At 59.6% G+C, this 98,743-nt stretch carries 94 protein-coding genes and 1 pseudogene; 41 read left to right on the top strand and 54 right to left on the bottom strand.

Annotation, left to right across the window (positions count from 1 at the left end; all coding sequences use genetic code 11):
• Window positions 1-201 (bottom strand): putative signal transducing protein (locus APH41_RS12565; protein ID WP_054919314.1); only part of this gene is annotated, 201 nt, incomplete at its 3' end.
• A gap of 32 nt (window positions 202-233) precedes the next feature.
• Window positions 234-416 (bottom strand): CPXCG motif-containing cysteine-rich protein, encoded by a 183-nt coding sequence (locus tag APH41_RS12570; RefSeq protein ID WP_054897012.1) that lies wholly within the window; start codon window positions 414-416, stop codon window positions 234-236.
• A 132-nt stretch (window positions 417-548) separates the two neighbouring features.
• On the opposite strand from APH41_RS12570, the gene APH41_RS12575 reads away from it, so the two are divergent.
• Complete coding sequence (locus APH41_RS12575) at window positions 549-1,712, top strand: 1-acyl-sn-glycerol-3-phosphate acyltransferase (protein ID WP_169918829.1); 1,164 nt, start codon at window positions 549-551, stop codon at window positions 1,710-1,712.
• Between the two features lie 165 nt (window positions 1,713-1,877).
• On the opposite strand, the gene APH41_RS12580 is transcribed toward APH41_RS12575, so the two are convergent.
• Window positions 1,878-2,135: a hypothetical protein gene (locus APH41_RS12580; protein ID WP_034126322.1), complete on the bottom strand. Its 258-nt coding sequence runs from the start codon at window positions 2,133-2,135 to the stop codon at window positions 1,878-1,880.
• Window positions 2,136-2,317: 182 nt separating this feature from the next.
• Between APH41_RS12580 and APH41_RS12585 the strand changes: the two genes are divergently transcribed.
• Complete coding sequence (locus APH41_RS12585) at window positions 2,318-2,527, top strand: hypothetical protein (protein ID WP_003188620.1); 210 nt, start codon at window positions 2,318-2,320, stop codon at window positions 2,525-2,527.
• Window positions 2,528-2,587: 60 nt separating this feature from the next.
• On the opposite strand, the gene APH41_RS12590 is transcribed toward APH41_RS12585, so the two are convergent.
• Window positions 2,588-3,172: a YajG family lipoprotein gene (locus tag APH41_RS12590; RefSeq protein ID WP_034126321.1), complete on the bottom strand. Its 585-nt coding sequence runs from the start codon at window positions 3,170-3,172 to the stop codon at window positions 2,588-2,590.
• A 183-nt stretch (window positions 3,173-3,355) separates the two neighbouring features.
• Between APH41_RS12590 and APH41_RS12595 the strand changes: the two genes are divergently transcribed.
• A complete protein-coding gene (locus tag APH41_RS12595) occupies window positions 3,356-3,589 on the top strand; it encodes a hypothetical protein (RefSeq protein WP_034126320.1) in 234 nt (77 codons plus the stop codon).
• 727 nt (window positions 3,590-4,316) lie between these two features.
• Entirely contained in the window at window positions 4,317-5,855 is a 1,539-nt protein-coding gene (mqo, locus tag APH41_RS12600; protein WP_034126319.1) for a malate dehydrogenase (quinone), read from the top strand.
• Between the two features lie 98 nt (window positions 5,856-5,953).
• Here mqo and APH41_RS12605 read toward each other — a convergent pair whose 3' ends face one another.
• From APH41_RS12605 to APH41_RS12615, 3 genes are all read right to left on the bottom strand, one after another.
• Window positions 5,954-6,241, bottom strand: a complete 288-nt coding sequence (locus APH41_RS12605) for a PA4642 family protein (protein WP_003188614.1) — start codon at window positions 6,239-6,241, stop codon at window positions 5,954-5,956.
• A 211-nt stretch (window positions 6,242-6,452) separates the two neighbouring features.
• A complete protein-coding gene (locus APH41_RS12610) occupies window positions 6,453-6,920 on the bottom strand; it encodes a WbuC family cupin fold metalloprotein (RefSeq protein WP_034126318.1) in 468 nt (155 codons plus the stop codon).
• Window positions 6,921-6,923: 3 nt separating this feature from the next.
• Window positions 6,924-7,481 (bottom strand): hypoxanthine-guanine phosphoribosyltransferase, encoded by a 558-nt coding sequence (locus APH41_RS12615; RefSeq protein WP_003188610.1) that lies wholly within the window; start codon window positions 7,479-7,481, stop codon window positions 6,924-6,926.
• A 165-nt stretch (window positions 7,482-7,646) separates the two neighbouring features.
• Here APH41_RS12615 and upp point away from each other — a divergent pair, with 165 nt between their 5' ends.
• Both upp and APH41_RS12625 read left to right on the top strand, forming a co-directional pair.
• Window positions 7,647-8,285, top strand: a complete 639-nt coding sequence (gene upp, locus APH41_RS12620; RefSeq protein ID WP_003188608.1) for a uracil phosphoribosyltransferase — start codon at window positions 7,647-7,649, stop codon at window positions 8,283-8,285.
• 2 nt (window positions 8,286-8,287) lie between these two features.
• Window positions 8,288-9,562: a uracil-xanthine permease family protein gene (locus APH41_RS12625; RefSeq protein ID WP_003188606.1), complete on the top strand. Its 1,275-nt coding sequence runs from the start codon at window positions 8,288-8,290 to the stop codon at window positions 9,560-9,562.
• 127 nt (window positions 9,563-9,689) lie between these two features.
• Here APH41_RS12625 and hisC read toward each other — a convergent pair whose 3' ends face one another.
• The 10 genes from hisC to APH41_RS12675 all read right to left on the bottom strand — a co-directional run bounded on the left by hisC (window position 9,690) and on the right by APH41_RS12675 (window position 17,715).
• Window positions 9,690-10,742 carry a histidinol-phosphate transaminase gene (gene hisC, locus APH41_RS12630; RefSeq protein WP_054919315.1) on the bottom strand — a complete coding sequence of 351 codons (1,053 nt, stop codon included), beginning with the start codon at window positions 10,740-10,742 and terminating at the stop codon, window positions 9,690-9,692.
• Window positions 10,743-10,745: 3 nt separating this feature from the next.
• Window positions 10,746-12,062 (bottom strand): histidinol dehydrogenase, encoded by a 1,317-nt coding sequence (hisD, locus tag APH41_RS12635; protein WP_054919317.1) that lies wholly within the window; start codon window positions 12,060-12,062, stop codon window positions 10,746-10,748.
• 128 nt (window positions 12,063-12,190) lie between these two features.
• Window positions 12,191-12,826 (bottom strand): ATP phosphoribosyltransferase, encoded by a 636-nt coding sequence (gene hisG, locus APH41_RS12640; RefSeq protein ID WP_003188599.1) that lies wholly within the window; start codon window positions 12,824-12,826, stop codon window positions 12,191-12,193.
• Window positions 12,827-13,037: 211 nt separating this feature from the next.
• Window positions 13,038-14,303, bottom strand: coding sequence for a UDP-N-acetylglucosamine 1-carboxyvinyltransferase (murA, locus tag APH41_RS12645; RefSeq protein WP_034126315.1), 1,266 nt, complete (start codon window positions 14,301-14,303; stop codon window positions 13,038-13,040).
• 23 nt (window positions 14,304-14,326) lie between these two features.
• Entirely contained in the window at window positions 14,327-14,566 is a 240-nt protein-coding gene (locus tag APH41_RS12650; protein WP_003188597.1) for a BolA family protein, read from the bottom strand.
• 114 nt (window positions 14,567-14,680) lie between these two features.
• A complete protein-coding gene (locus APH41_RS12655) occupies window positions 14,681-14,986 on the bottom strand; it encodes a lipid asymmetry maintenance protein MlaB (RefSeq protein ID WP_003188596.1) in 306 nt (101 codons plus the stop codon).
• A complete protein-coding gene (locus APH41_RS12660) occupies window positions 14,983-15,630 on the bottom strand; it encodes a phospholipid-binding protein MlaC (protein WP_054919319.1) in 648 nt (215 codons plus the stop codon). Before APH41_RS12660 ends, APH41_RS12655 begins: the two co-directional genes overlap by 4 nt.
• 11 nt (window positions 15,631-15,641) lie before the next feature.
• Entirely contained in the window at window positions 15,642-16,109 is a 468-nt protein-coding gene (mlaD, locus tag APH41_RS12665; RefSeq protein ID WP_003188593.1) for an outer membrane lipid asymmetry maintenance protein MlaD, read from the bottom strand.
• The gene (mlaE, locus tag APH41_RS12670; protein WP_003188592.1) at window positions 16,109-16,906 is read right to left on the bottom strand and encodes a lipid asymmetry maintenance ABC transporter permease subunit MlaE; all 798 of its coding nucleotides are present in this window, start codon (window positions 16,904-16,906) and stop codon (window positions 16,109-16,111) included. The genes mlaD and mlaE overlap by 1 nt, the downstream gene beginning before the upstream one ends.
• Complete coding sequence (locus APH41_RS12675) at window positions 16,906-17,715, bottom strand: ATP-binding cassette domain-containing protein (RefSeq protein ID WP_003188590.1); 810 nt, start codon at window positions 17,713-17,715, stop codon at window positions 16,906-16,908. Before APH41_RS12675 ends, mlaE begins: the two co-directional genes overlap by 1 nt.
• A 310-nt stretch (window positions 17,716-18,025) precedes the next feature.
• Between APH41_RS12675 and APH41_RS12680 the strand changes: the two genes are divergently transcribed.
• From APH41_RS12680 to APH41_RS12725, 10 genes are all read left to right on the top strand, one after another.
• The gene (locus APH41_RS12680) at window positions 18,026-19,000 is read left to right on the top strand and encodes a KpsF/GutQ family sugar-phosphate isomerase (RefSeq protein ID WP_034126314.1); all 975 of its coding nucleotides are present in this window, start codon (window positions 18,026-18,028) and stop codon (window positions 18,998-19,000) included.
• Window positions 19,001-19,525 (top strand): HAD family hydrolase, encoded by a 525-nt coding sequence (locus tag APH41_RS12685; RefSeq protein WP_054897015.1) that lies wholly within the window; start codon window positions 19,001-19,003, stop codon window positions 19,523-19,525.
• An 8-nt stretch (window positions 19,526-19,533) separates the two neighbouring features.
• Window positions 19,534-20,106 carry an LPS export ABC transporter periplasmic protein LptC gene (gene lptC, locus APH41_RS12690; RefSeq protein ID WP_014716937.1) on the top strand — a complete coding sequence of 191 codons (573 nt, stop codon included), beginning with the start codon at window positions 19,534-19,536 and terminating at the stop codon, window positions 20,104-20,106.
• The gene (lptA, locus tag APH41_RS12695; RefSeq protein WP_032893554.1) at window positions 20,093-20,626 is read left to right on the top strand and encodes a lipopolysaccharide transport periplasmic protein LptA; all 534 of its coding nucleotides are present in this window, start codon (window positions 20,093-20,095) and stop codon (window positions 20,624-20,626) included. Before lptC ends, lptA begins: the two co-directional genes overlap by 14 nt.
• Window positions 20,626-21,351, top strand: coding sequence for an LPS export ABC transporter ATP-binding protein (gene lptB / locus APH41_RS12700; protein WP_003188582.1), 726 nt, complete (start codon window positions 20,626-20,628; stop codon window positions 21,349-21,351). Before lptA ends, lptB begins: the two co-directional genes overlap by 1 nt.
• 184 nt (window positions 21,352-21,535) lie before the next feature.
• On the top strand, window positions 21,536-23,029 hold the full coding sequence (locus APH41_RS12705) for an RNA polymerase factor sigma-54 (RefSeq protein WP_034126312.1): 1,494 nt from the start codon (window positions 21,536-21,538) through the stop codon (window positions 23,027-23,029).
• 75 nt (window positions 23,030-23,104) lie between these two features.
• Complete coding sequence (gene hpf / locus APH41_RS12710; RefSeq protein ID WP_003171804.1) at window positions 23,105-23,410, top strand: ribosome hibernation-promoting factor, HPF/YfiA family; 306 nt, start codon at window positions 23,105-23,107, stop codon at window positions 23,408-23,410.
• Window positions 23,411-23,420: 10 nt separating this feature from the next.
• On the top strand, window positions 23,421-23,885 hold the full coding sequence (gene ptsN, locus APH41_RS12715) for a PTS IIA-like nitrogen regulatory protein PtsN (RefSeq protein ID WP_034126311.1): 465 nt from the start codon (window positions 23,421-23,423) through the stop codon (window positions 23,883-23,885).
• A 2-nt stretch (window positions 23,886-23,887) separates the two neighbouring features.
• Complete coding sequence (gene rapZ / locus APH41_RS12720; RefSeq protein ID WP_034126310.1) at window positions 23,888-24,745, top strand: RNase adapter RapZ; 858 nt, start codon at window positions 23,888-23,890, stop codon at window positions 24,743-24,745.
• Window positions 24,746-24,761: 16 nt separating this feature from the next.
• On the top strand, window positions 24,762-25,034 hold the full coding sequence (locus APH41_RS12725; protein ID WP_003188577.1) for an HPr family phosphocarrier protein: 273 nt from the start codon (window positions 24,762-24,764) through the stop codon (window positions 25,032-25,034).
• A 117-nt stretch (window positions 25,035-25,151) separates the two neighbouring features.
• On the opposite strand, the gene APH41_RS12730 is transcribed toward APH41_RS12725, so the two are convergent.
• From APH41_RS12730 to pmbA, 6 genes are all read right to left on the bottom strand, one after another.
• Complete coding sequence (locus APH41_RS12730; RefSeq protein ID WP_054919322.1) at window positions 25,152-26,045, bottom strand: ZIP family metal transporter; 894 nt, start codon at window positions 26,043-26,045, stop codon at window positions 25,152-25,154.
• A 28-nt stretch (window positions 26,046-26,073) separates the two neighbouring features.
• Entirely contained in the window at window positions 26,074-26,685 is a 612-nt protein-coding gene (locus tag APH41_RS12735; protein WP_034126308.1) for a superoxide dismutase, read from the bottom strand.
• Window position 26,686: 1 nt separating this feature from the next.
• Window positions 26,687-27,115, bottom strand: a complete 429-nt coding sequence (locus APH41_RS12740; protein ID WP_034126307.1) for a hypothetical protein — start codon at window positions 27,113-27,115, stop codon at window positions 26,687-26,689.
• A 27-nt stretch (window positions 27,116-27,142) separates the two neighbouring features.
• Entirely contained in the window at window positions 27,143-28,519 is a 1,377-nt protein-coding gene (locus APH41_RS12745; protein ID WP_054919324.1) for a lyase family protein, read from the bottom strand.
• Window positions 28,512-28,907, bottom strand: a complete 396-nt coding sequence (locus tag APH41_RS12750) for a hypothetical protein (RefSeq protein ID WP_003188570.1) — start codon at window positions 28,905-28,907, stop codon at window positions 28,512-28,514. Before APH41_RS12750 ends, APH41_RS12745 begins: the two co-directional genes overlap by 8 nt.
• Before the next feature lie 147 nt (window positions 28,908-29,054).
• Window positions 29,055-30,401, bottom strand: a complete 1,347-nt coding sequence (gene pmbA, locus APH41_RS12755; protein WP_054919326.1) for a metalloprotease PmbA — start codon at window positions 30,399-30,401, stop codon at window positions 29,055-29,057.
• A 108-nt stretch (window positions 30,402-30,509) separates the two neighbouring features.
• Here pmbA and yjgA point away from each other — a divergent pair, with 108 nt between their 5' ends.
• On the top strand, window positions 30,510-31,031 hold the full coding sequence (yjgA, locus tag APH41_RS12760) for a ribosome biogenesis factor YjgA (RefSeq protein WP_003188568.1): 522 nt from the start codon (window positions 30,510-30,512) through the stop codon (window positions 31,029-31,031).
• 45 nt (window positions 31,032-31,076) lie between these two features.
• Here the strand turns inward: yjgA and tldD are convergent, their stop codons facing one another.
• The 8 genes from tldD to mreB all read right to left on the bottom strand — a co-directional run bounded on the left by tldD (window position 31,077) and on the right by mreB (window position 42,241).
• Window positions 31,077-32,519: a metalloprotease TldD gene (gene tldD / locus APH41_RS12765; RefSeq protein WP_003188566.1), complete on the bottom strand. Its 1,443-nt coding sequence runs from the start codon at window positions 32,517-32,519 to the stop codon at window positions 31,077-31,079.
• A gap of 16 nt (window positions 32,520-32,535) precedes the next feature.
• Complete coding sequence (locus tag APH41_RS12770; protein WP_054897020.1) at window positions 32,536-33,384, bottom strand: carbon-nitrogen hydrolase family protein; 849 nt, start codon at window positions 33,382-33,384, stop codon at window positions 32,536-32,538.
• A 48-nt stretch (window positions 33,385-33,432) separates the two neighbouring features.
• Window positions 33,433-37,248, bottom strand: coding sequence for a YhdP family protein (locus APH41_RS12775; RefSeq protein ID WP_054919328.1), 3,816 nt, complete (start codon window positions 37,246-37,248; stop codon window positions 33,433-33,435).
• Window positions 37,249-37,326: 78 nt separating this feature from the next.
• Window positions 37,327-38,784 carry a ribonuclease G gene (gene rng / locus APH41_RS12780; protein WP_003188562.1) on the bottom strand — a complete coding sequence of 486 codons (1,458 nt, stop codon included), beginning with the start codon at window positions 38,782-38,784 and terminating at the stop codon, window positions 37,327-37,329.
• Between the two features lie 70 nt (window positions 38,785-38,854).
• Window positions 38,855-39,451 carry a nucleoside triphosphate pyrophosphatase gene (locus APH41_RS12785; RefSeq protein WP_054897022.1) on the bottom strand — a complete coding sequence of 199 codons (597 nt, stop codon included), beginning with the start codon at window positions 39,449-39,451 and terminating at the stop codon, window positions 38,855-38,857.
• Window positions 39,452-39,502: 51 nt separating this feature from the next.
• On the bottom strand, window positions 39,503-39,991 hold the full coding sequence (mreD, locus tag APH41_RS12790) for a rod shape-determining protein MreD (protein WP_003188558.1): 489 nt from the start codon (window positions 39,989-39,991) through the stop codon (window positions 39,503-39,505).
• Window positions 39,991-41,064, bottom strand: a complete 1,074-nt coding sequence (gene mreC, locus APH41_RS12795) for a rod shape-determining protein MreC (protein ID WP_072447076.1) — start codon at window positions 41,062-41,064, stop codon at window positions 39,991-39,993. Before mreC ends, mreD begins: the two co-directional genes overlap by 1 nt.
• A gap of 139 nt (window positions 41,065-41,203) precedes the next feature.
• A complete protein-coding gene (mreB, locus tag APH41_RS12800; RefSeq protein WP_002555108.1) occupies window positions 41,204-42,241 on the bottom strand; it encodes a rod shape-determining protein MreB in 1,038 nt (345 codons plus the stop codon).
• A gap of 210 nt (window positions 42,242-42,451) precedes the next feature.
• Between mreB and gatC the strand changes: the two genes are divergently transcribed.
• The 6 genes from gatC to APH41_RS12830 all read left to right on the top strand — a co-directional run bounded on the left by gatC (window position 42,452) and on the right by APH41_RS12830 (window position 47,651).
• Entirely contained in the window at window positions 42,452-42,739 is a 288-nt protein-coding gene (gatC, locus tag APH41_RS12805) for an Asp-tRNA(Asn)/Glu-tRNA(Gln) amidotransferase subunit GatC (protein ID WP_003188556.1), read from the top strand.
• A 16-nt stretch (window positions 42,740-42,755) separates the two neighbouring features.
• Complete coding sequence (gene gatA, locus APH41_RS12810; RefSeq protein WP_014716920.1) at window positions 42,756-44,207, top strand: Asp-tRNA(Asn)/Glu-tRNA(Gln) amidotransferase subunit GatA; 1,452 nt, start codon at window positions 42,756-42,758, stop codon at window positions 44,205-44,207.
• A gap of 10 nt (window positions 44,208-44,217) precedes the next feature.
• Window positions 44,218-45,663 (top strand): Asp-tRNA(Asn)/Glu-tRNA(Gln) amidotransferase subunit GatB, encoded by a 1,446-nt coding sequence (gene gatB / locus APH41_RS12815; protein ID WP_054897023.1) that lies wholly within the window; start codon window positions 44,218-44,220, stop codon window positions 45,661-45,663.
• A gap of 130 nt (window positions 45,664-45,793) precedes the next feature.
• A complete protein-coding gene (locus APH41_RS12820) occupies window positions 45,794-46,165 on the top strand; it encodes a septal ring lytic transglycosylase RlpA family protein (RefSeq protein ID WP_034126298.1) in 372 nt (123 codons plus the stop codon).
• A gap of 26 nt (window positions 46,166-46,191) precedes the next feature.
• Entirely contained in the window at window positions 46,192-47,271 is a 1,080-nt protein-coding gene (locus APH41_RS12825) for a calcium/sodium antiporter (RefSeq protein ID WP_054897025.1), read from the top strand.
• A complete protein-coding gene (locus APH41_RS12830; RefSeq protein WP_034126296.1) occupies window positions 47,268-47,651 on the top strand; it encodes a carboxymuconolactone decarboxylase family protein in 384 nt (127 codons plus the stop codon). The genes APH41_RS12825 and APH41_RS12830 overlap by 4 nt, the downstream gene beginning before the upstream one ends.
• 124 nt (window positions 47,652-47,775) lie before the next feature.
• Here the strand turns inward: APH41_RS12830 and APH41_RS12835 are convergent, their stop codons facing one another.
• The 5 genes from APH41_RS12835 to kdgD all read right to left on the bottom strand — a co-directional run bounded on the left by APH41_RS12835 (window position 47,776) and on the right by kdgD (window position 54,460).
• Window positions 47,776-48,717 carry an AEC family transporter gene (locus APH41_RS12835; RefSeq protein ID WP_034126295.1) on the bottom strand — a complete coding sequence of 314 codons (942 nt, stop codon included), beginning with the start codon at window positions 48,715-48,717 and terminating at the stop codon, window positions 47,776-47,778.
• A gap of 219 nt (window positions 48,718-48,936) precedes the next feature.
• A complete protein-coding gene (gene garD, locus APH41_RS12840) occupies window positions 48,937-50,490 on the bottom strand; it encodes a galactarate dehydratase (protein WP_054897026.1) in 1,554 nt (517 codons plus the stop codon).
• Between the two features lie 10 nt (window positions 50,491-50,500).
• Window positions 50,501-51,865: an MFS transporter gene (locus APH41_RS12845; protein WP_003188541.1), complete on the bottom strand. Its 1,365-nt coding sequence runs from the start codon at window positions 51,863-51,865 to the stop codon at window positions 50,501-50,503.
• Between the two features lie 183 nt (window positions 51,866-52,048).
• Window positions 52,049-53,494 (bottom strand): aldehyde dehydrogenase family protein, encoded by a 1,446-nt coding sequence (locus APH41_RS12850; protein ID WP_054897027.1) that lies wholly within the window; start codon window positions 53,492-53,494, stop codon window positions 52,049-52,051.
• Window positions 53,495-53,548: 54 nt separating this feature from the next.
• Entirely contained in the window at window positions 53,549-54,460 is a 912-nt protein-coding gene (kdgD, locus tag APH41_RS12855) for a 5-dehydro-4-deoxyglucarate dehydratase (protein ID WP_003188537.1), read from the bottom strand.
• A gap of 233 nt (window positions 54,461-54,693) precedes the next feature.
• Here kdgD and APH41_RS12860 point away from each other — a divergent pair, with 233 nt between their 5' ends.
• On the top strand, window positions 54,694-55,851 hold the full coding sequence (locus APH41_RS12860; RefSeq protein WP_054897028.1) for a hypothetical protein: 1,158 nt from the start codon (window positions 54,694-54,696) through the stop codon (window positions 55,849-55,851).
• 141 nt (window positions 55,852-55,992) lie between these two features.
• Here the strand turns inward: APH41_RS12860 and APH41_RS12865 are convergent, their stop codons facing one another.
• The 8 genes from APH41_RS12865 to rplM form a co-directional block, all read right to left on the bottom strand.
• Window positions 55,993-56,742 (bottom strand): FadR/GntR family transcriptional regulator, encoded by a 750-nt coding sequence (locus APH41_RS12865; protein WP_054897029.1) that lies wholly within the window; start codon window positions 56,740-56,742, stop codon window positions 55,993-55,995.
• Window positions 56,743-56,901: 159 nt separating this feature from the next.
• Window positions 56,902-57,321 carry a ClpXP protease specificity-enhancing factor gene (locus APH41_RS12870; RefSeq protein WP_014716912.1) on the bottom strand — a complete coding sequence of 140 codons (420 nt, stop codon included), beginning with the start codon at window positions 57,319-57,321 and terminating at the stop codon, window positions 56,902-56,904.
• A 17-nt stretch (window positions 57,322-57,338) separates the two neighbouring features.
• Window positions 57,339-57,956: a glutathione S-transferase N-terminal domain-containing protein gene (locus tag APH41_RS12875; protein WP_003188529.1), complete on the bottom strand. Its 618-nt coding sequence runs from the start codon at window positions 57,954-57,956 to the stop codon at window positions 57,339-57,341.
• A 148-nt stretch (window positions 57,957-58,104) separates the two neighbouring features.
• Window positions 58,105-58,884, bottom strand: a complete 780-nt coding sequence (locus tag APH41_RS12880; protein ID WP_054919330.1) for a cytochrome c1 — start codon at window positions 58,882-58,884, stop codon at window positions 58,105-58,107.
• Window positions 58,884-60,095 carry a cytochrome bc complex cytochrome b subunit gene (locus APH41_RS12885; protein WP_003188526.1) on the bottom strand — a complete coding sequence of 404 codons (1,212 nt, stop codon included), beginning with the start codon at window positions 60,093-60,095 and terminating at the stop codon, window positions 58,884-58,886. The genes APH41_RS12880 and APH41_RS12885 overlap by 1 nt, the downstream gene beginning before the upstream one ends.
• Window positions 60,095-60,688, bottom strand: a complete 594-nt coding sequence (gene petA, locus APH41_RS12890; protein WP_003188524.1) for a ubiquinol-cytochrome c reductase iron-sulfur subunit — start codon at window positions 60,686-60,688, stop codon at window positions 60,095-60,097. The genes APH41_RS12885 and petA overlap by 1 nt, the downstream gene beginning before the upstream one ends.
• A 265-nt stretch (window positions 60,689-60,953) precedes the next feature.
• Window positions 60,954-61,346, bottom strand: a complete 393-nt coding sequence (gene rpsI / locus APH41_RS12895) for a 30S ribosomal protein S9 (RefSeq protein ID WP_002555064.1) — start codon at window positions 61,344-61,346, stop codon at window positions 60,954-60,956.
• Window positions 61,347-61,360: 14 nt separating this feature from the next.
• Window positions 61,361-61,789, bottom strand: coding sequence for a 50S ribosomal protein L13 (rplM, locus tag APH41_RS12900; RefSeq protein WP_003188508.1), 429 nt, complete (start codon window positions 61,787-61,789; stop codon window positions 61,361-61,363).
• A gap of 250 nt (window positions 61,790-62,039) precedes the next feature.
• On the opposite strand from rplM, the gene APH41_RS12905 reads away from it, so the two are divergent.
• Window positions 62,040-63,080 carry an NADP(H)-dependent aldo-keto reductase gene (locus tag APH41_RS12905; protein WP_054919333.1) on the top strand — a complete coding sequence of 347 codons (1,041 nt, stop codon included), beginning with the start codon at window positions 62,040-62,042 and terminating at the stop codon, window positions 63,078-63,080.
• A gap of 144 nt (window positions 63,081-63,224) precedes the next feature.
• Here APH41_RS12905 and APH41_RS12910 read toward each other — a convergent pair whose 3' ends face one another.
• Window positions 63,225-64,361 (bottom strand): acyl-CoA dehydrogenase family protein, encoded by a 1,137-nt coding sequence (locus APH41_RS12910; RefSeq protein ID WP_054919336.1) that lies wholly within the window; start codon window positions 64,359-64,361, stop codon window positions 63,225-63,227.
• 220 nt (window positions 64,362-64,581) lie between these two features.
• Here APH41_RS12910 and APH41_RS12915 point away from each other — a divergent pair, with 220 nt between their 5' ends.
• Entirely contained in the window at window positions 64,582-65,502 is a 921-nt protein-coding gene (locus APH41_RS12915; RefSeq protein WP_173647476.1) for a GlxA family transcriptional regulator, read from the top strand.
• A 137-nt stretch (window positions 65,503-65,639) separates the two neighbouring features.
• Here APH41_RS12915 and zapE read toward each other — a convergent pair whose 3' ends face one another.
• From zapE to APH41_RS12930, 3 genes are all read right to left on the bottom strand, one after another.
• On the bottom strand, window positions 65,640-66,734 hold the full coding sequence (gene zapE / locus APH41_RS12920; protein ID WP_003188500.1) for a cell division protein ZapE: 1,095 nt from the start codon (window positions 66,732-66,734) through the stop codon (window positions 65,640-65,642).
• Between the two features lie 79 nt (window positions 66,735-66,813).
• Window positions 66,814-68,172 carry a tryptophan--tRNA ligase gene (locus APH41_RS12925; RefSeq protein ID WP_054919341.1) on the bottom strand — a complete coding sequence of 453 codons (1,359 nt, stop codon included), beginning with the start codon at window positions 68,170-68,172 and terminating at the stop codon, window positions 66,814-66,816.
• A 16-nt stretch (window positions 68,173-68,188) separates the two neighbouring features.
• Entirely contained in the window at window positions 68,189-68,818 is a 630-nt protein-coding gene (locus APH41_RS12930; protein WP_054919343.1) for an alpha/beta hydrolase, read from the bottom strand.
• 146 nt (window positions 68,819-68,964) lie between these two features.
• On the opposite strand from APH41_RS12930, the gene APH41_RS12935 reads away from it, so the two are divergent.
• Entirely contained in the window at window positions 68,965-69,402 is a 438-nt protein-coding gene (locus APH41_RS12935) for a YhcB family protein (RefSeq protein WP_003171734.1), read from the top strand.
• A 195-nt stretch (window positions 69,403-69,597) separates the two neighbouring features.
• Here APH41_RS12935 and APH41_RS12940 read toward each other — a convergent pair whose 3' ends face one another.
• The 3 genes from APH41_RS12940 to APH41_RS12950 all read right to left on the bottom strand — a co-directional run bounded on the left by APH41_RS12940 (window position 69,598) and on the right by APH41_RS12950 (window position 73,237).
• On the bottom strand, window positions 69,598-71,322 hold the full coding sequence (locus APH41_RS12940; RefSeq protein WP_054919346.1) for an ABC transporter ATP-binding protein/permease: 1,725 nt from the start codon (window positions 71,320-71,322) through the stop codon (window positions 69,598-69,600).
• Between the two features lie 99 nt (window positions 71,323-71,421).
• Window positions 71,422-71,982 carry a response regulator transcription factor gene (locus APH41_RS12945; protein ID WP_003171731.1) on the bottom strand — a complete coding sequence of 187 codons (561 nt, stop codon included), beginning with the start codon at window positions 71,980-71,982 and terminating at the stop codon, window positions 71,422-71,424.
• A complete protein-coding gene (locus APH41_RS12950) occupies window positions 71,975-73,237 on the bottom strand; it encodes an ATP-binding protein (RefSeq protein ID WP_003188495.1) in 1,263 nt (420 codons plus the stop codon). The genes APH41_RS12945 and APH41_RS12950 overlap by 8 nt, the downstream gene beginning before the upstream one ends.
• A 214-nt stretch (window positions 73,238-73,451) precedes the next feature.
• Here APH41_RS12950 and APH41_RS12955 point away from each other — a divergent pair, with 214 nt between their 5' ends.
• The 13 genes from APH41_RS12955 (at window position 73,452) to APH41_RS13015 (ending at window position 95,636) form a co-directional block, all read left to right on the top strand.
• A complete protein-coding gene (locus APH41_RS12955) occupies window positions 73,452-75,899 on the top strand; it encodes a dermonecrotic toxin domain-containing protein (RefSeq protein WP_156359049.1) in 2,448 nt (815 codons plus the stop codon).
• A 125-nt stretch (window positions 75,900-76,024) separates the two neighbouring features.
• On the top strand, window positions 76,025-76,738 hold the full coding sequence (locus APH41_RS12960; RefSeq protein ID WP_034126285.1) for an SIMPL domain-containing protein: 714 nt from the start codon (window positions 76,025-76,027) through the stop codon (window positions 76,736-76,738).
• Between the two features lie 184 nt (window positions 76,739-76,922).
• Window positions 76,923-80,267 (top strand): dermonecrotic toxin domain-containing protein, encoded by a 3,345-nt coding sequence (locus tag APH41_RS12965; RefSeq protein ID WP_054919351.1) that lies wholly within the window; start codon window positions 76,923-76,925, stop codon window positions 80,265-80,267.
• A 97-nt stretch (window positions 80,268-80,364) separates the two neighbouring features.
• On the top strand, window positions 80,365-81,966 hold the full coding sequence (locus APH41_RS12970) for an ABC transporter substrate-binding protein (RefSeq protein ID WP_054896908.1): 1,602 nt from the start codon (window positions 80,365-80,367) through the stop codon (window positions 81,964-81,966).
• Window positions 81,967-82,224: 258 nt separating this feature from the next.
• Window positions 82,225-83,853 carry an ABC transporter substrate-binding protein gene (locus tag APH41_RS12975; RefSeq protein ID WP_034126282.1) on the top strand — a complete coding sequence of 543 codons (1,629 nt, stop codon included), beginning with the start codon at window positions 82,225-82,227 and terminating at the stop codon, window positions 83,851-83,853.
• A gap of 356 nt (window positions 83,854-84,209) precedes the next feature.
• Entirely contained in the window at window positions 84,210-85,763 is a 1,554-nt protein-coding gene (locus APH41_RS12980; RefSeq protein ID WP_371262624.1) for an ABC transporter substrate-binding protein, read from the top strand.
• Window positions 85,764-85,934: 171 nt separating this feature from the next.
• Window positions 85,935-87,329, top strand: coding sequence for an OprD family outer membrane porin (locus APH41_RS12985; protein ID WP_003188488.1), 1,395 nt, complete (start codon window positions 85,935-85,937; stop codon window positions 87,327-87,329).
• A gap of 80 nt (window positions 87,330-87,409) precedes the next feature.
• Entirely contained in the window at window positions 87,410-89,008 is a 1,599-nt protein-coding gene (locus APH41_RS12990; protein WP_034126280.1) for an ABC transporter substrate-binding protein, read from the top strand.
• Between the two features lie 75 nt (window positions 89,009-89,083).
• The gene (locus APH41_RS12995) at window positions 89,084-90,094 is read left to right on the top strand and encodes an ABC transporter permease subunit (protein ID WP_003171721.1); all 1,011 of its coding nucleotides are present in this window, start codon (window positions 89,084-89,086) and stop codon (window positions 90,092-90,094) included.
• Between the two features lie 10 nt (window positions 90,095-90,104).
• On the top strand, window positions 90,105-91,016 hold the full coding sequence (locus APH41_RS13000; protein WP_003188486.1) for an ABC transporter permease subunit: 912 nt from the start codon (window positions 90,105-90,107) through the stop codon (window positions 91,014-91,016).
• Between the two features lie 10 nt (window positions 91,017-91,026).
• Window positions 91,027-91,995 carry an ABC transporter ATP-binding protein gene (locus APH41_RS13005; RefSeq protein ID WP_034126279.1) on the top strand — a complete coding sequence of 323 codons (969 nt, stop codon included), beginning with the start codon at window positions 91,027-91,029 and terminating at the stop codon, window positions 91,993-91,995.
• Window positions 91,995-92,966 (top strand): peptide ABC transporter ATP-binding protein, encoded by a 972-nt coding sequence (locus APH41_RS13010; protein WP_003188483.1) that lies wholly within the window; start codon window positions 91,995-91,997, stop codon window positions 92,964-92,966. Before APH41_RS13005 ends, APH41_RS13010 begins: the two co-directional genes overlap by 1 nt.
• Before the next feature lie 411 nt (window positions 92,967-93,377).
• Entirely contained in the window at window positions 93,378-95,636 is a 2,259-nt protein-coding gene (locus tag APH41_RS13015; protein ID WP_054919353.1) for a TonB-dependent siderophore receptor, read from the top strand.
• A 79-nt stretch (window positions 95,637-95,715) separates the two neighbouring features.
• Here the strand turns inward: APH41_RS13015 and APH41_RS13020 are convergent, their stop codons facing one another.
• From APH41_RS13020 to APH41_RS13030, 3 genes are all read right to left on the bottom strand, one after another.
• Window positions 95,716-95,970: a hypothetical protein gene (locus APH41_RS13020; RefSeq protein ID WP_034126277.1), complete on the bottom strand. Its 255-nt coding sequence runs from the start codon at window positions 95,968-95,970 to the stop codon at window positions 95,716-95,718.
• Window positions 95,971-96,065: 95 nt separating this feature from the next.
• On the bottom strand, window positions 96,066-96,311 hold the full coding sequence (locus tag APH41_RS13025) for a hypothetical protein (RefSeq protein WP_034126276.1): 246 nt from the start codon (window positions 96,309-96,311) through the stop codon (window positions 96,066-96,068).
• Window positions 96,312-96,464: 153 nt separating this feature from the next.
• Entirely contained in the window at window positions 96,465-98,048 is a 1,584-nt protein-coding gene (locus APH41_RS13030; protein WP_034126275.1) for a peptide chain release factor 3, read from the bottom strand.
• A 331-nt stretch (window positions 98,049-98,379) separates the two neighbouring features.
• Here APH41_RS13030 and APH41_RS13035 point away from each other — a divergent pair.
• Window positions 98,380-98,743, top strand: a pseudogene (locus tag APH41_RS13035) (ABC transporter permease); the annotation flags it as partial.

The following is a 98,743-nucleotide window of genomic DNA, read 5'->3' on the forward strand; positions in this document are numbered from 1 at the left end:
GATATAGGCGGTGATCAGTTCGCGGGCGCAGGCGGCCTGGTCGTTGTCGACCTCCAGCCCCAGCAAGCCGAATATCGGCAACTCGCCCGTGCCGCCGAGCAAATGGCGCCCCACCAGGTGCGCCTCGATACCTTCACTGGCAAGCATCTGCTGCAACAACTCGCCCTCCATCAGATTTTCCGGTTCGTAGATTCGCTGCATGGGCGTACCTTTTTATTCGTTCTCGCTGCGCATTATTCATTTTCGCTGCGGGTTTCAAGCATCCACTCTTCACCATCAACTTGCAGGTCGAACGTGATCGGCCGGCAACACACTTGGCAGTCTTCTATATAGGTCTGGTCCCCGCCAGACAAATCCACCGTCGTCTCGACCGCTTCGCCACAATAAGGACAATCGTACAGCGCAGTTTCGAGCATCGCAGTCTCCTAGGTGACTTGTGCGTATAATCGCCGGTCTATTTACAGGGCTATTCTTGGCCGGCCCCTTATTCGGACCGCACCCTGACATTTCCTTTTACTTACCCTAGCCGTTTCTAACAAGAGAGCATGATGGGCGAATTCGATACCATCCGACCTTACAACGACAGCGAAGTCCCGGCAGTGCTGGCGCGCCTGTTCAGTGACAAGGCCTTTCTGGACATCCTGACCCACTTCCGCTTCCCGCGCTTTGCAGGCGCCCTGGGCTGGCTGCTCAAGCCAATGATTGCGCGCAAACTGCGCCGAGAGTTCGCTGGCGTCACCACCGTGGCCACGCTGCAGGACAAGGTCGAGTACTACGTTGACCACACCATTGACCGGGCGACCGACGGCGTGACCTATACCGGCGTCGAGCAACTGAAATCCGGCACTGCCTATCTGTTCCTGGCTAACCACCGCGACATCGTGATGGACCCGGCCTTCGTCAACTACGCCGTGTACCACGCCGGCCTGCCGACGCCGCGCATCGCCATCGGCGACAACCTGCTGCAAAAGCCGTTTGTCAGCGACCTGATGCGCCTGAACAAGAGCTTCATCGTGCACCGTTCGATTACCGGGCGAAAGGAGAAGATGGCGGCCTACAACCTGCTGTCGGCCTACATCAACCATTCGATCCGCAACGACTGCCAGTCGATCTGGATTGCCCAGGCTGAAGGCCGGGCTAAGGATGGTGATGACCGTACCGAATCGGCGATCCTCAAGATGTTCCACGTCAGCCGCAAGGACGAGCCATTTGCCGAGGTCATCCAGTCGTTGAACCTGACGCCTGTGTCCATCAGCTACGAGTACGACCCCTGCGATGCCGCCAAGGCCCGCGAGCTGTATATCCGCGCCACCACCGGCACCTACACCAAGGCACCGGGAGAGGATGATGTGAGCATTGCCTTGGGCATTACCGGCTATAAAGGCCGAGTGCACGTGAACTTTGCGCCGCCGATCACCGAGCGTTTCGAAGACACCAAGCTGCTGGCCGCGGAAATGGACCGGCAGATCCTCGGTGGCTATCGCTTGTTTCCGGTGCACTACCTGGCGTACGCGCAGTGGAGTGATGCCGACCCGCAATTGCAGGTGCCCAAGGCGGCGGACGTGTTCCCGGCCGATGAGCTGGCCAAGGCGAAGGCGGAATGGGAGCGGCGCTTGAACGAGTGCCCGGCGGAGCACCGGCCTTATCTGGTGGTGCAGTATGCGACGCCGGTACGCAACCAATACCGAGTCAAGGCTGGGATCCCCCTGTAATAGTGAGCCCACAGGGGATATGTGGCAGGCGCTGACTCTGCGGGCAGTACATGGCCAGTGTGGGAGCTGGCTTGCCTGCGATAGCGTTGGTTCAGTTAAAGATTCAGTGGCTGATACACCGCCTTCGCGGGCAAGCCCGCTCCCACATTTGGTTTCGCAGTGGAATTATAAGCGGGTGCTGAGCCAGGAGATGGCCAGGGCCAAGCCAAGGCAGGCGAACCCGACGCGGTACGCCAGGCGATGCGCCCGTTCGGTGCGTGTATCCAGAAACAGCATCGGTTGGTCGATAGCGCGCTCTTCGCTGCGCAGGGCCAGGTCAGCTATCGCACGCTGTGCATGCAGACGGGTGATGAACAACACCCAGGCGCCCGAGCAGGCAACCAACAGGGCAACAATATTAATGAGCAGTGCGGGCAGCGCCATCGCAAACCTCGGTAAATCAGTCTTCGGGTATCAGTCCAGGTACACACCTGAACGACAGTCGCCTCCTGCGCATTTAATGCTCCTTCCCCATTGACGGCTAATGTATCCAGTAATTTACGCCGTCACCTGAACGTCACCTTAACAAGCCACTCTGTTGCCCTTCGACGCTTGAGGAGCTTGTCATGTTGCATGCGCAAAACCAGGATCGGCTGTATTTGATCGCCCAGAGCGAGGAACAGGAGGCGCTGATCGGCAGTCTCGCGTTCAACGTTCAGGACCGCCATTGGCTGGTGTATTGCGCCCTCGGCGGGCACCAGCATGCCGATCTGCCGGAGCTGGATCTGCTCACCGGTGTGAGCATGCTGGACTTTTATGTCGATACGGCCGCATGACAAAAACCACGGGCACAAAAAAACCGGGCTCAGCGATGAGCCCGGTTTTTTGTGAGCGGCTTATTGCGCGCTGAGCAGTTGACCGATGCTTGGGTCCTTGAACAGGCGGGTCAAGGCATCACTGAGCACGTCGCTGACCAGCTTGGTGTTGGTTTCCTGGTTGGGCGACATGCCGAACCGCTGGTTGAGCGAGGCTGCGTAGCGGCCACTGTAGCGGCGGGTACCGGCACTGACGTCAGACTTGAAGGTAGCGCCGATGGAAGCCTCGGTCACATACAGGCCGTCTTTGGGCGACTGGTATTTCAGCTCGGCCAGGGTCACGGTCAGTTGCGGCACGCCTGGCGAGTTGGTCGGCGTAAAGCCCAGCAAACGCACAGCGGCTTCAGCCTGGGCCTGCAACTTGGGCAGCACATCCTGGCCGTTCACCGAAATCAGTGCGGTCTCAGGATACAGGCCGCCACGCGAACCCAGGGTTGGCGACGGGCGACCGTCAACCACGCGTACCGAAACCGGCTGGCCGTGGCCTACCGCCGCCAACTGCGCGGTGACTTTAGGTTGCGGGCTGAGTTGTTGCGGGCTGTTGGCGCAGCCGACAAGGGTCAAACTGGTCACAGTGATCAAACCGAACAACAGGCGTTGCAACATACGCATTTCTCCAGGACTAGGTGCAGACAGGACGCCAGTATAACGGTGCACGCGCACCACTCACCAGCGATCCTGAACGGCGGCTGAAGCCCCTGCGCAAATTACAAATTCGCATAAATTCGTCACCCCAGTGTCATGCCACACTGGCAACCTTCAAGCATGTAACACACCAGGTACACAGCCATGCGCCTTCTCAAGACCCTGTTCATGTCCCACGCTCGTCATCGCCACTTTGCCCTGCTTGATGCCCACGGACATTGCCTGGCCTTCAAGCAGTGCAGCCTGCCGCCCGTCGGTGAAGGCTGGGTGGAAGTGACCGAGACTCACCTGGGCTGGATGCACCGCCCACTGCCGGCCAGCGCCCGGGTCAGCCCAAAGGTTTTTCGCCCACGACACCGGCAAGCGTTGGCCTCCTGACCAGCCCCCTAATAAAAGTCATAAAACACGCCCATTTCACTGACGTTCTTCGCTACAATCTCCCCCCGATTATAAGGACGTCTCCTGATCGGGCCTCGCAGCATCGTTAATGCCCAGGCATTAGCCCCAAAATCGCCCACAGAGAGCCGCCCACACAGATCGAGTGAAGCTGGCGTGCTTGCTGTTTCCTTTGCAAACCACCCCGTCTTTTATCGAATCTGCCAGAGCTGCCATTGCGCTCGGCCACTTGAGTTGTTTGCCCGTTTTGCCGCGTGTCGGCAGAGGTTTACGGGCCAGGTGCCAGGCTGGGGCAGCCCTTTTTTGAGGTTCACGTCTTCAAAAGAGCGTGAAAAAACGGGTTTTCACAACTTCACAAGAGTGTGGCGAGCAAATGAATAGTTTGGCGTTTGTACAAGCACCATCAGCGTCTGGGTCAGCCCAATTACACAGGATCGAGCCTTCCTCAAAAACCGGAGCTTGAGCCTGTCCGCTACGGATTGGTTGCACGAATCGCACGCTTTGACCATAAGTCGAATTGCCACAGGCGCCCATGAATGCGTTCATAGGCAGATTAGCCCGGCAGGAAGCGTGTGCTGAAGTTGCAAAGAATTGCGAATCGGACATGGCGATCCTGGCCATGGGTAACCTGGGGCAACACGTGAACCGCCCCATCACTCCTGGCAGCCATGCCGTCAATTTGGTGCTGCAGATTTTGGAGACGCGTTAAATGGCGCATAACGAAGCAGTCGACGTAGTACTGGTAGGGGCCGGCATCATGAGTGCCACCCTGGCCGTACTGCTCAAAGAGCTCGACCCCGGCCTCACGCTGGAAGTCGTTGAGCTGATGGATTCGGGTGCCGCGGAGAGTTCCAACCCGTGGAACAACGCCGGTACCGGCCACGCCGGGCTGTGTGAGCTGAACTACACGCCGCAGGCCGCCGACGGTTCCATCGACATCAAGAAAGCCGTGCACATCAACACCCAGTTCGAGGTGTCGAAGCAGTTCTGGGCTTACCTGACCAAGAAGGGCACCTTTGGCTCGTCCAGGTCGTTCATCAGCCCGGTGCCGCACCTGAGCTTCGTGCAGGGCGACAAAGGCGTGTCCTTCCTCAAGAAGCGCTTTGAGACCCTCAGCCAGCACCACGCGTTTTCGGACATGCACTACACCGAAGACCGCAGCGAAATGGCCGAGTGGATGCCGCTGATGATGCCGGGCCGCCCGCTCGATGAAAAAATCGCCGCCACCCGTGTGATGAACGGCACAGACGTCAACTTTGGCGCCCTGACCAATCAGTTGCTCAGCCACCTGACCAGCTCGCCGGACGCCCAGGTCAAGTACTGCAAGCGCGTGACCGGCCTCAAGCGCAACGGCGCGGGCTGGACCGTGAGCATCAAGGACGTGAACAGCGGTAACAGCCGCGACGTCGATGCCAAGTTCGTATTCCTCGGCGCTGGCGGTGCGGCGCTGCCATTGCTGCAGGCCTCGGGCATCGAAGAGAGCAAAGGCTTCGGCGGCTTCCCGGTGAGCGGCCAGTGGCTGCGTTGCGACAACCCGGAAGTGGTCAAGCAGCACCAGGCCAAGGTCTACAGCCAGGCTGCCGTGGGCTCGCCGCCGATGTCCGTGCCGCACCTGGACACCCGCGTAGTGGATGGCAAGAAATCCCTGCTGTTCGGGCCATACGCCGGTTTCACCACCAAGTTCCTCAAACACGGCTCGTTCCTTGACCTGCCGATGTCGATTCGCGCCGGCAACATCGGCCCGATGCTGGCCGTGGCCCGCGACAACATGGACCTGACCAAGTACCTGGTCAGCGAAGTGCGCCAGTCCATGGAACAGCGCCTGGAATCCCTGCGTCGCTTCTACCCCGAGGCGAAAGCCGAAGACTGGCGCCTGGAAGTGGCCGGCCAGCGCGTGCAAATCATCAAGAAAGATCCGAAGAAAGGCGGCGTGCTGCAGTTCGGCACCGAACTGGTTGCTGCCAAGGACGGTTCGCTTGCAGCGCTGCTGGGCGCGTCTCCAGGTGCTTCGGTCACCGTCTCGATCATGCTGGAGCTGATCGAGCGCTGCTTCCCGCAGAAAGCCGCCGGTGAATGGGCCACCAAGCTGCACGAGATCTTCCCGGCGCGCGAGAAAGTGCTGGAGACGGACGCCGAGCTGTATCGCAAGATCAACACGCAGAACAACATCAGCCTGGAGCTGGTGGAACCTGTAGGAGCGAGCTCGCTCGCGAAAAACGTCAACGATAACGCGGCGCAAGTGGATTAAGGCGCCGCTCCCAGGTTCTTCGCGAGCAAGCTCGCTCCTACCGTTAAAAGCAAAACGCCCCGGACTCTGAAGCCGGGGCGTTTTTTTTGCTCGGACAATCAGCCGCGGGCGTTGTCGATCAGTTCGATGTACTCGGCGGCGTTGCGCTGGTCCTTGATCAGGTCGACGAAGGTCTGGCCATGCTCGTCCTTGCCGTCCAGGTCCAGGCCTGCTTCTTTGAAAAAGCCCAGGAAACGCTCGAAGTCGTCGATACGCAGGCCGCGATAGGCCTTGATCAGTTTGTGCAGGGACGGCGACGTCGCATCGACCGGCTCGAAGTCCAGGAACAACTTGATCTGGTCGTCACCGATTTCGTCGCCAATCACCTGTTTCTTATCTTTACGCATTACCGACTCCAGCCTGCAGACATTTACACGGGGTTTGAAGTCTACCTGCGCGACGCCGGATGTGGGAGGGGGCTCGCCCTAATACCTGTAGGAGCGAGCTTGCTCGCGAAAAGCTCAAAGGCGCCGCGTTTATTCAGGAAGCACGCGTTATCGTTGACGTTTTTCGCGAGCAAGCTCGCTCCTACAGACGCCCACATTTGGATGCCAGTGTTCAGTCGAACTGAGCAAGCATCCAGCGCTGGTAGTCAGCCACACCTGCATCACCTTCTCGCGGTGCCCAATCAGCCAGTTCGCCCTCACCCACCGGTCGATAAGGCCCGGCCTTGCATTCGAACATCACCGTGTCAGGCTCCAGCACCACCAGGCCATGAAACACTCCCGGCGGCAGATCGACGCCTGCGCACTCGCCACCCGCCTGCATCACGCGTTTGGCGATCACTTCACCCGCATCGGTGAATATCAGCAGACCGAGGCGCCCCTGAAGCACCAGCAAAGTCTCGGCCTTGTCGGCGCTCAGGTGCCGATGAGGCGGCACATAGGTACTCGGCTGCAGCGCCACCGCGAGGCGATGACACGGCTCCTCCATCTGGTGGAAATTATGGTGGTATCGGCCACGGGGGCTATCGCCCGCTTTCTCGGCCAACTCTGCAAATAAGGTCTGATCAAGAAAGCGGGCCATCGATTACATCCCTTTAACGGCGTAGATGCCATTGGCGTTACGCCAGTAGCCCTTGTAGTCCATGCCATACCCGAAGATATAACGGTCAACGCACGGCAATCCGACGAAATCGGCTTTGAGCTCAGGACGAGCCTTGCGGTCGTGGTCTTTGTCGATCAGTACGGCGGTGTGCACTTTGCGTGCGCCGGCATGTTTGCAGAAGTCGATGATCGCACCCAGGGTGTGACCCTCATCGAGAATGTCATCGATGATCAGCACATCACGGTCGATGAAAGACACTTCCGGCTTGGCCTTCCAGAACAAGTCGCCGCCGCTGGTTTCATTGCGATAGCGGGTGGCATGCAGGTAAGAGGCTTCCAATGGGAACTGCAGGTGAGTCAGCAATTTGCCGGCGAAGATCAGGCCACCGTTCATCACGCAGAAGACCACCGGGTTGGTGTCGGCCATTTCACGAGTAATGTGCGCGCCGACCTTGGCGATCGCTGCTTCGACTTGCGCTTCGGTGTACAGGCAGTCAGCCTCGTGCATGATTTGACGGATATGCTCGAGATCAGCAGACATGGCGCTCTCCAAGGGGGGTGCTGTGGCAAGAAAAGCGGGCGAAGGTACGCTTCTCGTGCGCTCCAATCAAGCCTTTATGGACTAACGTACTTGATGTCTATAGGACAACACCCTCGGATAGATTAATCTAGGCCGGTTTTTTTGCCCGCCGCCGGAGCCTTTCCTATGCCCACTCGCGAGATCCGCCACCCGCTGATCCGACACAAACTCGGCCTTATGCGCCGTGCCGACATTAGCACGAAGAACTTCCGTGAGCTTGCTCAGGAAGTCGGAGCGTTGCTCACTTACGAAGCCACCAAGGATTTGCCCCTGGAAACCTACGAGATCCCCGGTTGGGCCGGTCCCGTACAAGTGGAGAAAATCGCCGGTAAGAAAATTACCGTGGTACCGATCCTGCGCGCCGGTATCGGCATGCTTGAAGGTGTGCTCAGCCTGATTCCGGGCGCCAAGGTCAGCGCCGTGGGCGTGGCCCGCAATGAAGAAACGCTGCAGGCCCACACCTACCTGGAAAAACTCGTCCCGGAAATCAACGAGCGCCTGGCCATGATCATCGACCCGATGCTCGCCACCGGCAGTTCCATGGTAGCCACCATCGACCTGCTGAAAAAAGCCGGTTGCCGGGACATCCGTGCCATGGTGCTGGTGGCCGCGCCAGAAGGCATCGCCGCCGTCGAGAAGGCCCATCCGGATGTACAGATCTACACCGCATCCATCGATGAGCGCCTGAATGAACACGGCTACATCATCCCGGGCCTGGGCGATGCCGGTGACAAGATCTTCGGCACCAAGCAGAAGGACGCGTGAACATGCAGGATGAATTCAACGACCCGCTTTGGCGCCAGATCCTGTCTGGCGCACAAATGCTCTTCGTAGCATTTGGCGCGTTGGTGTTGATGCCGCTGATCACAGGTCTTGATCCAAACGTCGCGCTGTTTACCGCAGGCCTTGGCACGTTGCTATTCCAGGTGGTGACAGGGCGGCAGGTGCCGGTATTTTTGGCATCGAGCTTCGCGTTCATCACCCCGATCATTCTCGCCAAGGGCCAGTTCGGCCTCGCAGCGACCATGGGCGGGGTCATGGCAGCAGGTTTCGTCTATACGTTCCTGGGCCTGGCCGTGAAGGTCAAGGGCACCGGTTTTATCGACCGGCTGCTGCCGCCCGTGGTGATCGGCCCGGTGATCATCTCGATCGGCCTGGCCATGGCGCCGATTGCCGCCAACATGGCCATGGGCAAGTCCGGCGACGGTGCAGAGCTGATCCACTACCAGACGGCAATGCTGATTTCGATGCCAGCGCTGCTCACCACCTTGATCGTGGCGGTGTTCGGCAAGGGCATTTTCCGCCTGGTGCCGATCATTTCCGGCGTGCTGGTGGGTTTTGCCATGTCGTTCTACTTTGGTGTGGTCGACACGGCGAAAATCGCCGCTGCGCCGTGGTTCGCCCTGCCCCACTTCACCGCGCCGGAGTTCAACTGGCAGGCCATCCTGTTTATCGTCCCGGTAGCACTGGCCCCGGCGATCGAGCATATCGGTGGTGTGATTGCGGTAGGCAGCGTGACCGGCCGCGATTACCTGAAAAAGCCTGGCCTGCATCGCACGCTGCTGGGTGACGGTATCGCCACCACGGCTGCCGGCATGTTTGGCGGCCCGCCAAACACCACCTACGCCGAAGTGACCGGCGCCGTGATGCTGACCAAGAACTACAACCCGAAAATCATGACCTGGGCGGCAGTGTTTGCCATCAGCCTGGCATTCATCGGCAAGTTCGGCGCACTGCTGCAGAGTATCCCGGTGCCGGTGATGGGCGGGATTTTGTGCCTGCTGTTCGGCTCGATTGCCGCGGTGGGGATGAACACGCTGATTCGCCACAAGATCGACCTGGGCGAGGCGCGCAACCTGGTGATTGTGTCGGTAACACTGGTGTTCGGGATTGGCGGTGTGCTGGTCGGTACCGGCACCGGCCCGGATGATTTCGGCCTCAAGGGCATCGCCCTGTGTGCGGTGGTGGCGATTGGTTTGAATTTGTTGCTGCCGGGCAATGATGGCTGGAAGAACAAGAAGCCGGATGAGCCGCTGCTGTAACTGACTAAACGCAAATCAGTGTGGGAGCTGGCTTGCCTGCGATGCCGGTGTATCAAACGACAGATAGGTCGACTGTTACACCGTCATCGCAGGCAAGCCAGCTCCCACATTTGATTTTCAGCGTCTGTCAGAGCTCGCCGAGCCCGTCGATCAGCGCCTGGTTCTGCTCCGGCGTCCCGATGCTGATGCGCAGGAACTGAGCAATCCGCTCCTGCTTGAAGTGCCGCACGATCACCCCTTGCTCACGCAACTTGGCGGCAAGCCCTGCAGCGTCATGCCGCGGGTGACGCGCAAAGATGAAGTTCGCTGCCGACGGCAATACCTCAAACCCCTTGCCCTGCAATTGCGCGACGACCTGGTTGCGGCTGTCGATCACCCACTGACAGGTTTTCTCGAAATATTCACGGTCGTCAAACGCGGCCGCCGCGCCAACAATCGCCAACCGATCCAACGGGTAGGAGTTGAAGCTGTTCTTGACCCGCTCCAGCGCTTCGATCAGGTCTGGGTGGCCCACGGCCAGGCCCACACGCAAACCGGCCAGTGAGCGCGATTTGGACAGGGTCTGTGTCACCAGCAGGTTCGGGTAACGGTCTACCAGGCTGATGGCAGTTTCGCCGCCGAAGTCGATATAGGCTTCATCGACCACCACCACCGAATCCGGGCTGGCCTTGAGGATCTGCTCCACCGCGTCCAGCGCCAGTACGCAGCCGGTGGGCGCGTTAGGGTTGGGGAAGATGATCCCGCCGTTGGGCCTGGCATAGTCAGTGGCCCGAATCTGGAACTGTTCGTCCAGTGGCACCGCGTCGAACGTGATGCCGTACAGGCCGCAGTACACCGGGTAGAAGCTGTAGCTGATGTCCGGGAACAGCAGCGGCAGATCGTGCTGGAACAGACCATGGAAGATGTGCGCCAAGACTTCGTCGGAACCGTTGCCGAGGAACACCTTGCCGGCATCGATCCCGTAATACCTGGCCACGGCCTGCTTGAGCAGGTCGCTGTTGGGGTCCGGGTACAGGCGCAAGTTGTCGTTCAACTCGGCCTGCATTGCCGCCAGCGCCTTGGGCGATGGGCCGTAGGGGTTTTCGTTGGTGTTGAGCTTGACCAGCTTGGTCAGCTTCGGTTGCTCACCGGGTACGTAAGGCACCAGGTCTTTGACGAAAGGGCTCCAGAATTTGCTCATGCCTTACTCTCCCTTGACGATGCGGTATTCAGCGCTGCGTGCGTGCGCGCTGAGGGATTCACCACGGGCCAGCACCGAGGCGGTCTTGCCCAGTTCGGAAGCGCCTTGTGGCGAGCAGAAGATAATCGACGAGCGCTTCTGGAAGTCGTACACCCCCAGCGGCGACGAGAAACGCGCAGTGCCGGAGGTTGGCAACACGTGATTGGGGCCGGCGCAATAGTCGCCCAGGGCTTCGCTGGTGTGACGGCCCATGAAGATCGCCCCAGCGTGACGGATCGATGGCAACCAGGCCTGTGGGTCCGCTACGGACAGCTCAAGGTGCTCCGGTGCGATGCGATTGGCCACTTCAATGGCCTGCTCCATGTCACGCACCAGAATCAGCGCACCACGGCCGTTGATCGACTTCTCGATGATCTCGGCACGCTCCATGGTCGGCAGCAGCTTATTGATGCTGGCGGCGACCTTGTCGAGGAACTCGGCATCGGGGCTGACCAGGATCGCCTGGGCGTCTTCATCGTGCTCCGCCTGGGAGAACAGGTCCATGGCGATCCAGTCCGGGTCGGTCTGGCCGTCACACACCACGAGGATTTCGGAAGGACCGGCAATCATGTCGATACCGACCTGGCCGAACACATGGCGTTTGGCGGTGGCGACGTAGATATTGCCGGGGCCGACCACTTTGTCGACCTTCGGCACGCTTTCGGTGCCATAAGCCAGCGCTGCGACGGCCTGGGCGCCACCGATGGTGAACACACGGTCCACACCGGCGATGCAGGCGGCAGCCAGCACCAGCTCGTTGATTTCGCCACGCGGGGTCGGCACCACCATGACCACTTCGGTCACACCTGCGACTTTGGCCGGGATCGCATTCATCAACACCGACGATGGATACGACGCCTTACCGCCCGGCACGTACAGACCGGCGCGGTCCAGTGGCGTGACCTTCTGGCCCAGCACAGTGCCGTCGGCCTCGGTGTAGCTCCAGGAGTCCTGCTTCTGCTTTTCGTGATAGCTGCGTACCCGCGCCGCAGCGACTTCGAGGGCTTCGCGCTGCGGTGCGGTGATGCGCGTCAGCGCCAGCTCCAGGCGTTCACGCGGCAGGATCAGGTCAGCCATGGACTGCACGTCCAGGCCGTCGAACTGGCGGGTGAAGTCCACCAGCGCAGCATCACCGCGCTCACGCACGGCCTTGATGATGTCGAGCACCCGCTGGTTGACCGAGTCGTCGGACACGCTTTCCCAGCTCAGCAGATGATCCAGATGATGGGCGAAATCCGGGTCGGCAGCGTTGAGTCGGGCAATTGCAGTGGACGTGGTCATAGCGAGGGCCTCAATAGAATTGGCAAAAACTCAGGCGCCCTAAACTAGCAGTCGTTTCCGCTTGGGCACCTGAGAATTCTGGCTATGAGGCGGATAGACGGGCGTAGCTCTTCAGCTACGCGGGGGAGTCAACCGCGGTGTCGAGACTCCACTGCCTTGCGCAGGGTGTCGATCAACGCCTGGATACGGGCGTGCTGCATCTTCATCGATGCTTTGTTGACGATCAGGCGGGAGCTGATGTCAGCGATAAAATCCTGGGGCTCCAAACCGTTGGCGCGCAGGGTGTTGCCGGTGTCGACCACGTCGATGATCTTGTCCGCCAGGCCGATCAGCGGTGCCAGCTCCATGGAGCCGTAGAGCTTGATGATATCGACCTGACGGCCCTGTTCGGCGTAATAGCGCTTGGCAACGTTGACGAACTTGGTGGCGACCCGCAGGCGGCCCTTGGGTTCGACATCACCGACGCGGCCGGCGGTCATCAGCTTGCACAGTGCGATGCGCAGGTCCAGGGGCTCGTACAGGCCCTGGCCGCCGTATTCCATCAGCACGTCCTTGCCGGCAACACCCAGGTCGGCGGCGCCATGTTCAACGTAGGTCGGCACGTCGGTAGCCCGCACGATCAGCAGGCGCACGTCGTCCTGGGTCGTGGGGATGATCAGCTTGCGGCTCTTGTCCGGATTCTCGGTCGGCACGATGCCCGCTTCAGCCAGAAGCGGCAACGTGTCGTCAAGGATGCGGCCCTTGGACAGTGCGATGGTCAACATGGGAAATGTCAGTCCTTCATCAGGCTATTGCTGTCCGGTCGCAAACGGCGCCAGACACAGATCGAGGCCATGACAGCCTCGATTTGAAACAAACCAGTCAACAACAAACTGTGGCGAGGGAGCTTGCTCCCGCTGAGACGCGAAGCGGCCCTCGAAGAGCGGGACTGCTACGCAGTCCAGCGGGAGCAAGCTCCCTCGCCACAAACAGGGACTAGCCCGGTACGCGGCGAATCTTCGCGCCGAGCATCTGCAGTTTCTCTTCGATGCACTCGTAACCACGGTCTATGTGGTAGATGCGGTCGATCAGGGTGTCACCTTCGGCGCACAGTGCCGAGATTACCAGGCTGGCCGAGGCACGCAGGTCGGTTGCCATGACTGGCGCGCCCTTGAGCTTGTCGATCCCGGTGACGATGGCGGTGTTGCCTTCGACCTGGATCTTGGCGCCCATGCGGTGCAGTTCATACACGTGCATGAAGCGGTTTTCGAAGATGGTCTCGATCACGGCACCGGTGCCTTCGGCAATCGCGTTCAAGGAGATGAACTGCGCTTGCATGTCGGTCGGGAACGCCGGGTACGGAGCGGTACGCACGTTGACGGCTTTTGGCCGCTTGCCGTGCATGTTCAGCTCGATCCAGTCTTCGCCGGTGGTGATCTCTGCGCCGGCTTCCTTGAGTTTTTCCAGGACGGCTTCCAGGATGGTCGGATCGGTGTCCTTGACCTTCACACGGCCACCGGTCACGGCAGCGGCAACCAGGTAGGTACCGGTCTCGATGCGGTCAGGCATGACTTTGTAGGTGGCGGTGTGCAGACGCTCTACACCATCAATAGTGATGGTGTCGGTGCCAGCACCGGAAACCTTCGCGCCCATGGCGTTGAGGAAGTTGGCCAGGTCGACCACTTCCGGCTCGCGTGCGGCGTTCTGCAACACGCTGCGACCGTTGGCCAGGGCAGCGGCCATCATGATGTTCTCGGTACCGGTGACGCTGACGGTATCAAAGAAGAAGTTCGCGCCGCGCAGGCCGCCTTCCGGCGCCTTGGCCTTGATGTAGCCGCCTTCGACGTCGATGACTGCGCCCATGGCCTCAAGGCCACGGATGTGCAGGTCGACCGGACGCGAACCAATGGCGCAACCGCCAGGCAAGGCTACTTCGGCTTCGCCGAAACGGGCAACCATAGGGCCCAGCACCAGGATCGACGCACGCATGGTTTTCACCAGTTCGTACGGAGCGACCAGGGTCTTGATGGTGCGTGGGTCGATTTCGACGGCCAGCTTCTCGTCGATCACCGGCTCAATGCCCATGCGACCGAACAACTCGATCATGGTGGTGATGTCGTGCAGGTGCGGCAGGTTGGCCACAGTCACCGGGCCATCGCACAGCAGGGTCGCTGCCAGAATCGGCAAGGCGGAGTTTTTCGCACCGGAAATGCGAATCTCGCCATCAAGGCGGGCACCGCCGGTAATAATCAATTTATCCATAAGAATCTCGACGCCTTGGGGGCTCAGGTGCGCTCGGCCCAGGCCGCGCGGCTGAAAAATTTCATAGTGACCGCATGGATGCTGCCATCGGTGATCCATGGGTTCAAATGGGCATAGATCTGCTGCTGACGCTTGACCGGGCTCAATGCCGCCAGTTCATCGCTAATCACGTTCAGCTGGAAATTGCAGCCTTCGCCTTCGACTTCTACAGTCGTTTCAGGCAGCTTTCCTTCAAGGAAGCTCTTAACTTCTAGGGCCTGCATGCTCAACCTCTATCGGCGCCCAGTGCGCACGGGTCGCACATCATACAAAAAAGCCCCGCGCCTGCGAACCCCGCATAGCAGGACTCTGACGGGGGGCTTCTTTAATAATGTGTATCAGGGATGCGCCAGCAGCTCGGTCAAACCGGAAACTTCGGCAATTTCGCGCATGTCTTCTGGTAACGCACGGATGCTGACCGGTTTTTTCGCCGCCTCGGCATCACGCATGAAGCACAGCAACAACGACAGGCCGACGCTGCTGGACTTGGTCACCGCCGAGCAATCAAGCACCAGCTCTGGCGCCTTGCTGGCCTTGATCAGCGCCTGGCCCTGCTTGCGCAGGTCAGGCCCGGTGCGGTAATCCAGCACGCCGCTGAGGAACAGCTCGCCGGCGTCGCCGATACGAACAGCCGACTCGGTCATTGCGCAGGCTTCCCGGCAGCTTTGTCTGTTTCTTCCTTGGCCTTGGCCACTTCACCGGCCCAACCGTTGATGGTCTTGTCCAGATCGTTGCCATTGCGCTGCATCGCGTCGGCGAACTGATCACGGAACAGCTTGCCGATGTTGATACCGTTGATGATCACGTTACGCAGTTTCCACTCACCGTTGATCTTCGTCAGGGTGTAGGACACAGGGTACACGGCGCCATTGCTGCCGGAGACTTTCATTCCGACTTCGGCACGGTCGCCCGACTCGTCCTTGGGCGCATCAACGATAATGCCCTGGTTGTTGTATTCCAGCAGAGCGTTACCGTAGAACTGGAACAGCCCCTTCTTGAAGTTTTCCTGGAACGTCTGCATTTGCGCAGGCGTAGCTTTGCGCGAATATTTGACCGTCATGATGCTTTTGGAGATGCCTTCAGCATCGACCACAGGGCCAACGATCGTGTTGAGCGCGTTATAGAACCTGGAAGGGTCTTGCTTGTACTGTTCTTTATTAGCCTTGAGGTCAGCCAGCATTTTGCTGGTGGTGTCCTGCACCAAATCGTGGGCAGAACCTGCCGCGTTGGCCATCATCGGCAATGCTGCAAGCAGTACCAGCAGGCCACGTCGCAAGGTAGAGATCATGAACAGATTCCTCATTTAGCGTCTTTATTGACCGTATTGAGCAAAAATTTCCCGATCAGGTCTTCAAGCACCAGCGACGACTGTGTGTCGTGGATGGTCGAACCATCCTTGAGCAGGGCTGTTTCCCCCCCCACGCTGACCCCGATGTACTTCTCGCCCAGCAAACCCGCAGTGAGGATAGATGCCGTGGAGTCAGTTGGCAGATTATCTACCTTCTTGTCCAGTTGCATCGTCACCCGACCGGTAAAGCTGTCGCGATCCAGATCGATTGCCGTGACCTTGCCGATGGTGACACCGGCCATGGTCACTTTGGATCTGACCGTCAAACCGGCGATATTGTCGAAGTACGCGTAAAGTTTATAGGTATCGGCGGTAGGGCTGGCCGACAGGCCGCTGACTCGCAGGGCCAACAACAGTAAAGCCAGGATGCCAGCCAGCAAGAAAAGGCCGACACCGATTTCCACAGTGCGGTTTTGCATCAGAAATCTCCAAACATCAAGGCGGTCAAAATGAAGTCAAGGCCCAGTACCGCCAACGAAGCGTATACGACGGTCTTGGTAGTGGCACGGCTGATCCCCTCTGAAGTGGGCTCACAGTCATAGCCTTGGAATACGGCAATCCAGGTCACCACAAAGGCAAAGACAATGCTCTTTATGATGCCGTTGAGCACGTCACCGGTGAAGGTCACGCTGTTTTGCATGTTGGCCCAGTAGGAGCCGTCGTAGACCCCCAGCCAGTCAACCGCCACCCACGAACCACCCCAGATACCCACCACGCTGAAGATCATTGCCAGCAGTGGCAGGGAAATGAAGCCGGCCCACAGGCGCGGGGCAACAATGTACTTGAGCGGGTCCACGCCGATCATTTCCAGGCTGGACAGCTGCTCAGTGGATTTCATATTGCCGATTTCAGCGGTCAGCGCCGATCCTGCACGCCCTGCGAACAACAAGGCGGTAACCACCGGGCCAAGCTCACGCAACAGGGTCAGGGCCACCATCTGCCCTACCGCCTGCTCCGAGCCGTAGCTGGACAGGATATTGAAACCCTGCAGCGCCAGCACCATGCCGATGAATACGCCGGAGACCACGATGATCACCAGGGACATCACCCCCACCGAGTGCAGCTGCTTGACCAGCAGGCCAAAGCCGCCGCCGATACCGCCTCGCCCCAGCAAGGCGTGAAACAGGAAAATGGTCGAACGCCCCAGCACTTCGACGATGTCGATGCCCGAGCGACCGAAAAGGCGAACCTTCTCGATAAGAGATGTCTTGCGCATCAGCGCTTCCCCAGAAGATCTGAGCGGTAGTCCGCTGCCGGAAAGTGAAAAGGCACCGGGCCATCGGGGTTGCCGGTCATGAATTGGCGAATGCGCGGGTTATCGGCGTTCATCAACTCTTCAGGCGTACCCTGCCCCAGCACCTGACCATCACCCACTACATATAGGTAGTCGGCGATGCTCGCGGTTTCGGCCAGGTCGTGGGAAACCACGATACTGGTGATCCCCAATGCATCGTTGAGCAGGCGGATCAGGCGCACCAACACGCCCATGGCGATCGGATCCTGACCTACGAATGGCTCGTCATACATGAGGATCTGTGGGTCGAGGGCAATCGCCCGCGCCAAGGCAACACGGCGCTTCATGCCGCCAGACAACTCGTCCGGCATCAGGTCGATGGCGCCGCGAAGCCCTACGGCCTGCAGTTTCAACAACACGATGTCACGAATCATTTCATCGGACAGCTGGGTGTGCACCCGCAGCGGAAAGGCTACGTTTTCGAACACATCGAGGTCGGTGAACAGCGCGCCGCTCTGAAATAGCACGCCCATATGCTTGCGCGCATCGAACAGATCGCTACGCGACAGCGTTGGCAGGTTCTGGCCGTTGACCCACACTTCCCCGGCACTGGGGCGCAATTGCATGCCCATCAGGCGCAACAGGGTGGTCTTGCCGCAACCGGAAGGCCCCATGATGCCCGTGACCTTGCCGCGAGGAATGCGAATATCGACGTTATTGAAGATGCTGCGCGTACCGCGCTTGAAGGTAAGACCCTTCAGCTCGACCGCGTAGGCGTTATCGGCACTCATCTAATCTCCTTGGGATGCAGCCTTTCACTCAGACACCATGTGTGCGACTTTGGTTTTCAACAGATGCGCAATAGTTGAGCACATGGGTTGGGCGGACCGAACTGGCGGCGAACTATATCACTGCTGGTACAGAGCCCCCAAGGCCGGAACAGCGCTGGTTCAGATTTGAGACAGGGAAAAAACGTTGCTTGCTATGTTACCGACGGTGGTTTTCAGTTATTCCGCGCACAAAGCCTGACGAACTTGCGTGAGGGAATTGATCATTACCGCTATAATCGCCGACTTTTCGTCAGGCTATACGATTTCAGACATGAGCCAATCCAGCGACCTTATTCAATCCGCACAACGCACCATACGCCTTGAGCTTGAAGCCGTAGAGGGCTTGCTGGCGCATATCGACGCGGATTTCGTGCGCGCCTGCGAGATGATTCTGGCCAGCAAGGGCCGCGTTGTGGTGGTCGGCATGGGCAAGTCCGGCCACATTGGCAACAAGATCGCAGCGACCCTGGCGAGCACCGGGACCACCGCGTTTTTCGTGCACCCGGCCGAAGCCAGCCACGGCGACATGGGTATGATCACCAAGGACGACGTGATCCTCGCCCTGTCCAACTCCGGTACTACCAACGAAATCGTGACCCTGCTGCCGCTGATCAAGCGCCTGGGCATCCAGATGATCAGCCTCACTGGCAACCCTGAGTCAACGCTGGCCAAGGCCGCCGACGTCAACCTGAACGTGCACGTAGCCCATGAGGCCTGCCCGCTGAACCTGGCGCCCACCTCCTCCACTACCGCCGCGCTGGTAATGGGCGATGCCCTCGCGGTGGCACTGCTGGAGGCCCGCGGGTTTACGGCCGAGGACTTCGCATTTTCCCATCCGGGTGGCGCACTGGGCCGTCGCCTGCTGCTGAAAGTGGAAAATGTCATGCATCGCGGCGCCGAGCTGCCGAGCGTTCCACGCGGCACCCTGCTCAGGGATGCGCTGATGGAAATGACCCGCAAGGGCTTGGGCATGACTGCCATCGTCGAAACCGATGGCCGACTGGCAGGGATATTCACCGACGGTGACCTGCGTCGCACCCTGGACCGCACCATTGATATCCATACCGCGACCATCGACGCAGTGATGACCCCTCACGGTAAGACCGCGCGCGCCGAAATGCTCGCGGCCGAAGCGTTGAAAATCATGGAAGATCACCGCATAGGTGCTCTTATCGTGGTCGACGACGATGACCGGCCGATCGGGGCCCTTAACCTTGGCGACTTGCTGCGCGCAGGAGTGATGTAAATGAACAGCGACCTGTTGCAACGCGGTAAAGACATCAAGCTGGCGATTTTCGACGTTGACGGCGTGCTGACCGATGGCCGCCTGTACTTCCTCGAAGACGGCAGCGAATTCAAGACCTTCAACACCCTCGACGGCCAAGGCATCAAGATGCTGATGGCAGCGGGCGTGCAAACCGCAATTATCAGCGGTCGAAAAACACCGGTTGTGGAACGCCGTGCACAAAACCTCGGTATTCCTCACCTGTATCAGGGCCGCGAGGATAAACTGGTGGTGCTGGACGAGCTTCTTGGCCAACTCAACCTAAGCTATGAACAAGTCGCCTATCTGGGCGACGACCTGCCAGACCTGCCGGTGATTCGCCGGGTGGGCCTGGGCATGGCCGTCGCAAATGCCGCGGCGTTTGTCCGCGAACACGCCCATGGCATCACCACCGCCCGTGGCGGCGAGGGTGCCGCCCGCGAGTTCTGCGAGTTGATCCTGCGTGCCCAAGGCAGTCTTGAAGCGGCCCACGCCGCCTACCTATAGAGCGTTATATGCTGAGTAAAAAGATTCGCAACTTCCTGTTATTCGGGGTCATCGCCGCGCTGCTCCTGGCGGTGGGCTACTGGAATATCAGCCCGGAGCGCTTTCTCGACAAGCCTGTTGCACAGGTTGACGAAGGCCTTATCGACTATTACGCCACCAATGCCTACAGCATTCAGTATCTGCCCGACGGCAAGGTGCAGTATGAGATGACATCGGACAAGGTCGAGCACTTGAAGGCTTCCGAAGTCAGCCTGCTGACGAATCCGGACCTGAACCTGTATCGCGGCACCGAATTTCCCTGGCACGTGACCAGCAAGCGTGGCGAAGTCAACCCTGACGGCACCGAAGTTGAACTGATCGACTCGGTTCGCGTCGCACGTACAGACGCGCAGAACCGCGACACCATCATTACCAGCAGTCGCATGACCGTATTCCCACAGAAGCAATATGCGCAGACCGAGCAAGACGTTAGAATCGACGGCGCTGGCGGTGTATCGACTGGCAAGGGAATGAAAGCGTATTTGAAAGAAAGCAGGATACACCTGCTATCGAACGTAAGAGGACAGTATGAGGCTCGTTAAAACTCTCCCTATTTTGCTCGGTCTGGGCGCAGCACTGGGAAGCGTGAGCGCCTGGGCTCTGCCGAACGATAGCCAGCAACCGATCCACATCTCGGCTGACGATGCGCAGCTCGATGACAAGCAAGGTGTCGCCACCTACACCGGCGGCGTGATCATCACCCAAGGCTCGATGAAGATTACCGGCAACACGGTGACCCTGACTCGTACCAAGACCGGCGATATCGATGTGGTGACTTCGGTCGGCAACCTGGCTTATTTCGAGCAGAAGCAGTCCGCTACCGATACAGGCCCCATGAAAGGCTACGGCAAGACTATCCAGTATCACGCCCAGCAGAACCGCATCGTACTGATTGATCAGGCCAAGGTGCTGAGCCCGGACGGCAACTCCACGGAAGGTGAAAAAATCACCTATGACACCGTGAAGCAGATCGCTAACGCCGGTCGCGCCAACGGCAACAAGGTCACCGCACCACGCCCACGCATCGACATGGTTATCCAGCCGAAGAAGAAGGCCGAGTAATGGCAACCCTGAAAGCCCAGCATCTGGCCAAGGCCTATAAAAGCCGCCAGGTGGTACGCGACGTCAGCCTGTCGATCGACAGCGGCCAGATCGTCGGCCTGCTCGGTCCTAACGGTGCCGGCAAAACCACCTGCTTCTATATGATCGTCGGGCTGGTCCAGGCGGACCAGGGTCGCGTATTGATCGACGACCTGGACGTCAGCCACCAACCCATGCACGGTCGTGCACGGGCAGGTATCGGCTATCTTCCGCAGGAGGCGTCGATCTTCCGTAAACTGTCGGTAGCCGACAACATCATGGCGATCCTCGAGACCCGCAAGGAACTCGATCGCGATGGCCGCCGCCAGGAGCTGGAAAGCCTGCTGCAGGAATTCCACATCAACCATATTCGCGACAACCTCGGCATGAGCTTGTCCGGTGGTGAACGTCGTCGCGTGGAAATCGCCCGCGCCCTGGCGACCGCGCCGAAATTCATCCTGCTGGATGAACCCTTTGCCGGCGTCGACCCGATTTCGGTGGGCGACATCAAGCAGATCATCCATCACCTCAAGGCCAAGGGCATTGGCGTGCTGATCACCGATCACAACGTGCGCGAAACCCTCGATATCTGCGAAACCGCGTATATCGTCAACGATGGTCAGCTGATTGCCGAAGGCGATGCCGAAACCATCCTGGCCAACGAGCTGGTGAAGGAAGTGTACCTGGGTCACGAGTTCCGCCTGTAAACACAGGGGTATCGCGCTCTTACCTGGAGCGTGCGGGAGTCAATGGAAACCTCGGTTTTTTTATTGTTACCGCGCTCTAGGCAAAGGCCCCGAGATCAGGCATATAATTTGCTTATGTTTGGCGCTCACGCGCCCTGTCGTGGATGGCGCATTGCGCCGGCGAATAAGGTGTTAAGCCCCTGCCATGAAACCATCGCTAGTCCTGAGAATGGGCCAGCAGCTGACGATGACACCGCAGCTGCAACAGGCCATCCGCCTGCTCCAATTGTCGACCCTGGACCTGCAACAGGAGATCCAGGAGGCCCTGGAGTCCAATCCGATGCTCGAACGCCAGGAAGAAGGCGACGACTTCGATAACGCAGATCCTCTGGCCGATAACATCGAGCAAAAACCCAATTCCGACGTGCAGGAACCCTCCTATCAGGAAACCGCCCCGACGGTGGACAACCTGGAGGAAGGCGACTGGAACGAACGCATTCCCAACGAGCTTCCCGTGGACACCGCCTGGGAAGACGTCTACCAGACCAGCGCCAGCAGCCTGCCAAGCAGCGATGATGACGAGTGGGATTTCACTACCCGCACGTCGGCGGGCGAGAGCCTTCAGAGCCACTTGCTGTGGCAACTGAACCTGGCGCCGATGTCCGATACCGATCGCCTGATCGCGGTCACCCTGATCGATTGCATCAATAATCAGGGTTACCTGGACGAAACCCTCGACGAGATCCTCGAGGCCTTCGACCCGGAACTGGATATCGAACTGGACGAAATCGAAGCCGTCCTGCACCGCATCCAGCAATTCGAGCCCGCAGGCATCGGCGCACGCACACTCAGCGAGTGCCTGTTACTGCAACTGCGCCAATTACCGGCCAAGACGCCATGGCTCACGGAAGCGCAACGCTTGGTCAGTGACTACATCGACCTGCTGGGCAGTCGCGACTACAGCCAACTGATGCGCCGTATGAAGCTCAAGGAAGATGACTTGCGCCAGGTCATCGAACTGGTGCAAAGCCTCAACCCGCGTCCGGGCTCGCAGATCGAGTCCAGCGAAGCCGAATATGTGGTGCCCGACGTCATTGTGCGCAAGGACAACGAACGCTGGCTGGTGGAGCTGAACCAGGAGTCGGTACCGCGCCTGCGGGTCAACCCGCAATACGCAGGTTTTGTGCGCCGCGCCGACACCAGCGCCGATAACACCTTCATGCGCAACCAGTTGCAGGAAGCGCGGTGGTTCATCAAGAGCCTGCAAAGCCGCAACGAAACCCTGATGAAAGTCGCAACCCAGATCGTCGAACACCAGCGCGGTTTCCTGGAGTACGGCGACGAGGCCATGAAGCCTCTCGTGCTGCACGACATCGCCGAAGCCGTCGGCATGCATGAATCGACGATTTCCCGGGTTACCACGCAGAAATTCATGCATACCCCACGGGGTATTTATGAGCTGAAATACTTTTTCTCCAGCCACGTCAGCACCTCTGAAGGCGGTGAATGCTCGTCCACGGCGATCCGTGCGATCATCAAAAAACTGGTTGCCGCTGAAAATCAGAAAAAGCCGTTGAGTGACAGCAAGATCGCTGGTTTACTGGAGGCACAAGGCATTCAGGTCGCCCGTCGAACCGTCGCCAAGTACCGCGAGTCCCTAGGGATCGCGCCTTCCAGCGAGCGTAAGCGGTTGATGTGACGGGCGGGCCACAGCGTTCCAGTGGTGGGTATTCCTGCCCACCGCTTTATGCACTGGCAACGAAGGAGAAGCTGTATGCAAGTCAACATCAGTGGACACCAGCTGGAAGTCACCAAGCCCCTGCGTGAATACACCGAGAGCAAACTGAACAAGCTTGCGGGGCATTTTGACAAGATCACCAACGTGCAGGTCATCATGGAGGTCGATAAGCTCAAGCAGAAAATCGAGGCCACCCTGCACGTACCGAATGCCAAGCTCGTCGCCAATGCGGAACATGAAGATATGTACGCGGCCATTGACTCCCTCTACGACAAGCTCGACCGCCAACTCATAAAGCATAAGGAAAAGAATCTGCACCTGATGCAAGGTACAGGTCGTTAACTCTCCCCCCATGATCCGACTTGAAAACATCCTGACCCCCGGCCGTTCCCTCGTGAACGTGCCGGGCGGCAGTAAAAAGCGCGCCCTCGAACAAATTGCCAACCTGATCGCCCGGGAAATTCCGGATCTGGAGATGCAAGATGTCTTCGAAGCTCTGATTGCCCGTGAAAAACTCGGCTCCACCGGTTTTGGCAACGGCATCGCGATCCCCCACTGCCGCCTCAAAGGTTGTGATAAACCCGTGAGCGCGCTGATGCACCTAGACGCTCCGATTGATTTCGACGCCATCGACGGCGCCCCGGTCGACCTGCTGTTTGTGCTGCTGGTCCCGGAAGCCGCCACCGATGCGCACCTGGAACTGCTACGGCAGATCGCCAGCATGCTAGACCGCAAGGATGTACGCGACAAACTGCGCAGCGCTTCCAGCAATGAAGCGTTGTACCAAGTTGTCCTGGATGAACAAAACGGGCAGTAATCATGCGTTTGATCATCGTCAGCGGTCGCTCCGGCTCCGGTAAGAGCACCGCCCTCAATGTGCTTGAGGACAACGGCTTCTATTGCATCGACAACCTGCCTGCCGGCCTGCTGCCAGAGCTGGCGGAGCGTGCACTGATCCATACCGAATTGGCGCAGCCGCTCGTTGCGGTCTCGATTGATGCGCGCAACCTGCCCAGCCACCTCTCGCGCTTCCCGGAACTGTTGGAAGAAGTGCGTGCCAAGCACATTCATTGCGATGTGCTGTACCTGGATGCCGACGAAGAGACCCTGCTCAAGCGTTTCTCCGAAACCCGTCGACGCCACCCCCTCAGCAGCGCCAACCGTTCCCTGGCCGAAGCCATCGAGGACGAGACCAAGCTGCTCGGGCCGATCATTGACCTGGCCGACCTGAAGATCAACACCACCAACCTGAACCTGTATCAGTTGCGCGACGCGATCAAGCTGCGCCTGCTGAACCAGCCTGAGCCGGGCACAGCGTTTCTGGTCGAGTCGTTTGGCTTCAAGCGGGGCATGCCGGTAGATGCCGACCTTGTGTTCGATGTGCGCTGCCTGCCCAACCCTTACTGGAAACCGGAGTTACGCGACCAGTCCGGGCTGGATCAGCCCGTGATCGACTACCTGGCCGCACAACCGGACGTAGAAGAGATGTTCCTGGATATCTCCAGCTACCTGCTCAAATGGTTGCCGCGCTTTGCCGCCAGCAATCGAGCCTATGTCACCATTGCCATTGGCTGCACTGGCGGCCACCACCGCTCGGTCTATCTGACTGAGCGCCTGGGCCAGGTGCTGCAACAAACCCTCAAGAACGTCCAGGTTCGCCACCGCGACCTGAGTTGAAAGGAACACCTGCGCGATGCCTGCTCTGGAAATTGAAATCATCAACAAGCTGGGCCTGCACGCACGGGCGTCGGCTAAATTCGTCGGCGTGGCCGGCCAGTTCCCCTGCCAGATCCGTGCTGGGCGTACGCCAGAGTCCATGGTAGATGGCAAAAGCATCATGGCGATGATGATGTTGGCGGCCGGCAAAGGCACAAAAATTCATCTGAGCACCGAGGGCGAGCAAGAAGACGAAGCAATGGCCGCACTGGTCGAGTTGATCAACAACTACTTCGACGAAGGCGAATAACCCCCTTATGTAGGAGCGAGCTTGCTAGCGAAACGTCAACGATAACGCGGGCATCCTGGTTTAACGCAGTGTTCTCAGGTTTTTCGCGAGCAAGCTCGCTCCCACATGGAACCACCATCAGCCCAACGCCGTATCCATCACCATCATCACGCAAAACCCGAGGCACAGCCCAAGGCTGGCAAGCTTTTCATGGCCATTGCGGCGCGACTCGGGGATGACTTCATGAGTCACTACCAGCAACATTGCCCCGGCGGCCAACGCCAAACCCAGCGGCAACAACACTTCGGCAAGGCTCACCAGCCATGCGCAGAGCACCGCAAATACCGGTTCAACCAAGCCCGATGCAGCGCCAATCAGGAAGGCTTTGATCCGCGACATTCCCGCCCCAGCCAATACCAACGCAATCACTAGCCCTTCAGGTACATCCTGCAAGGCAATGCCCATGGCGAGGCTGTCGGCATCCGCCATGCCTCCGCCCGCAGAAACACCTACAGCCATGCCTTCCGGGATATTGTGTGCAATGATCGCAAACACGAATAACCAGATACGCGGCGGGATAACCGGTTTATCCGGTGTACCCACCAGCATTTCCGGGCTGGCGCCAGAAACTTTGCGGTCTACGAGGTACAGGCCGAACGCCCCGAGCATGATGCCGAAGCTGATCAAGCCACCGGCCCCCCAAGGTGAAAGCCCCAGGTTTTCAGCGGCGGCGATACCCGGCACGACCAGGGAAAAAGCGGTTGCTGCCAACATCACACCGGCACCAAAGCCCAGCAAGGTATCGCTCAGCGCCATTGGCATGCGCCGAATCACCAACACCGGCACCGCGCCCAGCGCCGTGCCCAGCGCGCAGATCGCTCCACCCTGCAAAGCGCGCAGGATGCGCGGCTCTAGGTTCAACCAGGCCAGCCCATGGGCCACCAATAACGCAGTACCTGCCAATAGCAGCAGCGTGCCAAACGCATAACGAAACATTCGTACGCTACCGATCGCCAGTGTTTGAGTGCCCATAGTCGGCCTTAGATCTTGTTAGTGAGTGTCAGGCCAAGGCCGCCTGATACCGCGCGGCAACTTCCGGCCAGTTGATGACGCTGTAAAATGCATTGATGTACTCAGGTCGTCGGTTTTGATATTGCAAGTAGTAGGCGTGCTCCCAAACGTCCAGGCCCAGCACGGGTGTATTGCCGCTCATCAGCGGGCTGTCCTGGTTGCCGCTGCTTTCCACCACCAGCGTTTTCTGTGGCGTGACACTCAACCAGGCCCAGCCGCTACCGAAACGCGTCAACGCCGCCTTGGTGAAGGCCTCCTTGAAGCTGTCGAAACCACCCAATTGCTCGTCGATAGCCTTGCCCAGCGCGCCCTCGGGTTTGCCGCCCCCTGTCGGTGACATGACCGCCCAGAACAACGAGTGGTTCGCATGCCCGCCTCCTTGGTTGACCACGGCAGCGCGTAATTTCTCCGGCAATGTTTCGACGCTGGACACCAGCTTCTCCACGGGCCAGCCGGCGAACTCAGTGCCCTCGACCGCGGCATTGAGGTTATTGATGTAGGTCTGGTGGTGTTTGGTGTAGTGAATTTCCATGGTTTGCGCGTCGATATGCGGCTCGAGGGCATCGTAGGCGTAAGGCAAGGCCGGCAAGGTATAGGTCATATCAATGTGCTCCATAATGGGACGTGGACGGTGGCGTCGCAGCACTTCCCAGCAGCCGATGAGTGCGCGGGTATTCGCCGTGATCGCTGATGAAATTCAGCAGCTCGACGTAGGTCTTGCTGCTCTGGCGCAACGCGGCCTCGCGCAGTGACGGGCTGAGGCGTGGGTCCTGCATGGTCTGCAAGAGGCGCTGATGGATAGCGCAGAGGTATTCGGCGCTTTCCTCAGGCTGGTTCAGGCGCAAGTGCAGGTCCGCCAGGTTGTGATGGGAAATGACACAGGCCGCCACTGCTTCGTCAGCATCCGCCCAGCGTTCGAACAACACTTGGGCCAGGGCCAGGGCTTGCAGATAGGCCTCGCGAGCGTCAACCAACTCGCCTGCCATAAAGCAGCGATTGGCCCGTTCGATCGTGCGTTTCCAGTGCTCCATGGTGAGCCTCCAAAGCAGGGTCGTTGATTACACGCCGCCGGCGGTGAGCTTTTCCGGGTCCAGCAGGACTTCCAGTTGGCTGCGAGGCAGGTCGGTGTGTTCGAGGGCGACATCGATCACCGGGCGGCCTTGCTGATACGCCTTCTTGGCGATTTCAGCGGCTTTCTGGTAGCCGATGATCGGGTTAAGTGCGGTGACCAGGATCGGATTGCGCGACAGCGCTTCCTTGAGCTTGGGCTCATTGACCTTGAAGCTGGCAATGGCCTTGTCCGCCAGCAACCGGCTGGCATTGGCCAGCAGCTCCAGGCTGCTGAGCAGGTTTTGGGCAATGATCGGGAGCATCACATTCAGCTCGAAGTTGCCCGATTGGCCGGCCACCGTGATCACTGTGTCATTGCCAATGACCTGGGCGGCCACCATGGCGGTCGCTTCCGGAATGACCGGGTTGACCTTGCCCGGCATGATCGAAGAGCCTGGCTGCAGCGCCTCCAGTTCGATTTCACCCAGGCCGGCCAATGGCCCGGAGTTCATCCAGCGCAGGTCATTGGCGATCTTCATCAGCGACACCGCCGTGGCTTTCAACTGGCCAGAGACTGCAACGGCGGTGTCCTGGGAGCCAATCAGCGCGAACAGGTTCTTGCCGGGCGTGAATTTCACCCCGGCCAAAAGGCTCAGTTGCTGGCTGAAGCGCCTGGCAAACTCGGGGTGTGCGTTGACCCCGGTACCGACCGCCGTGCCGCCCTGAGCCAATGCTTGCAGCGCCGGTAGCAGGTCCTGCAAGTGACCGATATTGGCCTTGAGCTGCTGCGCCCAGCCGTTCAGCACCTGGCTCATGCGCACCGGCATGGCGTCCATCAAATGCGTACGGCCGGTCTTGATGAACGGGTGAACCGCCTCGGCTTTTTGCTCGATGACTTGCACCAGATGCAGCAGGGCCGGCAACGTTTGCTCGTGCAGCACCAACGCGGCACTGACGTGGATGGTGGTGGGGATGATGTCGTTGCTGCTCTGGCCGCAATTCACATGATCGTTGGGGTTGACCGCCTCGCCCAGCAAACGGCTGGCAAGGGTCGCGATCACTTCGTTGGCGTTCATGTTGGAACTGGTGCCGGAGCCGGTCTGGAAGATATCCACCGGGAAGTGCTGCATGTAGTCGCCTTCCAGCAAGCCTTGGGCGGCATCGACAATAGCCTTGCCCTGCCCTTCGCTGATTTGCTTGAGCTCGACGTTGACCTTGGCCGCGGCTGTCTTGGCCAGGATCAGGGCGCGGATGAATTGCGCCGGCATGGGTTGATGACTGATGGGAAAGTTGTTCACCGCACGCTGTGTTTGTGCGCCATACAAAGCTTCTTGCGGCACATGCAGTTCGCCCATGCTGTCGCGTTCGATACGGGTGTCACTCATCATTAGATCCTTGCACCAAGTCAGAAACGGAAATCGAAGGCAGTAATTCGCAGCTCGCCAATTGCCAGGCAAAGGTCTGCCAGCGCTTGAGGCGGCAGGCACAGTGGGAGAGTTTTTCCAGGTCGCGCAGTGGCCGCCAGGCCTGGTCCAGGCACAGGGAGCGCCAATGCCAGGGCAATGCGACATCAGCGGCGGTGTCGATCAACAAACGAAATGAGGTTTCAGCGATCGTCCACGGATGGGTTGCGGTGCAACACGCCAGATACCGACCTTCGTTCAGGTAGTGCTCAATCAGGCGGGGTTCATTGGGATCCAGGCCACAGCGAATCTGGCGGCTCATCCAACGCCAGCTTTCCAGATAGGGATCCTCATGCAGGACAGAACTCATGAGCCACACTCATTCGGTAATGATATTTATTATTAAATGATATTGAGAATCAAAACAAGAGCAGCCCATTAATCCTGCCGTGACAAGGCAATAAAAAAAGGCGCGCCATCTTCGCGATGGCGCGCCTTTCAGGACGTGCGGGAGGAATTAGCTGCCAGCGACCGTCATGCGTTCGATCAGCACCGAACCCGTGCGAATATTGCTGCGCAGTTCCAGGTCGTTACCCACGGCAACGATCTGCTTGAACATATCGCGCATATTGCCGGCGATGGTCACTTCCTGGACGGCGAACTGAATCTCGCCATTCTCCACCCAGAAGCCCGCCGCACCCCGCGAGTAGTCACCGGTGACCATGTTCAGGCCATGGCCCATCAATTCAGTCACCAGCAACCCGCGCCCCATCCGCCGCAACAACGCCGCCTGGTCTTCATCACCGTGGGTCACGAACAGGTTATGCACACCGCCTGCGTTAGCGGTGCTTGGCAGGCCCAGCTTGCGACCGGCATAAGTGCCCAGCACATAGGACACCAGCTCACCCTTCTCGACAAACGGCTTGGCATAGGTCGCCAGGCCATCGCCGTCGAACGACGAACTGCCCATCGCGCGCATCAGATGCGGGCGCTCGTCAATGGTCAGCCACTCAGGGAACAGCTTCTGGCCGATGGCGCCTTCCAGGAACGAAGACTTGCGATACAGGTTGCCACCGGAAATCGCGCCCAGGAAGCTGCCGAATAAACCACCGGCCAGCTCTGCAGAAAACAGCACAGGCACTTCGCAGGTCGGCACCGGGCGCGCGCCCAGGCGGCTCGCGGCCCGTTGCGCCGCACGCTGGCCAATGCTTGCAGGGTCTGCCAGTAAATCGCCTTGGCGGTTTACGTCGTACCAGTAATCACGCTGCATCTGCCCATTGGCTTCGGCAATCATCACGCAACTGAGGCTGTGACGCGTGGAGGCATAACCACCGATAAAGCCATGGCTGTTGCCGTAGACGCGGCAACCCTGATGGGTGCTCAAGGTGGTGCCGTCCGCATTCTTGATGCGGGCATCGGCATCGAACGCTACCGCTTCGCAGGTCAGCGCCAGCTCGATGGCTTGCTCAGGGGTGATATCCCAGGCATGGAACAGGTCGAAATCCTGCACATCCTTGGCCATCAGCGCCTTGTCGGCCAGGCCCGAGCTTTCATCCTCGGAGGTGTGCTTGGCAATCGCCAGTGCTGCGGCGACGGTCTCGCGAATCGCCTCCGGCCCACTGGCCGAGGTGCTGGCCGAACCTTTGCGCTGGCCCGCATACAAGGTGATGCCAAACCCTTGGTCGCGATTGAATTCAACCGTTTCCACTTCACGCTGGCGCACCGAAGTCGACAACCCTTGCTCCAGCGACACCGCCACTTCACAGGCGCTGGCCCCCTGGCGCTTGGCTTCGGCAAGGATCTGCTCGACTTGTTCCTGCAGTGCCGGTAACGCTTGTGGACCGACGCTTTGGGCTGCACTCATGGTTTTCTCCACTCAAATTCTGCTTTCGGTAATGGCCATCGAGCGACCGGGCCGGACAAGCGGCCCCCGACTGGTTATCATGGCGGCGTTTCTTTGCGGACTGCCACCATGGTTGATTCTTACGACGACTCCCTCGATGGGGAGAAAAGCAAAACCCAGGTCAAACGTGAGCTGCATGCTCTGGTTGACCTTGGCGAGCGCCTTACAACGCTCAAAAAGGATTTGGTTGCCAAACTGCCACTGACCGACGAAATGCGTCGGGCCCTGGCCGATGCGCCCAAGCACACCGCGAATATCGCGCGTAAACGGCACATCTCGTTTATCGGCAAACTGATGCGCGACCAAGACATTGACGCCATTCTGACTTTGCTCGATCAAACCGATGCCTCCACTCGCCAGTACAACGAACGCTTCCACAACCTGGAACGTTGGCGTGACCGCCTGATCTCGGGCGATGACGCGGTGCTGGAGAAATTCGTACTGGACTATCCGGACGCGGACCGCCAGCAATTGCGCTCCCTGATCCGTCAGGCCCAGCACGAGCTGGCGCATAACAAGGCGCCGGCCACCAGCCGTAAAATCTTCAAGTACATCCGTGAGCTGGACGAGACTCAACGCGGTCTGCGCTGATCCTCTTCCCCGGGTGGCGGTCTTCGCCACCCGAAGCTCCGGCTCCTACGATCCCGTGCCACCCACGGTAATCGCATCAATTTTCAAAGTTGGCTGGCCGACACCTACCGGCACCGACTGCCCATCCTTGCCGCACGTGCCCACGCCGCTGTCCAGCGACAGGTCGTTACCGACCATCGACACCTTGCTCATGGCTTCCGGCCCGTTACCAATCAGCGTCGCCCCTTTGACCGGCGCGGTAATCTTGCCGTCTTCGATCAGGTACGCCTCGCTGGTGGAGAACACGAACTTGCCGCTGGTGATATCCACCTGGCCGCCGCCGAGGTTGGCGCAGTAGATACCGCGTTTTACCGAGGCAATGATTTCTGCCGGATCGCTTTGACCACCGAGCATGTAGGTGTTGGTCATGCGCGGCATCGGTAGATGCGCATAGGACTCACGACGACCGTTACCGGTGCGCGCCACGCCCATCAGGCGGGCGTTGAGCTTGTCTTGCATGTAGCCCTTGAGCACGCCGTTCTCGATCAGGGTGGTGCATTCGGTCGGCGTGCCTTCGTCATCGACGCTCAGCGAACCACGGCGGCCGGCCAGGGTGCCGTCATCGACAATGGTGCACAGCTTGGACGCAACCATTTCGCCCATGCGCCCGCTGTAGGCGGAACTGCCCTTGCGGTTGAAATCGCCCTCCAGGCCATGGCCCACGGCTTCGTGGAGCAACACGCCAGACCAACCCGAACCCAGCACCACCGGCAAGGTGCCGGCCGGCGCGGGAATCGCTTCCAGGTTGACCAATGCCTGGCGCAGCGCCTCACGGGCATAGCCCATGGCACGGTCGTCAGCAAGGAAATAACGGTAGTCGGTGCGCCCACCGCCGCCATGTCCGCCGCGCTCGCGGCGCCCGTTCTGTTCGACGATCACACTCACATTGAAACGCACCAGCGGCCGTACATCCGCCGCCAGCCCACCGTCGGTGGACGCCACGAGGATGCGCTCCCACACGCCAGCCATGCTCACGGTCACTTGCTGGATACGCGGGTCCAAGGCACGGGTAGCAGCGTCGATACGCTTGAGCAGCTCTACCTTTTCCGCACGACTGATCACTTCCAAGGGGTTATCCGGCGCATACAACTGCGCCACGTCCTGGGTACTGAACGCCTGCACCGTGCCATTCTGCCCGGCACGGGAGATCGAACGGGCGGCACGCGCCGCCAGGCCCAGGGCCTCCAGGGTGATCGCATTGCTGTAGGCAAAGCCGGTCTTCTCACCCGATTGCGCGCGAACGCCTACACCCTGGTCAAGGTTGAAACTGCCTTCCTTGACGATCCCATCTTCCAACGCCCAGGACTCGGAAATCTGCCCCTGGAAATACAGGTCAGCCGCATCGATACCCGGCCCGGCCAGATCGCCGAGCACGGTTTGCAGGCTTTCGATGGTCACGCCACCGGGTGCCAGGAGGTGATCACTGACTGAGGACAACAACTCGCTCATAGGTTTGGCCTTAAATTCATCGTTCTGAAGCAGGCCGCTGCGCGCCCTGCGAGAAAAAGCGCCGGTGATTGGCCACCGGCATGCGCGCCCGTATCGACGCCTGTTCACTGCTATCGCGTTCGGCCAGTAACACCGCTTCGCCTTGATCCTGTTGCGCCAGCACTCGGCCCCAAGGGTCGACAATCGCCGCATGGCCAAACGTTTCCCGTGGGCCTGGGTGCACACCGCCTTGGGCGGCTGCCAGCAGGTAGCACTGGGTTTCGATGGCACGTGCGCGAATCAGCACATCCCAGTGTGCAGCCCCGGTCACCGCCGTGAAGGCCGAGGGCGCGGTAATCAGTTCAGCCCCCGCCGCACGTAACTCGCTGTACAGCTCGGGGAAACGCAGGTCGTAACACACCGTCAACCCCACACGGCCCACCGGCGTATCCGCCACCACCACATGGTTACCGAAAGCATAGTCGTCAGATTCGCGATAACGACCGCGAGCATCCGCCACGTCCACATCAAACAGATGGAGTTTGTCGTAGCGAGCGACGATTTCACCCTGATCATTGATCAGCAGCGAGCAAGCATTGGGTTTGGCGTGGGGCTGGTCCTTGGGCGGCAGCGGCAATGTGCCGGCCACTATCCATAAGGTGAGGTCGCGGGCGGCCTGTTTCAACCAGGGCAGCACAGGCCCTTGGCCCAACGCCTCGGCGCGGCCAATGTCGGCCAAGTCGCGGCGGCCCATGGCGGCGAAATTCTCTGGCAGCACCGCGAGTTTCGCGCCATCGGCCGCCGCCTGCTCCAGCAGGCGACGCGCCTGGGCGAGGTTGGCCAGCACGTCACTCTGGCTGACCATTTGAATTACCGCAAAGGACATGGGCCGACACTCCATACAGGGCATGGGGCCATGCTACTCCACAGGCTCTCAGTTTGGCTTTTCAAATGGCTTGTCGAAGGTGATTTTTGGATCCTTCCAGGGGCCTTGCACCTTGTATTGCACACTGGCGAAGCGCGAAACCCGGTCACCGATCAGCTTGTCGATCAAAAACAGCGCACCACCAATGGCCGGCGCACCGACAATCAGCGCCGCAATCGGCAGGTTGTTGGTCACAGGCAAGGTGACCAGCAATTTGGCGTCGACGCGATCAGCAACCAGATCCAGGGTGCCGTTAAGCTCCAGGTTGGTGGAAGGCCCGGTCATGGTGATGGGCTCGCGGGTCACGAACACGCCATTACTGGCGGCCAACAAGCCTTTGACCCTGTCGTAGCTCAAGCCCTTGCCGAACAAGTCGGAAAAGTCCAAACGCAAACGCCGCCCAATGGAGTTGAAGTTAAGCAGGCCAAACACTCGCAATGCCTGGGCCCCGCCCTCCACTTCGACGAACTGACCTTTACGGAACGCGGCATCCAGGCTGCCGGAAAACCGCTTGGGCCCGACCCAGGCCGGCGACCCCGGCCAGCGGCCATCCACGTCCAGATGAAAGTCTTCGCTGGTCACCGTAGGCGCAAAACCCCAGCCCTTGAGCACGTCGGCAATGTTGCGGCCATCAAGGCGGCCCTTGTACCAACTGCTGCTGGCGCCTGGCGCACCTTCCCAACCCCCGGCGCCCTTGAGCAGCATGCCCTTGAGGCCAAGGTCGAGGTTATTGAAGGCCAGCCCTTTGGCGGTGGGGCGGATCCTCAGCGACCAGGCCCCGATCAGGTCCGAGCCCTGGAACAGCTGGTCGACGGCAATATCCAGCGCCGGAATGCTTTTTGGGTCGATATCGGCCAGCGGGTCCGGCGCGTTTTCGTCCGCCTGCGCGGTCGGGTCTGGCGCAGGCAATTTCACATACTTGAGGTTGACCGCAATCGGCGCGCCTTTGGCGTCCGGCAGGTTCACCGCGCCCTTGGCTTGCTGGCTATCGAGTTGCAGGCCCCAGGCCGCTGGTTTGCGATCGAGCTGCAAGCTGACCTGGTCAAACTGGGTACCAAACCCGGTCAGTTTGCCCACCTTGAAGTCCGCACCGCTGAGCAGTTGCTTGGCATTGCCACCTGGATCATTGCCCGCGTAGCGATCCACAAGTTTCTTCCAGGGATCGATATCCAGTTCCGACAGCACGCCACGAATGCGCAGGCCCTTGGCACCGGGCAACACGGCATCGCCGTCGCCGAGGAACAGTTCGCCGCGGCCATCATTGAACTTGTCCGGCGGCGCGGCAAAAGTGAAATTCGCCAACTCGCCGTAATCAAACCAGTAACGGCGCTCAGCACCCTGCAAGGTCATGCGAAAGGTGCTGTCACGCCCCTGGCTGGCGGGCATGCCGAACGGTGCCGGCAGGTCCACCGCGACACCCTTGAGGTTGGAGTTGACCATCAACTGGCTGTCCGCGCCGTCCAGGATCACTTGCAACTGGTACGGAATATCGCCGGAGACCGGCAACGGCTGGCTGATTTTCAACCAGTCCGTAAGGCGCTTGACGGTGACCTGGCCATTGGCAGTCACCCGCGTGCTGATATTGCCCGGTTTGCCTTCGGCAAAGATCTGCGCCGTGATGGGGCGGTCGAACGCCTGGGCCGAGATCTTCTGCCCGCTCAGGCCCTTGGCGCTGTCGAAGCGAAAATCACCCTTGAGCTGGGTCAGGTCCAGCGGCGGCTCGGCCAATTGCAGGCGCGCCTTGTCGGTCTTGAAGTCCACCACGATCTTGGGCTCAGTGCCTTTGGCCAGCGGTACGTCCAGGTCCAGGCTACCTTGCAGGTCGCCCTCGCCTTTCCAGCCGGCGAACGTAGACGCCGTGCCGATAGGGGCTTCTTGAAGGATCTTCAGGCCGTCGCCCAAACCGCCGGAGAACCCGCCCGTGAGCAGCAGATGACTGTCCCCGCCCGCTGGGGCGTGGGGGATATTGACGTAGACATCCTTGACCTGGGTGTCGAGCAACTGGCCCTTGCTCGCCAGAATGCGTACGCCGCTCTCCTCGACAAACACTTCGCCATTGACCTTGTTCACATGAGGCCAGCCCGGCTGGAAGGCGAGTTCGGCATCATGCACCTTGAAGAACAGGCTGATATTGCGCGATGCGGGCAGCGCATTGTGGCTGAGCGAGCCCTGGTACTGGAAGAAGCCTTCGTCCACCGCGCCCTTGAGGATCGCCGTGCGCAGCCATTCATCCAGCGCCGGGCTCAACACGGCCGGTAGGTACTTGGGGGTGAAACGGCCATCGCCATCGACCATGCCGACCCGCAGGTCCATGTAGTCTTCCTGGCTGTGGTCGAAATGCAGACGAATCAGGAAGTCCGCCGCCACCTTGCCTTCCTCCCCCAGGACCTTGATATACGGGGCGATCAGGGTGAAGCCTTGCTTGTCCAACTTCCAGGTCAGGCGCGCATTGGCCTGGATGTACTGCCACGGCTTGGCGAAGATCGGATACAGATGCAAGGAAAAGTCCTTGCTGTCCATGCGCAACTCACCTTGGCCCAGGTCGCCACTGATGCTGCCGGACACATTGCGTGCGGCCGGCGCGCCAAAGTAGGCATCGAAGCCGACACGCTCCAGGTTGGCGGCAAAACTGAGTTTGCGATCGGTGGTGTCTTGCGGTCGGAAGTCCACCAGCACATTGCGTAACAGGCCAGTGGCTTTGAGGTGTTCGACGGCCTTGGCGAAACCGTCCGGTAGCGGCGCCAAGGCGTTGAGCAACGGGGTAATGGGGGTCAGGTCGAGGCGGTCGGCCTGCAATTTCCACACTTCCTGTTCCTTGTCGGTCGCCAGGCTTTGCTGCAATTGCAGGCGCGACTCCCAGCGGGTTTCGCCAATGTTCATCGCCAGGGAATCAAACAGCACCTTGAGGCCAGCGTCACTGCGCTGCAGGTAGGCGGTCAGGGCCAGGTTTTCAAGGTGCACCGGCTTACGGTCGGCGTAACTGCCCTTCACTTGGGGCGAATTGAGGCGTACCGCCGCGCTTTGCACCGTGCCTTTGGCCCAACTGAGCCAAAACTCGCCGCCAGCCTTCAATTGCGTCAGCTTCCATTGCTGGGTCAGTTTGGCGGGAATCCACTTGGCCCAGTCGCTTTGCGGCAGGCTCAGGTAGGCATCGACCTCAGCGTCTTGCCACTGGCTGGCACGAATGCGGCTACGCAGGCTGACCGCCAACGGTTGGCCATCGGGCAATGTCAGGCGAGCGTCCAGACGCTGCTGGCTCATGCCGGTATGCAGGCTCAGGCCCACATAGGTCACGGTCACTGGTGCCTGGTCGAAGGGTTGCAGGGTCACCTGGCTGTCCAGCACCGACACGCGCTTGACCATTTGCATGCGCGTCAGCAGTTGTTGCGGGTCCAACGGCTGGTCGTCCTGCACCGGCAAGCCTTGCAGGGTCCAGCGGCCGTCCTGGTCTTCCTTGACACTCAGTTGCAAGCCACTGACTTGCAGATGGGCGATACGCACTTCGCGGGCCAACAGGCTGGCCCACATATCCGGCACCACTTGCACCTGGTCCAGGCGCAAGGCACTGCTGCCCTCGCCGACCATGACGTCGTGAGCCAGCAATACCGGGGCAAACCCGCTCCAGCGGCCTTCCAGGCTACCGATATGCAGCGGTGTATCCAGCGCAGCCTGGGCCTTGGCCTCGACTTCGGCGCGGTATTCGGCCACCAGCGGGGTGAGTTCGCGCCCCAGGCTCACGTACACCGCCGCCAATACCAGCAACAACGCACACAGGCCCAGACTCCAACGGGTCAAAGCGGCAAAAAAGCGTATCAGACGCTCCATGTCAGGCGACCCTCAAAAAACAGTTAGCGGACCGCAGATCAAGGTCTGCCGGTCTCGAAGAAAGTGCACAGTTGGGGATCAGAGCAACACCACGTCGTATTGTTCCTGGGAATACATGGTTTCGACCTGGAAGCGAATGGTGCGACCGATAAAACTTTCCAGTTCGGCGACGTTACCGGACTCTTCGTCTAGCAGGCGATCCACCACCTTCTGATTGGCAAGCACTCTATAACCTTCCGCCTGATAGGCGCGTGCCTCCCGCAGGATCTCGCGGAAAATCTCGTAGCAAACCGTTTCCGGGGTCTTCAGTTTGCCGCGCCCTTGGCAACTGCTGCACGGCTCGCACAGTACCTGTTCCAGGCTTTCACGCGTGCGCTTGCGGGTCATCTGCACCAGGCCCAACTCGGTGATGCCGATGATGTTGGTCTTGGCGTGATCGCGCTCCAGTTGTTTTTCAAGCGTACGCAGCACCTGGCGCTGGTGCTCTTCATCTTCCATGTCGATGAAGTCGATGATGATGATGCCGCCCAAGTTACGCAGGCGCAGTTGACGAGCGATGGCCGTGGCCGCTTCGAGGTTGGTCTTGAAGATCGTCTCTTCAAGGTTGCGATGGCCCACGAAGGCACCGGTGTTGACGTCGATGGTGGTCATGGCTTCTGCCGGGTCCACCACCAGGTAGCCGCCGGACTTGAGTGGCACCTTGCGCTCCAGGGCTTTCTGGATTTCGTCTTCGACGCCATACAGGTCGAATATCGGCCGCTCGCCGGGGTAGTGTTCCAGGCGATCGGCGATTTCTGGCATCAACTCAGCAACAAATTGCGTGGTGCGCTGGAAGGTTTCCCGCGAATCGATGCGAATTTTCTCGATCTTCGGGCTGACCAGATCGCGCAACGTGCGCAACGCCAGGCCAAGGTCTTCATAAATGACGCTGGGCGCGCCAATGGTCTTGATCTGCGCGTCGATTTGGTCCCACAAGCGCCGCAGGTAGCGAATATCCATGAGGATCTCGTCAGCGCCTGCGCCTTCTGCGGCGGTGCGCAGGATAAACCCGCCCGCTTCCTTGATGCCCTCGGCGGCGACGCAGTCGCTGACCACCTTCTTCAGGCGCTCGCGCTCGGCTTCATCTTCGATCTTCAAGGAAATGCCCACATGGGCGGTGCGCGGCATGTACACCAGATAGCGCGAGGGAATCGACAGCTGGGTGGTCAAGCGGGCGCCCTTGGAACCGATGGGGTCCTTGGTGACTTGCACCACCAGGCTCTGGCCCTCGTGCACCAGAGCGCTGATGCTTTCCACCGCAGGGCCCTCGCGCAAGGAAATTTCCGAGGCATGGATAAACGCTGCACGGTCCAGGCCGATGTCGACGAAGGCCGCCTGCATGCCCGGCAATACGCGCACCACCTTGCCTTTGTAGATATTGCCGACGATCCCGCGCTTCTGGGTGCGCTCGACATGCACTTCTTGCAGAACACCGTTCTCTACCACCGCCACGCGCGATTCCATCGGCGTGATATTGATCAGAATCTCTTCACTCATGGCTGGGTCTCGTTCAGGCGTTTTCACAATAGTGACCGTTCGCTTAAGGCTTGGCGCTGGAATACGGCGTTCAGCACACGGTAAGGTTTTGCCAACAGGGTATGCCGAATTGGGCGAGCAGTTGCGCGGTTTCGCAGACTGGCAGGCCCACCACGGCGGAATAACTGCCATTCAGCCCGGCCACAAACACCGAGCCCAGCCCTTGGATAGCATAGCCGCCGGCCTTGTCCTGCGGTTCGCCACTGTGCCAGTAGGTGGTAGCCTCCCGCACAGAAACCTCGCGGAAACGTACACGGCTGCTGACACATCGGGTTTCACATTGCTGGCCGTCGGTCAGGGCGATGGCGGTGAGCACTTCATGCTCGCGGCCGGAAAGGGCCATCAGCATGGCCAGTGCATCAGCCTGGTCCACCGGCTTGCCCAGGATCCGCCCATCGACAATCACCGCCGTGTCGGCCCCCAGTACGCAGGTGCCCGAGGTGTGGCCAAGCGCGACAAAACCTGCCGTCGCCTTGCCCCGCGCAAGGCGCTCGACATAGGCAACGGCAGGTTCGTCGTTCAGGGGAGTTTCATCAATAGCGGCGCTGACCAGGGTGAAGGGCACACCGATCTGGGCCAGCAGTTCACGTCGCCGCGGGGAGCCCGAGGCCAGATAAAGCGAATTCATTGCAGACTCTCCCTGTGGGGTTCGATAACCAGGCAGAGCCTCGCAATCCATTCAATTGATTTTATAGCGACGACGCAGCCCACGCAGGCCAAAACTGATCCAGGGCCATAACAAGGCGCTGACCAGCGCCGGCAGAACCAAGGCCAGGGTCGGCTGGCGGTTGCCGGTCAACGCGCTGAGCCATAGTTGCACCAACTGCGCCAGGCCGAAGATCACCAGGATCACCAGGCACTGCTGCCACATCGGGAACATGCGCAAGCGCTGCTGCAGCGACAGCACCAGAAAGGTAATCAGGGTCAGGATCAACGCGTTCTGGCCCAGCAAGGTGCCATACAACACATCTTCGGCCAAACCCAGGCACATGGCCGTGACCATGCCCACCTTGTGCGGCAGGTTCAATGACCAGAACGCCAGCAACAAGGCCAGCCAGAGCGGGCGCAGGATTTCCATGAACTGCGGCAGCGGCGAGACGCTGAGCAGCAAGCCGATGGCGAAGGTCAGCCAGACGATCCAGCCATTGCGTGAATGAGTACCCGCCATTAGTCCCCCCTCTGCGGTGTGGTGGCCGGAGCGGCGGTCGGTTTAGCCGGGCGCGCGTTATGCGCGGCAGGTTTGGCCGGCGTTGCCACAGGTGCTGCAGCTGCCGGTGCAGGTGACGTGGCTGGCGCGGGTGCAGGTGGGCCAACAAAAGCAGGTTTTGGCACCGTGGCCGGCACGATAGGCGCGGTGCCATTCTGCTGGTCCTCCGCTTCCTGGGCCTGGGCAGCGTCGTTAGCGCGCTCTTCCGGGGTGCGGTTGTCGCTGAACACCAGCAGCAGGTAACGGCTGCGGTTCAGCGCGGCAGTCGGTACCGCCCGAACGATAGCGAACGGCTGGCCGGAATCGTGGATCACCTCTTTGACCGTCGCCACCGGATAACCCGCCGGGAAGCGCTGGCCCAGGCCAGAGCTGACCAACAGGTCGCCCTCCTTGATGTCAGCGGTGTCGGCCACATGGCGCAGTTCCAGGCGTTCCGGGTTACCGGTGCCGCTGGCAATCGCGCGCAAACCGTTACGGTTGACCTGTACCGGAATGCTATGGGTCGTGTCCGTCAGCAACAGCACCCGCGAGGTGTAGGGCATCAACTCCACCACCTGGCCCATCAGGCCACGGGCATCGAGCACCGGCTGGCCAAGCACCACACCGTCGCGCTCACCCTTGTTGATGATGATGCGGTGGGTAAAGGGGTTGGGGTCCATGCCGATCAGCTCGGCCACTTCGACCTTTTCGTTGACCAGCGCGGAAGAATTGAGCAACTCGCGCAGCCGAACGTTCTGCTCGGTGAGGGCCGCCAGCTTTTGCATGCGCCCCTGCAACAGCAGGTTTTCAGTCTTGAGTTTTTCGTTCTCGGCGACCAGTTCGGTGCGGCTGCCAAATTGGCTGGACACGCCCTGGAAGAGACGTTGCGGCAGGTCGGTGATCCAGTAGGTCTGCATCAACACCAGCGACATCTGGCTGCGCACCGGCTTGAGCAGTGCAAAGCGGGCATCGACCACCATCAGCGCGACCGAAAGCACGGTCAGCACCAATAAGCGCACACCCAATGAGGGGCCTTTGGCGAAAAGCGGTTTAATAAGCCGCTCCTCCCAGGCAAATGTTCTCTTTATTCATACGGCATCAAACCGGCCTGGATGCAGATTGAAGAAGATAAACGCCAACAGGCAGCACTGCAAAGTGCTGCCTGCCGACGAAGCATGAACCATCCAGGCAATCTTATTCGCTGGAGAGCAGGTCCATGGTGTGTTTATCCATCATTTCCAGCGCACGACCACCGCCACGGGCAACGCAGGTCAGCGGGTCTTCGGCGACGATCACTGGCAGGCCGGTTTCCTGGGCCAGCAACTTGTCGAGGTCGCGCAGCAAGGCGCCACCACCGGTCAGTACCAGGCCACGCTCGGCAATATCGGAAGCCAGCTCCGGCGGCGATTGTTCCAGGGCACTTTTCACCGCCTGAACGATGGTGGCCAGGGACTCTTGCAGAGCCTCCAGCACTTCATTGGAGTTCAGGGTGAAGGCACGTGGAACGCCTTCGGCCAGGTTGCGACCGCGCACATCGACTTCGCGCACTTCACCGCCTGGGTAAGCGGTGCCGATTTCCTGCTTGATGCGCTCGGCGGTGGATTCGCCGATCAGGCTGCCGTAGTTACGACGCACATAAGTGATGATCGCTTCGTCGAAGCGGTCGCCGCCCACGCGCACGGATTCGGCATACACCACACCGTTCAGGGAAATCAGGGCGATTTCGGTAGTACCACCACCGATATCCACCACCATCGAACCGCGCGCTTCTTCCACCGGCAGGCCGGCACCGATCGCAGCCGCCATTGGCTCTTCGATCAGGAATACTTCACGGGCACCGGCGCCAAGGGCCGATTCACGGATGGCGCGACGCTCCACCTGGGTGGACTTGCACGGAACGCAGATCAGCACGCGAGGGCTGGGCTGCAGGAAACTGTTTTCGTGAACTTTGTTGATGAAGTACTGCAGCATCTTTTCGCAGACGCTGAAATCGGCGATCACGCCATCCTTCATCGGACGAATGGCAGCAATATTGCCTGGTGTACGGCCGAGCATGCGCTTGGCCTCGGTGCCAACGGCAACGACACTTTTCTGATTACCATGGGTCCGAATGGCCACAACCGATGGCTCATTCAGAACGATACCGCGCTCGCGCACGTAAATAAGGGTGTTGGCAGTGCCCAGGTCAATGGAGAGATCGCTGGAAAACATGCCACGCAGTTTCTTGAACATGGGGAAAGGACCCTAGGCAACGCGTGGGTAAAAAAGTGCGGCAAACTCTAACAACGACAGGGATTTTGGGCAAGGCGCCAATGTGCTAAATTGGCCGACTTTCTGTGCACCAACCCCCACAATCGCGGCCTTATGACCGTAGAAATGCGGTAGTGTTCCGACAATCTAACACACGGACGCCCTCCGTTCTGTTTTCCACTGGAGAATCCCATGGCGCTTGAACGCTCCGACGTGGAAAAAATCGCACATTTGGCCTCGCTTGGCCTTAATGATGCCGATCTTCCACAGACCACCGCAGCCCTGAACAGCATTCTCGGGCTGGTCGACCAAATGCAGGCCGTGAATACCGACGGCATCGAGCCCCTGGCTCACCCACTGGAAGCCAGCCAGCGCCTGCGCGCAGACGTCGTGACCGAACGCAATAATCGCGAGGCCTACCAGTCCATCGCGCCAGCGGTCGAAAACGGCCTGTACCTGGTTCCGAAAGTCATCGACTAAAGGGAAAGAGCCTTTCATGCATCACATGACTCTGGCCGAGATCGCCCGCGGTCTCGCCGACAAATCGTTTTCTTCCGAAGAGCTGACCCAGACCTTGCTGGCGCGTATCGCCGCGCTCGATCCGAAGGTCAACAGCTTCATCAGCCTCACCGAGGAGCTGGCCCTGAGCCAGGCCAAGGCCGCCGACGCCCGTCGCGCCAACGGTGAGAACGGCGCGCTGCTCGGCGCACCGATCGCCCACAAGGACCTGTTCTGCACCCAGGGCATTCGCACCAGCTGCGGCTCGAAGATGCTCGACAACTTCAAGGCGCCCTACGACGCCACTGTGGTCGCCAAGCTGGCCGCCGCCGGCGCCGTGACCCTTGGCAAGACCAACATGGACGAATTCGCCATGGGTTCGGCCAACGAGTCCAGCTACTACGGTGCGGTGAAAAACCCGTGGAACCTGGAACACGTCCCGGGTGGTTCGTCCGGTGGTTCGGCTGCGGCCGTGGCCGCACGCTTCCTGCCGGCCGCTACCGCCACCGATACCGGCGGTTCGATCCGCCAGCCAGCCGCCTTCACCAACCTCACCGGCCTGAAGCCGACCTACGGTCGCGTTTCCCGTTGGGGCATGATCGCCTACGCCTCAAGTCTCGATCAGGGCGGCCCTCTGGCACGCACGGCTGAAGACTGCGCAATATTGTTACAAGGCATGGCAGGCTTCGATAAACAGGACTCCACCAGCATCGACGAGCCAGTGCCGGACTACAGCGCCAGCCTGAACACCTCGATCAAGGGCCTGCGCATCGGCGTGCCGAAGGAATACTTCAGCGCTGGCCTCGACCCGCGTATCGCCGAACTGGTGCAAAACAGCATCAAAGAGCTGGAAAAGCTTGGCGCCGTGATCAAGGAAATCAGCCTGCCGAACAACCAGCACGCGATTCCCGCCTACTACGTGATCGCGCCAGCAGAGGCCTCTTCCAACCTGTCGCGTTTCGACGGCGTGCGCTTCGGCTACCGCTGCGAGAACCCAAAAGACCTCACCGACCTGTACAAACGCTCCCGTGGCGAAGGCTTCGGCAGTGAAGTGCAGCGCCGGATCATGGTCGGGGCCTACGCCCTGTCGGCCGGCTACTACGACGCGTACTACCTCAAGGCGCAAAAAATCCGTCGCCTGATCAAGAACGACTTCATGGCCGCCTTTGAAGAAGTCGATGTGATCCTCGGCCCGACCGCGCCGAACCTGGCGTGGAAGATCGGCGCCAAGACCGGCGACCCGATCGCCGAATACCTGGAAGACCTCTACACCATCACCGCCAACCTCGCGGGCTTGCCGGGCTTGTCCATGCCCGCAGGTTTCGTCGATGGCCTGCCGGTGGGCGTGCAATTGCTCGCACCATATTTCCAGGAAGGCCGCCTGCTCAATGTGGCGCACCAGTACCAGTTGAACACCGACTGGCACACCCGCACCCCTACCGGCTTCTGAGGAGAACACTATGCAATGGGAAGTTGTGATCGGGCTGGAGATTCATACCCAGCTCGCCACCCAATCGAAGATTTTCTCCGGTAGCGCCACCACGTTCGGCTCCGAGCCCAATACCCAGGCCAGCCTGGTAGACCTGGGCATGCCCGGCGTGCTACCGGTGCTGAACCAGGAAGCGGTGCGCATGGCGGTGATGTTCGGCCTGGCGATTGACGCCGAAATCGGCCAGCACAACGTGTTTGCGCGCAAGAACTACTTCTACCCGGACCTGCCCAAGGGCTACCAGATCAGCCAGATGGAACTGCCGATTGTCGGCAAGGGCCACCTGGACATTCCCCTGGAAGACGGCACCATCAAGCGCGTCGGCGTCACCCGTGCACACCTGGAGGAAGACGCCGGCAAAAGCCTGCACGAAGAATTCCCGGGCGCCACCGGTATCGACCTGAACCGTGCCGGCACGCCGCTGCTGGAGATCGTGTCCGAGCCGGACATGCGCAGCGCCAAGGAAGCCGTGGCCTACGTCAAGACCATCCACGCGCTGGTGCGCTACCTGGGCATCTGCGACGGCAACATGGCCGAAGGCTCGCTGCGTTGCGATTGCAACGTGTCGATCCGCCCCAAGGGCCAGGTCGAGTTCGGCACCCGCTGCGAGATCAAGAACGTCAACTCGTTCCGCTTCATCGAGAAAGCGATCAACAGCGAAGTACGTCGCCAGATCGAGCTGATCGAAGACGGCGGCAAGGTGATCCAGCAAACGCGCCTGTACGACCCGAACAAAGACGAAACCCGCGCCATGCGCAGCAAAGAGGAAGCCAACGACTACCGTTACTTCCCCGACCCGGACCTGTTGCCGGTGGTGCTGGAGGATTCGTTCCTCAATGACATCCGCGCCACCCTGCCGGAACTGCCGCAGCAAAAACGCGAGCGCTTCCAGGAGCAGTTCGGCCTGTCGGTCTACGATGCCAGCGTATTGGCCTCCAGCCGTGAACAAGCCAACTACTTCGAAAAAGTCGTGAGCATTGCCGGCGACGCCAAGCTGGCGGCCAACTGGGTGATGGTCGAGCTGGGCAGCCTGTTGAACAAACAGGGCCTGGAAATCGACGACGCGCCGGTCACCGCCGAACAACTGGGTGGCATGCTGCTGCGCATCAAGGACAACACAATCTCCGGTAAAATTGCCAAGACCGTGTTCGAAGCGATGGCCGCCGGTGAAGGCAATGCCGACGAGATCATCGAGAAGCGTGGCCTCAAACAAGTCACCGACAGCGGCGCGATCTCGGCCGTGCTCGATGAAATGCTCGCGGCCAATGCCGAACAGGTCGAGCAATACCGCGCCGCGGACGAAGCCAAGCGCGGCAAGATGTTCGGCTTCTTTGTCGGCCAGGCGATGAAAGCCTCCAAGGGCAAAGCCAACCCGCAACAGGTGAACGAACTGCTCAAAAGCAAGCTCGAAGGCTGATCCATGATCGTTCCCACGCTCTGCGTGGGAACGCCTCACGGGACGCTCCGCGTCCGCTTTTGTGACGCGTAGCGTCACCAGCTGCATTCCCACGCAGAGCGTGGGAACGATCCAACGGGGACATCTTGAAATGAAGCGTCTACTCGGCCTCCTGGCCCTGTCCTCCCTGCTGGCCGGTTGCGCCAGCGGCCTCATCGACCCCAACGGCTACGACGAAACCGGCACCGCGTCCTATTACGGCGCCAAGCACCATGGCAAGAAAACCGCCAGCGGTGAACCTTTCAACCAGAACGCCTTGACCGCCGCCCATCGGCGCCTGCCCTTCGGTACGCAGGTCAAGGTGACCAACCTCGACAACAACCGTTCTGTCGTGGTGCGTATCACTGATCGCGGCCCGCATACCCGTGGCCGCCTGATCGACGTTTCACGCAAGGCTGCCGAGCAGTTGCGCATGCTGCGCAGCGGTACCGCACGGGTACGCGTGCAAGCCCTGAACAACTGATCGAGGCAGCCTTGAGCATTTTCGGATTGAACGCCCTCTCACCCTGGAGCCTGCTCGAACTGGTGGGCGGCCTGATCTTGCTGATCATCGGCGCTGAAATCCTGGTACGCGCCGCAGTACGCCTGGCGGCGAGTCTCAAGGTTCGGCCACTGATCATCGGCTTGAGCATCGTCGCCTTCGGCAGCAGTGCGCCGCAGATGACCGTCAGCCTTCAGGCCACGCTGGCCGGCAACACGGATATCGCTGTGGGCAGTGTCATCGGCAGCAGTATCTTCAACATCCTCGTGACCCTGGGCTTGTCCGCACTGATCATTCCGTTGCGGGTCTCGCGGCAACTGGTGCGCGTAGATATCCCGGTGATGATCGTCGCCGGCCTGCTGGTATTTATCCTGGCGGCTAACGAAATGCTGACGCCCTTCGATGGCGCCGTGCTGCTGGTGGCGCTGGTGGCCTACCTTGGCGTATTGCATTATCAGACGCGTCATTCCCGCCGCCCGCGCACTCTGGACACCGTGGCGAAGGCGCCATGGCTGAGCAGTGTGCTGCTGATGCTCGGCGGTTTGCTGGTGCTGGTGCTGGCCGGGCATTTGTTGCTCGGCGCAGCGGTGGATGTAGCGGGCGATCTCGGATTGTCGGAGCGCGTCATCGGCCTCACGTTGATCGGCGTCGGCACCTCGCTGCCGTGCCTTGCCACATCGCTGATCGCCGCGTTGCGTGGCGAACGGGAGATCGCCGTGGGCAACGTGATCGGCAGCAACCTGTTCAACCTGCTCGGAGTGCTGGGCTTTACCGCACTGGTGGCGCCGACGCCGCTGTCGGTCTCGCCCAACGCCCTGGACTTCGATTTACCGGTGATGCTCGGCGCCATCATCCTGTGCCTGCCGGTGTTCTATACCGGCTATCGGGTAACACGTATCGAAGGGCTGGTGCTGCTGGGGCTGTACCTGGCGTACGGGCTGCATGTCATGGCCTTCACCACTGGCATGCCGCTGGCCAACAAGCTTGAACAATTGATGCTGTATTACGTCCTGCCAGCGTTAGGGGCTCTGCTGTTGTTCACCTCACTGCGCGCCTGGCACCGCCAACACAAGAGGGAATCGCAATGACCGAACAGAAAAAACCCGGGGTTGAAGTACGTCGCCAGGTCATGGGCGATGCGTTCGTCGACCGCGCCCTGGGTAATGCCACGGCGTTCACCCAACCGCTGCAGGACTTCGTCAATGAGCACGCGTGGGGCAGCGTCTGGAACCGCGAAGGGTTACCGCTCAAGACCCGCAGCCTGATCACCCTCGCCGCCCTCACCGCCCTCAAGTGCCCGCAGGAACTCAAGGGCCATGTGCGCGGTGCGCTGAATAATGGCTGTACGGTGGAGGAGATCCGCGAAGCGCTACTGCATTGCGCGGTGTATGCAGGGGTGCCGGCGGCGATTGATGCGTTTCGGGCGGCGCAGGAAGTGATTGAGGCGTATCAGGCCGATCAGCAGTGACTGTCCTGTAGCTATCGCAGGCAAGCCAGCTCCCACACTTGAGGGTATTCACACGCCCACATGTGGGAGCTGACTTGTCGGGTCGCCGCATCGCTGCGATGGGGCCTCAAGCTGCCCGCCGATTTCAGATCCAACCACCCGCCTGCAACACAAAAATCCCGATATTCGTGGTCACCGCCGCCATCAGCGTGGTGATCACGATAATCGCGGCCGCCAGCTCATGATTACCCTGCGCCGCCCGGGCCATCACAAAGCTTGCGGCGGCGGTCGGCGCGCCGAAATACAGGAACAGAATCCCCAACTCCGGCCCTCGGAACCCCAGCAACCACGCGCCCAGGGTGGCGATCACCGGTAGCCAGATCATCTTCATCAGGCTCGCGCTCAACGCCATGTTGCCGCTCTTGCGCAGCGCGGCCATGGACAAGGTGCCACCGATGCAAATCAACGCCAGGGGCAGCGTGGTATCGGACAGGTACTGCAAGGATTTTTCAAGCCAACCGGGCACGCCGATCTGGAAGTACGCGAACGGCGTAGCGACGATCACGCTGATAATCAGCGGGTTGGCCAATACGCTTTTGAAGATGCTCCACGGGTCGGACTTGATCACCGGGCTATAGACCGCCAGCACAATGGTCGACAGCGTGTTGTAAAAGAGGATCACCAGCGCAGCGAGGATCGCGCCCAGGGATATGCCGTAATCGCCGTACATACTGGCCGCCAGTGCCAGGCCGATGACCCCGTTATTGCCACGAAACGCGCCCTGGGCGTAGATGCCTCGGTCTTCGCGCTTGCAGCGAAAGATCGCCCAACCCCAGGCCACGGCAAAGCTCACCAGGGTGGCGACGCAGAAGTAGATGAGCAGGCCCGGCTTGAGCGCCGAGTGCAGGTCGGCATGCAGAATGCCAAGGAACAGCAGCGCCGGCATGGCCACGTTGAACACCAGGGACGATGCGGTGTGGATAAAGTTGTCGTTGATCCAATTGATGCGCTTTAGAAACACGCCCAGGAACAGCATGGCAAACACCGGCGCGGTGATGGTGAGGGTGGTGAGGAAGATTGCCAGCATGCCGGGGAGAACCTTGGTGGGCGTCGTTAGTTGGCTAATGATAAGCCAGTACGAGCGGGTTCGTGTGGGCAACGCCATTCAAATGTGGGAGCTGGCTTGCCGTCGTAGGAGCGAGCTTGCTCGCGAGAAACTCCCAGGCGCCGCGTTCATTCAGTTAACACGCGTTATCGTTGGCGTCTTTCGCGAGCAAGCTCGCTCCTACAGGGTTAGCGCCTGGTCTCAGGTAATCGGCGCCGGGTTGAACAGCGTGATGTCGTTATGCAGCTTATGCCGCTCTGCCCAGGTCTGCTTCTTGCCGCTGGCCACATCCAGATAGAAGTGGAATAGCTCCCAACCCAGCTCCTCGATACTCGCACGCCCCGTCGCAATGCGCCCGGCGTCGATATCGATCAGGTCCGGCCAACGCTGGGCAAGCTCGGTGCGGGTGGAGACCTTCACCACCGGCGCCATCGCCAGCCCATACGGCGTGCCGCGCCCGGTGGTGAACACGTGCAGGTTCATCCCCGCTGCCAGTTGCAAGGTGCCGCAGACAAAATCACTGGCCGGTGTGGCGCAGAAGATCAGGCCCTTTTCCTTGAAGCGCTCGCCAGGGCCAAGTACGCCGCTGATGGCACTGCTGCCGGATTTGACGATGGAACCCAACGACTTCTCGACAATATTCGACAGCCCGCCCTTCTTGTTACCCGGCGTGGTATTGGCGCTGCGGTCTGCCTCACCCTTGGCCAGGTAACGGTCATACCAGTCCATTTCCCGGACCAGCTCGCGGGCAACGTCCGGGTTCTTCGCGCGTGAGGTCAGCAGGTAAATCGCATCGCGCACTTCAGTCACTTCGGAAAACATCACCGTCGCGCCGGCGCGCAGTAACAGGTCCGAGGCATACCCCAGCGCCGGGTTGGCGGTGATGCCGGAGAACGCATCGCTGCCGCCGCACTGCATGCCCAGGATCAACTCGGAGGCCGGCACGGTTTCGCGGCGACGCTGGTTGAGTTTCTTCAAGCGCACGTCGGCCAGGGCCATGATCTGCTCGATCATTTCGGTAAAGCCATGGCTGGAATCCTGCAAGCGATACAGCCACGGCTCGCTCAGGTCCACGGAGCTGTCGTTGTCGTGCATCACCTGGCCGGCCTGGAGCTTTTCACAGCCCAGGCTGATCACCAAGGCTTCGCCGCCCAGGTTGGGGTTGCGCGCCAGGTTGCGCACGGTGCGGATGGGGATGTAGGCATCCGTCGCCGTAATCGCCACGCCGCAGCCGTAGCTGTGGGTCAGCGCCACCACGTCATCGACATGCGGGTACTGGGGCAGCAACTCGTCCTTGATGCGCTTGACCGCATGGTCCAGCACGCCGGTAACGCATTGCACGGTGGTGGTAATGCCGAGGATGTTGCGCGTGCCCACGGTGCCGTCCGCATTGCGATAGCCCTCGAAGGTAAACCCCTCCAGGGGCGTCTGGGTTTCAGGCACCTCGGTGGACAGCGGCAAGCTGTCCAGCGGCGGTGCGGTGGGCATGCGCAACTGGTCCTCCTGCACCCAACTGCCACGCGGAATCGGCGCCAGGGCATAACCGATGGTCTGGCCGTAGCGAATAATCTGGCCGCCCTCGGGGATGTCTTCCAGCGTCACCTTGTGGCTCTGCGGGATGAAATCCACGGTGACCAGGCCGTCGGGAAACTCGGTACCGGCGGGTACCCCTTGATCGTTCACCACGATCACCACATTGTCGCGCTCGTGCAAACGGATCGAGCGCGGCGAGTCGGCATGTTCAATCAACTGCATCACACGAACCTCAGGAATGCGCTTGAGAAAGGTTGGTCAACTCTGGGCCCTGGGTAGGCGGCTCCTTGAGCACCACGCGCTTGATCGGGCCGACAATCACCAAGTAACTGAACACCGCCACCAGCGCGTTGGCGCCCACGAAGACCAGCGCCCATTTGAACGAGCCGGTGGTGCTGATGATGTAGCCAATCACAATCGGCGTGGTGATCGAGGCCAGGTTACCGAAGGTGTTGAACAAGCCGCCACTGAGGCCGGCGATTTGTTTCGGTGAGGTGTCGGATACCACCGCCCAACCCAATGCGCCCACGCCTTTGCCGAAGAAGGCCAAGGCCATGAAGCCCACCACCATCCATTCGATGTCTACGTAATTGCACGCCACGATGCTGCTGGAAATCAGCAGGCCACCGATGATCGGCGCCTTGCGTGCGAAGGTCAGCGAATGGCCTTTGCGCAGCAGGTAGTCGGAAATCACCCCGCCGAGCACTCCGCCGATAAAGCCGCAGATCGCCGGTAACGAGGCAATGAAGCCGGCCTTGAGGATGGTCATGCCACGCTCCTGCACCAGGTACACCGGAAACCAGGTCAGGAAGAAGTAGGTGATGCCGTTGATGCAGTACTGGCCCAGGTAGACGCCGAGCATCATGCGGTTGGTCAGGAGCTGGCGGATGTAATCCCACTTCGGCCCGTCGGTTTTCTTACCCTTGCCCTTGTCCTGATCCATATCGACCATCGCGCCATTGGCGGCGATGTGATTGAACTCGGCTTCGTTGATCATCGGATGCTGGCGCGGGCTGTGGATAACTTTCAGCCAGATCAGCGAGAAAACAATGCCGATCACGCCCATCACGATAAACACGTGCTGCCAGCCGAAGCGATAGACGATCCAGCCCATCAACGGCGCGAACAACACCGTGGCGAAGTACTGGGCCGAGTTGAAGATCGCCGACGCAGTGCCGCGTTCAGCCGTAGGAAACCACGCCGCAACAATACGGGCATTTCCCGGAAACGAGGGCGCCTCGGCCAAGCCCACCATGAAGCGCAGCATGAACAGCGCGACCACCGCAGTGGAGACGCCAAACTCACCGACATAGCCTTGCAGCACGGTGAACAGCGACCAAGTGAAAATGCTCAGGGCATAGACTTTTTTCGAGCCGAAACGGTCGAGCAGCCAGCCACCGGGAATTTGTCCGGCCACGTAGGCCCAACCGAATGCAGAGAAGATATAACCGAGGGTGACCGCGTCGATACCGAGGTCTTTTTGCAGGCTGGAGCCGGCGATAGCGATGGTGGCCCGGTCGGCGTAGTTGATCGTGGTCACCAGGAACAGCATGAGCAGGATCAAATAGCGGACGTGGGTCGGCTTGGTCGCTTGCATGTAGAAGTACTCCCACTAATTATTTTTTTTGCGGGTAATGATTTTGTATTGCCTGGTTGCGCCTCCCTGTAGGAGCGAGCTTGCTCGCGAAGAACTTCAACGATTACGCGGGCATTCAGGATGCACGCGGTGAATTTGAGTTTTTCGCGAGCAAGCTCGCTCCTACAGAGAGGGTGCTGCGTGTTACGAACCGATGTAGCTGGTTTTCACCACGGTGTAGAACTCTTGCGCATAGCGACCCTGCTCACGCGAACCGTAGGATGAACCCTTACGGCCACCAAATGGAACGTGGTAATCCACCCCTGCCGTCGGCAGGTTGACCATCACCATCCCGGCCTGGGAGTGGCGCTTGAAGTGGTTGGCATATTTGAGCGAGGTGGTGGCAATACCGGCCGACAAGCCGAACTCGGTGTCATTGGCCATGGCCAGCGCCGCCTCGTAGTCCGCCACGCGCACCACGTTGGCCACCGGGCCGAAGATCTCTTCACGGCTGATGCGCATGCCCGCTTCACTGTCGGCAAACAGTGTGGGCGCCAGGTAATAGCCTTCGGTGTCGCAGGTCACCAGGCCGCCCCCACTCACCAGCCGGGCACCTTCGCTCTGGCCGATGTCGATGTATTTCAGGTCCTGATCCAACTGGGCCTGGGATACCACCGGGCCAATGTCGGTGCCGCTATTCAAAGCGTGGCCCACCTTGATCGACTTCATGCGCTCGGCCATGGCGGCGACAAACTGGTCGTGGATCCCCGCGGTGACAATCAAGCGGCTCGAGGCCGTGCAACGCTGGCCGGTAGAGTAGAACGCACTCTGTACCGACAGCTCGACAGCCTGCTTGAGGTCGGCATCGTCGAGAATGATTTGCGGGTTCTTGCCACCCATCTCCAACTGCACCTTGGCCTGGCGCGATACACAACTGACCGCGATCTGACGCCCAACGCCCACCGACCCGGTGAAACTGATGCCATCGACTTTCGGGCTGTTGACCAACACGTCGCCGACCACACGGCCACTGCCCATCACCAGGTTGAACACACCGGCGGGGAAACCGGCGCGGGAGATGATTTCGGCCAAGGCCCAGGCGCAGCCCGGCACCAGCTCGGCAGGCTTGATCACCACGCAGTTGCCGTAGGCCAGGGCCGGGGCGATTTTCCACGCGGGGATGGCGATCGGGAAGTTCCACGGGGTGATCAGACCCACCACACCGAGGGCTTCGCGGGTCACTTCAACGTTGACGCCCGGGCGCACCGACGGCACGTAATCGCCCGACAGGCGCAAGCATTCACCGGCGAAGAATTTGAAGATATTGCCGGCGCGGGTCACCTCGCCAATGGCTTCGGGCAGGGTCTTGCCCTCTTCCCGGGCCAGCAGGGTGCCGAGTTCTTCACGACGGGCGAGGATCTCGCTGCCGACTTTATCCAGCGCATCGTGACGCGCCTGGATACCGGAGGTGGACCACGCCGGGAACGCGGCGCGGGCAGCGTCGATGGCCGCGTTGACTTGGGCCACGTCGGCTTTGGCGTATTCGCCAATGGCGTCGGACACATCCGACGGGTTGATGTTGGTGCAGTAGTCGGCGCCGGTTACCCATTCGCCATTGATGTAGTTCTCAAAACGCTTTGCCTGGGACACGAATCTTCTCCTGACGCAAAAGGCCGCTGATTGCTCAGCGGCCTTGTGGATAATTTATTGCGCGCCTTGCTTGTCGATCAGCGCGGCGAGGGCTTCGTACTCTTCCGGCAGCAGGTCGGTCAGTGGCGTGCGCACCGGGCCTGCGTCATAACCGACGATTTTCGCACCGGCCTTGACGATGCTCACCGCGTAACCGGCCTTGCGGTTACGGATATCCAGGTATGGCAGGAAGAAGTCGTCAATGATCTTGCCAACGGTGGCGTGATCTTCGCGGGCAATGGCGTGGTAGAAATCCATCGCCGTCTTGGGGATGAAGTTGAACACCGCCGAGGAGTACACCGGCACGCCTAGGGCCTTGTAGGCCGCGGCGTAAACCTCTGCGGTCGGCAAGCCACCGAGGTAGCTGAAACGGTCGCCCAGGCGACGGCGGATCGACACCATCAGCTCGATATCACCCAGGCCATCCTTGTAGCCGATCAGGTTCGGGCAGCGCTCGGCCAGGCGCTCCAGCAGCGGTGCGGTCAGGCGGCAGACATTGCGGTTGTACACCACCACGCCGATCTTGACCGACTTGCACACGGCTTCAACGTGGGCGGCAACCCCGTCCTGGCTGGCTTCGGTGAGGTAGTGCGGCAGCAGCAACAGACCTTTGGCGCCGAGGCGTTCGGCCTCTTGGGCATACTCGATGGCCTGGCGGGTGGCACCGCCTACACCGGCCAGGATCGGCACGCTGGACGCACAGGTATCCACGGCGGTTTTCACTACTTGGGAATATTCGCTGGCCGCCAGGGAGAAAAACTCACCTGTGCCACCTGCGGCGAACAAGGCGCTGGCGCCATAAGGGGCCAGCCATTCCAGGCGCTTGATGTAACCCGCCTGGTGGAAATCACCCTGGGCGTTGAAATCGGTCACCGGGAAAGACAGCAGACCGTGGGAGAGGATGGACTTCAGTTCTTGTGGATTCATTATTCGAACACCCTGGGCGAAGACTTTCTAACGAAAGGTTGTTGTTGGTTTTGATGATGTCGTACGTCATCGTACAACTATAAATAGATTCGTCAACTGCAATTCATCCGGCGTAATCCCGCGAAGGCTTAAGACGCGGCTCTTGACGTAGGAAATTTCTCACCTATGATTCAGAAAGCTGTATGCATATACAGTTATCACGGAAGATTCCTACGACATAGCAAGGAGCTAACATGTCAGGTCTTGAACTCGCAGCACCCGAAAAAACACCACCTACCCTGCGCTTCGAAGGCGGTGAACACACCGCCATCGGCGATGACACCCTGCTTCGCTTCGTCAAGGACGCCCCGGCCATTCCTGCGCGCCAAGTCGAACTGCACCTGCCCAACGGGCTTGCGCTGACCTATGGCCAAGTGATCGCCCTGGGCGGCGACTTCTATGGCATCCCCGGCCAACCGATCAGCGAGGGCAATTCTCCGGCCGAGCGCGTGCAACGCTTCACCGCGGCCTTCAATTCTCTTGCCGTGTTGCCTGCTTCACGGGAAGAAGCGCAGAAGATCCTGGCGGTGATGCAAAAGGAGATCAACGCCGTCAACCAGGCGATCAAGGACGGCAAACAGCCTCATGAAGCCTATGACGCCTTGGGAGATACGTTGTCGGAGGAGTGGAACCGTATTACCGGTGGGGGCAGTGCTGTTTCGGCCCTCGTGCCGCTGGGCCGCTACCTGAAGCTGGCAGCGGACAACGCCGACCACTTCGGTGAATGGGCCCTGTCCGCCTACTTGGCCGGCCATACGGCAGCCTTGCAACAGGCAGTAGTGGCCCATCAGACCGGCACCGACCAGGCCCTGGAATTGGCCTACGCCATGAACAGCTTTGCCGATCATTTTTTGACCGACCTGTTTTCCGCCGGCCACCTGCGGGTACCGCGCAAACAACTGGCAGCGGTCGTGACGCCTGGAGAACTCGGCTCGCTGATCAGCCGCTTCATGCACGATGAAGACAGCAAATTCGGGCTCAAGGTGCGCAATGCCATGGGCGCTCAGTGGCATGCCTACGGCGACAAGCTCTACTTCGACAGCATCGACGCCGACAATCGCGTGCAGGTCAAACGGGCGGTACAGGCCTCGGCAGATGAAATCTTCGAAACCTTCATCAGCGGTATCGCGCCCTCCCCGGCTGAGTTCAAGGCACCGCTGTATGTGCCCGACCTGAACGCCGCGCAAAACCCGGCGAATAACTTCTCGCCGCTGTTCAAGATGGAGGGGGACAAGGTGCTGCGGCGCAAGGACGTCAACGATTTGAACGACAAGCACTGGACCAATGATTGGTGGGGGTGGAGTACGTACTTGCGGCTTAAAGACTACAAGCCAAACCAACCCGTCAACTAACGGCTGGCATGATCGTTCCCACGCTCTGCGTGGGAATACAGCCTATGACGCTCCGCGTCACCCTGCGAGGGCTTGAGAAGTTCACGCGCATCGGGACGCGGAGCGTCCATAGAGGCGTTACCACGCAGAGCGTGGGAACGATCAGACCCGCTGCGCCTCTGCCTCTTCATGGGCATGGCGCAGTCGTTCGCGACTGTTGGTCAAATGCAAGCGCATCGCAGCCCGCGCCGCATCCGAATCCTGGCGGGCTATCGCCTCGTAGATCTCTTCGTGTTCGCGGCTCAAGCGGCTCATGTAGTGCTGTTGATCATCATGGGCCAGGCGCGCCGAATTCAGGCGGGTACGCGGAATGATGCTGGTGCCCAGGTGGGTCATGATGTCGGTGAAGTAGCGGTTGCCGGTAGACAGTGCAATTTCCAGGTGGAAGGCAAAGTCCGACGCCACCGCATCGCCGGCGTGGGCCGCACTCTCATTCAAGGCATCGAGGGCCGCACGCATGGCCGCCAGTTGCTCCTCGCTGCGACGCAGCGCCGCGAGGCCCGCAGACTCCACTTCCAGGCTGATACGCAGCTCCAGAATCGCCAGCACATCGCGCAAGGTCACCACGGTGGCCGGGTCTATGCGAAAACCGCTGGGGCTTGGCGTGTCCAGCACGAAGGTGCCGATACCGTGGCGAGTCTCGACCTGCCCCGCCGCTTGCAGGCGCGAGATGGCTTCACGCACCACCGTCCGGCTGACGCCATGGGCGTCCATGATCGCCGACTCGGTCGGCAGCTTGTCGCCGCGTTTGAGCTGGCCATCGCGGATCTGCTCGGACAACACCGTGACCAATTCCTGGGCAAGGCTGCGGCGCTTGCGGGGAAGACGTGGGGCGGCGTTGGCGTTTTCCATGATGAACCATCTTTCTCGACGAACTAAAGACCGCATCATAGCCCATGGTGGTTGTACGATCACCGTTCTGGCGCGACTTTCATCCATATCCTTCACGCAAAAAAAATGCCCCGACCGACGTCGGGGCATTTTTCAGATGGATCTGTAAGCGAAATCCGCCTACTTCACCACTTTCAAGCTTGGCCGACCGCTAGGGCGCGGCGGCTCGGTATCCGGTGGCGGTACATCATCACCGTCTTCGCCTTCGATCGTTTCGTCATCCTCCAAAGGCGACTCCAGATCGAACACCATGCCCTGGCCATTTTCCCGGGCGTAGATCCCGAGGATGGCACCGATGGGCACGAACAGCGTATGGGGCACACCGCCGAAACGCCCTTCGAAGCTCACCGCTTCGTTGTCCATGTGCAGGTGGCGCACGGCACTGGGCGATACGTTCAGCACAATCTGTCCGTCACTGGCAAAACCCTGGGGTACCTGAACCGCAGGAAATTCGGAATTGACCAGCATGTGCGGGGTGCAATCGTTGTCCACAATCCACTCATAGAGCGCGCGGACCAGGTAAGGTCGACTGGAGTTCATCAACGGCTCCTTAAGCCTTAGCGCATATCACGTTCGGCACCAGACAGACTTGCCTGGAAAGCCTCACGCGCAAACTGGCGCTCCATGTAATCAAGCAACGGCTTGGCCGGCCGTGGCAGTTCAATGCCCAGAATCGGCAAGCGCCAGAGTATGGGTAATAGGCAGCAATCCACCAAGCTTTGTTCCTCACTGAGGAAAAAAGGTTTATCGGCGAACAACGGCGAAACGCCGGTGAGGCTCTCGCGCAATTCCTTGCGCGCCTGCACACGAGCGGCTTCTTTGGAACGCGAATCCAGGATCACATCCACCAACCCGCACCAGTCACGCTGGATCCGATGGATCAGCAGGCGGCTGTTGGCACGCGCCACCGGGTACACCGGCAGCAAAGGCGGATGAGGGTAACGCTCATCCAAGTATTCCATCACCACGGTCGACTCCCACAACGCCAGGTCACGATCGACCAGGGTGGGCAAGCTGCCGTAAGGGTTCACTTCGATCAGCTTCGGCGGCTGACGGCCCGCCTCCACACTGATGATCTCGGCGCTGACACCCTTCTCTGCGAGCACGATGCGTACTCGGTGGGAATAGTGGTCGGCGGGGTCGGAGTAACAGGCCAACCGGTTGGTCACGCCCATGGCGGTCCTCCTCGCTTGTTGAAATTATCGAAAGCTCAAAAACGAGCGCGCCCAGAAAGCATCCCTGTAACGTCCGGTTCAAACCGACGCTACGTGTTCAGAGATGCCGCTGGGCGCGCAAGATTAACAGCAATTGCTTACGGTTGGATCAATGCACATCCTTCCAGTATTCACGCTTGAGCAAATAAGCGAATACAAAGAAGAAAGCCAGGTACAGCAAGACGTAGGTACCGATGCGCTGATGCTGCAGTTTGACCGGGTTGGCCGAGTAGGCCAGGAAGGTCACCAGGTTCTTGACCTTCTCGTCGAACTGCTCTTCGTTCAGCGTACCGGTCTTGGGCACGATGGTCAGTTGATCGCACGCTTCATGGGTCAGCGGCGTGCCGGTCAACGGATCATATTGCTTCTTGCCGTCTTCAACGATCTGAACCTGTTTGCATCCTACCACCTGGCGCCCCTGCAGGCCGACCAGAACGTTCGGCATGCCGACGTTCGGGAAGACTTTGTTGTTCACGCCATAGGGGCGTGCAGGGTCTTCGTAGAAGGATTTGAGGTAACCGTAGAGCCAGTCGGTACCGCGTACACGAGCCACCAGGGTGAGGTCGGGGGGCGCGGCGCCGAACCAGGTCTTGGCGTCGGCCGGCTGCATGCCGATGTTCATGTGGTCGCCGATCTTGGCGCCTGTGAACACAGCATGGCTGAGCATCACCTCATGGGGAATTCCCAGGTCATCGGCAACGCGCTCGTACCGTTGGAACTTGGCGCTGTGGCACCCCATGCAGTAGTTGGTGAATGTACGCAGCCCATCCTGCATGGCGGCTTTGTCAGACACATCGATATCGACTTTTTCCAGCTGCGCACCATGTTCGGCAGCGAAGGACAGTAGCGGCAGCGCCGCAAGCACGAATGCAACGAGTAATTTTTTCATCAGCCAGTCACCCTTTCCGGAACCGGTTTGGTCTTCTCGAGCCGGGTATAGAACGGCATCAGAATAAAGTAGGCGAAGTACAGGAAGGTGCAGACCTGCGACAGCAAGGTCCGTTCAGGGGTGGGCGCCAATACACCCAACACACCCAGGATCACGAACGAAATGCAGAACACCCACAGCCAGATCTTGCTCAGCCAGCCTTTGTAGCGCATTGACTTGACCGGGCTACGGTCGAGCCACGGCAGCACGAACAGCACCGCGATGGCCGCGCCCATGGCGATCACGCCCATGAGTTTGTCGGGGATCGCACGCAAGATCGCGTAGAACGGCGTGAAGTACCAGACCGGGGCAATGTGCTCAGGTGTCTTGAAAGCGTTGGCCTGTTCGAAGTTAGGCTTCTCCAGGAAATAACCACCCATCTCCGGGAAAAAGAACACGATCGAGCAGAACACAAACAGGAACACGACCACGCCGACAATGTCTTTCACGGTGTAGTACGGGTGGAACGGAATGCCATCCAGCGGGATGCCGTTTTCGTCCTTGTGCTTCTTGATGTCCACGCCATCCGGGTTGTTGGAACCCACTTCGTGCAGCGCCAGGATATGCAATACCACCAGGCCCAGGATCACGATCGGCAAGGCCACCACGTGCAAGGCGAAGAAGCGGTTCAGGGTGATGCCGGAGATCAGGTAGTCACCACGAATCCACTGGGTCAGGTCGTTGCCGATCACCGGGATTGCGCCGAACAGCGAGATGATCACCTGGGCGCCCCAGTAAGACATCTGGCCCCAAGGTAGCAGGTAGCCCATGAAGGCTTCGGCCATCAGCGCCAGATAGATCAACATGCCGAAGACCCACACCAGCTCACGGGGCTTCTGGTACGAGCCGTAGAGCAGGCCGCGGAACATGTGCAGGTAGACGACGATAAAGAACGCCGACGCGCCGGTGGAGTGCAGCAGGCGCAGGATCGAGCCGTACTCGACATCACGCATGATGTATTCGACAGAGGCAAACGCCTCTTCCGCCGACGGCGTGTAGCTCATCGTCAACCACACGCCGGTGACGATCTGGTTGACCAGCACCAACAGGGCCAGGGAGCCGAAGAAGTAGAAGAAGTTGAAGTTTTTCGGCGCGTAATATTTGCTGAGATGGTCTTCCCACATTTTAGTGGCGGGGAAGCGCGCATCCACCCAATCCATGAACTTGCTCATCACGCGTTCTCCTTGTCGAGGCCAATGACAATGATGTCGTCAGATTCGTAATTGTGAGGAGGAACCGGCAGGTTCAGGGGGGCGGGCTGGGATTTGTAGACGCGGCCCGCGAGGTCATAGTGGGAACCGTGGCACGGGCAGAAATAACCGCCGACCCAGTCTTTGCCCAAATCGACAGGCGCCACTTCCGGGCGGAAGGTAGGTGAGCAACCCAGATGGGTACAAAGACCAACCAGCAGCAGAATCTCTGGTTTGATCGAACGTGCTTCGTTCTTGGCGTAGGCGGGCTGGTCGGACTTTTCGGATGTCGGGTCAGACAGCTGGCCTTCGATCTTCTTCAGATTCCCCAGGATTTCCTCGGTACGACGAACAATGAAAACCGGCTGGCCGCGCCACTCAGCAATCATCTGCTGGCCTGGCTCGATCTTGCTGACATTCACCTTCACCGGTGCACCTGCGGCTTTCGCCTTGGCACTGGGAAACCATGACCCCACGAACGGGACCGCAGCCCCCACCGCTCCTGCAGCACCCACCACGGACGTGGCTGCTACCAAGAAGCGACGCCGGCCTGCATTCACGCCGTCATTGCTCATTCAGTCCTCTCCCATCAGCTTTTTGGCCTGTTAAATCAGGCGTCTACTAAGTGTTGAATCTTTACTTATAAAAATTTTGACGGATGGTAATGAAAAGCCCCACGTATGACAAGGGAATTGCCCGGGGCTCCGTCTCCAGGCCTTGTAGTATAGGGGGTCTACGGATGTGGCAAGTTGTCACGGCGAAAAATGTGCATAAATCACAGGCAATAAAAAACGCCCAGCTCCGTGAGGAGCTGGGCGTTTTTGTGGAACGTAAAGCGAATTAACGCTTCGAGTACTGCGGACGCTTACGCGCTTTACGCAGACCGACTTTCTTACGTTCAACTTCACGAGCATCGCGAGTCACGAAGCCAGCTTTGCGCAGAGCGCCACGCAGGGTTTCGTCGTACTGCATCAGAGCGCGAGTGATACCGTGGCGGATTGCGCCAGCTTGACCACTTACACCGCCACCGATAACGGTGACGTAGATGTCGAACTTTTCAACGGTCTCGGTCAATTCCAGCGGCTGACGAACTACCATGCGGGCAGTTTCGCGGCCGAAGAAGTTGTCCAGGGAGCGGTTGTTGATCGAGATGTTACCAGTGCCCGGACGCAGGAAAACGCGTGCGGTTGCGGTTTTGCGACGGCCAGTGCCGTAATTTTGAGTCGCCGACATAATGAACTATTCCGTTAAAACTTCAGTTCTTGGGGCTGCTGAGCAGCATGAGGGTGTACAGCGCCCGCATAGACTTTCAGCTTGCGAAACATATCGCGACCCAGTGGGCCCTTAGGCAGCATGCCTTTGACCGCGATTTCGATCGGGGCTTCAGGCTTCTTGGCAATCAGGCCTTCGAAGTTGGAAGACTTGATACCGCCTGGGAAACCGGAGTGACGGTAGTACATTTTGTCGCTTGCTTTGTTGCCGGTTACACGAACCTGCTCAGCATTGATGATGACGATGTAGTCGCCGGTATCAACGTGCGGGGTGTATTCAGGCTTGTGCTTGCCACGCAGACGGCTGGCGACTTCAGTGGCCAGACGACCCAGGGTCTGACCAGCGGCGTCGACGACAAACCAGTCGCGCTGAACTGTTTCCGGTTTTGCAGTAAAAGTTGTCATTCTTTAATAGCCTCAGGGGCCGCCTGTAAATTTAGACGGCGGATCTTACTGAATAGTGCGTACTTTGACAAGGTCAAAGGCAGCCGGATACAGACGCTATCGGGGGCTCGGGTCGGCGCGTCCGTTCAACGGCAAGATTCTTCGGCAGGCGGCGCATCACTTCCACTGCAGAAAGAGGTGGGCAATTATGCAGATTGCGAAAAAAAATTCAACCTGCTTTTATGATTGTTTTACCCCGAAGGAGTACCCGATGGATTACCGACAGCTGGGCCGCACCGATCTGAATGTCAGCGCGATCGCGTTGGGCACCATGACCTGGGGCGAGCAGAACAGCGAGGCAGAGGCCTTCGCGCAGATCGAAAGGGCCAAGGCCGCGGGGATCAACTTCCTCGACACCGCAGAAATGTACCCGGTGCCGCCCAAGGCCGACACCTACGCCACCACCGAGCGCTACATCGGCAACTACTTCAAAAGCCGTGGCGACCGCGCCGACTGGATTCTCGCCAGCAAGATCGCCGGCCCCGGCAACACCATCGACTATATCCGCGATGGCCACCTGCGCCACAACCGCAAGCACATCGCCGCAGCCCTGGACGCCAGCCTCAAGCGCCTGCAGACCGAGTGGATCGACCTCTACCAACTGCATTGGCCGGAGCGCAGCACCAACTTCTTCGGCCAGTTGAGCTACAAGCACAAGGACGAAGACGACCTCACCCCACTGGAGGAAACGCTCGAAGCCCTGGATGAACAGGTAAAGGCCGGCAAGATCCGCCACATTGGCCTGTCCAACGAAACGCCGTGGGGCGCCATGAAATTCCTCGCCCTGGCCGAAGCCCGCGGTTGGCCGCGCGCCGTGTCGATCCAGAACCCCTACAACCTGCTCAACCGCAGCTTTGAAGTGGGCCTGGCGGAGGTTGCCATTCGTGAACAGTGCGGCTTGTTGGCTTATTCGCCTTTGGCGTTCGGCATGCTCAGTGGCAAGTACGAAAATGGCGCTCGCCCGGCCAAGGCGCGCCTGACCGAGTACAGCCGCTTCAGCCGCTACTTCAACCCGCAATCGGAAGCGGCGTGCAGCCGGTATGTGGCTCTTGCGCGGGAACATGGCCTGGACCCGGCGCAGATGGCGCTGGCGTTTGTGACACAGCAGCCGTTTGTGACCAGCAATATCATTGGGGCCACATCACTGGAACAACTGGACAGCAACATCGCCAGTGCCGAACTGAAATTGTCGAAAGAGGTGCTGGAAGGGATTGAGGCGATTCAGAAGGATCATCCGAATCCAGCACCTTGATTGATCCGCACTGATCGTTCCCACGCTCCGCGTGGGAATGCCGCCTCGGACGCTCTGCGTCCGCTTTCAGAGTCGTGACGCGGAGCGTCACATGAGGCGTTCCCACGCGGAGCGTGGGAACGATCAATCAAGAGCACCTAACAATCAAAGCGCCCGCGCAATGATCTCTTTCATGATCTCATTGGTCCCCGCATAAATGCGCTGCACCCGCGCATCCGCCCAGGCCCGGGCAATCGGGTATTCCCACATGAAGCCGTAGCCGCCATGCAACTGCACGCACTCATCGAGCACATTGCATTGCAGGTCCGTGGCCCAGTACTTGGCCATCGCCGCTGTGGGCACGTCCAGCTTGCCTTCCAGATGCAAGGCCATGCACTGATCGACAAACACGCGGCCAATCTGAATCTCGGTGGCCATCTCCGCCAGCTTGAACCGGGTGTTCTGGAAATCGGCAATCGCCTTGCCGAACGCCTTGCGCTCTCGCGTGTACTCGAGGGTCCATTGCAACGCTGCTTCGGCTGAGGACAGCGCGCCAATCGCCACGGTCAGGCGTTCTTGTGGCAGCTCCTGCATCAGGTAGGCAAAGCCCATGCCCGCCTGGCCCAGCAGGTTTTCCTTGGGCACGCGCACATCCTGGAAGAACAGTTCCGAGGTGTCCTGCGCCTTCATGCCGACTTTCTCCAGGCGCTTGCCCTTGTCGAAGCCCGGCGTGTCGGCTTCCACCAGGAACAGACTGGTGCCCTTGGCGCCAGCCTTGGGGTCGGTCTTGGCGACGACAATCACCAGATCGGCCAGGTAGCCGTTGGTGATAAAGGTCTTGGAGCCGTTGATCACGTACTCATCACCCTCCAAAACCGCTGTGGTCTTGACGCCCTGCAGGTCGGAACCAGCGCCCGGCTCGGTCATGGCAATGGCCGTGACCATCTCCCCGGAGATCAACTTGGGCAGGTACTTGTGCTTCAGTGCTTCACTGCCGTAATGCAGGATGTAAGGCGCGACGATATCCGAGTGCAGGGAAAAGCCGATGCCGGTCAAACCCAGGCGGCTGACTTCTTCGATCACCACCGCGCTGTAGAGAAAATCCGCGCCCAGCCCGCCATATTCCTCTGGCAGGTGGGAACACAACATGCCCGCCTCCCCCGCCTGGTTCCACAGGTTACGTTCGATATAGCCCTGCTTTTCCCATTGCCCATGGAAGGGCACGGCGTGCTTTTCGAGAAAGGTGCGCACGCTCTCACGGAAGAGTTCGTGCTCCGAGCTGAACAAGGTTCTAGGGATCATGGGTCACCTGCGTGGATTGTCGGACAAGGACGAGCCCACAGAGCCTATGCCCCGAAGGCGTCACGGGACACTGGACACATGCGACAAAAAATAAGACGATCCAGCCGTCTGGTGACCACTTTCCCCTATAAGAATAAATGAAATTATGTCTAACCAAATCTCCACGCCGTTGCGGCGCGTCAGCATTTTGGCCATTGATCGGGTATTCGCTTCAACCCTCATGCAAGCCAAGGATTTCTTCCATCTCGCCAGCCTGCGCCATGGCAAACAGCAAGGCCTGGGCCTGACCCCAGGGTTCGAAACGCGCCTGGTCAGCCCCGACGGCCAGTCCGTGCGCAGCTTCAGCGATGTGATCATGCCAGTGGACGGCGGCCTCGAAGACGCCGACATCATTGTGCTGCCGGCCTTCTGGGACGACTTCGATGCCCTGTGCTCCCGCTACCCGCAGGTGCTGCCGTGGCTGCGCGAACAGCACGCCCGCGGCGCCGTTCTCTGCGGCGAGGCCACCGGGGTGTTCTGGCTGGCCGAAGCCGGGCTGCTCGATGGCAAGGAGGCGACCACCTACTGGCGCTTCTTCAATGCCTTCACAGAGCGCTTCCCCAAGGTGCAACTCAACCAGGACAAGCACCTCACGGATGCCGATAACCTGTATTGCGCCGGCGGCACCACGTCGGCCTGCGACCTTTATATCTACCTGATCGAACGCTTCTGCGGCGCCAACATCGCCCAGGCGGTGGCCCGCGACATTCTCTATGAGGTGCAGCGCAACTATTCACCGGGGCGGATCGGGTTTGGCGGGCAGAAGCTGCATCAGGACGTGATCATCCTGCAGATCCAGCATTGGCTTGAAGAGCACTTTGCCGACAAATTCCGCTTTGAAGACGTTGCCCGGGAACACGGCATGAGCATCCGCAACTTCATGCGCCGCTTCCAGACCGCCACCGGTGACAAGCCGCTGCACTACCTGCAGCGCCTACGCATCGAAACGGCCAAGGGCTTGCTCTCGGGCAGCCGCAAGAGCATCAAGACCATCAGCTACGAGGTGGGTTACGACGATGCGAGTTTCTTTGCGCGGCTGTTCAGGCAGCACACGGAGTTGTCGCCGAACCAGTACAGGCAGCAATTCCAGCAAGCCGCCTGACCTCAGACCAACACAAACCATTGTGGGAGCTGGCTTGCCTGCGATGACGGTGTATCAGCCAGCCTATAGTTGGCTGATACACCCCCATCGCGGGCAAGCCGGCTCCCACATTAGATATCCATTGAGCCGGAGATTGATTAAGGCTTGTGCCCGCGCGACAGGAACTCGTGGGACTGCATCTCCAGCAAACGGCTCAGGGTGCGCTGGAATTCGAAATTCAAGCGGCCGCCGGTATAGAGGTCCTTGAGTTCGACTTCCGCCGAGATGATCAGCTTGACGTTACGGTCGTAGAACTCATCGACCATGTTGATGAACCGTCGGGCGATATCGTCGGTGGTCACGCCCATCTGTTCCACACCACTCAAGATCACGGCGTGGAAGATCTTGCCAAGCTCGATGTAATCGTTCTGGCTGCGTGGCCCATCGCACAGTTGGCGGAACTCGAACCAGGCCACGTCATCGCAGGTGCGCAGCGCGATGATTTCGCGGTTCTCGATCATCAGCTTGTCGTTTTCCACCGCTTGCGTGCATTCCGGCGTCAGCGCACGGAAGCTTTTCTTCAGGCTTTCGTGCGCCGCTTCGTTGAGCGGGAAGTGGAACAGCTCGGCTTGCTCCAGGTGACGCAAGCGGTAGTCGACGCCGCTGTCGACGTTGACGATATCGGTGTTCTGCTTGATCAGCGCAATGGCCGGCAGGAAGCGCGCACGTTGCAGGCCGTCCTTGTACAGGCCATCGGGCACGATGTTCGACGTGGCCACCAGGGTCACACCGTTCTTGAACAGTTCTTCCATCAGCGTGCCGAGGATCATGGCGTCGGTGATGTCAGAGACGAAGAATTCATCGAAGCAGATCACCCGGGCCTCTTGGGAGAAACGCTTGGCGATGATGGTCAGCGGGTTTTTCTCGCCCGGCAGGGTCTTCATCTCTTCGTGCACGCGCTTCATGAAGCGGTGGAAGTGCGTACGCACCTTTTCCTTGAACGGCAGCGCTTCAAAGAAGGTGTCTACCAGGTAAGTCTTGCCACGGCCCACGCCGCCCCAGAAATACAGGCCCTTGACCGGCGTGTGGTCTTTCTTGCCAAACAGCTTGCTGAACATCCCTGGCTTGCTTTGCGACGCGGCCACGAGGTCCTCGTACAGGCGCTGCAAATGACGCACGGCATTTTCCTGGGCCGCGTCGTGGAAGAACTCGGGGCGTTTCAGATCAGCTTGATATCGTTCTAGGGGCGTCATAATTTCGTTAGCAAGGCAACAAAAACGGGCCGACACTGTAACGACGGCCCTGGATAATGGCAATCAACCCTTGGTCGGGTTAATCCTCGATTGGGGCTAACGCAGCGCGCAAGGCTTCGATACCGGCATCTCGTTGCGCAGCATCCACGTAGAAAGCCGAGCTTTCTGCCACACACTCACCGTCGAGCCAAACATTGAAGCCATACGCTTCGGTGCGAATGTCCAAAGTTTGACCGGATTGCAATTGCTTAATCACCGCGCCGGCCTTTTTACCATCAGCAAATTCGCTCGACAGCAACAATGGCGAGCCATCGGCTGCAAGCACACGAAAGCGGAAGCTATCGCCTTCGCGGAAACTGAGGATACGTGAAGACTTTGCAGCTTTTTTCTTGCTGTTACTAATGGTGAAGTTGTCTTGGTTGACGAACGAACGCAGGCCCACCGCTTCACGCAGCTCGGCCAGGAACGGTGCCGCCACAGCGCGGGCCTTCTTGGCGCCGACCTGCAGCAGGTCCTCCATGTCCGATGGGCGCGCCATCAGTTGATGGTAACGCTCGCGCGCTTCGCCGAGCTGGCCGTCGAGCAGTTGGAACAGACGGTTCTTCGCCTCGCCCCAGCTTAGGCCTTCTAGCAGCTCGCCACGGAATTGGGCTTCCTGGGCCTTGGTCGCAAACGCCTGGTAGAGGGTGAACAGGTGCGAATTGTCCGGATCCTTGGCTTCGCCTGGCGCGCGGGAGTCGGTGACGATCCGCGAGATCGCGTCCTTCATGTCCTTGGCGCTGGTGAACAATGGGATGGTGTTGTCGTAGCTCTTGGACATCTTGCGGCCATCCAGGCCCGGCAAGGTGGCCACGCTTTCTTCGATCAACGCCTCGGGCATGGTGAAGAATTCTTTACCGTTGCCGAACAGGTGGTTGAAGCGCTGGCCGATGTCGCGGGCCATTTCCACGTGCTGGATCTGGTCGCGGCCCACCGGCACCTTGTGCGCGTTGAACATCAGGATGTCCGCTGCCATCAGCACCGGGTAGCTGTACAGGCCCATGCTGATCCCCGCATCCGGGTCTTCGCCGTTCTCCACGTTCTTGTCCACCGAGGCCTTGTAGGCATGGGCGCGGTTGAGCAGGCCCTTGGCGGCAACGCAGGTCAGCAGCCAGGTCAGCTCGGGGATTTCCGGGATGTCCGACTGGCGGTAGAACGTCACCCGGTTCACATCCAGACCACCGGCCAGCCAGGTCGCGGCGATTTCCATACGCGAGCGCTGGATGCGCTGCGGGTCATCGCATTTGATCAGGGCATGGTAGTCGGCCAGGAAGTAGAAGGAATCGGCATTCGCGTCTTCGCTGGCGAGGATCGCCGGGCGAATCGCACCGGCGTAGTTGCCCAGGTGCGGCGTGCCGGTGGTGGTGATGCCGGTGAGGATACGGGTACGGGTCGTCATGGGTGATCGCTTGTCATCAATTCGAAAGGCGTGGCAGCACCAGATCCTTGAGATCGGTCAGCTTGCCGTGAAAAAAGTGTCCGCATTCTGCCACTTTCAGCAACTCATGGGGGCGTTTGAGGGCGGCGGACCAGTCGTAGACCAGCTGCGGGTCAACCACTTCGTCGCTTTCCGGTTGGATCAGGGTCAACGGGCAGCCCAGCGGTAACGCGTCGGTATCGCGCAGGCGCATCACCGCAGCGGCAATCATGAACAGGTGTGCGAGCTTTTCACCTTTGGCTTCCAGGCGGCCGCCGAGGCTGGCGGCCACATACCCACCGAAAGAAAAACCGAGCAAGGTGATTGGCAGGTCCGGGTGCTTTTCCCGCAGCCAGGTGGCGGCCGCTTCAGCATCGTCGACCTCACCGGTGGACATATCGTGAGTACCGGCACTGGCACCTACGCCACGGTAATTGAAGCGCAAAGTAATCAAACCCGCATCGCGGGCAGTGCGTTGCAGGGTCGAGACGACTTTATTGAGCATGGTCCCCCCCTGCACCGGGTTAGGGTGGCAAACCAGCGCCAGGCCACGTGGTTCGGGGTGATCCAGGTACAAGGCTTCCAATTGGCCCACCGGGCCATCGATCAAAACGGGGGTTTCACGCATGAGCAAGGATGAACTCCGTGACCTCTCAAGGGGTCGACTCGTCTAGCTAAAAGTCTGTGCATGGCATCATTGCGAGCTTAATCGCGGTATACAGCGCAGGTTTGAGCCGTTAACGTAAAGCAAAGCCGTTTATAGAGGAAGGACTCGTGGAACACTCGCTCTTAGTTTGGTTGTTGCCGACTCTTGCCCTGGTTGCCGGTGTCGCCATTGGTTTCCTGGTTGCCCGCCTGCTGCCGAATGCCGCGCCTAACCGCACGCAGCGTCAGCTGGATGACATTCAGGAACGTTTTGACAGTTATCAGAACGAGGTTGTTACCCACTTCAACAGCACCGCGACCCTGGTCAAGAAGCTCACCCAGAGCTACCAGGAAGTACAGGATCACCTCGCCGATGGCGCTAACCGCCTGGCCCTCGACGACATCACCCGCCAGCGCCTGCTGGCCGCGCTGCATTCCGATGCACCGCAAACCCCACGGGAACGCCTGACCCCGCCTCGGGAAAACCAGGAGCCACCACGGGACTACGCGCCAAAGACGCCGAACGCTCCAGGCATGTTGGATGAGCATTACGGCTTGAAGAAGTAAGTCATCTTCGAGCAACAAAAAGCCCGGCTGATCGATGATCTGCCGGGCTTTTTGTTGGGTGCCTGAACCATCAGACAACACCATGTCCCTGTGGGAGCTGGCTTGCCTGCGATAGCGGTGTGCCCGTTGACACACCTGCCTCAGGCACTCCGCCATCGCGGGCAAGCCCGGCTCCCACATTGAGCGAGCAGGCACTCAAGTGAGTTGTCGTTCCTGCAACCGCCCACCGTCGATGCGCACATGCCGCCCATGGAAACGCTTGAGGCTGCTGCGGTGGCCGACGCTGACGATGCTCAACCCCGGCAATTGATCGATCAACGCCTGGTACAAGGTTGCCTCGTCTTCTTCATCCATGGCCGAGGTCGCTTCGTCCATGTACAGCCATCGCGGTGCAAACAACAGCGCACGGGCAAAGGCCAGACGCTGTTGCTCGCCGGGCGAGAGCATGCGTTGCCAGTGGTTGGCTTCATCCAGGCGGCTGACCAGATGGGGCAGGCGACAGGTTTCCAGCACCTGTGCATAACGTTCTGGTGAATAGACGCTGTCGTCCTGTGGATAACTCAACACGGCCTTGAGCGTACCAATCGGCAAGTAAGGCTTCTGTGGCAGGAACAGGTAGCGTGTCGCCGGCAGGCGAATGCTGCCATGACCGGCGGGCCACAGATGCCCCATCGCCCGCAGCAAAGTGCTCTTGCCGCTGCCGGAACGCCCGCTGAGCATAACGCGCTGGCCAGGCTCCACGGTCATGTCGGCGTCGGTGAGCAAATGGCGGCCGTCGGCCAGGTCCATGCCCAGGTCCTTGATCACCAGGCGCTCGCCTTCAGGGCGCACGTCGATCGCCGGCGTGCGTTGCTCGTTGTCGCTCATGGCCTGCTGGAAACTCAACAGACGGTCGCTGGTGGCGCGCCATGTCGCCAGCTCCGAATAGGCGTTGATAAACCAGCTGAAGTTCTCTTGCACGTTGCCGAACGCCGAGTTGATTTGCATCAGCTCGCCCAGCTCGATCTTGCCGGTGAAGTAGCGCGGCGCGGCGACGATAAAGGGGAAGATGATCGCGATCTGGCTGTAGCCAGCGGTGAAAAAGGTCAGGCGCTTGGACACTTTCATGATGTCCCAGAAGTTCTGCCAGACCTTGCCGAAGCGCGAACTCAGGCGTTGCCTTTCATTCGGCTCGCCGTTGTACAGGGCAATACTTTCGGCATTCTCACGCACCCGCACCATGGAAAAACGCAGGTCCGCTTCGAAGCGTTGCTGTTGGTTGCTCAGGCCGATCAAGCGCCGGCCGATCAAGTGCGTCAGCCAACTGCCCACAGCGGCGTACAGCAGTGCACACCAGAACATGTAACCGGGGATGGTGACGCCGAACACTTCGATGCTACCCGAGACGCCCCACAGGATGATCGAGAATGACACCAGGCTGACCACGTTACGCAGCAACCCAAGGCCCAGGCTCAAGGTACCGGAGGTGAAGTTGTTAAGGTCTTCGGAAATCCGCTGGTCCGGGTTATCGGTGTAGCCGCCCTGCTCCAGCTGGTAATAATTCTTGTGGGCCAGCCAACGGCTGAAGTGTTTTTCGGTGAGCCAGGCGCGCCAGCGGATTGTCAGCATCTGGGTCAGGTAAAGGCGGTACACCGCGCCGAGTATCGCCACCGCCGCGATCCCGCCGAAATAGCCGATCAGTTGCCAGAAGGCCGCGGTGTCTTTCTTCTCCAGGGCGTTGTAGAAGTCTTTGTACCAGTGGTTGATCCACACGGAGATCGCCACGCTGAACAGCGACAGGCCAATCACTGCGGCCAGCAGCAGCCAGGCCCTGCCCTTCTCTTCACTGCGCCAATAGGGTGTGATCATCGCCCAGGTTCGGCGGAAGAATTGCCCACGCACCGCGTCGTTGACCGCGCGATATTCAGCATTCTGATTCATCGTTCAGGCTCGGTAGGAAAAAGTCACAGGCGTTTGAACCGATCATAGGTGATCGGTTCGTGCGTCCGTGCAGCCTGAAGCGAGTTGTTCAGTCGCCGTTCAGCGTCGTACCGGGCGCTTCTGCAACTTGCGTTGCAGCGTGCGGCGGTGCATGCCCAGGGCGCGGGCGGTGGCGGAGATGTTGCCTTCGTGTTCGGTCAACACGCGCTGGATGTGTTCCCACTGCAGGCGGTCCACCGACATCGGATTTTCCGGCACCAGGGTGTCGAGGTCGGCATGCTCGGACAGCAAGGCGGCCAGCACGTCGTCGGCATCCGCGGGTTTGCACAGGTAATTGCAGGCGCCGCGCTTGATCGCCTCGACGGCGGTGGCGATGCTGGAGTAACCGGTGAGGATCACCACGCGCATTTCCGGGTCGAGTTCCAGCAGCTTTGGCAGCAGCACCAGGCCCGAGTCGCCGTCCATTTTAAGGTCGAGGGCGGCGTAGTCCGGCAGGTCGGCCTGGGCGATGGTCAGGCCCTCTTCAGCAGAACCTGCGGTGCTGACGCGAAAACCGCGCCGGCTCATGGCGCGCGCCATCACGCGGGTAAAGGTCGCGTCGTCATCTACCAGCAACAGGTGCGGCAGTTCTTCGCCTTCGACTTGGATCTCGTCACTCATCGATATCTCCTCGTGCGACACGGGGCAGGCGCAGCTCGGTGAGCGTGCCACCTTCCTCATGACTATAGAGCTTCACTGAGCCGCCCGCGCGGGTCACGCTGGCCTTGCTCAAAAACAGGCCCAGGCCGAAGCCTTTGCCCTTGGTGGTAAAGAAGGGTTTGCCGATTTGCTCGGCAATGGCCAGTGGCACGCCCGCGCCGTGGTCACGAATGCTGATGGTGACGTTTTCCGCGTCCCAGTCCAACTGCACCCCGAGGCCTTCAGGGCAGGCGTCGGCTGCATTGTTCAGCAAGTTGAGCAGCGCCTGGGTCAAGTCCGGCGGTGGCGCCATGCGCGGTACGCTGCCTTGGCCCAACAGGTTGAAACGGTAACTGGCTTCGGGGCGCATCAGGTGCCAGCGGTTGAGCGCCTCATCGAGCCACTGGGTGACGTCTTGCATTTCGACCGCCAGACGGCGGTTGGCTTCGGCGGCGCGCACCAGTTGCTGGAGTGTCAACTTGCACTGCTTGACCTGCTCCTGCAGTACGCTCAAATCATCTTGCAGGGCCGGGTCGTGATGGTCCTGGGTCATTTCCTTGAGCAGCACGCTCATGGTCGCCAGCGGCGTGCCCAACTCATGGGCGGCGCCAGCGGCCTGGGTGGCAACGGCCAGCAGTTGCTGGTCACGCAGGCCCTCTTCACGGCGAATGGCGCGCAGTTCTTCCTGGCGGCGCAATTCTTCGGCCATGCGCGCGGCAAAGAAGGTAATGACTGCCGCAGACAGGGCGAAGCTCAACCACATCCCGTAGATCTGCAGGTTTTCCCGGGCGATCGGGAATGTCTGCAAGGGGTAGAACTGCGCCAACAGCAGGGTGTACAGCGTCAGCGCAATGCCCGACAGCACCACCGAATAGCGCCACGGCAGGGTGACGGCAGCGATGGTCAAAGGCACCAGGTAGTAGGAGACGAAGGGGTTGGTAGAACCACCGGAGAAGTACAGCAACACGCTGTGGATAAACAGGTCGCAGGCCAGTTGCAAGGCGTATTCCAGCTCGGTCACAGGCCAAGTGGTGCGCAGTCGAATGGCGGTGAACACACACAATACGGTGGAGAACCCCAGGGTCACGGCCAATTGCAGCCAGGGCAGCGGCAGCAGGTCGAACCAATAGGCAAGCCCGACGGAACCGGCCTGTGCGGCCAATACCAGGGTGCGAATGAACGTCAGGCGCCAAAGGTTCTGGCGGGTGGCGGAAGTCAGTTTTACGGCGGCGAGCATGAGCTCTCCTGATGAGCGCTGCAGGTATATCGCACCGAGTATAACCAAGACACGAGGACGGCAGGGCTTATGCGGCAAACCGCCACAGCGCGGCCTTCTCCTGCCCACATAATTTGGCGCATTACTTACAGGAACCAAGGTGAGCACCGGACCACCCAGAGGCCTACCGCCCACCGATGGGCATCATCATGCCTCGCCACGCAGGAACGCTTTCATGCAGATGAATAACGCACTCCCCACTCAAAGGCCCTACACCGCTGAACCGCCATCAGGTGCCACTCTTAGCCGCCAGCGACGTGCGATAGACCAGAGCCCAAACAACGAGCAATACCTCGTGGAAAGCGTGCGCAGGGATTTATCCAATAACGGTGGTGACGGTTACGAACTCGTCAGCGTGAACCACGATCCCGGCAAGACGGTGGGAGCCCATGACAAAACAATTGTACCCGTGGATGTGGGGATCAATATCGACAGCGCCAGCAATGCCGAGAACCTGGCCTTGGCCTTCAAGTCGGTAACGCAAGATGCCGCGCAGACGGTCAAGCAACTGTTCAAGGACAAGTGGAACCTGGACATCGACCCGGACAGAACGTATCTGACGACGTTCAACTACAACACTACCGGCAAGCCGCCCTACCCGGCCAAGCTGGTCGAACAGATTACACTGACGGACGCCCTGGTAAAAAACAGCCAGACTACGCCCGAAGGAAGGGGGGCGCTGGTTCCTCATTATGCCGGCGGCCCAGCAGTGAGGCTGGTCGATCACCTGCCCCATATTGCACCAGGCGTATTCGACGTCGCCGACCGATTCAACCCCAATCGCGAGTCGGCCCACATTACCCACACCTACCAAGGCATTTATACCGCCTCCACGCCCGGCACCCCGCAGGTCTATGCGCCTTCAACCCAGCTGTCAGTGTCGCCAAAGGACTTCAAGGAGCAAGTCTGGGCCACCGACTTCCAGCGCCCCTACATCGAGTTCCTTAACGACTTCTGGGACAAGCACGACCGTCAATACCCTATTGTGGCCAAGGCGGCACTCGTCAAAGCTGCACACTCGCAACATCAGGAGGGCAGCCTGACGCAGGAAGACAAACAACTGGTCCTGCGCGCAGCGGGGCTGCCTGGCAACACCCTGGCCTGGGCCGATACGCTGTTCAACGACCTCACACGCCCGACGCCGCCTGATCCTGGACTAGACGTAGGCCTGTTGAGCGTAGGGCAATACAAATCCACCGACCTGATGGTGATCACCGACAAAAACACCCGCCAGGGTGCCGATGGCAAACCGATCAACCGCACACTGCTGGTCATCCCGGGCAACTCTTCGCCAATCCACGCTTTTGACAGCGTAGAGCAAATGAAGCAGTGGTTGGCGAGCCAGGCCGCAGACCCGGAAAAACTCAAGGCACTGGAAGGACACTTCACCTTCAAGGACTTGAACAGCGGCCCGTTCAAAAGCGGCGTGCGTGAAATGCTCAAAGGGATGGCCGTGTGGCCCAAATATGCGCACCACCGTACCTGGCCTCCTGCAACGACCTTGAGCCTCCAGCGCTTCAACGCCACCGGGCGTTCAAATACCGGCCCTGATATCGACGCCACCGCCGATGTCTTTCAACAGATCGGCCAACGCCAATACGATCGGTCGTTCGACGACGCCAAGTCGCAGATCACCTCCGATGCCGACGTCACCAAAGCCAATATCCTGTCGGGCCTCAGCAAGGCAGCCATGATCGCGATGCTCTTTGCCCCGGTGGCCATCGCCGTGCCCGAAGTGGCTTTGGCGTTGGATGGGCTGTACATGGCCTCGGGTATCACCGAAGCAGGCATTGGCGCCGACGATTTGGCCAAGGGCAAACCCGGCGGCGTCGGTCATTTGATTTTTGGCGTGCTCAATGCCGCGCTGCCTGTAGCCACACGCCTGGTGTCCCAGGCCGGTACAGTGGTGGAAGAAGGGGCCTCGGCCAGTTCGCAACGCCCTGTTGGGCAGCCAGTGACTGATGCCCATCCGGGCAAGCCCTCGGTCGACCTTAACGTCGACAATAACTTTGCCTCCTTACTCCCCGAATCGGAACCTGTGGCGCCGGTCTCCGAAACACTGTCGACGGACGGTAAGTTGGTCACCCTCACGGGCACCAAGGATAACCTGGTCAAAGTCGAAGACAACCTGCACATTTTCACCGACATGAATAAAAATGGCCTGGAGCATCGCCTCAACATCATTGGCCATGGCGATGGCACCCATATTTATTACAAAGGTGGCAAACACACCCCGCAGGGGTTGTACAACACGCTCAAGCGCAATGGCATCTTCCCGGAGAGCTATGACAATATTCGCATTCTGAGCTGTTACTCCGGGGCGCAGGGCGAGAACTCCTTCGCCGCTCAATTTCAGCGGCTCACCGGACGCCCAGTGAAAGGCTATGTAGGTGAACTGACTGCCAGGTACTCGCCCGAAGAGATCCTGGGAGATAACCAGACAATCTACGAAAGTGGCAAACCCCCTGTAACCTTCGATCATCCCAGTCCCGACGATGGCGTTTCGGGTAAAGAATTCAAGCCGGTGAAGACCAACCCGTATTCGATTTTCGATCACCCGTTCAAATGGTGGAATTTCAGCTACAAGCCTGTGACGTTTACTCCAAAAGGGGCCACCCTGTAACAGGGTCCTCGCGTGGCGTGAGGGTAGCGCACGCCACGCTGAAATTTATTTGTATTGGGTAAACCCGACGAACCCCAAGGCTACGTCTACAGTCTTACCGAACACGAATATCCCCAGGAGCTTCCATGTCTCGTTTCACTCGCAGTGCAGTTGTTCTCACCCTCAGCGCCAGCGCCCTGGCCAGCCTGCCGGCCATGGCCGCCGATGCACTGAATTACAACCAGATCTCCCTGCGCGCCGAAGTCAGCCAGGAAGTGGCCCGCGACAAGATGATCGTCACCCTTTACACCGAATCGCAAAACGCCGACCCGGCCAAGCTCGCGGCCGAAATCACCACCACCCTGAACCAGGCGCTGGGCCAGGCTCGCGAAGTCAAAGGCGTGACCTTGCGCCAGGGCAGCCGCAACAGCTACCCGATCTACGACAGCAAGAACCAGAAGATCACTGGCTGGCGTGAACGTGCAGAACTGCGTATGGAAAGCGCGGACTTCCCGGCACTGTCCAAACTTACCGGCGAGCTGCTCAACACTCTGAAGATGGACAGCATGGACTTCGCCATCGCCGATGCCACGCGCAAGGCCAGCGAAGATGCGCTGCTCAAAGATGCCGTGGCTGCATTCAAGGCGCGTGCGCAACTGGCTACCGATGCACTCGGTGGCAAGGGCTACAAGATCGTCAACCTGAACTTCAACACTAATGGCTACCCGATGCCCTACGCCCGCAATGGCGGCATGATGATGAAAGCCGCCATGGCCGATTCAGCACCGACGCCTGAAGTGGAAGCCGGCACCAGCCAGGTCAACATGAGCGCCGACGGCGTGATCGAAGTTTTACAGTAACTTTTTTAGACAGGACAACGGCGCAACCCCACGGGGGTTGCGCCTTTTTTTTGCGCGTTAGCGCCACGTCATATCCAGCAGTACATCTCGCAGGAATCAAGTGCCCGGCTTCCACGACTCATTACTGCCATAGCTACCAGGGAGGGATGTGCTGGCATTTATTCATACAATGAGAGCCGAATTTATGTCCCTGTCACTCAACCCAATCCACAGGTTATCGCTGCCACTCGTAGTCGCCAAACCGACGTCGGCCATTCAAGCGCAGGCGACACCGCCCACTGCAAAAACCGCCCAACCCGACGAAACAGCACTGCTCAAGGCCTATCTCGAGGCCGCACAACGTAAGGTGTTACACGGCAATGCCGGGCTTATAACCGTGCCGCCCCAGAGCACTCTGGGCCAGTGGCTTGGGCTGTATCGCATGCATTTGGAAAACGCCGTGGTACAAGGCTGGCTGCAGGAACAACACTTCGCCCCGGACACCTTGCTTTCAATCAACCCGTCTACAGGTACCTTGTCCGCCAAGGTCGAGGGCAAAACTAAAACCTTCCATCTCTCGGATTCATCAGGCTGGGGACAAATTTCAGGACCATTGCTGGACGCCGCAAAGATTATCGCCCCTGGAAATAACGGTGATTTACGTGTGAGGCTGGGCAAGGACTCCATCAAGGTCAGCGCAAAAGTGGTGGCCAACTTTGAAGGTGTGCCCCTTCCCCAAAAGCTGTCACAGGCTCGAACACAAATAAGGCACCTGGAACACAAAGACACCTTCGATCCTATCCCCGCCGATGACCGCCTGCGCCCTGCCAGCAGCCGCTCGCCACAGGCGCTGCAGGTGCAAAAACACAACGCCGCCAACTACTACAGCACCGCACCACAAGCCTTGGCTTACAAGCGCCTGGCCGTTGACGTCGCCGACAACCTGCCCAATACGCGGGCAGAGGCCAAAAAGTGGGCGGATGACCTGCTGCTCAAACTCACGGGCAAACCTATCGACTCCGACACCGTGTACTTGAACCGTTTCAAAGGTGGCGAAAGCGCAGACACTGCGACCGGCTGGGAACACACCTTTCAAGAACCCTGGTCTTCGCTGCGCTTGCCCGACGCCTTGCTGAAGAACTTCTCCGAGCACGACTGGGTGCCCGGCAACCTGGACCTGGAAGCGGGGCTGTATACCCAGCCTGCTGGGCAAAGCGAAAAAGACGGCTACGGCAAACACAATCAAATCGACCTCAAGCCGTCCCAAGTGATGCATGAAAGCTGGAAAACCGACTTTCAGACCCAAATGACCCAGAAGATTGACCACTTCTGGAGCACGCATAACGACGAGTATGAGACGACGATCAAAGGTGAATTCATCTTCCAGGCCCGCAAGCAATTGAAAAGCGCCGAGAGCAGACCCCCTCTTGAACGTTCCTTGCAAGCGCCCGAGCACCAGTTCACCCGTGACGACTACCGTTTGGTGATGGGTGCCGTGTCCAACCTTACGCTCGATGAAAACGCCCCGATCACCGTGGAACAACTCAAGGCCAAAGCACCGGCAAACGGCAACGTTCAAGCGCATGCCCTGAGCCTCCACGGGGTTACGTCCAGCGATATAGTGAGATTCAGCGCTGCGGACGGTGGCCGGCAAGTGCTCTATATACCGGGCGCCGAACCCGCATTCTTGCGCTTTGATTCTATTGAGAAGCTGGATCAGTGGCTGCTCGAGCAAGCCAAGGACCCTGCAAAACGCGAAGCACTGGCGGCTCACTTCCCGATGATCTATCGCCAGGACCAGACCAAGAGCTTTGCTGAACGCGCGGCAAAAGTACTGATGCCCATTCTGTGGTTCACCCATGTGGGCGAAAAGAAGGATGGCCTGGACACCCTCTTGGCGAAAATGGCCAGTGGTGAGTTGAAGGGGTCAGCGATTGACCGCAGCCACGCTGCCATTAAAGACGACGTTTTTTCCACATTGGCGACGGCCGCCAAAGAACGGATGAACAGTGACGCCGATGTAGTCATCAAGTCCGACAGCGAGGTGATTCGCGATACTTGGCTGAACGACATCACCGTAGCCGCCGGCCTGCTGGTCAAACTCGCGCCCATCGCCGCGCCCGTAGCCGCCGCAGCGGTGGCGGCCGGGTTGACCGAGGTGGCGCTAGGGGCAGAAAAAACCTCGTCTGGCGACACCGTGACAGAGCGGGATGAGGGCGCCTCCAAAGCGTTCGATGGCTTACTCAATACAGTGTTTTCCTACGGTGCCAGTGCTGTGCCGGAAGACCCTTTTGCACTGCCCGCAGAAAAAGAACTGCCGCGCCTTAAGCCCCAGCCTCTCCCCAGGGCAAACGCTCGCGAACCACAACCTGGGACGTCCACAGGCACCCCTGTGGTTAGCGACTCCGTTAACGCCCCACTCCCCAGATCCCGTTCACTCATTCCAATGGCGCAATATGCCGTCCCGGAGGGTGAACAGCTGATAAAGAACGCGCCTCGCGACACGTTGGGTGTTTATCGAGTAACCGACAGCCAGGGAGTGCTGCGCCAGTTAGTGCGCCTTACCGACGAGTCGGGGGCGAGCAAGGTATTTGAGATATCGGGGCGTTACCGGACCGGTGATGCATTTGCCAGAGTCATCAACCCCGATAACGGCGCGGGGCTGATGGTCATCACACCCGGGCGTAACGGAGAGTGGGCGCGGGCACCGGGTGATGGCGGGATAAAATGGCCGTGGCCGTGGCAACGTCCTGAGTCCCCGACACCCAGTAACGATTTAAAAACGCCCGCACATGTATCGGATAATTTTATTGAGTTAGACGGCACCAAAATGAAAGGCGCTGACCTATTCGACAAGTATTTCAACGTTGAAGAGCAAGCGAACTATAAATATGGCGTCACTTTCAGGGAAAATAACGGTATTTTAGAAAATCGTCCTGTCTTTTCCTGGACAGCAGACAGCGCGGATTTCACCGTACTTGCATCGGAAACAGCCTCCCCCTCCTCGTTTGGTAGCAGCAATTACTCCGAATACTTTATCAAAGACATCGACCGAGACCCTTACACAATAAGACGCCCTGGCCTGGAGAACGTTGAGATCAACATACCCCGGCGGCTAGCAGGAATGACCATCCCAGATAACTTAGAAGGGTCAATTCGTGAGGGTCTGGTAAGGGACGGGATCGATACATTTGAGCGCACCGTGCCCAATCCTGACATGCGAGCGGCAATTTCAGAGGTTGCTCATCAAGGTTCTTCCGCTCCTGCGTGGTTTGAATTGCAACCTCCGCGAGTGAAAGACGGCTATAGCAGCAGCGTTGGCGACCGGCAGTACTTCATCGACTACAACCCTCTAAAAAATGAGACCGAGGTCACAATAGTCACCCAATGGCACCTGAAATATGATGTTAGAGGTGAGTCCACCCTCGTCGATGACGTGAACATAACAGCCACTCGGACTTTCACCCTTCGTGAAAGTAATGAAATAGACGGCCCGCCCGTTACAATCGATAAGTCGGCTCCCACCCGTATAGAGGTATCCCCCGCATAAAGGTATCCCCTACCTAAGCCAGCTGAACGGCGGTAACCTCGGTGACCGCCGTTTTTGTTTGGGCTGCTTTAAGATGCCCGCCGCCTCAGGGGTCTCCATGGAAAAAATCGCCGTCAAGCCACTGCTCCTCGCCGCAAGCCTTCTGGCCTTTATACCAATGACCCAGGCAGCCACCACCCTGGTCTACTGCTCCGAAGCCAGCCCCGCCGGCTTCGACCCCAGCCAGTACACCAGCGGCACCGATTTCGATGCGTCCGCCGAAACCGTGTTCAACCGCCTGACCCAGTTCAAGCGCGGCGGTACCGAAGTCGAACCTGGCCTGGCCACCAGTTGGGATGTTTCCAAGGATGGCCTGACCTACACCTTTCACCTGCGTGAAGGCGTCAAGTTCCATACCACCGACTTCTTCACCCCGACTCGTGACTTCAACGCCGATGACGTGCTGTTCACTTTTAATCGCCTGCTCGATGCCGACAGCCCGTTTCGCAAGGCCTACCCCTCAGAGTCGCCCTACTTCACCGACATGGGCTTGAACACCACGATCAAGAACGTCGAAAAACTCGACGAACGCAGCGTGCGGTTCAACCTGAACACGGTCGATGCTTCGTTCGTGCAAAACCTGGCCATGAGCTTCGCCTCTGTGCAATCGGCCGAATACGCCACCCAGTTGTTGAAACAAGGCAAGGCGGAGCAGATCAACCAGCAACCGGTCGGCACCGGGCCGTTTGTGTTCAAGCGCTACCAGAAAGACTCGCAGATCCGTTATGTGGCCAATAAACAGTATTGGAAGCCCGAGGATGTGAAGCTCGATAACCTGGTGTTCGCCATCACCCCGGACGCCGCCGCGCGCCTGCAGAAACTCAAGGCGGGCGAATGCCAGGTCAGCGGTTACCCACGCCCCGCCGATATCGAGGTGATGAAGCAAGACCCCAACCTGCGCGTACTGCAACAAGCGGGCTTCAACCTGGGCTTCCTGGCCTATAACGTGACTCACCCGCCGCTGGATCAACTCAAGGTTCGCCAGGCACTGGACATGGCCATCGACAAGCCCGCAATCATCAAGGCCGTGTACCAGGGCGCCGGGCAATTGGCGCAGAACGCACTACCTCCCGCGCAGTGGTCTTATGACCCGAAAATCCAGGACGCCCCCTACGACCCGACCAAGGCAAGGTTGCTACTAAAAGAAGCAGGGGTTGCACCAGGTACCACCATCAACCTGTGGGCAATGACCGTACAACGCGCCTCAAATCCGAATGCGCGGATGTCTGCACAAATGATTCAACAGGATTGGGCCAAGGTCGGCATCAAGGCCAACATCGTCAGCTATGAGTGGGGCGAATACATCAAACGCGCCAAAAATGGCGAACACGATGCAATGATTTATGGCTGGACCGGCGACAACGGCGACCCCGATAACTGGCTGGGCGTGCTCTACAGTTGTGCTGCGGTCAAGGGCAGCAACTACGCCAAATGGTGTAACCCGGCGTATGACAAGCTGGTGCAGCAAGCCAAGGTCAGCAGCGACCGCGAGCAGCGCATCAAGTGGTATCAACAGGCACAGAAAATCCTTAAGGAACAAGTACCTATAACGCCTATTGCGAACTCGACGGTTTTCCAGCCTATGCGCAAGCAAGTGCGTGACTTCAAGATCAGCCCGTTTGGGCTAACGCCGTTCTACGGTGTGGGTCTAGATAAGTAACAGCCGCGCCCCAACCGAGTGCGCTAGACGCCTCGGCTGGGCTTTTTTGGTGCGCCATTTGCACCGAAAAAACCCTCCAAACAGGCACTTTTGTGTCGAAACTTTCATAATTGCGACATTCCTGTACGTTCGTACCACAGTTTTCCCTTTGCAACCGCTCTGCATCTTGCATTGGGTATGGCGCCTGCATAAGTATCCGCAGGCCGACTCACGAGGTCGCCCTCACCACCAAAAATGACAACAAATCATGAGGCCAACATGCTTAAACACGCAGTCCTTCCGTTATTAGTGAGCGCTGGCCTTATGGCCGCAGCCCCCGTAGCCCTTGCGGCAACTAACCTGGTGTTCTGCTCCGAAGGGAGCCCGGCCGGTTTTGATCCAGGCCAGTACACCACCGGAACAGACTTCGATGCCTCGGCCGAAACCATGTTCAACCGCCTGAGCCAGTTCGAACGTGGCGGCACCGCCGTCGTTCCTGGCCTGGCCACTAGCTGGGACGTGTCCCCGGATGGCCTGACGTACACCTTCCACCTTCGCGAAGGCGTCAAGTTCCATACCACCCCGTACTTCAAGCCAACTCGTGAATTTTCGGCTGACGACGTACTGTTTACCTTCAACCGGATGATCAATAAAGACGATCCATTCCGTAAGGCCTACCCCACCGAGTTCCCGTACTTCACGGACATGGGGATGGACACCAACATCAAGAACATCGAAAAAATCGATGACCACACCGTCAAGTTCACCCTTGGCACCGTGGACGCCGCGTTCATCCAGAACCTGGCCATGAGCTTCGCCTCGATCCAGTCCGCCGAATACGCTGCGCAGTTGTTGAAGGAAGGCAAGCCTGCCGACATCAACCAGAAGCCGGTCGGCACTGGCCCGTTCGTGTTCAAGAGCTACCAGAAAGACTCGAACATTCGCTACACCGGCAACAAGGACTACTGGAAACCTGAAGACGTGAAGATCGATAACCTGATCTTCGCTATCACCACCGACCCGTCGGTGCGTATCCAGAAGCTCAAGAAAAACGAATGCCAGATCACCCTGTTCCCACGTCCGGCCGACCTCAAGGCGCTGGGTGAGGACAAGGACCTGAAACTGCCGCACCAGGCCGGTTTCAACCTGGGCTACATCGCCTATAACGTCATGCCAGTACTCAAGGGCCAGACCGCCGCGAACCCGCTGGCTGACCTGCGCGTCCGTGAAGCCCTGGACATGTCGGTGAACAAGCAGCAGATCATCGACTCCGTGTACCAGGGTGCCGGCCAACTGGCGGTCAACGCCATGCCGCCGACCCAGTGGTCCTATGACACCACCATCAAGGATGCCAAGTACGATCCTGCCAAGGCCAAGGAATTGCTCAAGGCCGCTGGCGTCAAGGAAGGCACCGAGATCACCCTGTGGGCCATGCCGGTCCAGCGCCCCTACAACCCCAACGCCAAATTGATGGCCGAGATGCTGCAGAACGACTGGAAACAGATCGGCCTGAAGGTCAACATCGTCAGCTACGAGTGGGGCGAGTACATCAAGCGCTCCAAAGGCGGCGAGAACCAGGCCATGATCATTGGCTGGAGCGGCGACAATGGTGACCCGGACAACTGGCTGAACGTGCTGTTCGGCTGCGACTCGCTGTCGGGCAACAACTTCTCCAAATGGTGCGACAAGAAATTCGACGGCATCGTTAAAGAAGCCAAGGCCACATCGGATGTCGCCAAACGCACCGAGCTGTATAAGCAGGCGCAACATATCCTCAAAGATGCAGTCCCGATGACACCTATCGCGCACTCGACGGTGTATCAACCCATGCGTAATACCGTGCAGGACTTCAAGATCAGCCCGTTTGGCTTGAACTCCTTCTACGGCGTTAGCGTCAGCGGCAAGTAAGGTTCAATAACGGCGACGTTTCATAACGTCGCCGTTATTCCATCCGCCTGGACCTTAGGAAACAGACTACGTTTGCAAGCGTTGCCGTCTTACAGCAATGAACTGCGACCCGTGCCTCCGTTGCCTACAAGGTCAGTCAGAATTGACGCATTTACTGCAAGGTCAGCGCCCCATAAGGTCGTAGGACAGCAGAGGCATCACTCTGGGAAGGGCACTTGCTGTGTGTGGGATCAGTGATGTCTGCCTGGCTGTAAGCCAGCAGGAAGGCTCGCTGTTGATAACTACAAACAAGGACCGGGATCGTCATGCGCCATACCACCGTTGTATCCGCTCTGTTTGCCACCAGCCTGCTGGCCATGGCCACCATGGGCCAAGCCGCCGAGAAAAAAAGCCTGGTGTTCTGCTCCGAAGGCAGCCCGGCAGGGTTTGACACTGCGCAATACACCACCGCGACCGACAACGATGCGGCGGAACCTTTGTATAACCGTTTGGTGGAGTTCGAAAAAGGCGCGACCGACGTCGTCCCTGGGCTTGCAACCAAGTGGGATATTTCCCCGGATGGCCTGACCTACACCTTCCACCTACGTGAAGGGGTGAAGTTCCACAGCAACAAGGAATTCAAGCCGACACGGGACTTCAACGCCGACGACGTGCTGTTCACCTTCAACCGCATGCTTGACCCCGAGCACCCGTTCCGCAAGGCCTACCCCACCGAGTTTCCGTACTTCAACGGGATGAGCCTGAACAAGAACATCGCCAAGGTCGAGAAAACCGACCCGTACACCGTGGTGATGACGCTGAACACGGTCGACGCCGCGTTCGTGCAGAACATCGCCATGAGCTTTGCCGCGATCCTTTCGGCGGAATACGCCGAGCAGTTGCTCAAGCAAGGCCGGCCCAGCGACATCAACCAGAAGCCGATCGGCACTGGCCCGTTCGTGTTCCAGCGCTATCAGAAAGACTCGCAGATCCGCTACGTGGGCAACAAGCAGTACTGGGACCCGAGCCGCGTCAAGCTGGACCAACTGATCTTCGCCATCAACACCGACGCCTCGGTACGCGTACAGAAGCTCAAGGCCGGCGAATGCCAGGTGACCTTGCATCCACGCCCTGCCGATGTCGAGGCCCTCAAGGCCGACCCGAACCTGCAACTGCTGACCAAGCCGGGCTTTAACCTGGGCTATATCTCCTACAACGTGCGCCACAAGCCATTCGATCAGCTTGAAGTACGCCAGGCGCTGGACATGGCGGTGAACAAGCAGAGCATCCTCAATGCTGTGTACCAGGGCGCCGGGCAACTGGCGGTCAACGCCATGCCGCCGACGCAGTGGTCCTACGACGACAGCATCAAGGACGCCACCTACGACCCGGAAAAAGCCAAGCAGTTGCTCAAGGCCGCCGGGGTCAAGGAAGGCACCGAGATCACCCTGTGGGCCATGCCAGTGCAACGCCCGTACAACCCCAACGCCAAGCTGATGGCGGAAATGCTACAGAACGACTGGGCCAAGATCGGCCTCAAGGTCAAGATCGTCAGCTATGAATGGGGCGAGTACATCAAGCGCACCAAGAACGGTGAGCACGATGTCAGCCTGATCGGTTGGACCGGCGACAACGGTGACCCGGACAACTGGCTCGGCACCCTCTACAGCTGCGACGCCATCGGCGGGAACAACTACTCCATGTGGTGCGACCCGGCGTACGACAAGCTGATCAAGCAAGCCAAGGTCGTGACCGACCGCGAACAAAGGACTGTTCTGTACAAACAGGCGCAGCAATTGCTCAAGCAGCAGGTGCCGATCACGCCCATCGCCCACTCGACGGTCAACCAGCCGTTAAGCGCCAAAGTCGAAGGCTTCAAGGTAAGCCCCTTCGGCCGCAACGTGTTCTCGGGCGTCAGCATCAACCCATAAGAAAATAACCGGATGGCGGGGAGCGAAATACGCTCCCCGGCAAACGTGCAGGCTTTTGTTGGGAAATTTCCTACGCCAAACGTTTGCAATAGCTTGAACGAGTTCCACACCCAATAGCCGGATCACCCAAAAAGACCGGCATTAAAAAAGAGAACCAAAGGAGCTTCACCCATGAAACTGAGCAGCAAAGCGCTTCTGGCCTTGGCCATCAGCAGCATCACGGCTACCGCCTACGCTGAAACGCAAAGCCAGGACTTCGTTCCTACCACCCTGGCCGGCACCAGCGCCCAAAGCGAGGCCAAAGGCTTTATCGAAGATTTCAGCCTGGGCGGCACCACGCGTAACTGGTACTCCCATGAAAGCAAATACCGTGGGGGCACCTTCTCGTACCAGAAGCACGGCCAGACCCTGACCGATCGCAACCGTACCAACTGGGTGCAGGGCACCATCCTCAACGCCAGCTCGGGTTTCACCCAGGGCACCGTAGGGGTCAAGACTGAAGTGGCGGTGTACAACGCCCTGGTGCTGGATCGCAGCAAGCGTGATATCAAAGGCGGCTCCAACCGTACCCTGGCCGACTCCAACGGTGACGCCGTAGACCAGTGGAGCAAACTGGGCCTGGCCAACGTGCAATTCCGCGTGTCCAACACCACACTGACCGCCGGTCGCCAGAACTTCAGCAGCGGCATCGTCGACACCATCGGCAACCGTGCTCTGCCTTCGAGCTTCCAGGGTGTGAGCTTCAACAGCGAAGAATTCAGCAACCTGTCGTTCCAGGGCGGCGTGTTCGACCGCGTTTCGCCACGTAGCGAGCAGAGCCTGTCGAAATTCCGTAGCGAATACGGCAATGGCGCAGAAACCGACAAAGTGTCGACCCTGGGTGTGAACTACCAGCCGCTGAAAAGCCTGAAAACCAGCTTCTTCGCCGCCAACGTGAAGGACTTCTGGAACCAGTACTACTTCGGCGCCACCCACGAGCTGGGCGACGCGCAGCAGTTAGGCCTGACCACCGGTTTCAACTACTACAAGACTGTCGATGAAGGCAAAAAAGAGATGGGGGAAATCGACAACGATACCTTCTCCCTCTCCCTGGGCCTGACTCACCAGGCACACAGCCTGACCTTCGGCTACCAGCAAGTGAACGGTAACGAGTACTTCGACTACCTGCACGAAACCAACGGTATCTACCTGGCCAACTCCCTGACGTCTGACTTCAACGGCCCGAACGAGAAATCCTTCCAGATCGCCTATGCCATCAACATGGCTGAATACGGCGTACCCGGCCTGAAGTTCAACGCTTATTCGGCACGCGGCTGGGGCATCGACGGTACCCACTACACCGGCAACAATGGCCGGGCCAAGTTTGCTTATGACGGCATCCAGTCCCAGGACGGCGAGAAACACCAGGAATACGGTGTAGGCGCCTCTTACGCGCTGCAGAGCGGCCCGCTCAAAGCCACCACCGTGCGCGCAACCTATGTTGAGCACCGTGGCAGCGAGTTCCAGTCCGACGGCAGCATCAAAGAGTTCCGTCTGGTTACCACCATCCCGTTCAACATCCTTTAATTAGCGCCAGGCAGGCGGCGAGCTCAGGACGAGCCCGCCGCCTACGCTTTTCTGGCTCCATCGATTGCAGAGGGCTCTGAATGAAAATGCTCCCACTACAAGCCGCCATGGCCGCTGCGCTGTTGAGCGTGGCGATCGGCGTTTCGGCCAAACCGCTGGTGGTCTGCACCGAAGCCAGCCCGGAAGGTTTCGACCCGGTCCTGTACACCACTGCTGTGACTGCTGACGCCGCCGCTGAAACCATGTTCAACCGCCTGGTGGACTTCAAGCCCGGCACCACTGAAGTGGTCCCTGCCCTGGCCAAAGACCTGCCGGAAATCAGCGCCGATGGCCTGACCTACACCTTCCATCTGCGTGACGACATCAAGTTCCACACCACCGACTATTTCAAACCCACGCGCAACCTGAATGCCGATGATGTGCTTTGGAGCTTCCAGCGCCAGCTGGACCCGAATCACCCGTGGCATAACAAGTCCCTCGTGGGCTACCCGTACTTCGAAAGCATGGGGTTCAAGGAACTGCTCAAGAGCGTAGAAAAGACCGACGATCACACCGTCGTCTTTACCTTGACCCGTCCGGAAGCTCCGTTTCTGGCCGACCTGGGTATGGCATTCTCTTCAATCCACTCGAAGGAATACGCCGACCAGTTGCTCAAGTCCGGTAAAACTGAAGACCTCAACGCCAAGCCTATCGGCACTGGCCCATTCGTCTTCAATCGTTATCAGAAAGATGCCCAGGCGCGCTTCAAGGCCAACCCGGACTACTTCCGCGGCAAGCCGGCGGTCGACCCGCTGATTCTGGCGATCACCACCGATAACAACGTGCGCCTGCAAAAGCTCAAGGCCAACGAATGTCAGATCGCGTTGTTCCCCAAGCCGGATGACATTCCAAGCATCAAGAAAGACCCGAACCTGAAGGTCGATGAACTGGCGGCGATGACCACCAGCTACACCGCATTGAACACCACTCGCAAATACATGAGCGATGCCCGAGTACGTCACGCGATCAACATCGCGTTCGACAAGGCCGGTTATACCGAAGCGCTGTTCGGCAAAGGCAATGCAGTCGTGGGCACCGGCCCGTATCCGCCGACCTTGCTGGGTTTCAGTGAAAAGCTGAAAAACCCACCGCGCGACCTGGATAAGGCGCGCGCCCTGCTCAAGGAAGCCGGCGTGCCGGAAGGCACCGAGTTCACGCTGTTCACCCGTAACGGCGGCGGCCCGACAAACCCTAACCCGATGCTCGGCGCCCAGCGTATGCAGGCGGATCTGGCGCAGGTTGGCCTGAAGGTCAATATCAAAGTCATGGAATGGGGCGAAATGCTCAAACGCGCTAAAAACGGCGAGCACGACATGGTGTCGGCAGGCTGGGTCGGTGATAACGGCGACCCGGATAACTTCCTCACCCCGAACCTGAGTTGCGATGCGGCAAAAAACGGCGAAAACTACGCCCGCTGGTGTAACAAAGAGTTTCAGGACTTGATCGACAAAGCTCGTGCGGAAAAGGAACCGGCCTTACGGGCCGCGCTCTATGAACAAGCACAGGATGTCTTCGAAAAAGACCAACCATGGCTTCCCATGGCTTACCCGAAACTGTTCACCGCCATGCGCAAGAACGTAGAAGGCTTCATCCAAAGCCCTCTGGGTACGAATAACTTCGCCACCACCCAGGTGAAGTAATAAGAAAAACGCTCGGCACCGTCGACACTGACGGTGCCGGACCTGCCTAACCGGCTGATTGAGGTACACACCAAGATGTTTAGTTTTATTGCCCGCCGACTGGGGTTATTGATCCCCACGTTCTTCGGCATCACGTTGCTGACCTTTGCGTTGATTCGCATGATTCCAGGCGACCCCGTAGAAGTCATGATGGGCGAGCGACGGGTTGACCCCGAAATGCACGCACAGGCAATGGAGCGCCTTGGCCTTAACAAGCCGCTGTATGCGCAATACCTGGACTATGTCGGCAAGCTCGCCCAGGGCGACCTTGGCGAATCGCTGCGCACACGCACCAGCGTGTGGACCGAATTCACCGCTCTCTTCCCCGCGACCCTGGAGCTGTCCATGGCCGCGCTGTTGTTCGCCGGTATCCTGGGCCTGTTGGCCGGGGTGATCGCGGCACTCAAGCGAGGATCCCTGTTCGACCATGGGGTGATGGGCATCTCCCTGGCGGGGTATTCGATGCCGATCTTCTGGTGGGGCCTGATCCTGATCATGTTCTTCTCGGTAAGCCTGGGCTGGACCCCGGTATCCGGGCGTATCGACCTGCTCTATGACATCGAGCCGCGCACCGGCTTCATGCTGATCGACACCCTGCTGGCCGACGAGCCGGACGCGTTCTGGGATGCATTGCACCACCTGATCCTGCCGGCCATCGTACTCGGCACCATCCCGCTGGCGGTGATCGCGCGCATGACCCGTTCGTCGATGCTCGAAGTGCTGCGTGAGGACTACATCCGTACCGCCAAGGCCAAGGGCCTGTCGCCAGCCCGCGTGGTGTTCGTGCACGGCCTGCGTAACGCACTGATCCCGGTGCTCACCGTGGTCGGCCTGCAAGTCGGCACGCTGCTGGCCGGTGCGGTACTGACCGAAACCATCTTCTCGTGGCCCGGCATCGGCAAATGGCTGATCGAAGCCATTGGCGCGCGGGACTACCCGGTGGTGCAGAACGGCATTCTGCTGATCGCCTGCCTGGTGATCCTGGTGAACTTCGTGGTGGATATCCTCTACGGCTTCGCCAACCCACGCATCCGTCACCAGCGCTGAGATCATGACCATGACCACACCTACTCAAGTGTCAGCAGTCGATCAGAGCCTGCTGTACCCGTCCCCGTACAAAGAATTCTGGCAAGCCTTCTCCAAGAACAAAGGCGCGGTCGCCGGCCTGCTGTTCATGTTGCTGATCGTGTTCTGCGCGATCTTCGCCCCGTGGGTTGCACCGCATAACCCCAGCGAGCAATACCGTGACTTCCTGCTCACACCACCGGCGTGGTTAGAGGGCGGGCAAATGCAATTTCTGCTGGGCACCGACGAACTGGGCCGTGACTTGCTCTCGCGCCTGATCCAGGGCTCGCGTCTATCGTTGCTGATCGGTTTGTCGTCGGTGGTGATGTCGCTGATCCCGGGTATCCTGCTGGGCCTGTTCGCCGGGTTCTTCCCGCGCTTGCTCGGCCCAACCATCATGCGTCTCATGGACATCATGCTGGCCCTGCCATCGCTGCTGCTGGCCGTGGCGATTGTCGCCATCCTCGGCCCTGGCCTGATCAACACCGTGATCGCCATCGCCATCGTGTCGTTGCCATCCTATGTGCGCCTGACCCGCGCCGCCGTGATGGGCGAACTGAACCGCGACTACGTGACTGCCGCCCGCCTCGCTGGCGCCGGCCTGCCACGCCTGATGTTCATCACCGTGCTGCCTAACTGCATGGCGCCGCTGATCGTACAAGCGACCTTGAGCTTTTCCTCGGCGATTCTCGATGCCGCGGCCCTGGGCTTCCTCGGCCTTGGCGTACAACCGCCAACCCCTGAGTGGGGCACCATGCTGGCTTCGGCCCGAGATTACATCGAACGCGCCTGGTGGGTCGTGAGCCTGCCTGGCTTGACCATTTTGCTCAGCGTGCTGGCAATCAACTTGATGGGTGACGGCCTGCGCGATGCGCTGGACCCGAAACTCAAGAACGCCGCCTGAGGAGATTCCCATGTCACTGTTAGAAATCAAGAATCTCAACGTGCGCTTCGGCGACAAGACCGCCGTGCCGGTGGTCGATGGCCTCGACATTTCCGTCGACAAAGGCGAAGTCCTGGCGATCGTTGGCGAGTCGGGCTCGGGTAAATCCGTGACCATGATGGCGCTGATGGGTCTGATCGAGCATCCCGGCATCGTTACCGCCGATGCGCTGAACTTCGACGGCAAGGACATGCTCAAGTTGAGCAACCGCCAGCGCCGCCAGATCGTCGGCAAAGACCTGGCGATGGTGTTCCAGGACCCGATGACCGCGTTGAACCCCAGCTACACCGTGGGTTTCCAGATCGAAGAAGTGCTGCGCCTGCATTTGAAAATGTCCGGCAAACAAGCACGCAAACGCGCCATCGAGCTGCTGGAAAAGGTCGAGATCCCAGGCGCTGCCAGCCGTATGGATGCCTACCCGCACCAATTGTCCGGCGGTATGAGCCAACGCGTGGCAATCGCCATGGCGATTGCCGGCGAGCCCAAGTTGCTGATCGCCGATGAGCCGACCACTGCGTTGGACGTGACCATCCAGGCGCAGATCATGGAACTGCTGCTGGCCCTGCAAAAAGAGCAGAACATGGGTCTGGTGCTGATCACTCACGACCTCGCGGTGGTTGCCGAAACCGCCCAGCGCGTGTGCGTGATGTACGCAGGCCAGGCGGTGGAAGTCGGCCAGGTGCCGCAGCTGTTCGACATTCCGGCACACCCGTACAGCGAAGCGTTGCTCAAGGCCATTCCCGAGCACAGCCTCGGCGCAACGCGCCTGGCCACGTTGCCGGGCATCGTGCCCGGCCGCTACGACCGTCCGCAGGGTTGCCTGCTGTCGCCACGCTGCCCGTACGTGCAGGACTCCTGCCGCGCCCAGCGGCCGGGCCTTGATCCGAAAAGCCACAGCCTTGCCCGCTGCTTCTACCCGCTGAACCAGGAGGTGGCGTAATGGCCGTCGTACTTACCGCCCGCGACCTCACCCGTCACTACGAAGTGTCCCGCGGCCTGTTCAAGGGTCATGCCACCGTGCGTGCCCTCAATGGTGTGTCTTTTGAGCTGGAAGCCGGCAAAACCCTCGCCGTGGTAGGCGAGTCGGGCTGTGGCAAATCCACCCTGGCCCGCGCCCTCACGCTGATTGAAGAGCCCTCGTCGGGCTCGTTGAAAATCGCCGGGCAAGAAGTGGCCGGCGCCGACAAGGCCCAGCGCAAGCAATTGCGCAAAGACGTGCAGATGGTGTTCCAGAGCCCCTATGCCTCGCTGAACCCACGCCAGAAAGTCGGTGATCAACTGGCCGAACCGCTGCTGATCAACACCAACCTGTCCGCCGCCGAACGCCGCGAGAAAGTGCAGGCGATGATGAAGCAAGTGGGCCTGCGCCCTGAGCATTATCAGCGCTACCCGCACATGTTCTCCGGCGGCCAGCGCCAGCGCATCGCGTTGGCCCGCGCCATGATGCTGCAACCCAAAGTGCTGGTGGCGGACGAACCGACATCGGCACTGGACGTGTCGATCCAGGCGCAGGTGCTCAACCTGTTCATGGATTTGCAGCAGGAATTCAACACCGCCTACGTGTTCATCTCCCACAACCTGGCGGTGGTGCAGCACGTGGCTGACGATGTGATGGTGATGTACCTCGGCCGCCCAGTGGAAGTGGGCCCCAAGGAAGACATCTACGCACGCCCGCTGCACCCCTACACCCAGGCGCTGCTGTCGGCCACGCCGACCATTCACCCGGACCCGAGCAAGCCGAAGATCAAGATCGTCGGCGAACTGCCCAACCCACTGAACCCGCCGCCTGGCTGCGCATTCCACAAGCGTTGCCCGTATGCGACGGCGCGTTGCAGCAGTGAAGAGCCGCTGTTGCGTCCTTTGGATAACCGGCAGGTGGCTTGCCACTACGCGGAGCAATTCGTGGCCTGAAGCAACACAACCTCCTCCTGTAGGAGCGAGCTTGCTCGCGAAAGACGTCAACGATAACGCGGGTAGTCTGGTTTAACGCGGTGTTCATACGTTCTTCGCGAGCAAGCTCGCTCCTACAGGGGCCGCGGTTTCAATGAGTTCCATCGCCCTTCCCGCCAGATTGCGCATCAGTCTGGCCGGAGGGGCTTTTTTTGCGCGTTTGTAACAAAGAACATACCGATTAAACCTCGCCCTTCACAGCCGCCAGCCTTGAAAACATTGAGCCAGAGCCTTAAGGAAAGTGTATAGATTGTAAATGCAATTTACTTCTGTTTGAGAATCAATACCATTACGGCGCATGGAGAGCGCTGGATGCACGAAAAAATTCAGACGACTCTCGTTCAATCGCCCCTCCTAAAGGACTTTGTGGACATGTCGTCTCAATTCAGGCTCAGCCATCTATCGTTGGCGTTTATCGCCACCCTTTCGTCCCCCGCGCTGCTGGCGCAGAGTGCGGAAAAAGAACGCGACAAGGTGCCGATCGGAGCGACAGACCTGCCTGTGGACGGCACACCCCAAGCCCTGGTGCTGGGCGAGACGCACGTGCTGGGCACCGCCGCCGAAGAACTCAAGCAAGCGCCCGGCGTGTCGATCATCACTGCCGAAGACATCAAGAAGCGCCCGCCCACCAACGACCTGTCGGAGATCATCCGTCGCGAGCCGGGCGTGAACCTGACCGGCAACAGTTCCAGCGGCAGCCGTGGCAATAACCGTCAGATCGACCTGCGGGGCATGGGCCCGGAAAACACCCTGATTCTGATCGATGGCAAACCGTCGACCTCGCGCAACGCCGTGCGTTATGGCTGGAGTGGCGACCGTGATACCCGTGGCGAAACCAACTGGGTACCGGCCGAAGAAGTCGAACGCATTGAAATCCTGCGCGGCCCGGCTGCTGCCCGTTATGGCTCCGGCGCCATGGGCGGGGTGATCAACATCATCACCAAACGCCCCACCGACCAACTGCACGGCTCGCTGACCGCCTACACCGCCTTCCCCGAAAACGATGCCGAAGGGGCGAGCAAGCGCACCAACTTCAACCTCAGCGGCCCGTTGACCCACACCCTGGCGTTCCGCGTCTATGGCGGCCTGAACAAGACCGATGCCGATGACGCCGACATCAACCGCGCAGCGCAAGCGACGCCGGACTCGTTGGTAGCCGGCCGCGAAGGTGTGCGCAACAAAGACGTGAATGGCTTGCTGAGCTGGCAGTTCACCCCCGAGCAAACCCTCGACCTGGAGGCCAGCTACAGCCGCCAGGGCAATATTTTCGCCGGCGACACCATGCTCAACGGCGGTGGCGCATTCGTGGAAAGCCTGGTGGGCAAGGAAACCAGTGTGATTCAGCGCAGCAGCTTTTCAGCCACGCACCGCGGCGAATTCGATTGGGGTTCGACCCTGGCCTCGTTGACCCACGACCTGACTCGCAACGAACGTCTAAACGAAGGCCTGGCCGGTTCCGGCGAAGGCGCGCCCTCCGCCAGCGCTGGTCGTTTCGAATCGCGCTTGCGTAATACCCGGGCCACTGCGCAGGTCAACCTGCCCCTGAGCGTCGGTGCCGAACAGGTGCTGACCCTGGGCAGCGAATACCTCTACGAGTCGATGAACGACCCAGGCTCGTTGCGCCCGCAAAGCTATGACCCGGGCACCGGCGGCGTACCCGCCATCCCGGGCGTCAGCCGCAACAGCACCAAGACCACCGCCTCGAGCTACGCCTTGTTTGCCGAGAACAACATCGAGTTGGGCAGCAAAACCGTCATCACGCCTGGCATGCGCTTCGACGATCATGAGGAATACGGCGGCAACTGGAGCCCCAGCTTCAATGCCTCGCACCAGTTGACCGACGAACTGAGCATCAAGGGCGGCATTGCCCGCGCCTACAAAACCCCCAACCTGTACCAGTCCAACCCGAACTATTTGCTCTACAGCCGTGGTAATGGCTGCAACGCCAGCGAAGCCAACATGGGCGGTTGCTATCTGGTGGGCAACCGGGACCTGAAGCCGGAAATCAGTGTCAACAAGGAAATCGGCCTGGCTTTCGACAAGGGCACCTGGCGCACCAGTGCGACGTATTTCCGTAATGACTACAAGAACAAGATCAACGCCAGTAACGAGGCGGCGTTCCGTCTGGGCAACGGCCGACGTGTATTGGAGTGGGAAAACAGCGGCCCAGCCTTGGTACAGGGCGTTGAAGGCAACCTGTTCGTCAGCCTGCGCGATGATTTGGACTTGAACACCAACCTGACCTATATGATCGACTCCAAGGACAAAGACACCGGCGAGCCCTTGAGCATCATCCCCAAGTACACCATCAACACCACGCTGGACTGGCAAGCCACTGACAAGCTGTCATTCCAGGTCAGCGGCACCTATTACGGCAAACAAGAAGCACCGACGCTCAACTCACGCAGCGCCAGCCGTTACGATCGCAGCGCCCAGCAGGACGTCGACCCGTACGGGTTGATGGGCCTGAGCAGCGGCTATGAGTTCAGCAAAAACCTGAGCGTGCGGGTGGGCATCAACAACCTGCTGGACAAGCGCCTGTCGCGCAAAGGCAACGCCGAGGATGCGGGCGCGCAGACTTATAACGAGCCGGGCCGTGCTTACTTTGCGTCGGTGACCACTTCGTTCTGAAGAAAAGGGCGGCCAATAAAAATGCCTTGGGGGTCCCTTCCAAGGCATTGATTGTTTGAAACGCTCCCCCTTGGTGAGCCTACGTCTGGCTATCGCCTTCGTCTGCGTCGTCGCTGTCAGGCTCGTCGGTGGTCGAGTCGTCATCGTCTTCGCTGCCACCCTGGCCTTTATCGCCTGGCTCCGCTTCGGACTTGGCCAACTGCAAGTCCGAAATCTGGCTACTCGCCACCATCTCTGGGCCATGCACCGGGGCGTGCGCCCAGGCCGTCGACATCCCCAACCACAACAGCACCAGCACCTTCATCAATAGCACTACGCGTTGAACAATACCCATGGTCGATTCCGTCCAGTCAATAGATGAATTCTGCCGGCAATAACTTGCCGCCACCCGCGTTGACGCTAGTCGCGATTCTGGATTTACGCCAGGCTTCAGGTCTCGCCGTCGTCATAGGTATCGCTGGCTTCCCCTTCGTTATAGGGGTTCTCCTGATCCTCCTTGGGCGCCGGTTGGACCTGGGGCTGCCAACTGCCGGAGTTGACCTCGTTGGCCTTTTTTTTGCTGACCGGACCGGTGTCTTTCCATTGGGGCGTGCCGGTATCGGCAAAAGTCGGAAAGGTCGTCGCTCCCAGGCTTGCCAGCAACACCAGATGGATGGCGAATCGAACATTTCGCACGGTGCTCTCCTTCACAGTCACTGTGTGAAAGCTAGACCCAATGCAGGGTTATCGCCAATTTCCAACCTTATAGAGACCAGACCCAGGGTAGTTGAAGCCAATAAAAAGGGGCGAAGCCATCACAGCTTCGCCCCTCTTTCACCCGCCCAGGCCTTAGTGGTGTTCGCGGGTCGCGCGGAATTTCACATCCGGCCAACGCTCTTCCATCAGCGCCAGGTTGACCCGGGTCGGGGCCAGGTAGGTCAGGTGACCACCGCCGTCGATCGCCAGGTTTTCCACGGCCTTGTTGGAGAACTCTTCCAACTTCTTCTTATCGCTGCAATCAATCCAGCGCGCCGAATACACGGTGATCGGCTCGTAGGAGCACTCCACCTTGTATTCCTCTTTCAAGCGGCTGGCGACCACGTCGAACTGCAGCACACCCACCGCGCCCAGGATGATGTCGTTGCTGCGCTCGGGGAAGAACACCTGGGTGGCGCCCTCTTCGGCCAATTGCTGCAAGCCCTGGCGCAGTTGCTTGGATTTGAGCGGATCACGCAGGCGCACGCGGCGGAACAGTTCCGGGGCGAAGTGCGGGATACCGGTGAAGCCCAGCGCTTCGCCTTCGGTGAAGGTGTCGCCGATCTGGATGGTGCCGTGGTTATGCAAACCGATGATGTCGCCGGCGTAGGCTTCTTCGAGCTGTTCACGCTCGGAGGAGAAGAACGTCAGGGCATCGCCAATGCGTACGTCCTTGCCGGTGCGCACATGGCGCATCTTCATGCCTTTTTCGTAGCGGCCGGAGCAGATACGCATGAAGGCGATACGGTCGCGGTGCTTGGGGTCCATGTTCGCCTGGATCTTGAACACGAAGCCGGTGAATTTCTCTTCCACCGGTTCCACGGTGCGCTCGTTGGCGACGCGGGCCAGCGGGCGCGGCGCCCAGTCCACAACGGCGTCGAGTACGTGGTCAACGCCGAAGTTGCCCAGGGCGGTCCCGAAGAACACCGGGGTCAACTGGCCGTCGAGAAACTCCTGCTGGTTGAACTCGTGGCAGGCGCCCTGCACCAGTTCCAGCTGGTCGACGAAACGATCGTACTCGTCGCCCAAGTGGGCGCGGGCTTCGTCGGAGTCGAGCTTTTCAATGATCTTGGTTTCGGTGCGTTCATGGCCGTGGCCGGCGGTGTAGACGATGATGTAGTCGTCGGCCAGGTGGTACACGCCCTTGAAGTCGCGATAGCAACCAATCGGCCAAGTGATCGGCGCGGCCTTGATCTTCAGGACGGCTTCGATTTCATCCAGCAGCTCGATGGGGTCGCGGATATCGCGGTCGAGTTTGTTGATGAAACTGACAATCGGCGTGTCACGCAGACGGCACACGTCCATCAGCGCGATGGTACGTGGCTCGACGCCTTTACCGCCGTCGAGGACCATCAGCGCCGAGTCCACCGCGGTGAGGGTGCGGTAGGTGTCTTCGGAGAAGTCTTCGTGCCCTGGGGTGTCGAGCAGGTTGATCATGTGCTCGCGATACGGGAACTGCATGACCGACGTGGTAATGGAAATACCCCGTTGCTTTTCCATTTCCATCCAGTCGGAGGTGGCATGGCGGTCGGATTTGCGCGATTTCACCGTGCCGGCTACCGCGATCGCCTTGCCCATCAGCAACAGCTTTTCGGTGATGGTGGTTTTACCGGCATCGGGGTGGGAAATAATGGCGAAAGTGCGGCGTTTCGCGACTTCGGCGGCCTGGTGGGTCATGGGAAATCGCCTGGCAGGTGAGTCAAAAAAGGGCGGCGAGTATAGCGCAAACGCGAGGGTACGGACCACCGTTGAGCCCATTGGGGGTGGCTAAATGCGCCCAAGTGTGGAACCTTTTAAAAGGTCGAGACGTCCACTCCCCTGCTACCGCACTCGGAACAGGGGCTGAAAAATCAGCAAGTTAGCCTGACGAGGCTGCGCTTATGGCTCGATCGCATACTGCATAGCCAGTATCGGCGAGCTGCTTTTCGCGAACTCATCAGAGGCAGCCAGGAATGGCATTGCCGCTCGGAAATGTGTTCGCCGACAAAAGAAAAAAAGGAGTCCGCCTGTGGCTATTCGCTATGGCAAAGGGCTGATAGGAGCAGTGGTTGTCGTCGCTCTCCTGGCCCTGCTGGTCCACTGGATCGGCATCAACACGATCGAACTGTACCGCGACGATTTGTTGTTTTACCTGCAAGCTCATCTGATTCTGGTTTTAGTCTCCATGCTGGCGGCCCTGATTGTGGGCATCCCCGCCGGTATCCTGCTCAGCCGACCCAACATGGTCGGGCGCGCAGAACGTTTCATGCAGATCTTCAACATCGGCAACACCGTCCCTCCCCTGGCCGTACTGGCCATCGCCCTCGGCGTCCTCGGCATCGGCAGCGGCCCGGCCATCTTCGCGCTGTTCCTTGCCTCGCTCCTGCCCATCG

The sequence above is a fragment of the Pseudomonas sp. NBRC 111138 genome (genome assembly GCF_001320835.1).
Classification (GTDB): domain Bacteria; phylum Pseudomonadota; class Gammaproteobacteria; order Pseudomonadales; family Pseudomonadaceae; genus Aquipseudomonas; species Aquipseudomonas paracarnis.

Coding starts and splice junctions, on each gene's coding strand:
- APH41_RS12570 (WP_054897012.1), bottom strand. CDS start 416: ATGCTCGAAACTGCGCTGTACGATTGTCCTTATTGTGGCGAAGCGGTC.
- APH41_RS12575 (WP_169918829.1), top strand. CDS start 549: ATGGGCGAATTCGATACCATCCGACCTTACAACGACAGCGAAGTCCCG.
- APH41_RS12580 (WP_034126322.1), bottom strand. CDS start 2,135: ATGGCGCTGCCCGCACTGCTCATTAATATTGTTGCCCTGTTGGTTGCC.
- APH41_RS12585 (WP_003188620.1), top strand. CDS start 2,318: ATGTTGCATGCGCAAAACCAGGATCGGCTGTATTTGATCGCCCAGAGC.
- APH41_RS12590 (WP_034126321.1), bottom strand. CDS start 3,172: ATGTTGCAACGCCTGTTGTTCGGTTTGATCACTGTGACCAGTTTGACC.
- APH41_RS12595 (WP_034126320.1), top strand. CDS start 3,356: ATGCGCCTTCTCAAGACCCTGTTCATGTCCCACGCTCGTCATCGCCAC.
- mqo (WP_034126319.1), top strand. CDS start 4,317: ATGGCGCATAACGAAGCAGTCGACGTAGTACTGGTAGGGGCCGGCATC.
- APH41_RS12605 (WP_003188614.1), bottom strand. CDS start 6,241: ATGCGTAAAGATAAGAAACAGGTGATTGGCGACGAAATCGGTGACGAC.
- APH41_RS12610 (WP_034126318.1), bottom strand. CDS start 6,920: ATGGCCCGCTTTCTTGATCAGACCTTATTTGCAGAGTTGGCCGAGAAA.
- APH41_RS12615 (WP_003188610.1), bottom strand. CDS start 7,481: ATGTCTGCTGATCTCGAGCATATCCGTCAAATCATGCACGAGGCTGAC.
- upp (WP_003188608.1), top strand. CDS start 7,647: ATGCCCACTCGCGAGATCCGCCACCCGCTGATCCGACACAAACTCGGC.
- APH41_RS12625 (WP_003188606.1), top strand. CDS start 8,288: ATGCAGGATGAATTCAACGACCCGCTTTGGCGCCAGATCCTGTCTGGC.
- hisC (WP_054919315.1), bottom strand. CDS start 10,742: ATGAGCAAATTCTGGAGCCCTTTCGTCAAAGACCTGGTGCCTTACGTA.
- hisD (WP_054919317.1), bottom strand. CDS start 12,062: ATGACCACGTCCACTGCAATTGCCCGACTCAACGCTGCCGACCCGGAT.
- hisG (WP_003188599.1), bottom strand. CDS start 12,826: ATGTTGACCATCGCACTGTCCAAGGGCCGCATCCTTGACGACACGTTG.
- murA (WP_034126315.1), bottom strand. CDS start 14,303: ATGGATAAATTGATTATTACCGGCGGTGCCCGCCTTGATGGCGAGATT.
- APH41_RS12650 (WP_003188597.1), bottom strand. CDS start 14,566: ATGCAGGCCCTAGAAGTTAAGAGCTTCCTTGAAGGAAAGCTGCCTGAA.
- APH41_RS12655 (WP_003188596.1), bottom strand. CDS start 14,986: ATGACCGAGTCGGCTGTTCGTATCGGCGACGCCGGCGAGCTGTTCCTC.
- APH41_RS12660 (WP_054919319.1), bottom strand. CDS start 15,630: ATGATCTCTACCTTGCGACGTGGCCTGCTGGTACTGCTTGCAGCATTG.
- mlaD (WP_003188593.1), bottom strand. CDS start 16,109: ATGCAAAACCGCACTGTGGAAATCGGTGTCGGCCTTTTCTTGCTGGCT.
- mlaE (WP_003188592.1), bottom strand. CDS start 16,906: ATGCGCAAGACATCTCTTATCGAGAAGGTTCGCCTTTTCGGTCGCTCG.
- APH41_RS12675 (WP_003188590.1), bottom strand. CDS start 17,715: ATGAGTGCCGATAACGCCTACGCGGTCGAGCTGAAGGGTCTTACCTTC.
- APH41_RS12680 (WP_034126314.1), top strand. CDS start 18,026: ATGAGCCAATCCAGCGACCTTATTCAATCCGCACAACGCACCATACGC.
- APH41_RS12685 (WP_054897015.1), top strand. CDS start 19,001: ATGAACAGCGACCTGTTGCAACGCGGTAAAGACATCAAGCTGGCGATT.
- lptC (WP_014716937.1), top strand. CDS start 19,534: ATGCTGAGTAAAAAGATTCGCAACTTCCTGTTATTCGGGGTCATCGCC.
- lptA (WP_032893554.1), top strand. CDS start 20,093: ATGAGGCTCGTTAAAACTCTCCCTATTTTGCTCGGTCTGGGCGCAGCA.
- lptB (WP_003188582.1), top strand. CDS start 20,626: ATGGCAACCCTGAAAGCCCAGCATCTGGCCAAGGCCTATAAAAGCCGC.
- APH41_RS12705 (WP_034126312.1), top strand. CDS start 21,536: ATGAAACCATCGCTAGTCCTGAGAATGGGCCAGCAGCTGACGATGACA.
- hpf (WP_003171804.1), top strand. CDS start 23,105: ATGCAAGTCAACATCAGTGGACACCAGCTGGAAGTCACCAAGCCCCTG.
- ptsN (WP_034126311.1), top strand. CDS start 23,421: ATGATCCGACTTGAAAACATCCTGACCCCCGGCCGTTCCCTCGTGAAC.
- rapZ (WP_034126310.1), top strand. CDS start 23,888: ATGCGTTTGATCATCGTCAGCGGTCGCTCCGGCTCCGGTAAGAGCACC.
- APH41_RS12725 (WP_003188577.1), top strand. CDS start 24,762: ATGCCTGCTCTGGAAATTGAAATCATCAACAAGCTGGGCCTGCACGCA.
- APH41_RS12730 (WP_054919322.1), bottom strand. CDS start 26,045: ATGGGCACTCAAACACTGGCGATCGGTAGCGTACGAATGTTTCGTTAT.
- APH41_RS12735 (WP_034126308.1), bottom strand. CDS start 26,685: ATGACCTATACCTTGCCGGCCTTGCCTTACGCCTACGATGCCCTCGAG.
- APH41_RS12740 (WP_034126307.1), bottom strand. CDS start 27,115: ATGGAGCACTGGAAACGCACGATCGAACGGGCCAATCGCTGCTTTATG.
- APH41_RS12745 (WP_054919324.1), bottom strand. CDS start 28,519: ATGAGTGACACCCGTATCGAACGCGACAGCATGGGCGAACTGCATGTG.
- APH41_RS12750 (WP_003188570.1), bottom strand. CDS start 28,907: ATGAGTTCTGTCCTGCATGAGGATCCCTATCTGGAAAGCTGGCGTTGG.
- pmbA (WP_054919326.1), bottom strand. CDS start 30,401: ATGAGTGCAGCCCAAAGCGTCGGTCCACAAGCGTTACCGGCACTGCAG.
- yjgA (WP_003188568.1), top strand. CDS start 30,510: ATGGTTGATTCTTACGACGACTCCCTCGATGGGGAGAAAAGCAAAACC.
- tldD (WP_003188566.1), bottom strand. CDS start 32,519: ATGAGCGAGTTGTTGTCCTCAGTCAGTGATCACCTCCTGGCACCCGGT.
- APH41_RS12770 (WP_054897020.1), bottom strand. CDS start 33,384: ATGTCCTTTGCGGTAATTCAAATGGTCAGCCAGAGTGACGTGCTGGCC.
- APH41_RS12775 (WP_054919328.1), bottom strand. CDS start 37,248: ATGGAGCGTCTGATACGCTTTTTTGCCGCTTTGACCCGTTGGAGTCTG.
- rng (WP_003188562.1), bottom strand. CDS start 38,784: ATGAGTGAAGAGATTCTGATCAATATCACGCCGATGGAATCGCGCGTG.
- APH41_RS12785 (WP_054897022.1), bottom strand. CDS start 39,451: ATGAATTCGCTTTATCTGGCCTCGGGCTCCCCGCGGCGACGTGAACTG.
- mreD (WP_003188558.1), bottom strand. CDS start 39,991: ATGGCGGGTACTCATTCACGCAATGGCTGGATCGTCTGGCTGACCTTC.
- mreB (WP_002555108.1), bottom strand. CDS start 42,241: ATGTTCAAGAAACTGCGTGGCATGTTTTCCAGCGATCTCTCCATTGAC.
- gatC (WP_003188556.1), top strand. CDS start 42,452: ATGGCGCTTGAACGCTCCGACGTGGAAAAAATCGCACATTTGGCCTCG.
- gatA (WP_014716920.1), top strand. CDS start 42,756: ATGCATCACATGACTCTGGCCGAGATCGCCCGCGGTCTCGCCGACAAA.
- gatB (WP_054897023.1), top strand. CDS start 44,218: ATGCAATGGGAAGTTGTGATCGGGCTGGAGATTCATACCCAGCTCGCC.
- APH41_RS12820 (WP_034126298.1), top strand. CDS start 45,794: ATGAAGCGTCTACTCGGCCTCCTGGCCCTGTCCTCCCTGCTGGCCGGT.
- APH41_RS12830 (WP_034126296.1), top strand. CDS start 47,268: ATGACCGAACAGAAAAAACCCGGGGTTGAAGTACGTCGCCAGGTCATG.
- APH41_RS12835 (WP_034126295.1), bottom strand. CDS start 48,717: ATGCTGGCAATCTTCCTCACCACCCTCACCATCACCGCGCCGGTGTTT.
- garD (WP_054897026.1), bottom strand. CDS start 50,490: ATGCAGTTGATTGAACATGCCGACTCGCCGCGCTCGATCCGTTTGCAC.
- APH41_RS12845 (WP_003188541.1), bottom strand. CDS start 51,865: ATGCAAGCGACCAAGCCGACCCACGTCCGCTATTTGATCCTGCTCATG.
- kdgD (WP_003188537.1), bottom strand. CDS start 54,460: ATGAATCCACAAGAACTGAAGTCCATCCTCTCCCACGGTCTGCTGTCT.
- APH41_RS12860 (WP_054897028.1), top strand. CDS start 54,694: ATGTCAGGTCTTGAACTCGCAGCACCCGAAAAAACACCACCTACCCTG.
- APH41_RS12865 (WP_054897029.1), bottom strand. CDS start 56,742: ATGGAAAACGCCAACGCCGCCCCACGTCTTCCCCGCAAGCGCCGCAGC.
- APH41_RS12870 (WP_014716912.1), bottom strand. CDS start 57,321: ATGAACTCCAGTCGACCTTACCTGGTCCGCGCGCTCTATGAGTGGATT.
- APH41_RS12875 (WP_003188529.1), bottom strand. CDS start 57,956: ATGGGCGTGACCAACCGGTTGGCCTGTTACTCCGACCCCGCCGACCAC.
- APH41_RS12880 (WP_054919330.1), bottom strand. CDS start 58,884: ATGAAAAAATTACTCGTTGCATTCGTGCTTGCGGCGCTGCCGCTACTG.
- APH41_RS12885 (WP_003188526.1), bottom strand. CDS start 60,095: ATGAGCAAGTTCATGGATTGGGTGGATGCGCGCTTCCCCGCCACTAAA.
- petA (WP_003188524.1), bottom strand. CDS start 60,688: ATGAGCAATGACGGCGTGAATGCAGGCCGGCGTCGCTTCTTGGTAGCA.
- rpsI (WP_002555064.1), bottom strand. CDS start 61,346: ATGTCGGCGACTCAAAATTACGGCACTGGCCGTCGCAAAACCGCAACC.
- rplM (WP_003188508.1), bottom strand. CDS start 61,789: ATGACAACTTTTACTGCAAAACCGGAAACAGTTCAGCGCGACTGGTTT.
- APH41_RS12905 (WP_054919333.1), top strand. CDS start 62,040: ATGGATTACCGACAGCTGGGCCGCACCGATCTGAATGTCAGCGCGATC.
- APH41_RS12910 (WP_054919336.1), bottom strand. CDS start 64,361: ATGATCCCTAGAACCTTGTTCAGCTCGGAGCACGAACTCTTCCGTGAG.
- APH41_RS12915 (WP_173647476.1), top strand. CDS start 64,582: ATGCAAGCCAAGGATTTCTTCCATCTCGCCAGCCTGCGCCATGGCAAA.
- zapE (WP_003188500.1), bottom strand. CDS start 66,734: ATGACGCCCCTAGAACGATATCAAGCTGATCTGAAACGCCCCGAGTTC.
- APH41_RS12925 (WP_054919341.1), bottom strand. CDS start 68,172: ATGACGACCCGTACCCGTATCCTCACCGGCATCACCACCACCGGCACG.
- APH41_RS12930 (WP_054919343.1), bottom strand. CDS start 68,818: ATGCGTGAAACCCCCGTTTTGATCGATGGCCCGGTGGGCCAATTGGAA.
- APH41_RS12940 (WP_054919346.1), bottom strand. CDS start 71,322: ATGAATCAGAATGCTGAATATCGCGCGGTCAACGACGCGGTGCGTGGG.
- APH41_RS12945 (WP_003171731.1), bottom strand. CDS start 71,982: ATGAGTGACGAGATCCAAGTCGAAGGCGAAGAACTGCCGCACCTGTTG.
- APH41_RS12950 (WP_003188495.1), bottom strand. CDS start 73,237: ATGCTCGCCGCCGTAAAACTGACTTCCGCCACCCGCCAGAACCTTTGG.
- APH41_RS12955 (WP_156359049.1), top strand. CDS start 73,452: ATGCAGATGAATAACGCACTCCCCACTCAAAGGCCCTACACCGCTGAA.
- APH41_RS12960 (WP_034126285.1), top strand. CDS start 76,025: ATGTCTCGTTTCACTCGCAGTGCAGTTGTTCTCACCCTCAGCGCCAGC.
- APH41_RS12965 (WP_054919351.1), top strand. CDS start 76,923: ATGTCCCTGTCACTCAACCCAATCCACAGGTTATCGCTGCCACTCGTA.
- APH41_RS12970 (WP_054896908.1), top strand. CDS start 80,365: ATGGAAAAAATCGCCGTCAAGCCACTGCTCCTCGCCGCAAGCCTTCTG.
- APH41_RS12975 (WP_034126282.1), top strand. CDS start 82,225: ATGCTTAAACACGCAGTCCTTCCGTTATTAGTGAGCGCTGGCCTTATG.
- APH41_RS12980 (WP_371262624.1), top strand. CDS start 84,210: ATGGCCACCATGGGCCAAGCCGCCGAGAAAAAAAGCCTGGTGTTCTGC.
- APH41_RS12985 (WP_003188488.1), top strand. CDS start 85,935: ATGAAACTGAGCAGCAAAGCGCTTCTGGCCTTGGCCATCAGCAGCATC.
- APH41_RS12990 (WP_034126280.1), top strand. CDS start 87,410: ATGAAAATGCTCCCACTACAAGCCGCCATGGCCGCTGCGCTGTTGAGC.
- APH41_RS12995 (WP_003171721.1), top strand. CDS start 89,084: ATGTTTAGTTTTATTGCCCGCCGACTGGGGTTATTGATCCCCACGTTC.
- APH41_RS13000 (WP_003188486.1), top strand. CDS start 90,105: ATGACCACACCTACTCAAGTGTCAGCAGTCGATCAGAGCCTGCTGTAC.
- APH41_RS13005 (WP_034126279.1), top strand. CDS start 91,027: ATGTCACTGTTAGAAATCAAGAATCTCAACGTGCGCTTCGGCGACAAG.
- APH41_RS13010 (WP_003188483.1), top strand. CDS start 91,995: ATGGCCGTCGTACTTACCGCCCGCGACCTCACCCGTCACTACGAAGTG.
- APH41_RS13015 (WP_054919353.1), top strand. CDS start 93,378: ATGTCGTCTCAATTCAGGCTCAGCCATCTATCGTTGGCGTTTATCGCC.
- APH41_RS13020 (WP_034126277.1), bottom strand. CDS start 95,970: ATGGGTATTGTTCAACGCGTAGTGCTATTGATGAAGGTGCTGGTGCTG.
- APH41_RS13030 (WP_034126275.1), bottom strand. CDS start 98,048: ATGACCCACCAGGCCGCCGAAGTCGCGAAACGCCGCACTTTCGCCATT.